Source organism: Emticicia sp. CRIBPO, from assembly GCF_009905725.1.
Lineage (GTDB): Bacteria > Bacteroidota > Bacteroidia > Cytophagales > Spirosomataceae > Leadbetterella.
On record NZ_JAAAKV010000002.1, the window covers coordinates 230685 to 346027 of the forward strand.

The 115343-nt window shown below is 42.9% G+C and carries 104 protein-coding genes and 1 tRNA gene (2 of these 105 cut by a window edge); 62 read left to right on the top strand and 43 right to left on the bottom strand.

The window, feature by feature from the left end; translation table 11 throughout:
* Window positions 1-20: the beginning of an iron-sulfur cluster assembly accessory protein gene (locus tag GVN16_RS04910; protein WP_166562733.1), read on the bottom strand. 307 nt of this gene lie to the left of the window's left edge; 20 of the gene's 327 nt are visible here — the first part of the coding sequence; its start codon is at window positions 18-20; the stop codon falls past the left edge of the window.
* An 84-nt stretch (window positions 21-104) separates the two neighbouring features.
* On the opposite strand from GVN16_RS04910, the gene GVN16_RS04915 reads away from it, so the two are divergent.
* From GVN16_RS04915 to GVN16_RS04930, 4 genes are all read left to right on the top strand, one after another.
* Entirely contained in the window at window positions 105-728 is a 624-nt protein-coding gene (locus GVN16_RS04915) for a YiiX/YebB-like N1pC/P60 family cysteine hydrolase (protein ID WP_166562734.1), read from the top strand.
* 1 nt (window position 729) lies between these two features.
* Window positions 730-972: a VF530 family DNA-binding protein gene (locus GVN16_RS04920; RefSeq protein ID WP_166562735.1), complete on the top strand. Its 243-nt coding sequence runs from the start codon at window positions 730-732 to the stop codon at window positions 970-972.
* Window positions 973-1152: 180 nt separating this feature from the next.
* A complete protein-coding gene (locus tag GVN16_RS04925) occupies window positions 1153-1878 on the top strand; it encodes a hypothetical protein (RefSeq protein WP_166562736.1) in 726 nt (241 codons plus the stop codon).
* A complete protein-coding gene (locus tag GVN16_RS04930) occupies window positions 1875-3464 on the top strand; it encodes a hypothetical protein (RefSeq protein ID WP_166562737.1) in 1590 nt (529 codons plus the stop codon). The genes GVN16_RS04925 and GVN16_RS04930 overlap by 4 nt, the downstream gene beginning before the upstream one ends.
* 33 nt (window positions 3465-3497) lie before the next feature.
* On the opposite strand, the gene GVN16_RS04935 is transcribed toward GVN16_RS04930, so the two are convergent.
* On the bottom strand, window positions 3498-5249 hold the full coding sequence (locus GVN16_RS04935; RefSeq protein WP_166562738.1) for a M14 family metallopeptidase: 1752 nt from the start codon (window positions 5247-5249) through the stop codon (window positions 3498-3500).
* Window positions 5250-5255: 6 nt separating this feature from the next.
* The gene (locus tag GVN16_RS04940; RefSeq protein WP_166562739.1) at window positions 5256-6911 is read right to left on the bottom strand and encodes a M14 family metallopeptidase; all 1656 of its coding nucleotides are present in this window, start codon (window positions 6909-6911) and stop codon (window positions 5256-5258) included.
* Between the two features lie 205 nt (window positions 6912-7116).
* On the opposite strand from GVN16_RS04940, the gene GVN16_RS04945 reads away from it, so the two are divergent.
* From GVN16_RS04945 to GVN16_RS04965, 5 genes are all read left to right on the top strand, one after another.
* Window positions 7117-7533, top strand: coding sequence for a hypothetical protein (locus GVN16_RS04945; RefSeq protein ID WP_166562740.1), 417 nt, complete (start codon window positions 7117-7119; stop codon window positions 7531-7533).
* 326 nt (window positions 7534-7859) lie between these two features.
* The gene (locus GVN16_RS04950; protein WP_166562741.1) at window positions 7860-8933 is read left to right on the top strand and encodes a T9SS type A sorting domain-containing protein; all 1074 of its coding nucleotides are present in this window, start codon (window positions 7860-7862) and stop codon (window positions 8931-8933) included.
* A gap of 120 nt (window positions 8934-9053) precedes the next feature.
* Window positions 9054-9506, top strand: coding sequence for an SRPBCC domain-containing protein (locus GVN16_RS04955; protein WP_166562742.1), 453 nt, complete (start codon window positions 9054-9056; stop codon window positions 9504-9506).
* On the top strand, window positions 9487-9810 hold the full coding sequence (locus GVN16_RS04960; protein WP_166562743.1) for a helix-turn-helix transcriptional regulator: 324 nt from the start codon (window positions 9487-9489) through the stop codon (window positions 9808-9810). Before GVN16_RS04955 ends, GVN16_RS04960 begins: the two co-directional genes overlap by 20 nt.
* A gap of 255 nt (window positions 9811-10065) precedes the next feature.
* Window positions 10066-10491 (top strand): hypothetical protein, encoded by a 426-nt coding sequence (locus GVN16_RS04965; protein WP_166562744.1) that lies wholly within the window; start codon window positions 10066-10068, stop codon window positions 10489-10491.
* 3 nt (window positions 10492-10494) lie between these two features.
* Here the strand turns inward: GVN16_RS04965 and GVN16_RS04970 are convergent, their stop codons facing one another.
* From GVN16_RS04970 to GVN16_RS05010, 9 genes are all read right to left on the bottom strand, one after another.
* Window positions 10495-12888 (bottom strand): DUF5686 family protein, encoded by a 2394-nt coding sequence (locus tag GVN16_RS04970; protein WP_166562745.1) that lies wholly within the window; start codon window positions 12886-12888, stop codon window positions 10495-10497.
* Between the two features lie 108 nt (window positions 12889-12996).
* Window positions 12997-14019, bottom strand: coding sequence for a glycosyltransferase (locus tag GVN16_RS04975; RefSeq protein WP_166562746.1), 1023 nt, complete (start codon window positions 14017-14019; stop codon window positions 12997-12999).
* A gap of 96 nt (window positions 14020-14115) precedes the next feature.
* Complete coding sequence (locus tag GVN16_RS04980) at window positions 14116-15003, bottom strand: glycosyltransferase (RefSeq protein ID WP_166562747.1); 888 nt, start codon at window positions 15001-15003, stop codon at window positions 14116-14118.
* A complete protein-coding gene (locus tag GVN16_RS04985) occupies window positions 15003-16076 on the bottom strand; it encodes a glycoside hydrolase family 99-like domain-containing protein (protein WP_166562748.1) in 1074 nt (357 codons plus the stop codon). The genes GVN16_RS04980 and GVN16_RS04985 overlap by 1 nt, the downstream gene beginning before the upstream one ends.
* A gap of 44 nt (window positions 16077-16120) precedes the next feature.
* Complete coding sequence (locus tag GVN16_RS04990; RefSeq protein ID WP_166562749.1) at window positions 16121-17203, bottom strand: glycoside hydrolase family 99-like domain-containing protein; 1083 nt, start codon at window positions 17201-17203, stop codon at window positions 16121-16123.
* A 329-nt stretch (window positions 17204-17532) separates the two neighbouring features.
* Entirely contained in the window at window positions 17533-18777 is a 1245-nt protein-coding gene (locus GVN16_RS04995) for a glycosyltransferase (protein WP_166562750.1), read from the bottom strand.
* 18 nt (window positions 18778-18795) lie between these two features.
* Window positions 18796-19791 carry a glycosyl transferase gene (locus tag GVN16_RS05000; protein ID WP_166562751.1) on the bottom strand — a complete coding sequence of 332 codons (996 nt, stop codon included), beginning with the start codon at window positions 19789-19791 and terminating at the stop codon, window positions 18796-18798.
* 93 nt (window positions 19792-19884) lie between these two features.
* Window positions 19885-21228, bottom strand: a complete 1344-nt coding sequence (locus tag GVN16_RS05005; RefSeq protein WP_166562752.1) for a methyltransferase RsmF C-terminal domain-like protein — start codon at window positions 21226-21228, stop codon at window positions 19885-19887.
* Entirely contained in the window at window positions 21215-21724 is a 510-nt protein-coding gene (locus GVN16_RS05010) for a mechanosensitive ion channel domain-containing protein (protein ID WP_166562753.1), read from the bottom strand. The genes GVN16_RS05005 and GVN16_RS05010 overlap by 14 nt, the downstream gene beginning before the upstream one ends.
* 149 nt (window positions 21725-21873) lie before the next feature.
* Between GVN16_RS05010 and GVN16_RS05015 the strand changes: the two genes are divergently transcribed.
* Both GVN16_RS05015 and GVN16_RS05020 read left to right on the top strand, forming a co-directional pair.
* Entirely contained in the window at window positions 21874-22434 is a 561-nt protein-coding gene (locus GVN16_RS05015; protein WP_166562754.1) for a thioredoxin family protein, read from the top strand.
* Between the two features lie 34 nt (window positions 22435-22468).
* Entirely contained in the window at window positions 22469-22960 is a 492-nt protein-coding gene (locus GVN16_RS05020; protein WP_166562755.1) for a DUF4494 domain-containing protein, read from the top strand.
* Window positions 22961-22994: 34 nt separating this feature from the next.
* Here GVN16_RS05020 and GVN16_RS05025 read toward each other — a convergent pair whose 3' ends face one another.
* Window positions 22995-24062, bottom strand: coding sequence for a dipeptidase (locus GVN16_RS05025; RefSeq protein WP_166562756.1), 1068 nt, complete (start codon window positions 24060-24062; stop codon window positions 22995-22997).
* 13 nt (window positions 24063-24075) lie between these two features.
* The gene (gene mtgA / locus GVN16_RS05030; protein ID WP_166562757.1) at window positions 24076-24834 is read right to left on the bottom strand and encodes a monofunctional biosynthetic peptidoglycan transglycosylase; all 759 of its coding nucleotides are present in this window, start codon (window positions 24832-24834) and stop codon (window positions 24076-24078) included.
* A gap of 31 nt (window positions 24835-24865) precedes the next feature.
* Here mtgA and GVN16_RS05035 point away from each other — a divergent pair, with 31 nt between their 5' ends.
* Window positions 24866-25627 carry an SDR family NAD(P)-dependent oxidoreductase gene (locus GVN16_RS05035; RefSeq protein WP_166562758.1) on the top strand — a complete coding sequence of 254 codons (762 nt, stop codon included), beginning with the start codon at window positions 24866-24868 and terminating at the stop codon, window positions 25625-25627.
* A 3-nt stretch (window positions 25628-25630) separates the two neighbouring features.
* Here GVN16_RS05035 and GVN16_RS05040 read toward each other — a convergent pair whose 3' ends face one another.
* Window positions 25631-26845, bottom strand: coding sequence for a bifunctional 3,4-dihydroxy-2-butanone-4-phosphate synthase/GTP cyclohydrolase II (locus GVN16_RS05040; protein WP_166562759.1), 1215 nt, complete (start codon window positions 26843-26845; stop codon window positions 25631-25633).
* Between the two features lie 461 nt (window positions 26846-27306).
* Here GVN16_RS05040 and GVN16_RS05045 point away from each other — a divergent pair, with 461 nt between their 5' ends.
* Window positions 27307-29271, top strand: a complete 1965-nt coding sequence (locus GVN16_RS05045) for a gliding motility-associated C-terminal domain-containing protein (protein WP_166562760.1) — start codon at window positions 27307-27309, stop codon at window positions 29269-29271.
* On the opposite strand, the gene GVN16_RS05050 is transcribed toward GVN16_RS05045, so the two are convergent.
* Window positions 29272-30126, bottom strand: a complete 855-nt coding sequence (locus GVN16_RS05050) for an AraC family transcriptional regulator (RefSeq protein WP_166562761.1) — start codon at window positions 30124-30126, stop codon at window positions 29272-29274.
* 91 nt (window positions 30127-30217) lie between these two features.
* Window positions 30218-31732 (bottom strand): sigma 54-interacting transcriptional regulator, encoded by a 1515-nt coding sequence (locus GVN16_RS05055; RefSeq protein ID WP_166562762.1) that lies wholly within the window; start codon window positions 31730-31732, stop codon window positions 30218-30220.
* A gap of 117 nt (window positions 31733-31849) precedes the next feature.
* Here GVN16_RS05055 and GVN16_RS05060 point away from each other — a divergent pair, with 117 nt between their 5' ends.
* The 8 genes from GVN16_RS05060 (at window position 31850) to gldN (ending at window position 40182) form a co-directional block, all read left to right on the top strand.
* Entirely contained in the window at window positions 31850-32299 is a 450-nt protein-coding gene (locus GVN16_RS05060; RefSeq protein WP_166562763.1) for a methylglyoxal synthase, read from the top strand.
* A 52-nt stretch (window positions 32300-32351) separates the two neighbouring features.
* A complete protein-coding gene (locus GVN16_RS05065; RefSeq protein ID WP_166562764.1) occupies window positions 32352-33509 on the top strand; it encodes a DUF4271 domain-containing protein in 1158 nt (385 codons plus the stop codon).
* Window positions 33510-33550: 41 nt separating this feature from the next.
* On the top strand, window positions 33551-34336 hold the full coding sequence (locus tag GVN16_RS05070; protein ID WP_205748786.1) for a uroporphyrinogen-III synthase: 786 nt from the start codon (window positions 33551-33553) through the stop codon (window positions 34334-34336).
* 96 nt (window positions 34337-34432) lie between these two features.
* Window positions 34433-35386, top strand: a complete 954-nt coding sequence (locus GVN16_RS05075) for a PorP/SprF family type IX secretion system membrane protein (RefSeq protein WP_255490232.1) — start codon at window positions 34433-34435, stop codon at window positions 35384-35386.
* 208 nt (window positions 35387-35594) lie between these two features.
* Complete coding sequence (locus GVN16_RS05080; protein ID WP_166562766.1) at window positions 35595-36704, top strand: SUMF1/EgtB/PvdO family nonheme iron enzyme; 1110 nt, start codon at window positions 35595-35597, stop codon at window positions 36702-36704.
* A gap of 67 nt (window positions 36705-36771) precedes the next feature.
* Complete coding sequence (gldL, locus tag GVN16_RS05085; protein WP_166562767.1) at window positions 36772-37584, top strand: gliding motility protein GldL; 813 nt, start codon at window positions 36772-36774, stop codon at window positions 37582-37584.
* A gap of 57 nt (window positions 37585-37641) precedes the next feature.
* Window positions 37642-39252, top strand: a complete 1611-nt coding sequence (gene gldM / locus GVN16_RS05090) for a gliding motility protein GldM (protein WP_166562768.1) — start codon at window positions 37642-37644, stop codon at window positions 39250-39252.
* A 21-nt stretch (window positions 39253-39273) separates the two neighbouring features.
* Window positions 39274-40182: a gliding motility protein GldN gene (gldN, locus tag GVN16_RS05095; RefSeq protein ID WP_166562769.1), complete on the top strand. Its 909-nt coding sequence runs from the start codon at window positions 39274-39276 to the stop codon at window positions 40180-40182.
* Between the two features lie 64 nt (window positions 40183-40246).
* Here the strand turns inward: gldN and GVN16_RS05100 are convergent, their stop codons facing one another.
* From GVN16_RS05100 to GVN16_RS05125, 6 genes are all read right to left on the bottom strand, one after another.
* Window positions 40247-40789: a YceI family protein gene (locus GVN16_RS05100; RefSeq protein WP_166562770.1), complete on the bottom strand. Its 543-nt coding sequence runs from the start codon at window positions 40787-40789 to the stop codon at window positions 40247-40249.
* An 18-nt stretch (window positions 40790-40807) separates the two neighbouring features.
* Entirely contained in the window at window positions 40808-41458 is a 651-nt protein-coding gene (locus GVN16_RS05105) for a hypothetical protein (RefSeq protein WP_166562771.1), read from the bottom strand.
* Between the two features lie 82 nt (window positions 41459-41540).
* Window positions 41541-42035, bottom strand: a complete 495-nt coding sequence (locus GVN16_RS05110; protein ID WP_166562772.1) for a ubiquinol-cytochrome c reductase iron-sulfur subunit — start codon at window positions 42033-42035, stop codon at window positions 41541-41543.
* An 80-nt stretch (window positions 42036-42115) separates the two neighbouring features.
* The gene (locus GVN16_RS26280; protein WP_166562773.1) at window positions 42116-43648 is read right to left on the bottom strand and encodes an outer membrane beta-barrel protein; all 1533 of its coding nucleotides are present in this window, start codon (window positions 43646-43648) and stop codon (window positions 42116-42118) included.
* Window positions 43648-44214, bottom strand: a complete 567-nt coding sequence (locus tag GVN16_RS05120) for an RNA polymerase sigma factor (protein ID WP_166562774.1) — start codon at window positions 44212-44214, stop codon at window positions 43648-43650. Before GVN16_RS05120 ends, GVN16_RS26280 begins: the two co-directional genes overlap by 1 nt.
* Before the next feature lie 238 nt (window positions 44215-44452).
* Window positions 44453-44623, bottom strand: coding sequence for a hypothetical protein (locus GVN16_RS05125; protein ID WP_166562775.1), 171 nt, complete (start codon window positions 44621-44623; stop codon window positions 44453-44455).
* A gap of 181 nt (window positions 44624-44804) precedes the next feature.
* Here GVN16_RS05125 and GVN16_RS05130 point away from each other — a divergent pair, with 181 nt between their 5' ends.
* The 3 genes from GVN16_RS05130 to serA all read left to right on the top strand — a co-directional run bounded on the left by GVN16_RS05130 (window position 44805) and on the right by serA (window position 48284).
* Window positions 44805-45647, top strand: coding sequence for a hypothetical protein (locus tag GVN16_RS05130; RefSeq protein WP_166562776.1), 843 nt, complete (start codon window positions 44805-44807; stop codon window positions 45645-45647).
* 126 nt (window positions 45648-45773) lie between these two features.
* Window positions 45774-46112: a DUF2853 family protein gene (locus GVN16_RS05135; RefSeq protein ID WP_166562777.1), complete on the top strand. Its 339-nt coding sequence runs from the start codon at window positions 45774-45776 to the stop codon at window positions 46110-46112.
* Between the two features lie 270 nt (window positions 46113-46382).
* A complete protein-coding gene (serA, locus tag GVN16_RS05140) occupies window positions 46383-48284 on the top strand; it encodes a phosphoglycerate dehydrogenase (protein ID WP_166562778.1) in 1902 nt (633 codons plus the stop codon).
* Between the two features lie 70 nt (window positions 48285-48354).
* On the opposite strand, the gene GVN16_RS05145 is transcribed toward serA, so the two are convergent.
* Window positions 48355-48723 (bottom strand): DMT family protein, encoded by a 369-nt coding sequence (locus GVN16_RS05145; protein WP_166562779.1) that lies wholly within the window; start codon window positions 48721-48723, stop codon window positions 48355-48357.
* Between the two features lies 1 nt (window position 48724).
* Window positions 48725-49246, bottom strand: a complete 522-nt coding sequence (locus tag GVN16_RS05150; protein ID WP_166562780.1) for a DinB family protein — start codon at window positions 49244-49246, stop codon at window positions 48725-48727.
* A 165-nt stretch (window positions 49247-49411) separates the two neighbouring features.
* On the opposite strand from GVN16_RS05150, the gene GVN16_RS05155 reads away from it, so the two are divergent.
* The 4 genes from GVN16_RS05155 to nadD all read left to right on the top strand — a co-directional run bounded on the left by GVN16_RS05155 (window position 49412) and on the right by nadD (window position 51763).
* The gene (locus tag GVN16_RS05155; RefSeq protein WP_166562781.1) at window positions 49412-50017 is read left to right on the top strand and encodes a sigma-70 family RNA polymerase sigma factor; all 606 of its coding nucleotides are present in this window, start codon (window positions 49412-49414) and stop codon (window positions 50015-50017) included.
* 49 nt (window positions 50018-50066) lie between these two features.
* Complete coding sequence (locus GVN16_RS05160; protein WP_166562782.1) at window positions 50067-50393, top strand: zf-HC2 domain-containing protein; 327 nt, start codon at window positions 50067-50069, stop codon at window positions 50391-50393.
* A 72-nt stretch (window positions 50394-50465) separates the two neighbouring features.
* Window positions 50466-51071, top strand: a complete 606-nt coding sequence (gene gmk, locus GVN16_RS05165; protein WP_166562783.1) for a guanylate kinase — start codon at window positions 50466-50468, stop codon at window positions 51069-51071.
* 119 nt (window positions 51072-51190) lie between these two features.
* Window positions 51191-51763, top strand: coding sequence for a nicotinate (nicotinamide) nucleotide adenylyltransferase (nadD, locus tag GVN16_RS05170; protein ID WP_166562784.1), 573 nt, complete (start codon window positions 51191-51193; stop codon window positions 51761-51763).
* Here the strand turns inward: nadD and GVN16_RS05175 are convergent.
* Complete coding sequence (locus GVN16_RS05175; RefSeq protein WP_166562785.1) at window positions 51757-52515, bottom strand: type III pantothenate kinase; 759 nt, start codon at window positions 52513-52515, stop codon at window positions 51757-51759. The two genes, nadD and GVN16_RS05175, sit on opposite strands and share 7 nt — an antisense overlap.
* 145 nt (window positions 52516-52660) lie before the next feature.
* Between GVN16_RS05175 and GVN16_RS05180 the strand changes: the two genes are divergently transcribed.
* The 8 genes from GVN16_RS05180 to accC all read left to right on the top strand — a co-directional run bounded on the left by GVN16_RS05180 (window position 52661) and on the right by accC (window position 58679).
* Window positions 52661-53209 carry a DUF177 domain-containing protein gene (locus tag GVN16_RS05180; RefSeq protein ID WP_166562786.1) on the top strand — a complete coding sequence of 183 codons (549 nt, stop codon included), beginning with the start codon at window positions 52661-52663 and terminating at the stop codon, window positions 53207-53209.
* A gap of 35 nt (window positions 53210-53244) precedes the next feature.
* Window positions 53245-53436 carry a 50S ribosomal protein L32 gene (gene rpmF / locus GVN16_RS05185; RefSeq protein ID WP_166562787.1) on the top strand — a complete coding sequence of 64 codons (192 nt, stop codon included), beginning with the start codon at window positions 53245-53247 and terminating at the stop codon, window positions 53434-53436.
* A 42-nt stretch (window positions 53437-53478) separates the two neighbouring features.
* Window positions 53479-54420, top strand: a complete 942-nt coding sequence (plsX, locus tag GVN16_RS05190) for a phosphate acyltransferase PlsX (RefSeq protein ID WP_166563119.1) — start codon at window positions 53479-53481, stop codon at window positions 54418-54420.
* Window positions 54421-54453: 33 nt separating this feature from the next.
* Window positions 54454-55440, top strand: coding sequence for a beta-ketoacyl-ACP synthase III (locus tag GVN16_RS05195; protein WP_166562788.1), 987 nt, complete (start codon window positions 54454-54456; stop codon window positions 55438-55440).
* Between the two features lie 20 nt (window positions 55441-55460).
* On the top strand, window positions 55461-56135 hold the full coding sequence (locus GVN16_RS05200; RefSeq protein ID WP_166562789.1) for a hypothetical protein: 675 nt from the start codon (window positions 55461-55463) through the stop codon (window positions 56133-56135).
* 9 nt (window positions 56136-56144) lie between these two features.
* Complete coding sequence (gene efp, locus GVN16_RS05205; RefSeq protein ID WP_166562790.1) at window positions 56145-56714, top strand: elongation factor P; 570 nt, start codon at window positions 56145-56147, stop codon at window positions 56712-56714.
* Window positions 56715-56804: 90 nt separating this feature from the next.
* A complete protein-coding gene (accB, locus tag GVN16_RS05210; protein ID WP_166562791.1) occupies window positions 56805-57287 on the top strand; it encodes an acetyl-CoA carboxylase biotin carboxyl carrier protein in 483 nt (160 codons plus the stop codon).
* A 48-nt stretch (window positions 57288-57335) separates the two neighbouring features.
* Window positions 57336-58679, top strand: coding sequence for an acetyl-CoA carboxylase biotin carboxylase subunit (accC, locus tag GVN16_RS05215; protein WP_166562792.1), 1344 nt, complete (start codon window positions 57336-57338; stop codon window positions 58677-58679).
* 30 nt (window positions 58680-58709) lie between these two features.
* Here accC and GVN16_RS05220 read toward each other — a convergent pair whose 3' ends face one another.
* Window positions 58710-59222, bottom strand: a complete 513-nt coding sequence (locus tag GVN16_RS05220) for a GtrA family protein (RefSeq protein ID WP_166562793.1) — start codon at window positions 59220-59222, stop codon at window positions 58710-58712.
* A 238-nt stretch (window positions 59223-59460) separates the two neighbouring features.
* Here GVN16_RS05220 and GVN16_RS05225 point away from each other — a divergent pair, with 238 nt between their 5' ends.
* Complete coding sequence (locus GVN16_RS05225; protein ID WP_166562794.1) at window positions 59461-61743, top strand: UvrD-helicase domain-containing protein; 2283 nt, start codon at window positions 59461-59463, stop codon at window positions 61741-61743.
* A gap of 3 nt (window positions 61744-61746) precedes the next feature.
* On the opposite strand, the gene GVN16_RS05230 is transcribed toward GVN16_RS05225, so the two are convergent.
* Entirely contained in the window at window positions 61747-62466 is a 720-nt protein-coding gene (locus tag GVN16_RS05230) for a pyridoxine 5'-phosphate synthase (RefSeq protein WP_166562795.1), read from the bottom strand.
* A 99-nt stretch (window positions 62467-62565) separates the two neighbouring features.
* Between GVN16_RS05230 and GVN16_RS05235 the strand changes: the two genes are divergently transcribed.
* The 5 genes from GVN16_RS05235 to GVN16_RS05255 all read left to right on the top strand — a co-directional run bounded on the left by GVN16_RS05235 (window position 62566) and on the right by GVN16_RS05255 (window position 66798).
* A complete protein-coding gene (locus GVN16_RS05235; protein WP_166562796.1) occupies window positions 62566-63015 on the top strand; it encodes a GatB/YqeY domain-containing protein in 450 nt (149 codons plus the stop codon).
* A 4-nt stretch (window positions 63016-63019) separates the two neighbouring features.
* Window positions 63020-63559 (top strand): CvpA family protein, encoded by a 540-nt coding sequence (locus GVN16_RS05240; protein WP_166562797.1) that lies wholly within the window; start codon window positions 63020-63022, stop codon window positions 63557-63559.
* A 36-nt stretch (window positions 63560-63595) separates the two neighbouring features.
* Window positions 63596-65890 (top strand): family 20 glycosylhydrolase, encoded by a 2295-nt coding sequence (locus GVN16_RS05245; RefSeq protein WP_166562798.1) that lies wholly within the window; start codon window positions 63596-63598, stop codon window positions 65888-65890.
* Window positions 65891-65894: 4 nt separating this feature from the next.
* Complete coding sequence (locus tag GVN16_RS05250) at window positions 65895-66497, top strand: trimeric intracellular cation channel family protein (protein WP_205748787.1); 603 nt, start codon at window positions 65895-65897, stop codon at window positions 66495-66497.
* A gap of 91 nt (window positions 66498-66588) precedes the next feature.
* Entirely contained in the window at window positions 66589-66798 is a 210-nt protein-coding gene (locus GVN16_RS05255; RefSeq protein WP_166562799.1) for a hypothetical protein, read from the top strand.
* A gap of 31 nt (window positions 66799-66829) precedes the next feature.
* On the opposite strand, the gene pbpC is transcribed toward GVN16_RS05255, so the two are convergent.
* Together pbpC and GVN16_RS05265 are read right to left on the bottom strand one after the other, a co-directional pair.
* Window positions 66830-69154: a penicillin-binding protein 1C gene (pbpC, locus tag GVN16_RS05260; protein WP_166562800.1), complete on the bottom strand. Its 2325-nt coding sequence runs from the start codon at window positions 69152-69154 to the stop codon at window positions 66830-66832.
* A 2-nt stretch (window positions 69155-69156) separates the two neighbouring features.
* Window positions 69157-74520 carry an alpha-2-macroglobulin gene (locus GVN16_RS05265; RefSeq protein ID WP_166562801.1) on the bottom strand — a complete coding sequence of 1788 codons (5364 nt, stop codon included), beginning with the start codon at window positions 74518-74520 and terminating at the stop codon, window positions 69157-69159.
* A 265-nt stretch (window positions 74521-74785) separates the two neighbouring features.
* Here GVN16_RS05265 and GVN16_RS05270 point away from each other — a divergent pair, with 265 nt between their 5' ends.
* Window positions 74786-75319, top strand: coding sequence for a TlpA disulfide reductase family protein (locus tag GVN16_RS05270; RefSeq protein WP_166562802.1), 534 nt, complete (start codon window positions 74786-74788; stop codon window positions 75317-75319).
* A 70-nt stretch (window positions 75320-75389) separates the two neighbouring features.
* Here the strand turns inward: GVN16_RS05270 and GVN16_RS05275 are convergent, their stop codons facing one another.
* Both GVN16_RS05275 and GVN16_RS05280 read right to left on the bottom strand, forming a co-directional pair.
* Window positions 75390-75938 (bottom strand): ferritin, encoded by a 549-nt coding sequence (locus GVN16_RS05275; protein WP_166562803.1) that lies wholly within the window; start codon window positions 75936-75938, stop codon window positions 75390-75392.
* A 113-nt stretch (window positions 75939-76051) separates the two neighbouring features.
* The gene (locus tag GVN16_RS05280; protein WP_166562804.1) at window positions 76052-76405 is read right to left on the bottom strand and encodes a hypothetical protein; all 354 of its coding nucleotides are present in this window, start codon (window positions 76403-76405) and stop codon (window positions 76052-76054) included.
* 144 nt (window positions 76406-76549) lie between these two features.
* Between GVN16_RS05280 and GVN16_RS05285 the strand changes: the two genes are divergently transcribed.
* A complete protein-coding gene (locus GVN16_RS05285) occupies window positions 76550-77239 on the top strand; it encodes a hemerythrin (RefSeq protein ID WP_166562805.1) in 690 nt (229 codons plus the stop codon).
* 5 nt (window positions 77240-77244) lie between these two features.
* On the opposite strand, the gene GVN16_RS05290 is transcribed toward GVN16_RS05285, so the two are convergent.
* On the bottom strand, window positions 77245-78603 hold the full coding sequence (locus GVN16_RS05290) for a phosphoesterase (RefSeq protein ID WP_166562806.1): 1359 nt from the start codon (window positions 78601-78603) through the stop codon (window positions 77245-77247).
* A 290-nt stretch (window positions 78604-78893) separates the two neighbouring features.
* Here GVN16_RS05290 and GVN16_RS05295 point away from each other — a divergent pair, with 290 nt between their 5' ends.
* The 3 genes from GVN16_RS05295 (at window position 78894) to GVN16_RS05305 (ending at window position 80195) form a co-directional block, all read left to right on the top strand.
* Window positions 78894-79328, top strand: a complete 435-nt coding sequence (locus tag GVN16_RS05295; protein ID WP_205748788.1) for a CBS domain-containing protein — start codon at window positions 78894-78896, stop codon at window positions 79326-79328.
* A 211-nt stretch (window positions 79329-79539) separates the two neighbouring features.
* Window positions 79540-80046 (top strand): phosphohistidine phosphatase SixA, encoded by a 507-nt coding sequence (sixA, locus tag GVN16_RS05300; protein ID WP_166562807.1) that lies wholly within the window; start codon window positions 79540-79542, stop codon window positions 80044-80046.
* 2 nt (window positions 80047-80048) lie between these two features.
* Window positions 80049-80195 carry a hypothetical protein gene (locus GVN16_RS05305; protein ID WP_166562808.1) on the top strand — a complete coding sequence of 49 codons (147 nt, stop codon included), beginning with the start codon at window positions 80049-80051 and terminating at the stop codon, window positions 80193-80195.
* A 134-nt stretch (window positions 80196-80329) separates the two neighbouring features.
* Here GVN16_RS05305 and GVN16_RS05310 read toward each other — a convergent pair whose 3' ends face one another.
* Window positions 80330-80836: a GbsR/MarR family transcriptional regulator gene (locus GVN16_RS05310; protein ID WP_166562809.1), complete on the bottom strand. Its 507-nt coding sequence runs from the start codon at window positions 80834-80836 to the stop codon at window positions 80330-80332.
* Between the two features lie 225 nt (window positions 80837-81061).
* On the opposite strand from GVN16_RS05310, the gene GVN16_RS05315 reads away from it, so the two are divergent.
* Window positions 81062-81484 (top strand): hypothetical protein, encoded by a 423-nt coding sequence (locus GVN16_RS05315; protein WP_166562810.1) that lies wholly within the window; start codon window positions 81062-81064, stop codon window positions 81482-81484.
* Between the two features lie 43 nt (window positions 81485-81527).
* Here the strand turns inward: GVN16_RS05315 and GVN16_RS05320 are convergent, their stop codons facing one another.
* Together GVN16_RS05320 and tsaD are read right to left on the bottom strand one after the other, a co-directional pair.
* Window positions 81528-83744, bottom strand: a complete 2217-nt coding sequence (locus GVN16_RS05320) for a transglycosylase domain-containing protein (RefSeq protein ID WP_310587415.1) — start codon at window positions 83742-83744, stop codon at window positions 81528-81530.
* Window positions 83745-83983: 239 nt separating this feature from the next.
* A complete protein-coding gene (tsaD, locus tag GVN16_RS05325) occupies window positions 83984-84997 on the bottom strand; it encodes a tRNA (adenosine(37)-N6)-threonylcarbamoyltransferase complex transferase subunit TsaD (protein WP_205748789.1) in 1014 nt (337 codons plus the stop codon).
* Between the two features lie 189 nt (window positions 84998-85186).
* Between tsaD and GVN16_RS05330 the strand changes: the two genes are divergently transcribed.
* Window positions 85187-89830 (top strand): translocation/assembly module TamB domain-containing protein, encoded by a 4644-nt coding sequence (locus GVN16_RS05330; RefSeq protein WP_166562812.1) that lies wholly within the window; start codon window positions 85187-85189, stop codon window positions 89828-89830.
* On the opposite strand, the gene GVN16_RS05335 is transcribed toward GVN16_RS05330, so the two are convergent.
* Window positions 89808-92003 carry a DUF5916 domain-containing protein gene (locus GVN16_RS05335; RefSeq protein WP_166562813.1) on the bottom strand — a complete coding sequence of 732 codons (2196 nt, stop codon included), beginning with the start codon at window positions 92001-92003 and terminating at the stop codon, window positions 89808-89810. The two genes, GVN16_RS05330 and GVN16_RS05335, sit on opposite strands and share 23 nt — an antisense overlap.
* 126 nt (window positions 92004-92129) lie before the next feature.
* On the opposite strand from GVN16_RS05335, the gene GVN16_RS05340 reads away from it, so the two are divergent.
* From GVN16_RS05340 to GVN16_RS05360, 5 genes are all read left to right on the top strand, one after another.
* A complete protein-coding gene (locus tag GVN16_RS05340) occupies window positions 92130-92645 on the top strand; it encodes a peptidylprolyl isomerase (RefSeq protein ID WP_166562814.1) in 516 nt (171 codons plus the stop codon).
* Between the two features lie 225 nt (window positions 92646-92870).
* Window positions 92871-93491 carry a 16S rRNA (guanine(527)-N(7))-methyltransferase RsmG gene (gene rsmG / locus GVN16_RS05345; protein ID WP_166563123.1) on the top strand — a complete coding sequence of 207 codons (621 nt, stop codon included), beginning with the start codon at window positions 92871-92873 and terminating at the stop codon, window positions 93489-93491.
* Window positions 93492-93504: 13 nt separating this feature from the next.
* A complete protein-coding gene (locus GVN16_RS05350; protein WP_166562815.1) occupies window positions 93505-93789 on the top strand; it encodes a PH domain-containing protein in 285 nt (94 codons plus the stop codon).
* Between the two features lie 3 nt (window positions 93790-93792).
* Window positions 93793-94461, top strand: coding sequence for a peptidase M10 (locus GVN16_RS05355; protein ID WP_166562816.1), 669 nt, complete (start codon window positions 93793-93795; stop codon window positions 94459-94461).
* A gap of 138 nt (window positions 94462-94599) precedes the next feature.
* Window positions 94600-94673, top strand: a tRNA-Asn gene (locus tag GVN16_RS05360).
* Between the two features lie 186 nt (window positions 94674-94859).
* On the opposite strand, the gene GVN16_RS05365 is transcribed toward GVN16_RS05360, so the two are convergent.
* The 5 genes from GVN16_RS05365 to GVN16_RS05385 all read right to left on the bottom strand — a co-directional run bounded on the left by GVN16_RS05365 (window position 94860) and on the right by GVN16_RS05385 (window position 100485).
* Window positions 94860-96152 carry an esterase-like activity of phytase family protein gene (locus GVN16_RS05365; protein ID WP_166562817.1) on the bottom strand — a complete coding sequence of 431 codons (1293 nt, stop codon included), beginning with the start codon at window positions 96150-96152 and terminating at the stop codon, window positions 94860-94862.
* Between the two features lie 367 nt (window positions 96153-96519).
* On the bottom strand, window positions 96520-98103 hold the full coding sequence (locus GVN16_RS05370) for a Na+/H+ antiporter (RefSeq protein WP_166562818.1): 1584 nt from the start codon (window positions 98101-98103) through the stop codon (window positions 96520-96522).
* A 138-nt stretch (window positions 98104-98241) separates the two neighbouring features.
* Complete coding sequence (locus GVN16_RS05375) at window positions 98242-98955, bottom strand: hypothetical protein (RefSeq protein ID WP_166562819.1); 714 nt, start codon at window positions 98953-98955, stop codon at window positions 98242-98244.
* Between the two features lie 156 nt (window positions 98956-99111).
* A complete protein-coding gene (locus tag GVN16_RS05380) occupies window positions 99112-99954 on the bottom strand; it encodes a helix-turn-helix domain-containing protein (protein WP_166562820.1) in 843 nt (280 codons plus the stop codon).
* Window positions 99955-100038: 84 nt separating this feature from the next.
* On the bottom strand, window positions 100039-100485 hold the full coding sequence (locus tag GVN16_RS05385) for a hypothetical protein (RefSeq protein ID WP_166562821.1): 447 nt from the start codon (window positions 100483-100485) through the stop codon (window positions 100039-100041).
* 277 nt (window positions 100486-100762) lie between these two features.
* Here GVN16_RS05385 and GVN16_RS05390 point away from each other — a divergent pair, with 277 nt between their 5' ends.
* On the top strand, window positions 100763-102988 hold the full coding sequence (locus tag GVN16_RS05390; RefSeq protein ID WP_166562822.1) for a beta-N-acetylhexosaminidase: 2226 nt from the start codon (window positions 100763-100765) through the stop codon (window positions 102986-102988).
* Window positions 102989-103048: 60 nt separating this feature from the next.
* On the opposite strand, the gene GVN16_RS05395 is transcribed toward GVN16_RS05390, so the two are convergent.
* Window positions 103049-103909 (bottom strand): AraC family transcriptional regulator, encoded by an 861-nt coding sequence (locus GVN16_RS05395; RefSeq protein WP_166562823.1) that lies wholly within the window; start codon window positions 103907-103909, stop codon window positions 103049-103051.
* A gap of 152 nt (window positions 103910-104061) precedes the next feature.
* Here GVN16_RS05395 and GVN16_RS05400 point away from each other — a divergent pair, with 152 nt between their 5' ends.
* The 7 genes from GVN16_RS05400 to GVN16_RS05430 form a co-directional block, all read left to right on the top strand.
* Window positions 104062-105660, top strand: a complete 1599-nt coding sequence (locus tag GVN16_RS05400) for a fucose isomerase (protein WP_166562824.1) — start codon at window positions 104062-104064, stop codon at window positions 105658-105660.
* Window positions 105661-105664: 4 nt separating this feature from the next.
* Window positions 105665-107287 (top strand): ribulokinase, encoded by a 1623-nt coding sequence (locus tag GVN16_RS05405; protein WP_166562825.1) that lies wholly within the window; start codon window positions 105665-105667, stop codon window positions 107285-107287.
* On the top strand, window positions 107280-108830 hold the full coding sequence (locus GVN16_RS05410; protein ID WP_166562826.1) for a sodium:solute symporter: 1551 nt from the start codon (window positions 107280-107282) through the stop codon (window positions 108828-108830). Before GVN16_RS05405 ends, GVN16_RS05410 begins: the two co-directional genes overlap by 8 nt.
* A gap of 6 nt (window positions 108831-108836) precedes the next feature.
* Window positions 108837-109763: a dihydrodipicolinate synthase family protein gene (locus GVN16_RS05415; protein ID WP_166562827.1), complete on the top strand. Its 927-nt coding sequence runs from the start codon at window positions 108837-108839 to the stop codon at window positions 109761-109763.
* Between the two features lie 74 nt (window positions 109764-109837).
* Window positions 109838-112888: a TonB-dependent receptor gene (locus GVN16_RS05420; protein ID WP_166562828.1), complete on the top strand. Its 3051-nt coding sequence runs from the start codon at window positions 109838-109840 to the stop codon at window positions 112886-112888.
* Window positions 112889-112892: 4 nt separating this feature from the next.
* Entirely contained in the window at window positions 112893-114368 is a 1476-nt protein-coding gene (locus GVN16_RS05425) for a RagB/SusD family nutrient uptake outer membrane protein (RefSeq protein ID WP_166562829.1), read from the top strand.
* A 3-nt stretch (window positions 114369-114371) separates the two neighbouring features.
* Window positions 114372-115343, top strand: the 5' portion of a protein-coding gene (locus GVN16_RS05430; RefSeq protein ID WP_166562830.1) for a sialidase family protein. It continues 213 nt past the right edge of the window; only the first 972 of its 1185 coding nucleotides appear in the window; the start codon lies at window positions 114372-114374; its stop codon lies beyond the right edge, outside the window.

Consider the following 115343-nt stretch of genomic DNA (forward strand, 5'->3'; position numbering starts at 1 on the left):
TGTTCTGTTACCGTTACCATAATTGATGTTAATGCTGTTTGTTAATTTATATAGCTTTAATAAATTTACATCTTAATAAACGACCATTCCTGTCCAAAAGTTTCATGGCAGAAGCATTAAAGACAAAACGAACGCTGGACTTACAATATCCCAGAAATCCGAAGGGCAATAATCTGCGTTTTTATGAAGCCATGAGGGAGCAGTTTAAAACCGGAGACCTGTTATTTTTTTCAGGAGAACACTGGCTGTCACGCCTGATCAGGTGGAGATCGAAGTCTGCCTGGAGTCACGTGGGGCTGGTCATCAGGATTGAAGAAATCGACAGGGTCTTTTTACTTGAAAGTATCCTTGAAACGGGAGTAAGAATGGTACCCCTTTCGTTTGTAATGAAAAACTATGGCGGCGATTATGAACCTTATAAAGGCCGCGTAGCCTGGGCAAGGCATTTTATCATGGCCAATGACCTGGTCAGACAAAAAGGAATCAAGGAGTTCTGCCTGGATAACCTTACCAAACAATATGACCGAGACGAGTATTTCAGAATCCTGTGGCGATCCCTTACCGGAAGAAAAAAACTATTTGAAGATGATAAATTCACTTGTGCCGAGTATATTTATGAAGCTTATAAATATGCCGGCTTAAAACTCCCCAGAGAGAAAGGTGTATTTATCAGCCCCGGAGCCTTCTGGAGGCAGGATGGAGTAGAATTAAAAGCCATATTGATTTAAAATGACCGATAAAGAACCGAATAAAACCCAACCCAATAATCCGCTTCACGGAGTGCGGCTCGATACTATTTTAGAAGAACTTGTGGCCGAGTTCGGCTGGGATGAAATGGGTTACCAGGTGAATCTTAATTGCTTTAAAAATAATCCGACCATAAAATCCAGCCTGAATTTTCTCCGCAAGACGCCATGGGCCAGAAAAAAAGTGGAAGACTACTACATCTGGATGATAGAACGGAAGAAGTAATCGTTACCAGCCGCCTGAAAGATTAGACTATTTTTATGATATTTTGGCTTTTTAGCTGAATTCCTAAAGCCGGATAAATTTAACTTTCAAATCTCTTCATAAATCCCTAGCTTCGGATTACTAAATGCTTATGGATTAATTCATTATGCATAGTCCATTCATGATATAACCAGAAAAGCCATGGTGAAAAACTTAATAACGCAGATCACAATTCTGCTGCTTTTGTCTTGTCCGGTTTTCGGAACAGTCAAAGACAGTACCATGCTGAAGCTGTATAACAGATCATCAGCCGGTATCCGGTTCTCGACATTTGGCTACGGGATAAACCTGCATTCTTCTCTTTCTCAAAAATCTAAATTTGCTTTTGGCCTTGACTATACCTTTCTAAGGGTTGACAAAAACAGGACACTTAATTTCAGCGAAAAATCGAGTATCGATATTTTACCTGATGTAAAGCACAGCATGGTTTCAGCTTATGCAAGTTATTACCCATGGAAAAAATCAAGGTTTGGAGGGAAAGCCGGAATCGGCTATAATTTCGGGCAAAAATATGAGGCCGTCATTACCTCCACCACAGGCGTTGAACTTGGGGGTGTCGAAATTTCCGGAGAAGATTTTGGAGTGGTTGATGTAGGCATTAAATGGAACAAACTTATGCCTTATCTCGGTATCACTTACCTGAAACCTATGAGAAAAAGCCGGTTCCTGTTCGGATTTGATGTAGGTTGCCTATACATGGGAAGCCCGGTTTTAAGATCTGAATATGAAGGATTCCTTGAATCCACGACTCTTGATACTGATATAAAAAAAATCCAGCACAATATGAAAAACTACAGTTTCTATCCTTACCTGTCTTTTCACTTCAATTATTCTATTTTTAAAGATACAAGGCCAAAGAAACCATGAAAAATCTTATTAAAATATCTGTTCTGATCAGCCTTTCAATACTCCTTTTTTCAGGCTGTAAAAATCCCATGGAAGATTTTACGCTGGGGTTTAAAGATCCGATTCAAAAGTCAAGACTCGAAATAAGGGCCTACAGTCCTTCCGGAGCATTGCCTGAACTTGTGGAAATATTTTTTGCCGGACCTGGTGCCGGTAAAATTGTGACAGTGTTAAACACAAAAAAATTCAAGCTTAATAAAGAAGGAAACCTTTTTGTAGCTGTTGACACCACTGTCAAACCATCCGTTGCAGAGCCTGTTGAATTCACTCTTGCAACTCAACCCACGGGTTTTACAAAAGCCATCAGATCCTTTAAGTTTACAAACAGCAATAGCCAATACTATAGTCTCAGCTTATTCAATCAGTCCGCTCCTCCTGCCGGGGTTTCAGCTTCACAATTCGAGACCAGTTCCGGTGGCAACTCCTACCAGTTTAAGACCTCCGGGCCAAAGAAACAGGAAGAAGTAACTATTGATATTCCTGCTAATCTTCAATATCTCGATAATAAAAATAATGTAATAAGCGGCAAAATGGACCTGGTAGTTCATCATTTTGACAACCGACAGGCGAGAGTTTTTTTGCCAACGGGAGGGGTAGCAAGTAATGCCATTGACCAAAACGACAAACCCTTACCTGACCCGTTCGACTTACCACAGTTTGCCGGGTTTGCAAACATCCAGGCAAGTTCCGATAAGCATGAGCTTGCCATGACATTTTCCAGTCCCATTACACTAACTTTTGAGCTCAATACAGAAACCATCAATTATCAGACTAAAGCAAAGATCAAAGAAGGCGACGTTATTCCGCTGATGAGTTTTGATGATTACAAAAATCAATGGAAAATTGAGGGTACTGTAAAAGTCGAAAAAAGTGGTAATACATTAATAGCAAAAGCATCTGCCGGCAAAGCGGGTTACTGGATCATCGGCTGGCCGAGATCACTTTGCAGGCAAGGTCCGAAATTTACCTTAAAAAGTAATTTTACGGACGTTGACCTAAGCTATTTTTGCCAGATCATCGGCGTAACCTCAGGGAATGTCCTCAGAACGACTTATATCAGCTTTAATAACCAAAGCAGTTTCAGTATCAACAATTTTCCGAAGGATACAGAAAAGATCAAAATCAAGGTATTCAATTTCAACAACATTTACGGAGGTGATCAGAAAACTGCCGTTTATGAATCTCCACCTATGGATGTGTGTGAAAACAAAAACAGCGAGGTCAATGTATCCTCTCTTCCCGTGCCTCCTTTTGTGACGGTTACTTACAAAGTGGTTTGTGAGCAAGGCAAAATATTGGATGAATCCACCCTGCCGGCTGAAACCAGGACCCAGTTTTCAGAATCAGGTAAAAATCAATGGCGGGACCTGGTGATTGTCACCCGGAAACAAAGAAGTGCAAAGTCTTATAAGCTTCAGGTTGGAAAAACCTACGATTTGAAAGCGAGCATTGATGGCGGAGCCTCCTGGCCTTACAAGCAAAACAACTTCCTGGTTAATAAAAAGACCTGGTTTTTCGAATTCAGTGATCTGAACAATTGCAAATAATAAGAAAAGGGTCCCGGCGGGACCCTTTTCTTATTAAATCGTTTTAGATACTACGCCGCCTTTCATACTGTCGACTTCTATCGCAGCCTTGTCAGATTTGCCTTTAATGACCCACCTTACTTTTACTGCCCCCATACCCGGGATATTCCTGATCTCGAGTTTCTCAGGCCTGTTTTTCTGTTCTTTAGTCAGGTTGAAATCTTCATTTTCCACAATCATGCCGGCAATCACCTCCGCATTTTTAATCGTAATGTAATCAGGTCTTTCGATTTTGTACTTCACATCATGCGAAGAATGGGTGGGCATGATCCTCCGGTTGATAACTGTGGCCGTCACTTCCGTTAAACCGCCGCCAAGGTCCTTATTATTTACCTCTATCACCTCAAGCTTAGGCATTTGCTGGGCATGAAGAATCGTAAAGGCCATATTCCTGTGAGCATCTTCCATCAGCAAAAAACCCGGGTGGTTACGAAGATAGTTTTTCTTAGGCCCTCCGATTTCAATGTCTCCGTATTGCGGGTGCTTGAAAGGTTTCCACTGAACGTAACCATCTCCGAACAGCAGGTATTTATCAAATTCCTCAAATTCCTGGTTAGAACCTCTCTCTGCCGCAGCTTTGTCATTAAACAACTTATAGGAAGTCATCAGCTCATTACTGAAGGTAAACACGCCCCTGTTCAGGGCCAGCCAGTCAATTTCCCCTCCATAGACGGTATAAAGGTCTTTGTGAATGACAAAGTATTTATATCCGGGCACCATGCGTTCGCCGAGTTTACCAATGAAATTATAAACGTCAACATCGGCCCTGTCATAAAACGGGTCATCTTCAGCAGCCCCGGGACCTCTCAAGAACATCCCCCCGTTGTTGTGATAACTTTGTGCCCCGGCAATGTTCGGATGTTTTTTGATAAATGCTTTAATGGCCTGGGTCTCAGGAAGTGTGCCAGGATAAAACAAGGCTCCCCTCTGCACATAATCAGGCTGCCAGTTCCAGGCCCAGTCACGGTTAGGGTCATAAGTTCCTGTTGCGTCTTCATTAACCAGCCCATCGCCATCATTATCAATTCCTTCATAACCCAGCATTTCGTATTCTCCCGGCTCGTCCTGTTTTGCCGGAATCATTCTCTGCGGATTGTCACAGTCTATTTTCCAACGCCCTGTGGCAGACTTCCTACGCATCATCACGATGTTGCCGTCGCCGTCAAGGTCATCCAGTTTATCTTCGTCTGTCAAACCGTCTCCATCCTCATCAAAAGCCCTTCTGCCTGTTCTTGAAGAATGTGGATTATTGGCACTTTTAATGAAATACTCCCTCGAATCTGGGTTAATGGTAGGAATAACATAGAAAACTTTATCCTTCAATAATTGTTTGATAAAATCAACCGTCTGAAAACTCTCAGCCAGGTACCATGCTGTATACAGAGCTACTTCGGTTCCCTGAAGTTCATTGGCATGGATGTTTCCATCAATATAAAAGCCGGGTTTCCTGTCAGCATTACCAGACTTGAAATCAGAAATACTCATTACCCAAAGGTCGCGGCCCTCAACAGACTTTCCGATAGATTCCAGTTTAACCAGCTCAGGGTAAGCCTTGGCCAGGTCCTGGCAAATTCTTGTGATCTCAGCCTGATCGCTGTATTTATTCCAGTAAACCTTTACCTTAGGATTAGCCGGTGATCCGATTGCCCTGATACCGTTCAGGTCTTCAGGAGAAATAACCGGGTCTTTCTGGGCAATGGCCGTTAAACTCACCAGCCCCATCAATAGTAAAATATATTTTTTCATGTGATATTACTTTATATTCAGTTCAATAGTTTGTATTCCGGCAGTCGGGCAACCGGCTTCAACAGTCAGTTTACCTTTTCCATTGACCAGCCAGCTGTATTCAATGACCTCACCCGCGTCAAGTGCCCCTCTGTAATTGGTTTTTTTACCGGAAATCAATGATTGCCCGTTCGCCAGTTTCACTTCGGTTTTTACTTTATAGACAAATCTCACCCTGTCGCCCATCTCAGCATAGGTAGGCAAAAGTCCGCGGTTAAGCACCTGCACCGTTACACGGCTTACACCATTCTGTAAACTCTCAACTTTAGGATTAACAATCTGAACTTCAGGCATGGCTTTTAACAGTTCTGCCAGGAATCGCTGATGTTTTACAGCTGCTGAGTCAAGGTATTTTACCGGGGGATTCTGCATCAGGTAAGGAGCAATGCCTCCTACCTCAGCTTTTTTACCTTCAAAACCCGGGTGTTTTATGCTTGTCCAGTTAACAAAAGCGTCAATCTTCTCTTTGTCGGCCCATTTCAGGAAATCAGCCTCGGGACTTGAGTCTTCTTTTTTAGCCACCACCGGCTTGGGAGCTTCTTTTTTTGTTGAATCTTTAACTTCCTCTACTTTCGGCACCCACCAGCCCGGTGTCGTAAAACTGAACCTTCCGGCATGATAATAGGCAGTCTGGGTTAAATTTCCTTTGGTTTGCGGCATCGCCGGAGCATCCTTAAGCCCTGTTTTTGAATTGTACATTTTTGAGACAAAATCCCCGATCAAGGCATCTTTTTCCAATATTCCGGTAACGATCCTCTTATTGGTCTTCATCCTGTCAAATTTTGGAGCTTCAGATAAATTGTTTGAAAGTCCGAAAGTTAAAACAGTATGGATGTTTATGCTTTTATAGAGAAAATCAAGGATTGCTCTGGTTTCAGGTTCTGAAGCCTGGTACTCTCCTGCCCCCTTTTCGAAAATGGGATAATCAAAAGTAAAGTTCTGATCAATGTTCACACCACCTTCTCCATCTTCGTTAAACTCTCCGTCGTTGTCATTGTCCACACCCTCTGAAATCAAAAGGTATTTACCTTTCTCTCCTTTTGAAGGATCTGCTTTTACCAACAAACGAGACTCTTTTTTATTCAGGATGTAATTACCGGTCGGGTCTTCAATCCTCACCTGCGTGATCAGGCCGTCGCCGTTTAAATCCTCAAAAGGGTCCTCATTTAATTGTCCGTCCCTATCGTCATCCGTCGAAGTGGCGTTTCCACTTCTGGCATATTTGATCTTGTTCACCACCTGTTCCAGGGCATCAGGGTTTAAAGCAGGCACAAAATAAAGGGTCTTTGAACTCAGTACAGAAGAAAGTGAATCAGCCGGAAGACTGAGAAGCTTTTCCAGCAGGAGCAGATTAATCTCCGTACCGGCAGGATGTTTTCCGTCGGCTCCGGCTACCACCAACACTCCGGGTTTCTTTGCAGCCTCCCCTTTAGAAAGGGTAAACAGCCAGATGTCTTTGCCTCCGCTGCTTTTACCGATGGATTGTACGGAACCCGAAGCATTGTTTTTAGTGGCCAGATTTTTTAGCCGTGAAGTGATCGCAGCATGGGAATTGTAGGTATTCTGGGCGTAAAGGCATGAAAAAAACATAGAAAAGCCCAAAATCAGTAGTTTTGTTCGCATATAAATCAAGGGTTTGTTGAAGAATAGATGATTCGCTGCAAAAATCGCAATTAAGTATAGAAAAACAAATCTATTTTATTTACATTTGCAACAATGATGCATTTAAGTCGCTACTTGAATGACCAAACAGATTAATTTCGAATACTAAAAGTAGAATATTATAGATCAATCCTTATTTTGCCGATAGCCTTAACCTTTTGTTTCTATGAAAAAGTCAATCTTCATTTGCATACTTATTACCGGACTCTCTGCCTGTCAGAATAATCAGAAAGAACAGTTGCTTAAAGAAGCTTTCGGTTATTATTCAGAAAGCGACAGGATTCATGTCGCAGTGGAAACGAAACTTGATTCTCTGGACCAGGTCATCATTGCCCGGAAAGTACCATCCACAGACTCTCTCCACCTGAAAGTAGCTGCTTTAAAATCCGAATTCAGGACCTGGCAGGAGACCTTTTTTGAGGTTCCGGGGTATGAACACCAACACACTGCCGGAGAACATGAACACCACCATCATGAACACAAAACGGCTCCCGATCTTACCCCGGAGCAAATGGTCTCTGTACAAAAAGAAATTCTCGACCATATTCAAAAGATAAGTATAAAGATTTCCGGTCTTAACTGATTTCTTCTTTTAAGAGACTCAACAAAGTCCTGTTTTCTTCGGCTACTGTTCAAAATATGTGACTTTCTGCGTTTTGCACGTCTAAATGATAGTGCAACATACTTGACATATACTTAAAATTATCATTATCAAATAGTTACACTCCTATTTGTCTTACCTGTGTTTATCCGTAGGTAAACAAACCAGCATTTCTATTCACACTTGTAAAAAAGACGGGCTGCCTTGTTAAAGTACCTTTAATGTCATTAAAAAGAAGAGGGTATCGAGCAGTGTAAGTCCTGAGCATTTAATCCGGAAAATTAAAAAAAACTCAAAAAGTAAAAAAGATGAAACTACTAGCAAAAACCCTTGCTCTGCAATTGGTATTACCTATTGCTTTTGCACAAACGCCCTCTTTCTGCCTTATCGATGAGACAAGCCCTTTTGGAGTCTCTGTCAATGTAAGCAGCACCGGTACTCATTCGCCCAACTGGTCAAATGAATCAAAAGCCATTGATAACAATTCCTCAACGCCTGCAGTGGCCTCTTTCTCCAATCCCAATTCAGGTTTAAGAACGGCCACGATAACCTTTAGCTTTAGCAGCCCCATTCCTGCGGGTTGTAATATCCGGTTTAAGATGGCGAGTACATTAAACGACCCCTCCGGGCTTACGCTCAACATCAACACCAGCTCAGGTCAGAACTTTAGTATTTCAGGCTCCCAGATTTCCGGTTCTCCCGGTGATTTTGTCGGGGACACGGGCCCTTCTGACCCGAACGGCTTTGTCCTTTCAGCTTCTGCCAGCTCCATTACACTTACTTTCTCAGCAGTATCAGGTGCAGGGGCCATCCATGTGAATGATATAGAAAAAAGCTGTGAATGTACGATCCTGCCCGTTTCGCTGGTATCATTTACAGCTGTTAAGAATAATCATGTCAACCAGCTGAAATGGTCAACCGCCTCTGAAACCAACAACAAAGGATTCGAAATACAGAGAAGCTCAGATGCAGCCAACTGGGATATTATAGGATTCACAGCCAGTGAAACAACGAACAGCACAAACCTGATTACTTATCATTACACAGACGAGGCTCCATTAGCCGGAATCAATTATTACAGGTTAAAACAACTGGATATTGACGGTGGATTTAGTTTCAGCCCGAAAAGAGCAGTCAAAACAGATGAACAAAATACCCCTGTTACTTACGGAGCCAATCCTGCCTCAGATATGTTGAACTTAGGTGGCGATCTCAGTAAAATCCGGATGATCAGGATTATCGATAACTTCGGTCGCGTGATCGATGGAAATGTACCTGTCAAGAGCAATATTGACCTCCGCGACCTCCAAAAGGGAGTTTACATACTGCAGATAGAAATGCTGAACGGCAAAAGAGTCAGCAAAAGATTTGTGAAAGAATAAATGGCAGGAACAACAAAAGAGATAAAGCAACGGCTTTTAGTTATTTCAAAAAAATAAAAACAAAATCATGTAACTCTAAAGTTACTTATTATATTTGCGTAACTCAAAAGTTACGCAAATATGAAACGAGATATCCAACTTAAGTGGTTTTATGCCTATGCCCCCGAGATAATCTGGGAGTGTCTTACCAATCCTGAAATACTGAAGCAATGGAACCTGAGTTCCGGAGACTTCAAGGCAGAAGTGGGTTTTAAATGGATGGAAATACAAAAACCCAGGCCTAAAATGGATTGGGACGGGAAAATTTATTTTGAAATCCTGGAAGTTATCCCTTTGAAAAAGCTGGCTTACTCTTTTAAAGGAGGAAAGTCAGCCACAGAAATAAACCTCGACACTGTGGTTACCTGGACCCTGATTCCTAAAGATGGCGGCACTGAACTTCATTTAAGCCAGACCGGGTTTAATGGACCGAAAAACTATATTTCAAGTTTTATCATGGAGCTGGGCTGGAGAAATAATGTCACCAAACGGTTCAAAAAAGCCTTATCTGCCCATGTCAGCATTAATAAATAACATTGACGCCTTCTATGCCTTGTCAGATCCAAGCAGAAGGGAAATACTCAGGCTGCTTTCTGAAGATAAGAAGTCGATCAATTCCATCGCAAAAAACTTTGACATCAGCCGGCCGGCTGTTTCTAAACATATCAAAGTATTGACCCAGACCGGCTTTATTACCATAGAAGAATTGGGCAGAGAGCGTTATTGTATCCTTAACCAGCAGGGATTTTATGAATTGGAACAGTGGCTGGGGTATTTTGAAAACTGCTGGACCAAAAGATTAAAAAATCTGGAGACTTTCCTGGCAAAAAACAAATAAAACCTGCTTAAAGGACTCTGCCTTAACCTTAATCCCCGGAGCGGAGTCCTTTATTTTCTTTCTTCCCCTCTTTAAAACGCTTGCCGTAAAACTGTTCCGGCATATTTAAAACTGCCATTTGCTGCTGAAAAAAAAAAATATTTAGTTATCAGTGACTTATGAACCTTTTGTACGTCTTAAATAACAAAACGTTTTATAAACTTTATCAGCAACACATGATTTATGGAAAGGAGATTATTTAAAAATGCTTTAGCCATGTTAGCCATCTTCCTCGTTCTGAAAGGATTGAGCGGGTTCGAATCTCATTTCAAAGCCAGGAAAGAATTCATCGCCTCTTCTGCCGGTCGGTTTTACCCGGTCTTTTCGGATGCAGACCAAAAGCATGTTCAATTTCTGATTCCTGAGAACGGTTCACCAAAAATCATTTCAGCCGACCTTCAGCAGGAAATCATAACACTGTCACTGAGAAAAGGCTGGAAAATCGACAACAACAAGGTGGTCATTGCGGAGTATCAGGAAAACTGGAAAGCTTTCTTTTCCTTCCTGGTTTTGTGCAGCGGGGTATTACTCGGGGGAATGTTATTGATCAGCCTCATAAAAACGCCACGTTATTCAGGAATAGCTGTTTATAACCACCTTAAAACCATCCGTTTAAATAAAAAATTATTACATCCGGCGTGAAGCTTATAAGATAGCAGGAGAAATAACAGGGGCAAACCTGAATTGTGAGGATTCTATTTTGCCTCTGCTGTAACTGTAAATGGCTGTGCCTCCTATACCAATGTAGGTACCCAGTAATTTTATCCTGAAAAGGTTTTTGACCGTAAGATTGGCCTCGTAGAATCCATCTCCGAAATCACTTACGATTTCGTGGTTGATGACATATGGTTTTTGAGTCAGGCGGCTCCAGGCCACCTTGTTGCCGATGGAGAATTCGGGCTGAAACCATTTTTTATTGGACCTCAAAAGTGTCTTTCCAAAATTATGATTAAGGGCTACTGAAACATAATGATTGTAGGCATAAGAAGTGAGGTCCATGGATTGAAAATCTCCAATGGTATTTTTCCCGAAAATCCTTGAGGGAACAGAGAGGTTATTAAATAGGTAGGAGAACGGAATGTTGCCGTCAGCCATCCCTCCGGATAGCACAAGGTAAGTACTCCCTATCTTTTTTGTCCTGATTTGCTGGATGACGTCTACACTGCTCTTCCAGAAGTTGTTTGTTTCAAAGGATCCCTTTACCGGCAAACCCTTGACGATCTGAAATCGAAGAATAGGATAAAACCTGTTCTGAACATTCTCCATGAGTTCATACCTTGTCATCGTTTCTTTCCTGGCATACCTGAAGTTGATACCTATCTGATTGCTGTTCACCTGGTAGTCGGGCAGGTCGTTTAACTGGTACTGAACCGGGGAGCGGTATTCCTTTTGGGCAAAAACCTGAACCTGCGACCAGCTGAAAGGTCTGAAATAAACTGAAACACCCATTTTTTTGTAGTGATCCAGCAGATACTCTTCTTTCCCGATAAGGAGCGGGTTTTCTCCCGGAATCATAAAGTTAGGCTTTAAGAAGGTTGTTTTGCCGGGTCGTTCAATATCGTCTTTATAAAATACTTCAAACCTGTTAAGCCTGTCTTTGGTAATGTGGTAAGCTATACTTCCTGCATACTTAAAGGTCTTGTCTTTAACACCATATCCCACGTTACCATACCATCTCCAGCGGGGATTTTTACTCAGATTATTCTGCACGCCGACGGCCAGCCTGAGCCATTCGTGATAGTTAAAAGTATTTTCCTTAAAAAGCCATTGAAAATTATCTGTTTCATAAGCTCCCGACATAAAAATCTTGACAGGCACCACCAGGGCGTCAAAGACCTTTTTGAGTTTGGGCTTACTCTTCATTTCTGCATTATTATAAATGTTCAGATACTTTTCACTGATGTCAACCGGTCTGAATTTTTGAAAAGCCAGGTAACTTATCGTATCTGATTTGGGCAAAATCACCCGGGTGGCCCCATCAAAAATCACTGAAGGATTTACATAATCAGGCTGAATATCAGAAAGTACGTTCTCTAAAATATAGTTGACATTCCCGTCGTATCTCTTATTGGTGAGGCGGTATGACAGGTGGCTTTTCCGCTCGACAGGAAACCACCTGTGGTTTACTTTCTCATATCTCTGGTATATCTTAAAATCAAAAACCTGGAAAGAATCGACATTGGCAGCTTCCAGTTCCTGTATGGCGAAACCATCAGAATTAATTTTCATATAGCCTTTCAAGCCATCAAAAGTCTTGGGAATATAGGGCTTAAAGCTGATCCTGAAAGTGGTATCCGTTTTACTTCTGACCGTCTCCTCCAGAGAAAAATCATATTGCCTGAAGGTATCGGGGTTTATAGGATTGAGATAAAACCTTTCATTTTTCAGCTGATTTGGATTGATGCCCTGCGATTCACCAAAAACCCTGAGCTGAAAAAAGGGAGCATAAAAGCCAAAAGGGTTTATGCCTTGCGTAACCAGGAGATTGGCCGGATAAAACCTGGGGAAATTGGAGACTGTATGTTTGACGACTTCCTTCTGATTGGGATATTTCTGATACAAATCCCCGGCGTTTTCCATGATAAACAAGGTACGGTCTCGCAGATGCCGTGATGAGTCTTTCAGTAATTTATAATTAAGCCCTTCATAATCTATAGTCACTTTGGAATAACTTGAACTCTGAAATTTGCTGTATTTCTGCGGGTCATTTTTTGACCTGTTGGCCAGCACTTTGCGGATAATATCCCAGGCCGGATTCTCGGCAGGTTTGACAATGATTTCGGTCAGGCTATTCTCCAGGGGGGCCAACCTGACTACTGCAAAGCCCCCGGCTTCGACAATCAATACCGCAGATTCATAACCGACGCATGTGACCATGATACTCTCCCACTCCTGGTCAGGCTTGAGCGTAAACCTGCCCAGTGAATCACTGAAAGTACCTTTAAGCGAATTTTTAACAAAAATAGTAGCAGAAGGCACCGGCTGGGCGTCTTTTTGGGAAATGACAATTCCTTCAATGGCTTTTAGTTGTGCTGTCACATCAAAGCAGAGAATTACCAAAAAGAAAAATGTATAAATGTACCTTGTCACATTGATGGTTTATCAAAAACAGGGGTATGGTTTAAAACATGGCTATAGGGTAAACTACTAAAGGTTCTGATTATTATGCCGCACCTGCATTAATTTATCAGCGATTTTAAAGCATTCCCTGAACAATTTCCTGTCTCTGCTTATCGCCTCACAGAAAGAGCTTATACGTGCCCTGATGACTATTTTCTGAGAATATGGCCGGTTTTCAGAAAACGGATCCCTGACAAACATCATGATTTTTTTACCGAGATAGTTAAACCACCAGTGTTTCCTGAGGAAAAAACTGAGGCTTTTACCTTTATAGTATTTGTCGTAAGTGATAGAAAACGGGAGGATGAGAGCATCTGCAGACCCAAACCCGTGGGTCATTTTTACAAGCCTGTCCCAGGTGAGCCTTTCGTTCATGATGTAATGCCCCAGGCTGATGAGGTTGGTATAGAAAATCTTATACCCCATAAGTCTTGCTGCCTGGCAGAGTTCAGAATCTTCACCCCCGGCTTGTTTATTGCCGATTCTGCCGCTCAACGCAGGTTGCCAGCCCGATGAAAACAAATCCTGAAAAATCGACTTCCGGAGTGTCATTCCGGCACCAAAAACGGCACCATCGTGGGTGATGTCCAGAAAATCTTCTTCATAAAGCTTCCCGGTAGCAAAAGCATATTTATTACTCTCATACCACTCCGGCGGCGGGCTGTCAAACACCCCGACAGAATTACAACCTAAAATGCCAATTTCCTTGTTATCGAAAATACCGGCCTGAAAACTGATCCAGTTATCAGGTACCAGGTTGTCGTCATCTATAAAAGAAATCACATCATATGCAGTGGTTTCGACGCCTTTTATCCTGGCATTGGCCAAACCGGGCTTCGGCTCCCTGACGACCCTGAGGGGTATGCTAATGGCTTCACGATTCCAGCAGGCCGCAGCGATGGAAGCTGTTTCATCATCAGAATTATTATCTACGAGGACTATCTCCCATTCTATTCCTTCAAATCGCTGTTTTTTAAGATGTTCCAGCGTATTCTCAATAACCCTGGAACTGTTATAACAACAAATGATAACTGAAATATTCGATGGCATCTAAAACAAGAATTAATGATTTATTCTTCCCAAAAGTAAGTTTTTTTGTTCAGATTAGTGTGTGTAAACCAAACAAAAGCAGGTACACGGACCCAGCTATTTAAAATACAATTTTAACAAAGGTGTAAAAAGAGACCAGAAGCGGCCTTCTCCCGGAAGGTACTTATAGAAGTTGTTTTTATCCGGCAAATCACTTTGAGAAATTTTCAGGGCCCAGTAAAGAATGATTTTCTGACGGGCAAAGAACCCCGGAGGATAATGCTCCAATATATAGTTCACCACCTTCAGTCCTTCAGCAAACTGAAGACCTTCCCGCTCCGATTTAAACGAGACATTATTGTTATGTCTTCTGTAATAGTTCAGCCTTTGATCAAGACGGGTAAGACTGGTCTGTTCCAAAAGCTTAGTCCAGAAAAACCAGTCTCCGGTGTACCTGAACTTTGTCAGTTCTTTAAAACTTACACTTAAGGTCAGTGCTTTCTTAAATACGACTGTGCTTGCATTATAAATCAGACATCCTCTCGTAAACTCCGACTTAATGACTTCTATACCGGGTTGCGTGAATCCTTCAGCCTCGTGGTCGGGTCTGTGAATTTCTTTCCCGTCCTCGTCAATCCATATCGAAGGGGTGTAAACAACGCCTACCTCAGGGTGCTGATCAAAAGCATCCATAAAACACCGGAGAAAATCCGGATCAGACAGATCGTCACTTTCTGCAAACCAGATGTATTCACCTTTCGCCAGCTTCAGTCCTTTTTCCCATTGAATGAACGTAGAACCGCTGTTTTCTTTATTGATAACGATGTGCGAAACCTTTGGATGGCCTTGATAAGAACGGATTATGTCCGCACTGTGATCAACAGAGGCGTCATCCAGCATAATCAGTTCAAAATCCTGAAAAGTCTGGTTAAGCACACTTTCGATCCTGTCTCTGAGAAACCGGCTGTGATTAAAATTAGGTAATATGACGGATATTTTCGGCACTATTGCTGATCTACTATTTTTTGTGTGGTTTCAAGATAAGCCCTCCCCCATTTTTTATCGGGTTCAAGGTGGTTGCCCTCGGCCCACTCATTCCAGGCATTGATAAAAATAAAGTTTTCCTCTTTGGAAAACGGCTTGAACCTGCTGAGTATTGATTTCAGCCACCGGCCATAAAGCTCAGGGGTTGACCCTTTCAGAATCACCGCATTTTTTTTTCTCCTGGCAGAGTTATCCCAGGAGGGCGTTACGCCTGGGAACTGCTTGTAAGAAGGTAAAGGGCGGCTGGTTTCGGTGTTTACCAGTTCCTCATAATCACGGATATTGTCGTGAGAAACTTCAATTCCGATTTTGTTAAGCAGTCTTTTCCAGAAAGGTGGCGGTGCGTTCACGGCATTCCAGTTGGGTTGAAATTCAATAGCCGCATCGAAACCCAACTCTTCAGGATTCAGGTAGTTATCACCGATCGCCTGGATTCCACATAAATACAGGCCCTTGAAACCTGCTTTAACGGCCTCCGCTCTCCAGATCTGAAGTGTTTTTTGAATATTGGGGATCAAATGGTGCTTATATACTACAAAAACCGGGTTATCCTCTATCCTGATGTATCTCGGGTCAGAAAAAACGGTTTTACACAACCACTGCATGTGTTCAAGATCATCCTTTTCGGAATAATCCTGCCTGATCAGCACCTGTTGTTCTTCTCCGTCCCATCTTCTGCTCCAGTTTTCGTTGGCCCAGCAAAACATAAACGGGAAATCCGGTTTTTTATCATTCAAAATGGCGTCTAGCGGTTCATGCATCAGGCGTTTGCCGTTAAACCAGTAATGATAGTAACAGAATCCGTAAATGCCGTAGGCTTTGGCCAATTCAGCCTGCTCCAGCCTGGTCTTTTCCAGCCGGAGATCATAAAATCCAAGATCTGAAGGAATATGAGGTTGATAATGCCCTGTAAACCGGGGTTGAGCCTGGCTGACATTCGTCCATTCTGTGAACCCTTTCCCCCACCATTCGTCGTTTTCGGCGAAAGGATGAAACTGGGGAAGATGTATAGCAATGGGCCGGACTTTGGTCATAAAACCGTTTTAAATAATTGAAATAAAACAAAACTAAGTGAAATTCAGGATTTCCTGTCAAAAACTTCTTTCACAGCTTCCAGGTAAGAAAGCCCGTCACGCTTGCACGGCTCAAGGTGATTGCCCTCGGCCCATTCGTTCCAGGCATTGATAAAGATGATTTTCTCTTCATCCGGAAAATCCTTCACTTCTTCTTTGGCTTCAACCAGGGATTGTTTAAAATCACCCACGTTCTGATTGGTGATGACAATGGCCTGATCGCCCCTTCTGGCGGTGTTATCGAATCCGACCATCACGCAAGGGAAACCCTTATAGGAGAATTTCAGCCTCCGGATCCTGTCTTTGTATTCTTTATAATCGTAAATTTTCAGGCTTGGACTGACGATACCCTGAAGCAGATTCCTGATAAATTTCTTGACTGTCGGGCCGTCTTTCAAAAACTCAGACAACAAATGATGCCGGGTTTGAAAATGGACAGCGTGATCAAACCCTAATTCGTAGGGATTACTGTCCATGTTATGCGAATTCGATGCTACGAAAAACGGTCTTTCAATTCCGTGTTCTTTACAAACCTCCCCGAAAATCTCGATGGTTCTTTTGGGATCAGGCAGGTCAAAAGGCTTATAGATAATGAATAACGGCCTGTTATTCACTTTGATATAACGTTCATCTTTGAAGGCAGTAACCAGCCATTCCGCATGCTTTCTGTCATCTTCAAAGCTATATTCCTGTTTGATCAGCACTTCTTTCTCTTCCCCGACCCATCTTCTTGACCACGATTCGTTGGCCCAGAAAAAGCAGAAAGGAAAATCAGGCTTTTTAGATTCGAGAATGGCATCTATAGGCTCTTTCATTAGACGGGTTCCTGAAAACCAGTAGTGATAGTAACAAAAACCGTCAATGTTGTAATCCTGAGCCAATTGAGCCTGTTGTTCCCTGGTCTGAGGAAGTCTCAGGTCATAGAATCCGAGGTCTGCCGGAATATGAGGCTGATAATGTCCTTTAAATAACCTCTTTGCGGCTACGACATTCGTCCATTCCGTAAATCCTTTCCCCCACCATTCATCATTTTGCTCGAAAGGGTGGAATTGTGGAAGGTGGATAGCTAAAACTTTAGGCTGACTCATCAAACTCTGTGAATAATTATAAATTAAAGATTATATAGGGGTAATACATGGCATTTTACCGTCAACAAGGTGCTCAGGCGAGTACCGCTTTTTTCAGACACCGGAACATCATTCCCGGCACGATCCAAAAGCCCGTGATTCATTAATTTATCAAAATACAGAGCAGTAAAATGATGGGCAGTATTGAAATTTTTAAAATATCCGTCTGCTTTTCGTATGACTTGTTTTATATCAAAATATCGTTTCACGTATTTTTCTTTTTGGATTCTGAGTTGTAAAGATAATGAATTTATGATTATCGGATAATTTCTGCCTGATTTTTAACCTTTTCAGCACTTCTGCAAAATGTCCAGATAGAGTTCTTCACGGATTTGCCCGCAATATTCTTTTGAGAACTTTTCAGAAATCAGTTCTTCCGAGTTTTTAATGAGTTTTTGCTGAAGGTCCGGCTCAGAAATGATCCTTTCCACTTCCTTCATAAACTGTTCGGCAGAGTCGCCTATGAGGCAATTCTCTTTATGTACCATCGGCAACCCTTCCGCTCCTAAAGTGGTGGTTACTACGGGTACGTTCCATGAAGCTGCCTCAAGAATTTTCATCCGCATACCACTCACAATCCTGAGTGGAACAATCATCACAGCCCCCTCCATTACCTCCTCAAGGTGCTGAACAAAACCTTTGAAAATGACATTTTTCTGATGGCTATGCCTTGCTTTGAATGCTTCAGACCACTTTCCGACCACCCAAAACTCAATTTTGGGGTTTCTCCTGCTGATCTCATCCCAGCAATATTGCAGAAACCAGTCAACGGCGTCGAGATTAGGGTAATGCTGCTCAGGTCCCAAGTAAATGATCCTGTTCCTGAAAACAAAGGGCTGATTAATGAGCGATTTTTTGAATTCTACCGGCAGAGGAGAAACACTTATTTTAGACTCCTCAACTCCGTCTTCAACCAGGTATTCCTTGTCCTGATCAGACAGGGTGAGCACACTGTCATAGGCATTCAGAATACTTATTTCCAGCTTCTTGGTAGACTCGAGCCTCCACCGCAATATGTCGGTTTTATCAGCAAGCGTATCAAATTCGTGCTTCATCCTCCGGTGTCTGATTTCATGATGCACAAATACTTTCGGGATATTTTCGGGCAGGAAATAGACTATGGGAGCAAATTCGATAAACTCGACCTGGATAAGATCAAATTTCTGTGATGATGTCAGCTTTTTAACCGAACTGATCAAACCGGGAAAATGACAATTGACAAGATCAGTGTTAAAAAGAACCATGTTCTTCCTGCTTGTTTCTTCAAACGCCGGCTCTCCGTTGTTTTTTATAAAATTATATACCTTCCTTAATAAGGTCGGTCTCGAATCGTCAAAATTGGTTTCAAAAGTAGCCAGCTTCACCTCCGGCCAGAGAGCTTTCAGTTCACTGTAGTATTCTTCCCTGGAAGGATGCGGGCAAACCAGGGTTATATCATTAAACTTTCTTGAATAATCAATCAATTTAAAGGTACCTGCACTACCTCCGGCATCAATCGGATAGGGAAAAACTACAGATACTAATAAAATCTTCATGGCTTCAACGATAATGGATTAAATAGGCAGTGTATCAAAAAAATGGTAAATCCTGAACGACACCGAAGTCAGCACCTTTTTAACAAAGCTCTTCTTAGGGGGTTGAGGTGTTTCTTTTTGATAGTAGCATTTAATCGATTTGAAATAACTGTTTTCAAAGGTTTTCAGCGTAGCACGGTAATTATCAAAGATAGAAACCAGGTCTTTGCGGTTCGTGAGATCAAATCTGTCCTGCCACCTGGATATGTTCAAAGGATCTCCGATGTTAATGCCACTATAATGATAAAAAATCAGGGGTTGTCCGTTTGAAAAATACTTACCGTCTTTATAAGTCAGCTGTCGTTCATGGAGGTTCCAGTACGAAATATTGTAACCAGGATTTTTATCAATTTTCACGCCTTCAAAATAAAGCGGAACCATGTTACACCACAACTGATCCACAAACATCCCTCTCTGAATATCCATGTAGCACTCTGTCCTGAGCTTGGTTTTCCACCAGAACAGGAAGTCTTCTACCGGCTTTGATCTTTTAACCGCCAAAAAACCAAGGTTATAAATTCCGTTGACAAACATTTCCTGCTCTCTCCTGGTGTGATTATCAAATATCGGAGTATAAAAATGAGGCGTCAGTACTATATTGTTTTCACTGAGACTGTCTTCCAGGCTGGTCAGTTTATCAAAAATTTCAATATCCGGATCCAGGTAAATCACCGTCTCTCTTTCCGGATCGCTTTTGAAGAAGTAATCAAAATAGAACGGTTTCACGGCCGTATTCAGCTCCGTGATATCATAACGGTCACACATGTCGCCGAAGCCGTCAATCCCGATTTTATCAACCTCAACAATTTGAAAATCAGGCAGTTTTGTAACATCTACGTTACTCTTCTCTAATTTGTCACATAAGCCAATGACAAAATCGTAATCTGGATTGTGTTTCTTTAATGATTCTCCCAATACCCTTGCCTGAGCAAGATAATTTATTGAACAGATTGTAAATGCAAACTTTCTGGGCATAAGTTAATGTCAAATGTGTTAATATCTGGCTGGCAAAGGTAAGATGTTTTTTATTACTTTAAAACCAGATCCTATTTAACGGTCATGGCGAGGTCACTCAATTTCCATTCTTATCCGCCATTCTTTAGGGAGATAATTGTTAATCCTGTCTCCGAAAACCTTGATCCATCCCAGGTTCAGCCCCTGGTATCTTACCAGCGTCCAACCCTGAAGTTCCGTCTGAATATCAAAATTCTCTTTCTTCAGAAACCTCAAAGCCTGCTCTTTATCCGTGTCAACAGCCTGTATCCCATCCGAAACAATATTACTTAAAGCCAGACCATGCAAAGGGATGAAATCATCTCCCTTGAACATTCCGATCTCAAGACCGGATGAGCGTTTGTCCAGAGCCCGCAAAACACTCCCGTAGGTATCCAGAAGATCCTGGTGAATGGCCACTACAATACCGTCATTTTTGGCAAAAAACTCATAAGATTCAAAAAGGTCCGGTTTGATCCACGACCTGATCTTTTCTCTCTGCCACCTGGTGACCCTGTTGAGTTTTATTTTGGCTTTGGTATAATTCTGATCGAAGCTCTGCTGCTTAAAAACTGAAATGAAAAACCCTTCTCCTCTCACTTTATGAGGAAAAAACTGGTATCCCAATCCTTTTTCCACTATACCCCATTCGGCCGGAAGTGTAAATTTTAGCGGCGTAAAATCAAATGTCTGGCTCAGCCATGCAGCATTTTCATCGTTTTCTTCATTATTATAGGTACAGGTAGAATATACCAGCACACCCCGCGGGGCCACAAGCATCGAAGCGGCTCTAAGTATCCTTTTCTGACGGGCTGAACACATATGGACGCTGTCTTCAGACCACTCATTCATCGCTCCCGGATCTTTCCTGAACAGCCCTTCGCCCGAACAAGGGGCGTCAACAAGCACTATATCAAAGAAGCCTTCCAGATCAGCGAATGTTTCAGCGTCCTGATTACTGACTATATAAGATGGGAAGCCCCATTTTTGTAAATTTTCTTTTAAAACCCCTATCCGGCTTTTGATGACTTCGTTGGCCACCAGGAGATCGGTTTCCTTCAGAAGAGAGGCCAGTAAAGTAGTTTTCCCTCCCGGAGCTGCACATAAATCCAGCACCCTCAGCGGACGTGACAGGTCGATACTCTGCTTCAAAGCTTCCTCAATAAACATCGAAGACGCTTCCTGGACATAGTAGGCCCCGGCATGAAAAAGCGGATCAAGGGTAAAAACAGGCCGTTCTTTAAGATACCTGCCTGATGCATTCCAGGCTACCTGGTCTTCAGAAAGGCTTTCACTTTTTTTCCTAGGGTTCAGCCGGATGCTTACCGGGGCATCGGTGGAAAGGGCATTCTTAAAAGACTCAAATTCTTCCCCGAGAATTCCGGTCAACTGCGTTTCGAAAGCTTCAGGTAATTTCATTTGATTCATTGATTTGTTTTATGGCTTTCTGTATAGCCATATTATTGGGATAAGAGACCAGATGCCCTTCTGCTGTTAATACCTGTATTGAGAAAAAAGTAATGTCCTGCACCGTTCCTGTAACAGAATCATCCTTGTCCATGATCGTAATTTTTGAACCGATTTTGAACGGGAAATTAAAAAACAATATCACTGAGGCGGTGATATTACTGAGCATAGACCAGGTGGCAAAAAGAGCCACGCCCGCCACGGTAAAGAAAGAAGCAAAATAAATGGACAAGCCTCTGACAGACACATCCCAGATGATGCCGAGCACCACCAAAAAAAGGAGTGACCAGACAAAATTGAAAAATTTATTGGCGTATTTTTTCCTGCTGAGATCCAGATCAAATTTTTTGGTATGCAAGGCAATTATTTTCCTGACTATCGCTCTGACGGTCAGAAAGAAAATCAAAAAAAACAGGGTCAGCCCCAATTCAAAAAATCTATGTTCCAATATTGCCATCTTAAAATCCGAAAACATATTCATCCGATTACCTTTACTCCTCTTAAAAAAACTGCACTTAAATTACTTTGTAAGGGTACAAATTTACCACAATAACCGCTGTAAACTGCTATATTTGCAAAGAAATTAAACAATCCCCCATGGCACTCACTGAATCTGCAATGCTTCCGTTAGGGACTAAAGCTCCTGATTTCTTATTAAAAGATACTGTTTCAGATCAGTTTCGCAGTCTCAAAGACCTCGCATCTGATACAGCAACAGTGGTTATGTTTATCTGTAACCATTGCCCTTACGTCATTCACGTTAATCCCGAGTTGGTCAGGATGGCTCATGAATACCAGTCAAAAGGAGTGGGTTTTATTGCCATCAGTTCAAACGATGTGGCCAGGTATCCGCAGGACGGCCCCGACAAAATGAAGGAGTTTGCCATCAGCAATGGTTATACATTTCCTTATTTATATGACGAGACCCAGGAAGTAGCCAGGGCTTATGATGCGGTCTGTACGCCGGACTTTTATGTTTTTGACGGAGAACTGAAGCTGGTTTACAGAGGGCGGCTTGACGAATCCAGACCCAGGGAAGAAAATCCGAAACCGCTGACCGGCAGCGACCTCAGGGGTGCCCTGAATGCTGTGCTTGCCGGACAGTTTGTATCCGAAATTCAATTCCCGAGCATGGGATGCGGCATCAAATGGAAATAATCTTATTATCAAATCAAACATATAATCAAACAAAATGACGACCTGGTATCAAGCAAAAATCAGATTTCAACGTGAGGATGAAAAAGGAAACAATAAAACCATTAACCAGGCTTTCCTTTTCGATGCGGTTTCATATACTGATGCTGAGTCGCGTGTTTATAACTATTTCGCACAGGAAATTCCGGATTTCCAGTTGGTAGGTCTTAACAAAATGCGTTTGACCGAAGTATTTTTTATTGAAAGCAATGCAGAGCTTCTTTGGTTCAAGTGCAGGGTCCAGTACATCGTTTTTGATGAAAAATCACAGCAGGAGAAAAAAGTACCTTACAACATGCTGATCAGTGCCACTACTGTAAAAGAAGCTTACGATTTACTGGCTGACAAGCTGGGAACTGTTCAGGATTACATCATTTCGGATATCAATGTAACCAAAATCCTGGATGTTATTCCTTACGAAGAACCTGTCATTGAAGACAAGCTGAGCCACGGCAATTTCAAGCCTATGAGCGAAGTTCAGATGAATTAAATACAGAAAAAGGGAGACGAAAATCTCCCTTTTTTTAACTCCAGGCCCTTTCCAGGAAACTGATCCAGTTCTGGTGCATAATACCCTCTATATCTTTGGCAGAGTAACCTCTTTTCTGCAGAATATCCGTTACTTTTTGTAAATCCGCTATGGTCTCAAGATCATATGGAGACTGCTCCCTGCCAAATCCGCCATCAAGGTCAGAGCCGATACCTACATGGTTCGCATTCCCTGCTATCTGGCAGATATGGTCCAGGTGGTCAATAATTTTTTCCATGTTAGCCCCGGCTGTTACAGGCTCTGTTTTACCCCTGACCCACGCCGGCACAATCATCCAGGCGTCAAAAGCCATCCCTATAACCGCCCCTCTTTCAATCAAAGCCTTGATCATGTCGTCACTCAATTGCCTGTTATGAGGTGTCAGTGCCCTTGTCAGGTGATGACTCGCCCAGACCGGCCCTGAATAGTTTTCAAGTGCGGTCCAGAAACAGATATCTGAAAGATGGGTGGCATCAAGGATGATGTTCAGCTCTTCCAGTTTCTTTAATAACTCAATACCTTTTTTAGGCAAAGGACCTTCTGAATCTGTACCGAATGCGTAAGAACCAGGCCCGTAATGTGCAGGCCCCAGAGCTCTTAACCCATAAGCATGGGCTATTTCAAGATGTGATAAGTCAACGATAGAATCGGCTCCCTCGAGACTGAGTATGTAACCGATCGGGTGTTTATCTTCCAGGCCATTGTGCCATGATTTCAGATGAGTATGCAGAGAATCCAGATCGGTGATCTGAGTCATCTCTCCTCTTTTTTCCATCATCTTATACCATGCCAGCTGACCCTGGGTCTGAGCCCAGGCTTGTTCCGGCGAATGCCAGCCCGGCAGCTCACTTCCTTTCTTTACATACCTGGCAATCTGTGTAGCCACACACAACCCGATGTTACCTTTCCGCATTTCGTCAAAAGAGATAACTCCTAATCCGCGATCGGGCTTATCAGTAAGGTGAGCCTCCCTGGCCCTGATTTCTTCAATGGGTTGTGTGTAGTCTCTGTTCCATTCCAGAGCATTCATCGATAAATCGAGGTGAGCGTCAACGATAAGCATGGTTTTGTTTTATTTAGAATGATCTTAGGTTTTTGATATAAGACGTCCCTCCCAAAGCCCTCATCTGCCGGGCAATCTGGCTGGTTCTTCTGTTGACATATGGTCCGGGTCTTGATGCCGACCATTTTCTCGGACTGGGCAGCACGGCCGCGAGCCTGGCCGCTTCGTTTCTGGTCAGACTGGCGGCAGATTTCCTGAAGTACTTTTGTGCCGCAGCTTCTGCTCCGAAAGTCATCGGACCCATCTCTGCTACATTGATATACACTTCCAGAATGCGTTTTTTACCCCAGATGACCTCAATCAGGAAAGTGAAATATACTTCAAAGGCTTTTCTGACATAGCTTCTCTCCTGCCACAGGAATACGTTTTTGGCCACCTGCTGTGAAATGGTACTTGCTCCCCTCACTTTTTTTCCTTTTGAGTTATTCTTAAAGGCATTCCTCATCGATTTGAAATCGAAGCCGAGGTGCTCGGGAAACAACTGATCTTCCGCTGCCACGGCCGCAAGGGGCACTTCTTTTGAAATATCACTGTAAGATTCCCAGTCATAGTAAATCTCAGAACTTTTTCCATCTATCAAAGCCCCGATTTTCTGATCTATCATCGTAATGGTAATGGGTATCGGTACAAACTTGAATAATACCACCGACCCTACTGAAAGTATGACAAAATAAAGGATCACTTTTTTCAGGAACCCGATTATCCCGGAAAATCCCGACTGTTTCTTTTTATTTTTTGGCTTTGGTTTTCGTACTGTATTTAATTTTGCCATTATTGTAATTCAAATAGATTATTACAAAAGTATGGAAATTGATTTATCCGGTAAAAAAATAATTGTGACGGGAGCCGCCGAGGGTATCGGAAAAACATTCACTGAGTATCTGATCAACTCAAAAGCAACAGTTGCCATACATTACAATACCAATAAAGAATCTGCAGAGCTACTTGAAAAACTACGTCCTGAATTCAATTCCAGGGCTTTTCAGGCTGATTTATCGTTAAAAGAAGAAGTGGAAAGACTCTTTAATGAAGTCACAGAACATTTTGGAACGGTTAACATCATTATCCATAATGCCGGTGTATTTCTTTCTCATGCCATAGATCAGGACATTGAAAACTGGTACAAGACCTGGAAAAAAACCATGGATATTAACCTGAATGCGGTAGGTCTGCTGACCAAACTGGGTATTAATCACTTTCAGCAGAATGGTGGCGGCAGTTTTATTTTTATTGCTTCAAGGGCTGTTTTCAGAGGAGAAACAGAAGAATACCTGGCTTATGCCGCCTCAAAGGGAGGGATGGTTTCTCTGGCCAGATCGGTAGCCAGGTCTTTCGGCAAACAAAACATCAAATCATTCACCATTGCTCCCGGATTTACCAGGACGAGAATGGCTGAAGACTTTATTAAGACGTACGGTGAAGAAAAAATACTGAATGAATTGTCGCTCAATACCCTCACAGAACCGAAAGACATCGCTCCGCTGGTAGTCATGTTGTGTTCCGGCCTGATGGATCATGCAACCGGCACGACGATTGACATCAATGCCGGTAGCCACATCCGCTGATATTTATCCTTTCAGAATGGAATGACCCATTTTGTCCCTTTTGGTGATCAGATAGTTTTCATTATGAGGGTTGGGCACTATTTCGATCGGAACGGTATCAACGATCTCAAGTCCGTATCCCATTAAACCGGCCCTTTTCTTAGGATTGTTGGAAATGAGTCTGATTTTCGACACGCCAAGGTTCCTCAGAATCTGAGCTCCTACTCCGTAATCCCTGTCGTCGGCTCCGAAACCAAGTTCGAGATTAGCTTCTACCGTATCTTTCCCCTGTTCCTGAAGTTTATAGGCTCTTAGTTTATTGAGCAAACCAATCCCCCGGCCTTCCTGATTCATGTACACAACCACTCCTTTTCCTTCTTTCTCCACCATTTCCATGGATGCATGAAGCTGTGGTCCGCAATCACAACGGCATGAACCGAAAATATCTCCGGTTACACATGAAGAATGTACCCTTACCATCACTTCCTCGTCTTTTTCCCAGGTTCCTTTGATAAGTGCCAGGTGAAGTTGCTGATTGTTCAGTTGTCTGAAAGCAATCATTTCAAAGTCCCCCCACGCTGTCGGCATATTCACACCGATCTCACGTTTGATCAGGCTCTCTTTTTCAAGTCTGTATTCAATGAGGTCTTTGATGGATACCAGTTTCAGATCAAACTTATCGGCAATTTTTCTCAATTCCGGAAGACGGGCCATACTGCCGTCTTCATTCAGAATTTCGATCAGTACGCCGGCTGGTTGTAAACCCGCCAGTCTGGCCAGGTCAATAGCAGCTTCTGTATGTCCGGTTCTTCTTAAAACACCACCATCCGCAGCTCTCAGCGGGAAAATATGTCCGGGGCGGCCTAATTCTTCCGGCTTAATATTTTTATTGACCAGGGCCTGAATTGTTTTGGCTCTGTCTGAAGCCGAGATACCCGTGGTGCAACCGTAACCCAAAAGGTCGACCGAAACTGTAAAAGCAGTCTGATGCTCGGCTGTATTGTTGCCTACCATCATATGAAGATCAAGCTCTTCACACCTTTCTCCTGTAAGCGGTGCACACATCAATCCCCTACCCTCTTTGACCATGAAATTGACCATTTCAGGAGTGGTCATTTCCGCCGCACAGATAAAATCACCTTCATTTTCACGGTCCTCGTCATCTACTACGATGATAATTTTACCATTTTTTATTTCCTCTATGGCTGACTCTATGGTATCTAATTTAATTGCTTGCATATTTTCAAAATCTGATTAAAGTCGCAAAGATAAGGGAATTTATATTGACATAAACTTAAACCTTTGCTGACAGGTATTTACACAACACAAACTTTGCGAATAATGATCCATAAGAATTAAATTCTCTTCCTCTCCTGCAGGATACCAAAAACGAACTTATCTATACATCAACAAATCTCAGTGAAGCAGTTTTTTGGGCATGATTTTTGGATTATTCCCGGCATACATAAGTGCTATTGTTTGAATAAGGATTGAATATGTCACATTTTTCCATAAATAAATCGGTTTGGTTGGGGGTCATTCTCTTTTTAACCTCGTGGAGTTTATTTGCCCAAAAGATAAATCCCAAACCTATACCGAAAATTTGTGATAACACTACACCTCCCCCTGCAGGTTATACACTAAGTGGTGATTTTTTTCATGCTCCATCTAATAAATGTATTCCTGCATCCGCAACCTCAATGAATGTTTATTTACAGGGGAAACCGGATGCGTCTACAAGTGCCTATCTGACTTCCACTAAATTTTATTTCGGTGCTGACGAAGATTTTAATTTTATAACACCAAACACACCTGCAGTTCCAGCTACCCTTACTGCAGGAATACCTGGCCTCAATAAAACATTAACTGCGGGTTGGTATTGGGTAGTGATGGAAGGAGTTGATTTAAACAGCAAAAAAAAATATACCTGCCAGGCATTTGAAGTTCTCCCAACCACTACTCCTGCGGTGAGTTTAACTTCATGCGGCACAAACTCAGTGACGCTGACGATCCCGACTGATGCTGTAAACAAATATGATAAATATACTGTAGACTGGGGTAATTCATTTATTCAGCAAATAGACCCTGCTACTCAGCCATTACCGGTGACGATTAATCAAACCTATACCGGGACAATCCCCACCATCACCATTAAAGCCAACTACATCCGGGGAACTGACCCCAATGTTTGTCCTACCCAAACCACCAATTTACCCCCCCCAACTAGTACCAAACCTATCCTCATCGAATTAAACGGAGAAAAACAGGGAACTGAAGCTACCATAAAATTTGACAATTATGAAGTAGGTAAAAATTATGACATCTGGGGCTCAGTAGATAATGGTACTGGACCAGGAACATTTATCAAACAGGCGGTAGGGCAAAACGGCAATGCTACCGTCACGGGATTGAGTGCAGCAAACAGATATTGTTTCAAAGCTTCCTATACCGATGGCTGCGGAAATTTGGTGGATTCCGATAACATTCTTTGTTCCATCAGACTTACCCCTAACCTCGTGTCGTCTACGGAAGTCAATCTGGCCTGGAATTTACCTTCTGTTCCTTCCGGCATTCCCGCTCCGAATAACCTGGCATTATTCAGGGATGTGGTCGGTTGTGCCAACTGTCAAACCAAACCTGTTTTAACCAATCTTACTTCTTACAACGATAAAACACTCATTTGTAGTCAGAAATATCTGTACCAGGTAGAAACCAAATATCCGGTTGTTTTTAATACTGTTACCAAAAATATCATCATCAGATCAGCTCAAATGACGGTAGATCCGCAAAGTCTGCCCGCTCCCCCAGTACCTAAAGAACTCATGAGGGTAAGCTACGACCCTAATAATGAAGACATTATTCAACTAAGTATAAATACAACCAACCCGGCATCAAAATACCAGTTTTTACGGGCAGAGGGCAATTCTGCCAACTTCATTCCTGTGGGCTCCAGTGTCAACACCAATTTTGATGATGTGAGCATCATTAATAAAGACGTCCAATATTGCTATAAATACCAGTTGGAAGACGCTTGTGGAAACCCAAGTGCACCCTCTCCCTCGTTTTGCACCGTTCTTCTGAAGTCTAACCAGCCCGGAACACTCAATTGGACAGCTTTCACATTACCGCCCTCGGCTTATAATGTACTGCATAATACCACCTACACCGTCGAGTATTTTGATCCAACGTTTGGTACCGGAGGTGGATTTATTCCTATAGCTCCAACAGATAAACTTATACAATCTGTCCAGGCGGAATTGAATAACTCTACGCAGATTGACGTAAAATTCAGAATTTCATCGATTCAGGTCATAGATATAGATGGCACATCCAACTTCCCCGTAACTTCCTATTCCAACGTTTTTACGTTTATCATTCCACCGAGAATATACGCCCCTACAGCCTTTACGCCGGACGGAGCCGGACCCTCTTCTTCGGAAAAATTCAAGGTTTTCACTAAGTTTGTCACCAGCGGCAAAATCACCATTTATGACAACTGGGGTTCGGCCATCTTCAGTTCCGACAACCTCGGTGATGAATGGAACGGAACGCTCTCCGACGGCAATACGCCTGCTCCTATTGGAACTTATGCATATAAAATAGTAGGAATTAGTGACGCCGGAAAAGATTTCACTTTTAAAGGAAGCATACTTCTGCTCCGGTAACTAGCGGCTGATGTAACCCTGGTATTTCTTTGGGGTCATGTTCATCCTTTTCTGAAATTGCCGGTTAAAATTGGAAAGGTTGTTAAATCCCGACTCATAAGCAATTTCTGAAATGCTCAGATGGTCGGTTTGCAACAATTTACAGGCATTTCCGATCCTGACTTCATTCAAGAACTCAAAGAAAGTTTTGCGTGTCCTGACCTTAAAAAACTTACAAAAAGCATTCGGGGTCAGGTTAGCCACTTCAGCTATGACTTTTAAGGTAATATCTTCTTTATAGTTATTGATCACAAAGTCAAAAACTGAGTTGATCCTCTCGTTTTCTATGTCTCTCTGTGGTGACGTAAAAGCCATCGAAGAAATCACTTTACGTTCTCCGTGCATCAGTATTTGCTGCAGGATCTGAAAGAACAATACGAATTTCTCAAACCCCTCAACCTTGGCGATTCTTTCAAAATAATCATAAAAAGCCTTTCCTTCCAGCACAAGCCCTTTGCCGGAATCAGCAAAAACGTCTTCCAGCTGATGGGTCTCTTCAAATTCCCAGAAATCCTTTCCAAAAATATCAGACATAAAAAATAAGGATATTGCTTCCACAGACAAATCCTCATCTTCAAAATATTCCCTGTCACTTTTGAATACATGCGGCAGGTTACCGCCTAAAACAAAGAGCTGACCCTCTTCAAAACGCTCAATTTTATCCCCAATAAAATAAGTCCCTTTGCCTTTCAGCACCAAAGTAATCTGTATTTCAGGATGGAAATGAAGTTTATCGTAAAAATAAGGCAGAGCATCCACCTGAACCCTCAGGGGCGTATTTTCGGTTTTCGGAAGTTTAAAAAAAAGAGGTTTCATCAGAACAACTACAAAAAAATTATCCACAATTAAGACTTGAAGTCAAAATTATGGATAATAATCAGTTAAAACCTTTATTCAGACAGATAAATCAAAACTTATCATAATCATCTTCGTCGTCAAAATTCATTTTACCCGTATCAAACATACTGTCAAGCAGGTCTTTGAAATATAAACCCTTATCCAATGCCTGTTTCGAGATCATTGAATATTCAGCCAGTCCGTGCAAGGCAAATTCCATCAGGAAGAACTTCAGATTTCCTTCCACACCTTTCTGATATTCTTCTACCAGCTCCTGCAGGCCGTCAATGGTTTTCAGTCTTGAGAGATATTCTTTCTGGGTAATGTTGTTGAGCAAATCCAGTTCATTTCCGGCCGCAAACCAGGCAGTAATCTGGGTAAAAGGATTTTTGCCGTCCTTTTTCTTTTTGGCTTTTTCCGGATCGGGGAAATAATTCAGAAACTCAGCCCTGATCGCTTTTCCGATAAGGTTCTGAGCTACATAAACCGGCCCTTCCACTTCACCTTCATACACCAGTTCTATTTTACCGTTAATAGCCGGAATGGCTCCGTAAATATCAGAAATCCTGGCCGTTACTTCTTCTTCGCCGTTAAGCAGGGCACGTCTCTCCGCAGAACTGAGCAGATTTTCATAAGCAGAAATAGTCATCCTTGCAGAAACACCCGATTTTGCATCCACAAATTCACTCTGGCGTGCTTCTATCGCTATTTGTTCGATCAGGTCTTTTAAGATATCGTTGACTTCTATTTTTTGCTGCTGCGGTTTCACCACGGCTTCCTGCTGGGTAATACGCTTCCCGGTTTCAAGTGTCTTGGGATAGTGGGTCACTATCTGAGAATCTATCCTGTCTTTCAAAGGCGTCACGATACTTCCTCTGTTGGTATAATCTTCCGGATTGGCGGTAAAAACAAACTGGATATCAAGAGGTAAACGCAATTTAAAGCCTCTGATCTGGATATCTCCTTCCTGCAAAATATTGAACAACGAAACCTGTATCCTGGCCTGAAGATCAGGTAGCTCATTGATAACAAATATACCACGGTGTGATCTTGGAATCAATCCGAAGTGAATTACCCTTTCGTCTGAATACGGCAACTTCATCGTTGCGGCTTTGATCGGATCCACATCACCGATCAGGTCGGCTACTGAAACATCCGGGGTTGCCAGTTTTTCATTATACCGCTCAGCCCTCGGGAGCCATTCCACCGGCGTTTCGTCCTTTAATTCAGCAATCAGGTCTTTGGAATATCTCGAAAGCGGATTCATCGGGTCGTCATTCAATTCACTTCCCTTAACCACCGGAATATATTCGTCGAGCAAATTCACCATCAGCCTCGCAATCCTTGTCTTGGCCTGCCCTCTCAGCCCCAGGAGGTTGATGTGGTGCATAGATAAAATAGCTTTTTCAACATCCGGAATAACGGTATCTTCATATCCCCATATTCCTTCAAATACATTTTGTCCGGCCTTAAGTTTTTCTATCAGATTATCTCTGAGCTCTTGTTTGATGGATTTAGACTGGTAGCCCTGTGCGATTAATTGACCTAAAGTGTTTATTTTCAGAAGATTTGTATCAAATGACATAGATGTTATTTTATTGTTTTAAAATGGCCGGTATGAAAAATTTACGCCTGTCAAATCAAAACGATTTTCCTTATCAAATGGTTTAAAAAACCTATCTTTGATCAAAAACCTTAAACGATGGCTGTAAAAATACTTGAAAACAGGAAACGGATAGCCCTGGTGGCTCACGACAACAAGAAAACAGAGCTTATTGAATGGGCAAAATACAACCGCGTAACCCTTTCAAAACATGAACTTTATGCCACCGGCACCACCGGTACATTACTTGAAGATGCCCTGGATGTCTCCGTCAGAAAACTGCTCAGCGGGCCGCTCGGAGGTGATCAGCAGATCGGAGCCCTCATCGCTGAAGGAAAAATCGACGTACTGATTTTCTTCTGGGATCCCATGTCTGCCCAACCCCATGACCCGGATATCAAAGCTTTGCTGAGGCTTGGTGTGGTTTGGAATATTCCAATAGCCTGCGACCGCTCCACGGCTGACTTTATCCTTACTTCACCCCTGATGCACCAGGAATATGAGGTGATTTTACCCGATTATAACACTTATCTCAAAAGAAAACTCTGAGTCAAATGATATTATAAAATTGATTATTTAATTTTGCAAAAAAAACACCGAATTGACTTTTATCAGGTTCATCATTTTATTTTTCATACCAGCTTTAGGCTTCGGGTCGGTCACAGGTCCCGGAGGACAATATAACCTAGTCCATGATTTTAAGGACGAATGGCAGATTTATGACGCCGGAGAAAAGTTGTACCTGCCTTTTGTTAAGGAACAGAATTTTGATTTTACAGCTCATACGGCTATTCTTAATACCGAGGATTATCCTTATTCCACGTTGCTTGTTAAATCTGATAATCCCGCAGATTTCCTGTTTATCAATGGCTCTCTGATCCAGAAACTGGTGCCCGGAAAATGGGTTACTATCCAGGTTAACGATCTTAAATCCAAATATAAGGTACGGGACATTTACCTCACTGTTTACGGTGATGTGAATGCGGACCATAAATTTATACAGGTCGGCTATCCGTCCAGAAAAAACCAGTTGAGCGAAAAAGGCTCTGTAAATCAGCCGTTTAATATCAAACCCAGGGCTAATGTGCCATATAGAAGTACTTTTGTTGTGGTGTTTATTGTTACACTTGTATTAGCCAGTTTTCTTTCCAATTCTTACCCGAGAGCATTCCAGAGATACTATAACCTTAAGGACCTGATGTCCTTCCTGGTCAGGGAACAGTCCTTCTTAATCAATAAGCCTCTCAACCGGACGAACATGTTGTTTGTCATTTTGCTGAGTCTGATTTCAGGTTTTCTGTATATTATCATTCAAAGCAAGGGCATTAACCTGATCGACAGCCGTTTCTTTTTCCAGGACGCACAAACTTTCGGGCTTCTTTTATCCAATTTCCTTAAGCTGTGCGTTTTCTTTTTTGTGATGTTCGTCTTTAAATTCTTTTTGATCAATACCATAGGAAGATTATTCAATCTCGATAAAGTTGTGGAAATTCATTTTTTCAAACTGATCCAGTCCACCCTTTATTTCTTTACTTTGATGCTCATCATTCTTTTGGTTTTGTTCAATACTTATTTATTTTCAGAGACATTCCTTGAAAAATATTTTTTACTTGTTTTGTCTGTTTTTTACACTTTTCGGACAATAATCATCTATTTTACTATAAATAGAACCATAAATGTGCAAAGTCTCTACTTAATTTCTTATCTTTGCATCGTCGAAATCCTGCCAATTATAATTGGGCTCAGGTTCGCAAACTAAATTATTTTGAATTCAGCTTTTTTAAAAATATTGATTTCTGTATGAGTGAGATGACAGACAAAGTTATTCAAGATCGACTAAAGAAAGTAGAAAGTGTATTGGTCACTTTGGATGATCCGGGAGAAAAATCGTCACCCTATTCTGAATTAGTTGAAAAGTACAATGTCCGGGTAGATTTCAGGAATTTTATTGATGTAAAAAAGCTTGATCACCGGGAGTTCCGGAAACAAAAAATTGACATTTTAGCACACACAGCCATTATCTTCACCAGCCGTAACGCGGTTGATCATTTTTTCAAAATGTGTGAGGAGCTGAGGGTCGAAATCCCTATTGAAATGAAATATTTTTGTATTTCAGAACAAACAGCCAACTACCTTCAGAAGTACATTACCATCAGGAAGAGAAAAATTTTCTCTGGTCACAGAACCGCAGCCGATCTTGAGCCGTACATCCTGAAACACAAAGGCGAAAAATTCCTTTTCCCATGTTCAAACATCAGAAATGATGCAATTCCCGGGATTATGAACAAACACGGTCTCAAATTCACGGAAGCCGTTATCTATGAAACTGTCCCGGCCGACCTTTCGGACCTGACAGAAGTTTTCTATGATATCATCTGTTTCTTCAGCCCTTCAGGAGTGCATTCACTGATGCATAACTTCCCGGACTGGAAGCAAAACAATACAAGACTGGCGGCATTTGGCCCTACAACATCCAAAGCCATTACCGAACTGGATCTGATCCTGGACATTCAGGCACCCCTACCTAATGCCCCGTCGATGACCGGAGCTCTTGAATTGTACATTAAAAAAGCCAATCATTTGTAAACTTTTTCGCTTTTCAATAATATTTTTGTCGCTATTGTGTTATATTGAGTAATTATAATGTAGGTTTGAGAATTAAATTTGTTGCAGATAGTATTGATGGCCAAAAAGTGCATTTACATATTGATATCAACCTTTATCACACTAAAGGTTGTAGGGCAGCAAGACCCCCAGTTTACTCAATATGTCTTTAATCAGTTTTACCTGAATCCGGGTGCTGCCGGGATAGAGAATAAAACGAGGATTCAAACCATTTTCAGATCTCAATATACCGGATACACCGCTACGGCTGATCCGGGAGGATCGATACTGAATCAAGTTTTCTCAGCCAATATGCCCTTAGGAATACTCAAGGGTGGTGCAGGTATCTATTATGCCAACAACAAAGTTTCGAAAGTACTGACCAACCAGGAAATCCAGCTGTCTTATGCCTATCATTATAAACTGGGAGGAAGTATCCTGGGAGTAGGCGTTTCAGGGGGAATCCACTCCAAAACCCTCAATGGTGACGCGTATATTCCGAGAGATCCGGATGATCCTTTTATTCCTTCAGACAAAATCAGACAATCAGCATTAGACATCAGTACAGGCGTATATTTATTTAACCCGGGCTTTCAGCTTGGGTTGTCGCTTAAACATATCAATCAGCCCAAATTCGGATTTAGCAATACCGGAGAGGGCGATTATGCGTTAAACAGGAGTCTTTATTTGACCGGAAGCACACTCATCGGGGTAACTTATACCCTGGATGTGAGTCCCATGTTTGTCTTAAAAAGTGACCTGAAAACAATTTCACCTGAATTGGGTGTTTTGACCACTTACGATTCGAAATACTGGGCAGGTGTCAATTACAGATGGGAGGATGCGGCTTCTTTTATCATAGGAGGTAATTTTCTTAATAATTCTTTACGTGCAGGATATGCGATAGACCTGGTTGTTTTTGGAACAAGTGCAAAAGCACCGATGTCACACGAAATTTTACTGACTTATACTTTGGCTCCCCCGAGATCGGGCAAGAAGTCAATTATAAGGACACCAAGATACAGATTCTGATTAAACGGTAGCATTTTTAAGATCCTAAGGGTACCTTGGCATGATTTGTGTAAAATATCAGGTTAATCATTTTGATCTGAAAGCGTGGAGAATCCGTATTTTTTTGAAAGCCAGGGACCAAAAGTACTCATACAATAATTTAATATGAGTTGACGTTTTGAGTCTGTCATTATAAATTTTATTACGTTTTTAAACATCTTGTTTTGCTATGAGCAAGCGAATTACAAAATTATTATTCAAATCTCTGGTCATTATTGCACCTATGGTGTTTATGCAGAGTTGCAGCTTCTTCAATAAAACCATGGAAAAAGTCGGCCTTGGTGGCAAAGGAGGCGGAGGAGGAAAGGGCGGAGCAGCAGGATCTGCCGATCCGCTTGATGGCATCAGGAATGGTGAACTTGTAGCAACAGCTCGTAAAGGATACAAACAAACCGCTCCGACCGGTATGGTTCTCGTTCCTTCGGGTTCATTTACTATGGGTCAGGCTGATGAAGATATCATGTCTGCAAGAGTAACGATGAACAAAAGAATTACGATCTCTCCTTTCTATATGGATGATACCGAGATCACCAATCATGAATACAGGATGTTTGTCAATTCAATGCTTGCAGATTCAGTTTCTGTATTGGGAGAAGAATTTATCATGACCAAATTATATCCTGACACTACCGTATGGAAAAAAGACTTTACCTATCATAACGGTGACCAGCTGACCGAAAACTATTATGGTAACCCTGCTTTTGACATGTACCCTGTGGTAGGTGTTTCATGGGATGCAGCTCAGTATTTCAGCAAATGGAGATCAGGTCTTTACAATAATTTCAAAGCAGAGAACAACCAGTACAAGTCACCAAGATTCCGTCTGCCTTCTGAAGCAGAATGGGAATGGGCTGCCAGAGGCGGAAAAGAAGGGGCTAAATATCCTTGGGGTAACCCTTACGTAGCCAACGGAAAAGGTTGCTACCTGGCAAACTTCAAACCTTTCAGAGGATCTTATCAGAAAGACGGATACCAGTACACCGCTCCTGCCAATGCATTCAACCCTAATGATTTCGGTCTTTATAATATGGCCGGTAACGTTTCTGAATGGACTCAGGATGCCTACTCTGAATCTTACATGCCGGTTACATGGGATTTGAACCCCGTCTATAACGACGACAACGAAGATCGCAAAGTGATCAAAGGCGGTTCATGGAAAGACGTAGCATATTTCCTTGAAACAGGTACATCAACATTTGAATATCGCAATGCCACCCGTTCTTACATCGGTTTCAGATGTGTCATGGACAGGCTGGGAAGCGTTCCGGGAAGAGAATAATATTGACAATTCATATCATATTTTTTTAACTAATAAAAACCTATAAACAAGTAAAAATTTATTTCTCATGGCAGCAAATAACGGTCCGAGTTTTTTTTGGGATAAATTCATTCCTTTCTTTTATGGCTTAGGTGCGTCAGTAGTTATCCTGGGTGCAATGGGTAAAATCATGCACTACGATTGGGCTAGTACATTACTTCCGATCGGACTTGGTACCGAGGCCCTTATATTCTTAATCTATGCATTTCAATCATTCCTGAGACCGGGTGTTGAGTACCAATGGGAAAGGGTTTATCCTGAACTGGCTGAAGATTTTAAAGGTGAACTACCAACCCGCAGCTCAGCAGCTCCGCAGGGATTGGGTCTTACCTCTAAAATGGATGATATGCTGGCCAATGCTAAAATCTCTCCGGATATTTTTGACGGTCTTAAAACCAGTTTCCAGAGTCTGACCAAAACGGTTTCGAGCCTTGGAGAAATCTCTAATGCCACTGTAGCCACTAACGAATATTCTAAAAGTGTCAAAGAAGCTTCTGTAAAAGTAGCTGAAATGAACAGTTCTTATGGTGTAGCTATCAATGCGATGAGCAGCATGGCCGATGCCACCAAAGACTCTCAGGAATACCGTAACCAATTCCAGAAAATAACCCAGAACATGGGTGCTTTAAACGCAGTTTATGAATTGGAACTTCAAGATACCAACAAGCATCTGAAAGCCATGAACGCTTTCTACAGCAACCTTTCTTCTGCAATGCAGGATATGGCCGATGCTTCAAAAGATACCCAGCAGTTCAAATCGGAATTAGGCAAATTAACCAGTAACCTGTCGTCTCTTAACAATGTTTATGGTAGTATGCTTTCTGCAATGAAAGGCAATTAATAAACAAGCAAGAGAAAGTTTACCTAAAATTATCAATTAAACTCAAAAAAAAGCAATATGGCTGCTGGTAAAGAAAGTCCTCGTCAGAAGATGATCAACATGATGTATCTTGTTCTGACGGCGATGCTGGCTCTTCAAGTCAGTAATGCGATTCTTCAGAAATTTGTATTATTAAACAATAGTTTGGAACAGGCTAATAAAGCTGCTGACGATTCTAACAACAGGACGTTGGCTTCGATGAAAGATGCAGTTGAAAAAGCAGGTAATAAGCCTGAATATGTTCAGTTATACAATAAAGCAGGAGATGTCCGCAAAAGAACTTCAGAATTGGTAAGTTACCTCGAAAGTCTGAAAGGCGTTGTAATTAATGAAGCTGGTGGCGGGATTGATCCTGAAACCCAGCAGATAAAAAATATTTCAGAAGAAGAAAAAGTGGCGAATATTTTTGTAGGCCCTGCCAAAAGAGGCAAGGGTTATGAACTGAAAGCCAAACTGGATGAATATGTAAAAGAATTACAAAAATATGCTCCTTCTACTCTGAAACTTCCGTCACTTGCTCTGGATGCTAAAGAAGATCCGGCGATGAATAACACGGATGCTATCACCAAAAGTAAAGATTTTGCTGAATTAATGTTTGCCCAGACACCGGTTCCGGCTGCTTTGGCTTCTTTAAGTCAGAAACAATCAGAAATCAGAAGACTTGAAAGCGAGATCCTTGAGTACCTTGCCCAACAGGTAGGTGCCAAAGAAATCAAATTCGATAAAATATTCGCTGTCGTTATTCCTGATGCGAGAACTGTGGTAGCCGGTCAGACTTACAAAGCTGATATCGCTATCGGAGCTTATTCAAGTGCCATCACGCCATCTATAAGCATCAATGGTTCTGCCCTCGCTGTGAAAGACGGAAAGGGATCTTATGAAGTAAGAACCCAGGGTGGTGAGTATGACAAAAACGGTCAGTTGAAAAGATCTTATACCGCAACTGTTTCATATCCGAAACCTGATGGTACCAGAGAAACAGTAACACAGGAAGAAACTTATACCGTTCTTAAGCCTTCTGTTCAGCTGGCCTCTTCTTCACTTCCTGCTTTGTATTTCAGATGTGCCAACAGGCTGCAGACTACTTCTCCGGGATTGGGAAGCTTATTTAATCCTAGTTATTCCGGATCGGGAGCTGATTTTATCCCTGGTGCAGGTGGTAAAGTAACTGTCGTGCCAAATGCCAGCAAAGTATCACTGGAAGTAAGAAACGAAGGTATTCTTCTTGAGTCGTTCCCTTTCAATGTAAGAAGGGTTCCGAAACCAAACATTGTTGCTTCGGTTAACAACGCTAGAGTTGATGAAAATGTTAAGAAAAGAGGCCTTGCAGCTTCTTCCGTGAGAGTAATCAATGTTTCGGCTATAGCTGATGAAGATTTCAAAAATAACAATCCGGAAGATGCCATTTTCAGGGTTTCCAGTTTTGACATTTTCCTTGCCAGTGGTATCAGGCCAAAAGGAAGTATGAAAGGTGTAAGCGGTTCGGTAAATGTTGGTCAGCTTGCACAACAAGCAGAGGCTGGTGATCGTTATCTGATCGTTGTCAACAAAGTTGAACGCAAAAACTTTAAGGGGGAAATCGAAGAAGTGAATATCGGAGAATTTACTGTTGAAATTCCACTTAGGTAAAAAATATTAAATTTTTAGTCGATGAAAAAAATCAAAACTTTAGCCATTGTGACTGCCTTGCTGGCAGGACAGTCGGCATTCGCTCAGGAAAAGTCAGATAAGGGTCTGAATCCTCTTTCGCTTCGTCCGATACATGAGTCAAATGTCATGTTTAAGACCACGCTTTGGCGTAGAGTGGATTTGAATGAGAAAATTAATCAACCGCTTTTTGCCAAAGGTGCTGAAATCACTAAACATCTTATTGATGGCGTGAAAGCCGGGGTTTTGGAAGCTTTTGATAATGACTCTCTGGCTAAAAAACTCACCCTGGAAGAATTTAATCAGCGTCTTTATAAGAAATTCGCTGGTGGCGGACTTTCAAAAGAAGAGATTGAAGCCGGTTTTGGTGCTGAATCAGAAGATGACGGATGGGGAGGCGAAGCCGCTAAAACTCCGGCCGCTGGAACTACTGCAGGCACAGAAAGCGATTCTCAGACCAGCGGTACTCCTAAAACTACAGCTGCTTCAGAAGGTGGTTACGAAATGTTTCCAAGCGAATTGTACATTCTTGAGATCAAGGAAGACTGGATTTTTGATAAACAAAGGTCAAGACAATACGCAGATATTCAGTCTATCACCATCATGATCCCTGCTGAAGCCTCTGCTGAAGGCCTTGAAAAGCCCCTTGCTTCTTTCAAATACAAAGAGCTTGAGACTTATTTCAGAGGAAATCCGAACTGTATATGGTACAATGCAGCCAATGTGGCTCAGCATAAAAACCTCGCAGATGCTTTCGAGCTGCGTCTTTTCCATGGTAAAATCGTAAGAAAAGCCAACCCTGGCAACAAATACCTGGATCAGATTTACAAATCACCTAAAGAAGGGATGTTGAAATCTCAGCAACTGGAATATGAGTTGATGGAATTCGAAAACAACCTTTGGGAATATTGATTCATAAAGACATAAAAAAGCCGGTCCTGAAAATTCAGGACCGGCTTTTTCTTTTCAGTATTTATCAGATCTTAAAACTCATCACAAAATCCAGTTTGATTTCCTCTTTGGTATTTAAACCCATTAAGCCCGGTGGGTCAATGTTATAATCTTTCATATTGATGACAAATCCACCGGAGACAACAACAGCATCCTTATCTGTTTTCCGTACGGCATTAATCACGACAGGGCGGCTTGTCCCGTGAAAGTTCAGATTCCCTTTAATACTCAGCTTACCTGACTCTTCAGTAATGCCGGTGGAGCTGAAAGTAATATTAGGATATTTCAAAGCCTCCAGCACTTCAATAGCGTGCGAGTCCCTGTTGGCATTGCCGCTGTCAAAACTCTTTACCGGAACGACCACTGCCACTGCTTCAATTTTTGAGGACTCATCATCAAAGACAATAATGCACCTAGAAGAAGGCGACTTAGCATCCCAGTCATGCAAAGGGTGCTGCATACTGTATTTGATATATGAATTAGCGGGATCGGCTGTAATCTTTCTTTTGGCAGGCTTAAAAGCGGTAAAAAAAGAACATGCTATCAGAACACTTAGAATAATTTTCATCGCAATAAAATTTATGGATCAGAACTCAAATTTAATGGTGGCAATGGCCAGTGCATAAGCCCCGAAGGTGGTCAGAGCTACATTACGGTGAAGTTTCTTGTTGACCTGGAAATTATTATCAATCCTGTGAGCCAGAACATTCGTCGTAATCATCCCGGAAAGATGCACATAAGACAATATCCGGTGAAGCTTGATATTATCGAACTTCTTTCTGTATACTGCTTTGGGAGGAGCTGTAAACGACATCAGGGCGGTAGTGGCATATCCGATATTAATCCCTGTAGCCATGCCTTCATGCCAGCTTTTCAGCTTCGTTGTGTACGTTTCAGGGTTGTAAATTCTACTCCCCAGGTAGCCCTGTGCTATCATTCCTGCAGCAGTGGCCAAACCTATCGCCTGATGAATTCTGAACATGGTTCTCCTGATCTTGAGCTCTTTCTGGCGTGTTTCCGGCGTAAGTACCTTTGGGGCGATCCCCACTTTCCTGTAAAGACCATGCTCTCCCCAGAGCATTCGCTGAGTAAGAAGCATTTTCTCCGGAAGAAGGCTTTCAGGCTCTTCAGGAGTTGTTTTGTCCAGTTCAAGCAACAAACTGTCTGCCGGTACATCCTGACAGAAACTGGTATGGCTGAATGCCATCATCAATAAAACACAAAATAGATACCTCATGTATGGGTCTGGTAAAATGGATAATGTGTAAAACTACAATAAAAAACAGCCGGGGCTGTTTTTTATTGCTTGCTGATTGCGATCAGGCAGTTACTTTAAGTGAATTACCGCTGTTGGTCAGTTCGGTTTTAAACGCCTTTAATGCCGAAGGGGCCGGAGATTTTTCGACAGACCCGTCCAATGCAAATTCCGACAAATGGTTGGGACACAGAAAATCATTCTCCGCTGACCTGTACTGGACAGTCGAACCTTCATGCGTACACACTTTTGATAAGGCTACCATTGTGCCTTTAGCATTGGCAATAATAATGTTGGCAACATAAAGAAACTCACCCTGGGTTTTTAATTTAGCATAATTCGCATGGGTAAGGTCCACTGTAAAATCGATAGAAGTGCCGGAAGTAGTGCCAGTTAAACCAGCGGTACCGGTACCCGGGTTGTTGGTGCCCGGATCAGGGTTTACAGGATCCGGGTCATCTTCTGAGCCCCCGCAGGCGGTCACCGCTCCTAAACAATACACAGCCATCAGGGCTTTGCTGCTCAATCCTAAGTTTTTCAAAAATTCGCCTCTGTTCATCTTTGATTTAAGTTTAAATGGGTATTTCTTTTAAACTCAGATACGGGCGATAAATGTTATTGGTTGCTTTCCTAAACAGTTTAAATTTCAATTTTACCGGAAATGAAGACTCCGATGGTAATTAACTTCACCTTACCATAGCCTACCTCCCCCAAAGGAATTTTAAAGAAAGGCTCTCCCTGAATGGAAAGTTTACGGGTAATCCGTCTCTCATAGCCCCCGGACAAATTCAATACTCCGAAAGGATAAAACCCGGTTTTACCTTCCCATGCCCTTGATTTGATGGCCGGATCATCGTCATTCTCATAAGTATATTTATACTTCTCTTTCAACATGAGATAGTTCGTAAAGCCTGCCGAAGCAAACCACTTCTGCTGCGGACGGCTGAAAAAGTCATACCTGACATTTACAGGGATATCAAGCATGTTACAGGTCGCAGATATAACTTTCAGAGGATTCCCTGGCTTAACAAGGAAATAAGGCCATTTATACTGATCAGGAGTAGCTTCATAATATTTGAGTGACTTGATGGCACCAGCCTGGACGCTCCAACGGCTGTTGAAACGGTATTCACCCACCAAGCCGATATTATTGCCGATTTTAAATATCTTATTACTGCCTATGGTAGAAAAATCCGGAGAATAAATAACCCTGAAACCAAATCCCCGTTCATTCCTGACGATATTTACTGGGTCAACAACTCTCATATTGTTGCTTTGATCCCTGATCTCAGGCAATACAGAAGCAACAGCACTATGCTTAAACCGCAAGGTTTTTAAAGGAGCAACACTCCCCCATTTCTTCGTCAGCTGTTCAGTTTTTTCTAATACTGCTTCGACTTTTTCTGAGGACGGGGCCGCAGTAGCATTTGACATAGTCACGGATTCAGAAACAACTGCCTGACTTTTACCGGATTTAACAGTACCTGCCCCCTTCTGAATACTTCTATCCCCGATGTTATCAGAACTACCGCTCAAAAAACCTGTTTTCTTGTTTCCGGATACCTGTTCTCTTCCGGATTTACTTTGCCCGGACAACAAAACAGTTTTGTCACTTTTACGCTCCTTTCCGGTTTCTTTCACCTTCGTTTTGATTACCGGACTATTTTCAGCAGTCTGACCACCCCTGGTACTTCTTTCTGACACAGATTTAATTTCAGATGTGTTTATTTTATTTCTGATCTGTTCTGAAACATCAGATTTATCTCCGGCAGCTACATTTTCAGGCCCGTTTATTTTCTCAGCTCCGGTTTTTACTTCCGTTTTTATTTTAACTTCTGATTCATTGTTGGTTGCTGATGGCAAATCACTGTTCCTTTCCGGTGTAATTTCCTCGTTCTTAAGTTTTGTACTTTCGGTTGACTGAGCCGGAGTACTGCCCTTTCTGCCAACCCAGTAGATCCCGGACACAAATAATAAAGCCACCAGACCCATGAGCGTCCATTTCACCCACTTAGCGTACGGTTTCCCCGGATTTGCCGGTTCAACTCCACGATCAAGTTTTTCCGACATATCCTTCCAGGCAGATTCATCGAATCCCGGCGTGAAGTTCTCTGCCGATTTCTTTAAAATCGCATCGAGCTCATCATCCGATATGTTGTTCCATTCATTCACTATTTCTCAAAATAAATCTGGTTTGTTGTACTTAATATCTTCCTCATAAATTCTCTGGCTCTGGTTACATTGGATTTAGACGTACCTATCGAGATTCCCAGCTGTTTGGAAATCTGCTCATGGGTAAATCCATCAATCACATAGAGGTTAAAAGCCATTTTGTAGGCAGGGGGTAGTAATTGAATCTTCTTAAAAAGTTCCTCATAACTGATTTTGTCCAGCGGAGTCTCCTCCTCTTTGTAGGCACCAATGGCAGTGTCCAGATCGTAATGATTATAATGCTTGCTCTGGGCTCTGTAATGGTCAATGGAAGTGTTTATCAGAATGCGTTTAAACCAGGCTTTGAAGGAAAGGGAAGAGTCAAAACTTTCTATTTTATTAAATACTTTCAAAAAACCATCATTCAACACTTCCTTTGCCTCATCGTTGGTTTTGCAATACCGCATACATATGGCCATGGCAAAGCCAAAGAACTCCCTGTAGAGCAATTCCTGGCTTCTTCTGTCTCTTGCCTGACATCCCCTCAATATATCCGGAGATATATCAGAAATATGACCATCTTTCATTTCTACTGCTGGATACGGAAAATAAATGTTTTTGGTTGCGTTGGCAGATACGGCTATATAAAGTAATATAAATACAAGAGCAAAAACAATTCCGGAATTGAATTACAAAAATACAAAATACTCAGAATAAAGGTTTTTTCTGAGCAGGCTGATCAAAAACATAAAAGAAGCAGCTATAACGAAAAGAGTTGAAACAAAAAAAACGGCGGATGCCGTTTCTTTCACAATGCTGGTCAGATTAATGATCTCCCAAATGCTCAGAATCATATCCATTGGCAAAAATCAATGTGATAATCAATGAGCCCACAATAAAGGTAAATAAATCACCAAAAATACCTAAAGCGGCGATGATGATGAAATATATAACAATCAATAAACCGGTTGATACTTCTCCAAATGCTTTAGCCATTTTCTTTGTCTTTAAAATTATTTGCAATAATACGAAGAAATTCAAAAAAGGAGAAAACTTTTCTCAACATAATGCCCTCACTTAACGTATTTAATAAAAGACAGGGGTCTGAAACAAGGATAATTTAGTAATTTAGCCCCTCCAAATCTAAAAGAATCAACCGTTAAAATTAAGCATGTAAATGAGAGCAATTTTTACTTTACTGTTTATGCTTCTTTTTCTCCCATTCTGTTCTTTCGGACAAGAAGATCCTTATTACGAACTTCCGAAAAACAGAAACAAGCGGATTGATGCAATGGCCATGCCCAATCTTGATGCAAAAGTAATCAAATGGTATATTTCTGCCTCCGGGGGCTTAAAACCCAACGATTCCTATCTCGAAAACGACCTTGAGCAATTGCTTGAAAAAAGAAAACTCATTAATACCTTCTGGGATATTAATTTCGGCCAGAACCGAAACTACGATTTATATTTTGAAACCGGCGTTATGCAAAATCCGGTGTTTACTTCAGTGCTTTTCGGTCAGCGTCTGTCCAGAAGCGGCCCTATAGGCCTTAAAAACGGGAAGAATTATCTATCCATCCCCCTCAGGGTCAAAAAAAGAGTAATGGTACTGGATAAAATCACAAAAATGGCTTTCTGGAATGTAGGGGCCGCGGTGGTTATTTCCCCGGGCATGACCGGAAAAACCCTCCGTTCGAGCTCGACCAACTTACTCAGAATCAGCAACGGTGTGGTGGTTGACACCGTGGTTTTTAATTATAACAGCCAGCAGATGAATGTTCCGGTCAACTTTGAAGTGATGACAGAAATCAGCGGCAAAATTGTAGAGAAAGTAGAAATAAGCCTTTTTGTCAAGGCCATGATTTACCCGAAATCTGTGTTACGATCTGATTTTGAACTCGTTTACGACCCTTCAACCAAAATGTCAGCAATACAAAAAACCAATAATGTCATGCTGCAATTCGGCCTCAATCTCAAATTAAACTATCCGGCGGTCATCAGGTACGAAAGCAGGCTCTGAGACCTATCTGGTTTACTTTTTTACACTTCACCCATCATTTAATTCAATATTTTGTTGTTTTTATTCATCTTAAATTCTTATAATTGTAAGAAAATAAATTACAAAACCCTTTAATTTAGTTTGACTATGAGCAAGTTTGCAGAATGCATTGAAACTTACAAAAAACAAAATGACGAATTAGGACTTGGCTTGAGCGAGACCTTATTAACAGGTGTTGCCAAAGGTCTTGGCCCATCAATTTATAATGCAGACTCTTCTAAAGTTTCGGGTACTGATCCTGAAGAATTAGCCCGTGTTAAAAACAATTTCCTGATCAAAAAACTAGGTTTGTCTGATGGTCCCCAACTAGATTCAGCTATTGATGAAGTCATAGAAAAGCTGGGAAGCAGCAACAGGAACAAATACCGTGCAGTAGTTTACGCTTTACTTGCCAAGAAGTTCGGCAAAGAGAGCTTATTCTCTTAAAACATTCAACGAAAACATTTTACGACCGGGCAGGATTGATCTCCTGCCCGGTTTTGTTTTTCTGCTCAGATTAAAATTCTGCATTTCCTCTTCTATTCAAAATTTTCTTTTTTGAAATATCTTCTCCCCAGCACCATTTTTGTACTATTCAAATATTATCAGTTACTTTACTTAGAAAAGAATATAAAATTAGTAGGCTTTGCAAATTAGCTTTCTGATAAGTACTTAACTTTGTTTTTTTAACGAAAACTTAAAATCACCTTTACTCCAGTGATACAGACCGCAGAGAAGAAAATTTTTATCATCGATTTTGACAGTACAATTACGAAAGTGGAAGGCTTGGACGAACTGGCAGTGATCTCTCTGGCCAGCAATCCCCAGCGTGAAAAAATCGTTTCCCAGATACGTCATCTGACTGACATGGGCATGAACGGAGAAATCTCTTTTTCGGAGGCTTTAAGCCAAAGATTATCACTGTTAGAAGCTAACAGAGAGCACTTAAAGGCCCTGGTTTCTTTTCTTGAAACTAAAATTTCCGATTCTTTTTCAAGCAATAAGAGCTTTCTGAAAGAATATGCAAGTCAGATCATCGTGGTTTCAAGTGGTTTCAAAGAATTCATTATCCCCATCATAGAAAGCCTCGGACTTGATCCTGAAAATGTGTATGCCAATACTTTCGTCTTTGACGAAAGCGGTAAGATCACCGGCGTGGACGAAACCAACGTACTGGCCCAGGATGGTGGCAAGGTAAAATTGCTTCAGTCTCTCAACCTTGACGGCCATATTTCTGTCATCGGAGACGGATATACTGATTATGAATTACGTAAAGTAGGTATAGCAGACAGATTCTATGCCTTCACTGAAAATATAGAAAGAAAAAAGGTCACTGAGAATGCAGATTTTGTCATCAAATCGCTGGATGAGTTTCTGTTTTATAACCAGTTGCCAAGAGGCCAGTCTTACCCGAAAAGCCTGATCAAAGTACTCCTTCTTGAAAACGTCCATCCGGTGGCTATCGAATCATTCAGAAGCCAGGGTTTTGACGTGGAGACTTACAAAGGTGCCATGGATGAAGACGAACTGGTTGAAAAAATAAAGGATGTCTCTATCATCGGTATCAGGTCTAAAACCAACCTGACCAAAAAAGTACTTCAGAATGCAGACAAACTGCTGGCCATCGGTGCTTTTTGTATCGGTACCAACCAGATTGATCTTAAAACGGCTGCTGAAAGAGGGATCGCTGTTTTCAACGCCCCTTACAGTAATACCAGGTCGGTAGTTGAGCTGGCCATCGGTGAAATGATCATGCTGATCAGGAAGATCTTCCCGAAAAGCAACAACATGCATCAATCTGTGTGGGATAAATCAGCCAACAACAGCTTCGAAGTAAGAGGTAAAAAACTGGGTATGATTGGTTATGGCCATATCGGCACCCAGCTTTCTGTTATCGGGGAAGCTTTAGGGATGGAAATCTATTTTTATGATATTGTAGATAAAATGCCCATCGGCAATGCGAAAAAGTGCAAGTCGATGGAAGAAGTGTTACAAACCTGCGACGTCATCTCGATGCACATTGACGGCAGAAAATCCAACACCAACCTGATCGGTGAAAAGGAATTTGCCCTGATGAAAGATGGTGTTATTTTCATGAACCTGGCCAGAGGCAGCGTGGTCGACATTCCGGCCCTGGTGAATGCTATAAAATCAGGAAAAGTAGCCGGTGCAGGCGTGGATGTGTTTCCTGAAGAGCCTAAAACGAACAATGACCCTTTTGTTTCAGAATTAATCGGACTGGATAACGTGATCCTTTCTCCGCATATCGGCGGAAGCACTGAAGAAGCCCAGGAAGGTATTGGTAACTATGTGCCTGAAAGACTGCTGGAATACATCAACAACGGCAGTACCACAGGCAGTGTCAATTTCCCTGAACTTCAGCTGCCATTGCTCCAGGATTCCCACAGATTATTGCATATTCACAAAAACGTACCGGGTATTCTGGCCAAACTGAACAATATCTTCGCCAAACATAACATCAACATCACAGGTCAGTACCTGAAAACCAATGAAACATTGGGTTATGTTATTGTTGACATCGAAAAATCTTATTCAAGAGAGTTTGTTCAGGAAATCAAAGCGATTGACGAGACGATTAAATTCAGAATGTTATTCTGATATTATCATATACAATAAGTAAAGCCCTGTAAATCAACATTTACAGGGCTTTTTTTTATCACATCCGATCTTACTTTTTAAAGATAAAATAAACTGCCAGAACCAGGAAAACAAAAGCCAGCACGTGATTCCACTTAAAGGTTTCGTTCTTAAAAAATATCAGGGAAAAGAGGGTAAAAATAAGCAGGGTAATGACCTCCTGGATCACTTTAAGCTGAATCAGGCTGAAAGGACCGCCGTTCTCCTTATAACCCAGCCTGTTGGCCGGAACCTGCAAAATATACTCAAATAATGCAATGCCCCAGCTGATCATGATGATTCCGACCAGTCCCAGTTTATTAAACCACTTCCATTCCGCGAACTTCAGGTGTCCATACCAGGCCAGGGTCATGAAAGCATTGGAAGCAATCAATAAGATAATAGAAAACAAACCTCTCATATTAATCCAGTAAACTGTAATATCTGTCTATAATAATTTTATTGTGATGGATGGCATGCCCGATGATTACGAAACCCAGGGAAAGCACATCGATCTCGCTCACATAAGTAGCCCCTCTACGCTGCAGCATTTCATCTGTAAAGCTGGTAAACAGATCAATGGTACTTTGCCTCAGGCGGGTATACTCAGCAAGCAGGTCATCAAAAGTACGGTCTGCCGCCTCTGCATTGGCGGCAAACAATTCCTCATCAAAGCCGGGAAGCTGTGTTTTATCGTTCCGTGCAAACCTCAATGCCCTGTAACCCATAATCCTTTCGGTGTCGATACAGTGCTGAAGAATTTCTGTTATCGTCCATTTTCCCGGGGCATAAACTTTATCTCCCAAGGCTTTTAAAACCAGCTGGTCACTAAATATGACTTCCGGTGAAAACTTTTTTAACCCCTCCACCACATCAATGTCTTCGACAAGATTGATGTACCGGTCAAAAAAATCTGGCAAGATTCTGATTTCTGATTTTAACATAACAGCAATGATTTGATCACAAAAATATTATTTATTATTGTCAATTTTCCACTTGATCGTTGAATATTTCCACTCATAAAAATTTATATAAAAATAAACATATCCGTGCCTTACTTGTTATAAATTCAAATTTTTACGATATTTTTGCAGAAAAGGAAGGATAGTATGGAAGAAGACGAAGAAGTATTGGACATACAACCACGGTATTCTAAAGAAGAACAGTACCGTATTTTTGACAAGGAATTTATGCCCCACATAGACTCCATGTATAACTTTGCCTTCCGTTTAACCAACGACGAAGACGACTCAAACGACTTACTACAAGACACTTACCTAAAAGCTTTCAGGTTTATAAATTCTTTTCAGGAAGGTACAAACGCTAAAGCCTGGCTCTTCAGAATTCTTAAAAATAGTTTCATTAATGACTATCGCAAGAAAAGCAAAGAGCCATCCAAAGTAGATTATCAGGAAGTAGAAACCGTATATAACTCTTCAGAAGATGCAGAGTACGAAAGTACTGTAGACTTACGCACCGAGAGTGTGCAGGACATGATCGGGGATGAAGTAGCAATGGCTCTTAACGGATTGCCGGTTGACTTCAGGACTGTCATCATATTATGTGACATCGAAGGCTTCACTTATGAAGAAATGGCTAAGATATTAGACATCCCGATCGGAACTGTAAGATCAAGATTACACCGTGCAAGGAACTTATTAAAAGACAAATTACGTTCTTATGCAAAAACCATGGGTTATAAGGAACTAAGATAACCTGTAAAACGTAATTTTTATTTAATTTCAAGATAAAACGATACCCAAGATGTCTAACCCTCAGAAAGTTGAAGTGAAAAAGCAGCATTGCGAGAATCATCAAAAATGTATGGAAATGATTCAGGCTGTTTTAGACGGATCCGCTTCACCTGACGAAATTGAACACTTCAAGTCTCACATCGATGAATGCCTTCCGTGTATTGAAGGTTATGAACTTGAGAAAAGCATCAAAGAAGGACTGAAGAATAAAATCGAAAGAAAGTGTTGCCCGCAAAAAACTGTTGATCTTTTGAAAGTGAAAATTGGTGTTTCCTTATTTATTCTGGGCTTTGTGGTCGTTGAAATAAAGATTATCCAGCTGATATTCCAATCGTAAGCAATAAAGAAATATGTATTAACCACTGAGCATGAAAAACTCAGTGGTTTTTTTTTAATCGTCAATAATCAAATGGAGCAAGGTAAAGCTATCATATTTTGTGCCCCTTCCGGATCCGGAAAAACAACCCTCGTAAAGCATCTTTTAGAGGTAAACAATAACCTTGGCTTCTCTATTTCTGCCTGTACAAGAGACAAAAGAGGAAGAAACGAAGTACATGGAAAAGATTACTACTTTCTGAGTATAGAAGAATTCAATAAAAAAATTGATGAAAATGCCTTTGTGGAATGGGAAGAAGTGTATCCCGGAGGTTACTACGGCACCTTGAAAACAGAGATCGAAAGACTATGGTCACAAGGCAAAAACGTCATTTTTGATGTGGATGTCAAAGGCGGACTGAGACTCAAAGAATATTTCGGAGATCAGGCCCTGGCAATCTTCGTCAAGGTGCCGTCAATGGAAGAACTGGAAAAACGCCTGATCAACAGAGGTACGGAAACAGAAGAAAGCCTTTCTAAAAGACTGTATAAAGTAAAATTTGAAATGGCTTTTCAAAACAGATTTGACGTGGTTTTACTCAATGATGACCTTGAGAGTTCTTTCAAGAAAACAGAAGATGTCTACCAGTCATTTTGTGAGGGCACACTTCAGATTGACAAAAAGCCTTTGAATCTTTAAGAAAGGGAGAACGGAAGAAGGAGGAAGGAAAACGGGAAATGCAGGCGGTTGTGCCTTCCTCATATTTCCCGTCAGTGAACATTCTATCACTCAATCATTCTATATTCAATCATTAATAAATGAAGATCGGATTATTTTTTGGTTCATTTAACCCTATTCATATCGGGCACCTGATTATAGCCAATACCATGGCCTGTAATTCAGACCTTGACCAGGTTTGGTTTATCGTTTCGCCGCAGAACCCTTTCAAGAAAAACAAGAGCCTTTTACATGAATTTGACAGGTACACCTTGGTTGAAAAAGCCATTGCTGACAACTTTAAGCTTAAAGTGAATGACGTAGAATTCCATTTGCCCAAGCCATCTTATACCATAGACACGCTGGCCGTTATCTCTGAGAAAAACCCCGGACATGAATTTATCCTGATCATGGGGGAAGACAACCTGGTGCAGTTTGAAAACTGGAAAAACTATGAGAAGATTCTGGAGTATTATCAATTATATGTCTATCCAAGGCCCGAAACCGCTGAACACAACTTCAAAAACCACCCGAAAGTAAAATTCATTGATGCTCCTTTGCTGGACATTTCGGCGACCTTTATCCGCAACAGTCTGAAAGAAGGCAAAAGCATCAAGTACATGGTCACTGAAGAAGTCGAAGAATATATCCGCTGGAAAAAGCTTTATCAGTAATGATTCCCGTAAATGTACAGTCCGTCGAGGGTGAGGTTCTTGTCAACCTCATCGAACTCGTCATGAAGCGTGCTGATGACCGCAGAAAGACCTCCTGTGGCGACAACTACCGCCTCCCCTCCCATCTCCGCCTTAATCCTTTTCAGCAGGCCCCTGACCAGCCCGTCGTATCCGAATAAAATACCGGACCTGATAGAATGAAGTGAATTCCGTCCGATAACAGTCTCCGGCATTTCCAGTTTTACATCGGGAAGCAAAGAAGTATTTGAAAACAAAGACTTTACGGCAGTTCTCAGTCCCGGTGCTATGCAAACTCCCAGAATCTCAGAGTCTTTACTGACCATCGTAAAAGTGAGGGCCGTTCCGAAGTCCACAATAATGCAGTTATCTTTAAACCTGGTATAGGCCGAAAGGGCGTTGGCAAATAGATCTGCCCCCAGTTCATCTCCGTTTTCTATACTTATTTTCATCAAGCCGGATTTGACAGGAGACACAATAACAGGGGACACTCCCAAAAACCTATCACAGAAGCCGGTAAAGACTGGAGTCAGCGTTGGCACCACACTGCTGATCACGGCCTTGGAAAAACCACTTGCATCAAGATTATTCTCAAGAAAGAAATTCAGAAGCCTGTATTCGAAATAGACTGCATTTTCATTGGTCAGTGACCTGATCCTCAATGTTTTGGTCAGCTGACCTTCTCTGTAAATTCCGACAACAGTGTCCGTATTGCCAATGTCAAATACAATCATGGTTTATTCATAAAACACGAAAATATAAATAAAAAGGGAAAAAGGCTTTATTTTTGCTCCAGAGATGTCAAGTAAATTAATTATTGACTCAAAACTTTTAGTTCTCGAAAAAAGGCTGTAAATTTGCAGCCTTTCTGTAAAAAGAATGGGGAAGATTTTAACTAAATATGACATCAATATTCACGGGCTTGAAGAGAAAGTCCATGAGTTTGAATTTGAAGGATCCAAAGATTTCTTTGGTGCTTTTGAACAGGATATTATTGAGTCCGGTCAGTTCAGTGCAAAAGTCACTTTAGATAAATCTACCACGATGATGAGGCTGGTTTTTGATATCAAGGGTATTTTGAACCTGGTTTGTGATCGTAGCCTGGAAGATTTTGAAGAACCTTTTTCGATTTCGGAAAAGTATATTTACAAATATGGAGACCGCAATGAGGTTATTTCCGATGAAATTGAAATAATTCCTTTCGGAACACCCAAAATTAACGTTTCACAACATATATTTGATTTTATAAGCCTTTCTGTTCCGATGAAAAAACTTCATCCGAGGTTCAGAAGTGAAGATGAGGATCCGGATGCTGAACTTTTGATTTACAGCGACGAAGCATCTGAGAAGGCAAAAGAAAAAGAAAGTGATGCTGAGGCGTCAGATCCAAGATGGGCGGCTTTACTGAAGCTCAAGAACAAAGAATAATTTAAGTATATAAATAGAGTAAATTTTTTTCAGATATGGCACATCCTAAACGGAAAATATCAAAGACCAGGAGAGATAAACGCAGAACGCATGATGCTTTGACCACAAAACATCTGTCGGTAGATGCTACTACAGGTGAAGTTCACTTGCGTCACCATGCTCACGTTCACGAGGGTAACCTTTTTTATAAAGGTAAACTGGTAGTTGAAAATTACCAAAAAGCGTAATTTTACAAGAAATAAACCTCATATAATCAAACAGAACCTATGTTGAAGATTGCTGTTGATGCAATGGGGGGAGACTTTGCTCCCAAAGCTGTTATTGAAGGTGCTATTATGGCGGCTAAATTGCTGCCAAAAGAGTACAAAATTGTATTAATAGGGAGACAAGATGCTATGCTTGATGTCCTGCATAACCTTGATTATCCTGCGGGATTAATCGAAATGGTTTATGCTCCGGACGTTATTGAAATGCACGAGCATCCTACAAGAGCTTTTTCTCAAAAACCCAATTCCAGTATCGGAGTTGGGTTTAAACTTTTAAAGGAAAATCAGGTTCAGGCTTTCTGCAGTGCCGGTAATACCGGGGCTATGATGGTGGGTTCGCTGTTTACTTTAAGAACTTTTGGTAACATCCAGAGGCCCCCAATCGCAGGCTATTTTCCTTTGAAAAACGGAAAATACAGCCTTATGCTTGATATTGGTGCCAATGCCGACTGTAAGCCTGAAGTGTTGATGCAATTTGCTGAGTTAGGATCCCTTTATGCAAAATTCGCTTTCGGAATAGATAAACCGAAAGTCGGACTGTTGAATATCGGTGAAGAAGAACAGAAAGGTTCTTCTGTGGCTCAGGCAACCCATCAGCTACTTAAAACCAACAAAAAAATTAACTTCGTCGGTAATATTGAAGGACGGGATATGTTTGACGGCAAAGCGGATGTCATGGTGACTGACGGCTTTACAGGCAATATCATCTTCAAAATGGGAGAATCTCTCTATGATTATGCCGCCACCCAGGACATTAAAGACCCTCTGATAGACAGGATGAACTATGAGGTAACCGGAGGAAGCCCCATTATTGGCGTGAAAGGCAATGTGATTGTAGCCCACGGGATTTCTTCTCCGCTGGCTATCCAGAACATGATCCTTTTAGCCAAAAAACAGATCGAGTCAGAAGTAACCCAAAAAATATCCGAAGCTTTCGAGGATTGAAAATCACGCTGAAATCAGCGACAACAAAACGATATGAGATTAAGAGCAGCTATAACAGGAGTTCACGGCTATGTTCCGGAGGATGTCCTTACCAATGCAGATTTAGAAAAAATTGTTGATACCAATGATGAATGGATTACCAGTCGAACCGGAATTAAACAAAGACATATTTTAAAAGGCGAAGGTTTAGGAACTTCATTTATGGCTGCTGAAGCTGTAAGAGGCTTGTTAAAGAAGACATCCATTGATCCTAAGGAGGTTGATCTGGTGATCTGTGCAACTGTTACTCCTGATTATCTTTTCCCTTCGACGGCCAACCTGGTTTGCACACAGGTAGGTATTCCAAGTGTTGGTAGTTTTGATATCCTGGCAGCTTGTTCAGGATTTATTTATGCCCTTTCTGTTGGTGCTCAGTTCATTGAGGCCGGCACATACAAAAAAGTAATTGTAATTGGTGGAGACAAAATGTCGTCCATTATAGATTATACAGACAGAACCACCTGTGTTCTTTTCGGTGACGGTGCCGGTGCGGTAATGCTCGAACCGACTACTGAAGAAAACGGGCTGATGGACTTCCTTCTTCATTCTGACGGAACTGGCGAAAACCATCTGATCATGAAAGGCGGCGGAAGTAAAAACCCGGCCAGCCATCAGACCATCGACAATCGCTGGCATTACATCAGCCAGGAAGGTCCGCAGGTATTCAAATTTGCAGTGACCAAAATGGCAGACGCCGCTGCAGAGATCATGAACCGTAACCACCTGACAGGCGACGACGTCACCTGGCTGGTTCCTCATCAGGCCAATAAGCGTATCATCGACGCAACGGCCAACCGCATGGAAATCGGACCTGAGAAAGTAATGATGAACATTCAGAATTACGGAAATACCACTGCCGGAACCATCCCATTGTGTTTATTCGATTATGAATCGCAGCTGAAAAAAGGAGATAATCTTATATTAGCGGCTTTCGGAGGTGGATTTACATGGGGTTCAGCATTCCTGAAGTGGGCATACTAAAAATAAAATTCATGGGTAATATGAAAAAAATTATTCTGGTTAGTTTGCTGATCGCTTTTGGAATTTCAGCTTCAGCTCAAAAATTCAGGGTGTTTAACCAATTATCGCTTGATTACACTTTCTCTCAGAAACACCTTTCTCCGGATGTACAGATCGGACAGGCTCTCCAAATCGGCAACCGGTTTCCGGTAAGGTTTTCAACAGCCATCAAATTCACCGGTGATATCGTTAAAAAAGGGAACATTCCTAATATAGATTCAAAGAAGGACAGTTATATCATGCTGACAAAAGCCAATTTCAGCCCTTCTTTAAGCATCCCGATCGGGGTGGAATACGGGTATCGTAAACTATCTTTAGGGGTGTCTGTTGATATTATCGGTATTAACTTCGGCAAAGGTCTGGACTCTTTAAATTATACGATAGAAGAAGCCGGCTCAGCAGACCTCAAGGGACTGGAGACCTCTCCCAACAGGTTTAACTTTATTTTCTCCAAATCCTCCAATAAGGCTCTTGACGCTACTATTTACCTGGCCTATACCTACAACGACTCTTTCACATTCAGATTTGGTATTTGCAAACAGGATGTCCTGTACCAATCCTTTACTACGGTTAAAAGCCAAAGTAAGAAGTTTGAAAAATTTGGTTTTGATGAAATAAAACCATTTATCGGATTAAGATTTAATATTGAAAAATAACATATTTTTATGGCAACAACAGCAGATTTCAGAAATGGCCTGGCTTTAGAGTGGAACAATGATTTGTATATCATCGTTGAATTCCAGCACGTAAAACCTGGTAAAGGCGGGGCATTTGTAAGAACGAAACTGAAAAACATCAAAACCGGCAGAGTTTTAGACAATACTTTCACCGCCGGTGAAAAAGTAACTACAGCCAGAATTGAGAAAAGACCGTTCCAGTATCTATATAGCGACGATATGGGATACAATTTCATGAACAATGAGACTTTTGAACAGATCAGTCTTCCGGAATCTATGGTTCCTCAGTACGACCTGATGAAAGAAGGATCAACGATAGACATCCTGGTTCACTCCGAGACAGAAACGCCACTTTCAGTTGAAATGCCGGCTTACGTTGATCTGAGAATCAGCTACACAGAGCCAGGTATTAAAGGTGACTCTGCCAACAACTCGATGAAAGCAGCAAAAGTAGAAACCGGAGCGAACATCAAGGTGCCTTTGTTTATCGAAAACGATGAGCTGATCAGGGTGAATACTACAACTTATGAATATGATTCGCGGGTAAAAGAGAAATAATCATACCCCGAAGCAAAAAAATAAATAATTGGTTGCATGAATGTAAATATATACATTTGTGATGCCTTTAAACCTAAAGTACTTAAGCAAATGGATACTAGAGAAATTCAGAAATTAATCGATTTTATCTCCAAATCAGACCTTAACGAGGTTAATATTGAAACTGCGGAGTTAAAACTTCAGATCAAAAGAAATCACACGGCTTCAGTTCAGTACACCAGTATTCCTCTTGAAGCTCCGGTATATCATCAAAGACCTGCTGAAGCTCCTGCTGCTTCATCTGCTCCGGCTGAAGCTCCTGCCCAGCCTGTTCAAAAAGAAACGGCTTCAAACCTTATCGAAATCAAATCTCCGATGATCGGTACATTCTACAGATCTGCCGGACCGGGTAAGCCGAATTTCACTGAAGTAGGTGATGAGGTGAAATCAGGTAAGGTCATCTGTATCATTGAAGCTATGAAGCTGTTCAATGAGATCGAATCTGAAATTTCAGGTAAAATTGTTAAAATATTAGTTGAAGATGCCACTCCGGTTGAATTCGACCAACCATTATTCCTTGTAGATCCTTCTTGATAAAGCAGGATTTTTATTCTTATAATAAACACATAAAGGAAGAATGTTATGTTTAAAAAAATACTAATTGCAAACCGTGGTGAGATTGCCCTGAGAATCATCAGGACCTGCAGAGAAATGGGCATTAAAACTGTGGCCGTTTATTCTACAGCTGATAAAGAAAGTTTGCACGTCCGTTTTGCAGATGAAGCCGTTTGTATCGGTCCTCCCTCAAGCAAACAATCTTATCTGAATATTCCAAGCATTATTTCGGCAGCCGAAATCACGAATGCTGATGCGATACACCCTGGCTATGGTTTTTTATCTGAAAATGCCGAGTTTTCGAGAATCTGTGAAGATTACGGTATCAAATTCATCGGGGCTTCTGCCGAGCAGATCAACCAGATGGGCGATAAAGCCACTGCCAAAGCTACAATGATCAAAGCCGGTGTGCCTGTTATTCCAGGTTCCAAAGGCCTTTTATCTTCTGTGGAAGAAGGTATCAAAATAGCCAATCAGATAGGTTACCCTGTCATCATCAAAGCAACCGCCGGTGGTGGTGGCAGAGGGATGAGGATCATCAGGGAAGATGCTGAGTTTCAGAAAATGTGGGACGATGCCAAAATGGAATCAGGTGCTGCCTTCGGAAACGATGGCCTTTACCTCGAAAAATTTGTAGAAGAACCACGTCACATCGAAATTCAGATCGTAGGTGATCAGTTCGGTAAGGTATGTCACCTCTCTGAGAGAGACTGCTCTATCCAGAGACGTCACCAGAAGCTGGTGGAAGAAACGCCTTCACCGGTAGTGAGCCCTGAATTGAGAGAAAGAATGGGGCAGGCGGCTATTGCCGGTGCTGCAGCCATTAAATACGAAGGAGCCGGAACCGTCGAGTTCCTGGTAGATAAAAACGGGGATTTTTATTTCATGGAAATGAATACCCGTATCCAGGTAGAGCACCCGATTACTGAAGAAGTAACCGACTTTGACCTGATCAAAGAACAAATCAAAGTAGCTGCCGGTATTCCGATTTCCGGTCAGAACTATACTCCGAAAATGTTCTCCATGGAATGTCGTATTAATGCAGAAGATCCTAAAAACGGTTTCAGACCATCACCGGGAACCATCACCCAGATGCACCTTCCGGGTGGACACGGTGTTCGTGTGGATAGCCATGTTTATGCAGGATATACCATTCCTCCTAATTATGATTCAATGATTGCCAAACTGATCGTTACGGCAAGAAGCAGAGAGGAAGTCATCGTCAGGATGAAAAGAGCCCTGCAGGAGTTTTTCATCCAGGGAGTTAAAACCACGATTCCATTCCACCTTAAACTGATGGAGGATGAGCAATTCAGATCCGGCAAGTTTACTACTGCGTTTCTCGATACTTTTGATTTCAGTGATCTATAAAAAAAACCGGAGCGTTAAGCTCCGGTTTTTTTATGCCTCTTTATCCTGATCTGCCCTGCTGAAAAATCTCGTTAAAAACCTGTTAAATAAATCCGTCTTCTTAAACGTGAAGGTTTTGTGTGAAACGTAATTAAACACAAAACTGGCCCCCATCCCGAAAAAGTGGGAAAAAAGCTTAAAAGTATCTATCTCTTTATCGGAAACATAAAAAGGAATGGTGTCCATTCCGGTAATCTTCTGTAAACTAAGCAGGCAAATCCCTGATCCATAAACAGTTATAAGGCCTGAAAACAGGGAAACAATAATGTATTTTAAAATCCTGTTCCTGATTTTCCCGTTATTATCAGACGTAAAAGAATATCTGTTAATCAGGAAGAAAGTAGTGAGGAACGCAATGAAATAACCCAGTCCGATAGAACTTATATATGTCAGGTTAAACATTTTCTGTGAAGCAGAACTCACAACAAGCTGTGTACCAACCCCTATCAGAGCAACAAAAAAATAAGATATCAGACTCTTATCTACCTTAAAATTAATCTTCATACAAATAAAAACGGCCTTTCTGACAATAGGTTGATAGTGCAGACAAGAAAGAACACTTTATGGTTAAATAATAAAAGACACAAATCTAAAAAATAAATAAAGCATATCCTATCCAAGTATCTGTCTCTCAGATATTTTTTTATTTTGCGGAGCTCTCCTGTCTATAGTAATACTCAATTTGCCACGGTACTTTAGGGAAGGTTTTTTATCTTTGTATAAATTTTAAAACAGTTTTCGTGTGAATCAATACTTATCAGAACTTAACCCACCACAATTAGAAGCAGTCACTCATAAAGAGGGTCCTTTGATGATCATCGCAGGTGCCGGTTCGGGGAAAACCCGTGTACTAACCTACAGAATAGCCTGGCTGATCAGCCAGGGTGTTGATCCGTTTAATATTCTTTCCCTGACTTTTACCAATAAGGCAGCAGAAGAAATGAGACACCGTATCGAAAAAGTAATCGGTAGCGAAGCCCGCAATCTGTGGATGGGGACTTTTCACTCGGTATTTGCCAAAATACTGAGGATTGAAGGCACCAGGTTGGGATACAGTGCCAATTTCTCGATTTACGACACCGACGACAGCAAGTCCCTGCTGAAATCCATCATCAAGGAATTCGCTCTCGACGATAAAACATACCGCCCGAACTACGTCCTTAACCGTATTTCGAGTGCCAAAAACGCCCTGATTTCGCATCAGGCTTATGCAGAAAATGACATTTTCCTGGAAGAAGACAGAGCGGCACAAATGCCCGAAATCTCCAGGATATACCGTACCTATGCCATGCGTTGCTTTCAGGCCAATGCCATGGATTTTGATGATTTGCTGTTCAATACCAACGTGTTGTTCCGTGATCACCTGGACGTACTGAACAAATACCAGCACAAATTCAAACACGTGATGGTGGATGAGTTCCAGGATACCAACCTTTCACAGTACCTGATCACCCGCAAGCTGTCTGCTGTAAGCCAGAACATCTGTGTCGTAGGTGACGATGCCCAGAGTATTTATGCTTTCCGCGGAGCCAACATCCAGAACATCCTTAATTTCAGAAAAGATTATCCCGATCTGAAAGTTGTTAAACTGGAGCAGAATTACCGGTCGACCCAGAATATCGTGAATGCGGCCAACTCGCTGATCCAGAAAAACAAAAATCAACTCGAAAAAAATGTATTTTCAGAAAATGAAGAAGGTGATAAAATTGAAGTCATCAGGGCTATTTCTGATAATGAAGAAGGCAGAATCATTGCCAATAATATATTTGAAGGCAAAATAAGAGATGGGTTCAACAACTCCGATTATGCCATTCTGTACAGGACCAACGCTCAATCCAGGGCGTTTGAAGAAGCCCTGAGAAAGCTCAATATCAAATACCGTATCATCGGCGGCTTGTCTTTCTATCAGAGAAAAGAAATCAAAGACCTCCTCGCCTACTTACGTTTTACAGTGAACCAGCAGGACGAAGAAGCGTTCAAACGCATCATCAACCTGCCTAAAAGAGGCATCGGTGACCAGACAGTAGCGAAAATCATTGTGACGGCCTCAGAGCAAAACACCAGCATCTGGGATATTGTCAGTAATATCAAGTTCTATTTTGACGGGCGGGCTTCTACTGCGATAGAAACCTTTGCGATCATGATCAAAAGCTATGGTATCTTACTGGACGAAGGGAAAGATGCCTATGAAGCCGCCATGCACATCGCCAAAACTTCAGGGATACTTCACGAACTTTATATCGATAAAACGATCGAGGGTATGGCCCGTCACGAAAACGTGCAGGAACTACTCAACTCTATCAAGCAGTTTGTTGATAACGATGAAAATGAAGATAAAACCCTCTCCTCTTTTCTGCAGACAGTTTCGCTGCTGACCAACGCTGACCAGGATGAAGACGGTGACCCTGAAAAAGTTACGATGATGACCATTCACGGAGCTAAAGGACTGGAATTCAAGCATGTATATGTAGTAGGTATGGAAGAAAACCTGTTCCCATCGCAGATGATGCTTAAAAACAGGGCTGACCTGGAAGAAGAACGCAGGCTTTTTTATGTGGCCATCACCAGAGCAGAGAAAAAACTATCACTGAGCTATGCCGAGTCACGATACAATTGGGGAAAACTCAGCTATTGTGAACCGAGCCGTTTCCTGGAAGAAATTGAAGCAAAATATCTTTCTGTTTCATCACCAAAGGTAAGGCCAACAGCAGAAAGGGCAGAACCTTCATTTACCGAGAGAAAGCCACCTGTGGGTATTCCGACATCCAAAAGCCAGGTACTTTCCAACCTCAAACCGGTAAGTGCAGCCAAACCAGTACAGGCCCATGTGCCAAGTGATGACTTCAAACCGAGCGACACGGCAAACCTGGCGGAAGGAAATAAAGTAGAACATCCTAAGTTCGGTTTCGGGACGGTCACCAAAATTGACCCGAACGGAAACACTACCAAAGCAACGATTATCTTTGATAACGAAGGTGAAAAGACATTGCTTCTGAGTTTTGCCAAGCTAAGAATCCTGGAGTAAAGCTTAGTCTTCCAGTTGTCTGAGATACATCTGGATGGTATTTTCCAGGCCAAAGTAAAGGGCGTCAGAAATCAGGGCATGGCCGATGGATACTTCCAGCAGTCCCGGAATATTCTTTTTGAAGTATTTCAGGTTTTCAAGACTGAGATCATGTCCGGCGTTGATTCCCAGGCCAACTTTATTGGCCATCTCAGCAGCTTTAATAAAGTTTTCAATAGCCGCTTCAGGATTTTCCGGGTAATCTTTGGCATAGGCTTCTGTGTACAATTCTATGCGATCAGTACCGGTTTCAGCCGCCGCTTCTACCATTTCTTCGACAGGATCTACAAAAATGGAAACCCTGATCCCTTCTTTTTTAAACACCGAAACGAGTTCCTGAAGCTGGGTTTTATTGCGGATGGTATCCCATCCGGCGTTGGAAGTGATGGCCCCTAAAGCATCCGGAACGAGTGTTACCTGCTCAGGCCTGGTAGCCAAAACCACCTCGATAAACCTGCCTTCTGTAGGATTTCCTTCTATATTAAATTCTGTAGTTACTATTTTCTTCAGGTCGAAAACGTCCTGGTATCTGATGTGCCTCTCGTCGGGTCTCGGGTGAATAGTAATGCCCTGTGCTCCGAAACGTTCGCAATCTATGGCGGTTTTAACCAAATCCGGCATATTGCCTCCACGTGAATTACGTAAAGTCGCAATTTTATTGATATTGACCGATAATTTTGTCATTTTTGCATTTTGATTTAGATCCAAAAATACAAAGCAAACCCCATTGTTTGCTTGCTTTTCAGGAGCTAATTTTTCCATCTTTAACAAATCACAATCATCATGTCGTTAAAAACACAAATAGATGCAGACATCAAGGCTGCTATGCTGGCAAAAGATTCAGTCAGATTACTGGCTCTGAGAGATATTAAAAAAGGTATATTACTGGAAGAAACAAAAAGCGGAGGGACAGGTGAACTGACAGAAGCGGATGAAATGAAAATCCTTCAAAAAGCGGTAAAACAGCGTAAAGATTCTGCTGAAATTTATAAAACCCAAAACCGTGAAGATCTCCTGGTAAAGGAAGAAGCCGAAATCGCCGTTATTGAAGCTTATCTGCCAAAGGCCATGTCTGAATACGAACTGAAGGCCGCTTTACAGGAAATCATTGCCAAAGTTGGTGCCAGTGCCCCTTCTGATATGGGTAAGGTGATGGGCGTAGCTACCAAAGAACTCGCCGGAAAAACAGACGGAAAAGCGATCTCGGCCATGGTGAAACAACTGCTGGCCTGAAACTATGGCCACCATTGATATTTTGCTGCTATTGCCGATCGTTTTCGGGGCTTTTAAAGGCTATCAGAAAGGACTTCTGATAGAGATCATCGGTATTCTGGCTTTTATCATTGCTATAGTGCTCGGCTTCAAATTTCTTGGATTCGGAATAGATGTACTGGAAAAATTATTGGGAACAGAGCTGACAGGAAGCTTATCGCCTTACCTTAGTTTTATCCTGATATTTTTTCCTACCATATTCCTGATCAATAAAATGGGCTGGATGATGCGTAAATCGTTGAAGTACACGCTTTTCGGAACTCTGGACGGATTTCTCGGGGCCATCCTCGGAAGCCTCATGTGGCTTTTCGGGGTAAGTCTCCTGCTTTGGATCATCTCCAAAACCGGCATTCCCCTACCCGAAAAATGGTTTACTGATGCAGACTTCTACCCTTTTATTAAAGATTTCGCTCCGAACATCATTTCCAAAGTTTCAGACATGATCCCTGTGGGAGGCAACCTCGTGGAGCAACTCAAAGAAATAAAGAATAGTCTTGAAAATTAACCGGACCTGACATTGAAAACAACAAAATTTCTGATAATGAAAAAACTCATTCTTGCCTTTTTTCTTCTCTCCTTTTACGCCAACGCACAGAATACCTATCCGGTCATTCCTAAGCCAAACAGCCTGGTAGAAGGAAAAGGAAAATTCAGCATAACGCCTAAAACAAAGATTGTGGTCAGTACCAATGCTCCTGAAACCATGAAAGTGGCTGAGCAACTGGCCCAGAGGATCCAGATCGTGACCGGAAATTTACCGGAAATCACTTCACAGAAAACGCCGAACAGCATTAGTTTTGAAGACGCCCCGGCACTTGGTCCGGAAGCTTATGAATTCGTGGCCTCTCCTGCTTCAGTAATTATCAAAGCCTCCACGGCTAAAGGCCATTTTTACGGATTCCAGACTTTGCTTCAGTTGCTGCCACCTTCTGTTTACAGCTCAAGCCTGCAGCCGGCGGTTAAACTGGCGGTGCCTGAATGTGTTATCAAAGACGAGCCGAGATTCGGCTACAGAGGCATGATGCTGGATCTGGGAAGACATTATTTCCCGGTGAGCTTTATCAAAAAATATATCGATCTGATTGCGATGCATAAACTGAATACCTTTCATATGCACCTTACGGACGACCAGGGTTGGAGAATTGAGATCAAAAAATACCCGAAGCTGACTGAAATAGGTTCAAAAAGAAAAGAATCTATGGCCGGGCACTACCGTGACCAGAAATGGGACGGTATTCCTCATGAGGGGTTTTATACCCAGGACGAAATCAGGGACATTGTTAAATATGCCGAATCTAAATTTGTTACGGCTATTCCCGAAATAGAACTTCCGGGACATGCCCAGGCGGCCCTGGCAGCCTATCCTGAATTAGGATGCGAAAACAAAAAATACGAAGTGAGCACCCTCTGGGGGGTAAGCGACCAGGTTTTCTGTCCGAATGAACAGACTTTTGAATTCCTTCAGAACGTATTGACGGAGGTTATGGAATTGTTCCCTTCCAAATACATCCATATCGGTGGTGATGAATGTCCGAAAACCGCCTGGAAAAACTCTGAATTTTGTCAGCAGCTTATGAAAAAAGAAGGTTTGAAAGACGAGCATGAACTGCAAAGTTATTTCATCAGGAGAATCGACAAATTTGTCACTTCAAAAGGACGCAAGATCATAGGCTGGGACGAAATCCTGGAAGGAGGAATTTCTCCCAATGCCACCATCATGTCATGGAGAGGTATTGAAGGTGGAATCGATGCGGCTAAGCAAGGCCACGATGCCATCATGACCCCTACCAGCAATCTTTACCTGGATTACTACCAGTCCAACCCATTGACAGAACCGATAGCAATCGGGGGATATCTGACTATCGAAAAAGTGTACGGCTACGAGCCGGTTCCGGCTGCCCTTACCAAAGAGCAGGCAAAACACATCCTGGGTACTCAGGCCAATCTCTGGACGGAATACATTGCTACTCCCGAGCACGCTGAGTACATGGCCTTCCCAAGGGCCTCCGCATTGGCTGAAGTAGCCTGGACCAAAGCAGAACTTAAGGATTATAAAAACTTTGCTTTGCGTCTTAAAACCCATTTTGAGAGGTTAAAGCACCTGGGGGTTAATTATGCCAGAAGTTATTATGACATCACAGCATCTACCTTGAAAGATGCCAAAGGATTTCCGGTCGTCAAACTGGAAAACATTGACAAAGATGTCATCATCAGGTACACACTGGACGGTACAGAACCTAATGCACAATCACTGGCTTTTGACCCGGCAAAAAACATCCCGATCAATGCAGACATGCTGATCAGTTCGGCAGCGTTTTCCAAAACCGGAGATCAGCTGGGCAAAGTTCTGACGAAACAGTTTGTGGTATCGCTTTCTACCGGCAAAACCTACACCCTTGCCAGTGAACCACAAGGTTACACCGGAGGTGAAAAATATGCCCTTACAAATGCCATTGTCGGAGATCTGAGCAACTCTTCTTCATGGGTTGGTTTTAACGGAAAAGACCTGGATGCAGTGATCGATCTCGGACAAAGAACACTGATCAACAGAATCGGTGTAGCTTTCCAGAGAGCCAGTGCTTCGTGGATCATGCTGCCAAGATATGTGGAGATATTTGTTTCTGATGATGGCAAGACTTTCAAAAGTGTCAAGAGAATCGAAATGGATACATCTGATAAGCCGGAGTACATTGTACAGCAACTGAACATTGCACTTGGCACTCAGAACGCCAGGTATATCAAGGTTTTTGCAAAAAATTATGGTAAACTGGCCGACAGTCACCCGGGACACGGTAATCCTGCCTGGCTTTTTGTGGATGAAATCTCAGTAAAATAAAATTATGGAACTGATCTATTGGATGGACATTCTGGGCGTTCTGGTCTTTGCGATCAGCGGAACAATGATTGGTATCGAGCGTCAGCTGGACATTTTCGGTGCCTCTGTCATTGCTTTTGCCACCGCAGTGGGAGGTGGAACCCTCAGGGATGTACTGATAGGCAGCACACCTGTAGGCTGGATGAAAGATCCGGCCTACATTTATGTGATTATCCTGGGCATTTTCCTGGCTTTATTGTTCAAGAGAGAGTTCTCTATGCTCTCCAAAACCATCTTTCTGTTTGATACCATCGGACTGGGGCTTTACAGCATCATCGGGCTTAAAAAAGCCCTTCTGTTCGGCATGTCGCCCATGGTAGCAGTTATTATGGGGACAGTCTCGGCCGTTTTCGGCGGCGTACTCAGAGATATTCTCACTAACCGTGTACCGCTCATCTTCCGTAAAGAGATATACGCCATCCTCTGCATCATCGGCGGCATCGTTTTCCTGATCCTGAACAAGTTTTTTGACCACGACATCATCAACACCTACCTCACCATGGGCCTCGTCATTTTTATGCGGATACTGGTGGTGGTAAAGAAATGGTCTTTGCCGAAGATTTCGTGAGATCAGATACCTTTGAAAACTAAATAATTCCTTTGCTATCCAATAAAATTTCATGGTTATACGTTCTGAATAAAATCAAAATATAACCCATATGAAATACTTATTTCTCACAGCACTTACATTTTTCCTGTTTTCCTGCGGCCATTCAGGCACATTCCTTTCTCCCAAAACCGAAGACCCGCAGAAACAACAAACCTCGGTAATCACGAATATTAATGGCACCCCGATATCCCCAGACTGGAAAGCGGATTTTTCTTTTGAGACGGATAGGAAGGGTGAGATTGTTTTGTTGTATAAATAAGAAAAATTTATCAGGTCCGGGATATAAATTATCAAAACGTCTTCACCTCAAAACTCACCGACACGCTCTTTCCACGCTTATCGGTGCAGGTTACGGTGTTTTTGCCGATGTCAGGTTTAATGAACAGACTTTGGGACATTGTACGTTTTCCAAGATATCGGTTATTGTGATACCAGATAATTTCTTCGTCTGTATTACCTGCAGCTGCCTTCAATTCCAGTTCTTCATTACCTTGAACAAAATAACTCCCGCCATTTCTGGGTGAGGTAATCGCCAGTTCACCCGACCGACTCATCAGCTGACAGGCCGGATTGTGAGGCGGTATGCGTACATAAGGCAGGCCGTTATTCTGCAGAAACTCCAGGTATTTCGGAGGATAATATGGATACTTTTCAAGAATCGCTGCTGAACGGTCAAGACAGGCATTGCAATACGAGAATGTACCTGCAGGATTCACCCATACGGATTGCAGATGGTTGCATTTCTTTTTGTAATGTACTTTGTCTATGAATTCATCATACTGGATGGTTTCACAAAAACTGTTTCGGGGCAGACCCGTCAGTGAACATACTTCTTTGATCATCAGGCTTCTGGGCATCTTATACCATGCGGCAGGCTTCTGATCAATCTGGTTAAACAAAGAGAATAATAAAGGTGTGGCCACCTCCGCCCCGCTCAGTTGCGGCACTCCGGTGCCCTTGAAATTACCCAGCCATACCCCAACCGTATAATTCGGATTATAGCCGATTGCCCACGCATCCCTTTTGCCGAATGAGGTTCCGGTCTTCCAGGCTATTTTCGGAAGTTTATAAGTAAATTCAAAGTTATTCGGGAAGTCAGGTCGTTGAATACCACTTAATATGTTCGAAATAATGTAAGCCGCTGAAGAGTCCATCAAAGCCTGGGACTTTTTTGAAGATTGATTACGGTAAAAAACCGGCTCACGAAGATTTCCATAATTGGCTAACGCAGCATACAACTTCACCAGTTCCTCCATCTTCACCCCGCATCCGCCCAGTATCATCGAAAGTCCGAGCTTGTCTTCATTAGCTTTTACACTGGAAAACCCTGCTCTTTTCAAATCATCAATGTATTTTTTCACGCCATATTCCTGCAGAAGACTGACTGCAGGGATATTAAGAGACAACTGCAGGGCATCTCTCATACTTATTTGTCCCTGGTAAGTGTCCGTGAAATTTTTAGGGGTGTAGCCGTCAAAGTCAGACGGAACATCATATAAAATGGTTTTAGAACTCAGCAGCCCTTTCTGGACCGCAAGGCCATAAAGAAAAGGCTTAAGTGTACTTCCGGGTGAGCGAACCGCCTGAATCCCGTCCACCTGCCCGCCGTCAGGATTGTCAGCATATCCGGCTGAGCCGCAATAAGCCACTACTTCCATCGTCCGGTTATCTACCACCATTGCCATGGCATTCTGAAGCCCCAGGGACTTCAGTTTATTTAAGTAGGAAGTAACAGACTCCTGAACAAACTGCTGCAGCCCAAGGTTAATGGGAGTTTGGATATACGGCGATGCATCGTCTGACTTCAGACGGTTACAAAAATGGGGAGCAAGCCTCGGAAGGGCTGTCCTTTTTATGATGACCTGCTCACTCCTGGCAATTTTCGTTTCCTTTTCCGTGAAAATGCCTTTCCTTGCGTAAAAATTCAACCATCGCAGGTTATATTTTGCCAGTTCGGGTGTATTCCTGGCAGATTTTAAAAGCTGAGGGTGGTTAGGAACAACACTCAGCAAAGTGGCTTCCGCCGGTGATAGCCTCGAGGGGTGTTTCTGAAGATACAACAAAGAAGCCGTCTTGATCCCTTCAATGTTTGATCCGTAAGGAATCAGGTTCAGATACATCTCTAAAATCTCCCGCTTCGAGAAATGCAGTTCCAGTTGTATTGCCCTGAGTACTTCGGCCGCTTTTGCCGCATAAGTCCTTTTCTTAGGCTGAAGCATCCTTACCACCTGCATCGTAATGGTAGAAGCTCCGACAGGCTTTTTTTCAGATATTACATTGTTAAAAACGGCCTTGACGACTGATACCAGGTTTACACCGGGATGATAATAAAAATATTTATCTTCCTTATTGACAATGGCCTTCAGAAAATAGGGAGAAACCTCATCCCGTGTGGTTTTGATACGCCATATATCATCCTTATTAAGATACGCCGATAAAATCTGTCCGTCTTTGTCAAGCACAACGGTTGAATAAGAGGCCGGAGTTAACGGCGGAAAAGCAAGGTCTGCGATAATCAAAAACAGCAAAAAAACCGAAAATGCATAAACATACTTCTTCTTCACACGGTGTTTCCACAGCGTTTTCAACTTATTAATCACTGTATTAAGTCCCATTCTCAGTTTACTGTAATTCGCCCGCCTCCCCAATAACTTCTCAGATACGGATTATACATGGCGTCTGCCGACACAGGCCCCTGGATGAAACTTCCCTGGGTTATTGCCCTTACCAGGTAATAATAATACTGTGGTTTTGAGGTGACATTGACAAAGAAATGGATGCGGTCGTCCCTGATATCAAAATATTGCGGTTCGGCAGCATTCTTGATCCAGTCCATATCCCTGCCACCGGTGAGACGCGGGTTTTCTATTTCAAGCCCTGCAGGAATGATATCGGTCAGCACCACATTCTCTAAAGCATACGGAATATCCGGGGTACTGTTTAAAGTAAGCCTTACCACTACCAGCTGGTTTTGCTTGATGGCTGAAGTAGTGATCTGTTTTCCATCGCGGGTAAAATAAGCCCTCCTGGCCATCAGTCCCTTGTCTTCAATTTTGGTACTCCTGACTGCAGGAATACCCTCGTTTACCTGGTAGTAATACATTTTATCACCGGATGCCTTTATTTTTATTCCCTTAGGATAATTCACCAGGTCAATCCAGACCCCTTTCTTACTTATGGTTTGCTGTACTTTTCCGTCAACAATGACCTCCGCTTTCGAGTTGCTTTTTTTACTGTTAAGCAGCTTACCAAATGCGTTCAGCGAAAAAGCCAGTTCCTGGGTGTTGAGATAAACATTCTTATTCATCAGGGTAGTGTTCAGCGACTGGGTCAGCGGAACAATCTGGGCGTTTTTCGGATCCGACTCCACCAAAGTATTCAGGACCAAAGCCATATTCCGTAACGGAGATGAAAAGCTTCCGCTCAGCATCGGGCTATAGGATTCCCGGGTATAGGTTTTAGGCAACAGGGCCGCGTAACTTCTCGAATCACCAATCTGCATATAAGCACAGGCCAGGAGAAACTTCTGATCCTGCGAAAGCTTATCATACTTTGTTTTTAATTCGTTCATCCCGGCCAGGTAGGGCTCGTCGGTAAGAGACAATACATAGAGGGAATAAGCGAGTTCTGTCGGAATGCGTTCTTTTTTTACCAATACCTTGTTTTCCACAGTATAGTAAATTTCTTTGATCTGTTCTTCCCTGTTCACCATGTTGTTCAGATAGTCCATGAGCTTCCATGTAAAGTCTTTAGAGACATCATATCCCGCCTTCTGGGCCTCCACCACAAAATGCAAAGCATAGGCTGTTACCCACCACTGCCCGGTTTCATTCCCCGGCCAGTAAGGCAACGAACCATCATATATCTGCATTTCCTGGATCTTCTCCAGGGCCGACTGCACATTATAGCGGGGGTTTCTTTCCGATTTTCCGCTCTCTGTCACAGAGGAATCTGCAAATACCTCTCCTGCAATATCTTCAAAGTACAACTGAGCAAAAGCTTTCGATATGGTTTGCTCAGTGCAACCGTAAGGGTAACTGAGAAGGTTTTCAAGACGGTGACCAAACTGAAGAATGGGTGTCGGGCTGATGTAGACCCTGGAAGTCAGGGTGCCTTTCATGTATTCCTCCGGTTTAGCAAAAGTCAGTTCTTTGTTTATATCGATCATTCCGGCGGTTCCCGACTTTTGTAAAGAAGCAGCAGGCCTTACACTGATCTCTGTTGATTTACTGAAAAGTTCTTTCCCGTTACGGGCCATAACCTTTAACTTTCCTAACCCTATGCCTTCCGCACTGCTGATGTCGAGTTCAACAAATCCTTCCTTTCCGGGACCTACGGTGAGGTCAGAAACCGATAGTTTTCCGGCACTGATCTTTCCCTCCGTAGAAGCCGAAATTTTAAGGGTCTGAACTTCAGATGTGGTATTGAAAAATGTCACGGGTACTTTCACCTTATCTTCGGGACTTAAAAAGAGAGGTAAACCCACGCTGATGCTGACCGGATCTGAAACCACGGTCTGAAACTGGGCCGAACCGAATTTTTTATCATCATATGCCACAGCCATAACTCTCAGACTGCCCAAAAATTCAGGCACATCATATTCGAATTTCGCCTTACCAGAGGCATCCGTTTTGAGAATCCCACTCCATTTGGCCACCAGCTCTGCCCTGCCGTTGGCCAGCGGATTCACCCTTTTGCTCATTCCGCCGTCCCCTCCGGTTTTTGAAGCATTGTTTAACTGTATTTCAGGAAGCAATAAAGGATACAGATCAAAGCTGCGGGTTTCCAGGGCCCTTTTCTGATAAAAATGTTTGTATATGTCAGGCGTCTCCGTGTTTTTTAACTGAAGAATGCCCTCATCAACCACCGCTACGGTAAGCTCGGTATTTGGTGTGGACAGGATTTCCACTACCTGGTGTGTTTTTGAACGTATTTTAGCCTGGGCCCTGATCTCAATCTTCAGCTTCCTGTTTTCATCATCCACTTTTACGCTTTTCAGACCGTGGGCCGACATCAGCGGCAATTCCGGCTGATTCATCGGCCGGATCAAGGTTGCAGATACATACACATTGGGCAAATGACCTTCTTTTAACTTAAATTTAAGGGAAGCGGACTTCTGTTCGGTCTGAATATACTGGTGTTCCAGTAAGCCTTCATTTTCAACCGTTATAAGCAATTTTCCATCGAAAGGTGTCTTGAAAATAGCGTTCACCTCTTCTCCAACGGCGTAGGACTCCTTATCTGTGGTGATCTGGACTTCTCCGTCTGTGTCCACTTCAAATGAAGATCGGTTGCCATAGCCATAAGCATAAAAAGTAGACGCCACATAAGACGGGGCATCCGGCAGTTTAAGCCGCACTTCGTATTCTCCGGAAATCTTGGGCATAAAATCAGTTACCCTGGTTCTGCCTTTGATGGTCAGGTCTACAGACTTCATCAGTTTTTCCTTTTTCTTTGAAACATACCTCAGGCCATTTTCCGTCTTTTCCATGACGGTCTGGTAATCCAGCAAATAAACTTCCATCATGGCTGCTATGGTAACCGGCTTTCCGCCTGCATCCAAAGCCGCCACCTCCATAGGATACGGAACATTGGTTGAAGTAAAATATGAGGGAATATGTATGCCCAGGAATTCCTGCTGCGTGTAAATGTTAAATGTCTTCATCCGGTGCACGGGTCTGTTGCTTTCGTCAAAAACCGACACCAAAACCTTTCCTTCCAGCATTCCCCGGCCAGACAACTCTTTTGGTATTTCAAATACTTCCGAAGCCATGCCTTTGGCATCAGTCGTTCCGTTACGGAGTTCTTTTTCGAACTTGGTCTGGTCAACAATCCCAAAATGAAAATCTTCATAACCTTTCGACGTGAACGCCTTGTTGGACACAGCATATTCCATTTCATAGGTCTTGTTGCTGGCTGGTGGTCCGAAAAGATTGGTGGCCGTAATTTTTATATTGGCCTTCTGCCCAACAGAAACCGACTCCGGGCCGTCCACCTGGACTTTAATCCTGTCGGGCATAAAATCTTCCACGGATATTCTCTTGCTGCCAATCAGCACATCGTTGCCTGTAAGTATTTCTATGGTATAAAACCCGGTTAACGCCGCCCTGTCCAACTTAACAGAATGCTCCACTGCCCCTGCCGCATTGGTCTGGGTCATTACCGAACTGATTTCTTTGCCGCGGGGTTGCCTCACCTTTATTTTTATTGGAATATCTTTCCTGGCTTCCCAGAAACGGTTTCTGATCACCGTATTGAAATAGACAGTCTCACCAGGACGGTAAATTTCCCTGTCTCCGTAAATAAAGGCTTCATAGCCGGACTCTGAGGGCAGGCGTCCACCCACATCAAATTTGGATGTTTCTATTTCAGTATCCTCAAAAAGAATATAATTGAAGTCATCATTAGTGCTGGCAGTGATCATGGCCACAGTAAATCCGGGGTGTTCTTTTTTCAGGTTTTTAAACACCAGCATCCCGGTTTTATCGGTCACCCCTTTGGTTATTTCCTGGTTATTGGTGCTGACCAGCTTTATTTCTATTCCCTGCAGAGACTCCGTTGTGAGTATGGAATTGGCAAAAACAGTCAGGGTTTCCTGGTCTCTGGATAATTTTGAAATCAGGCCGATATCCGAAACGGACACCAGTTTCTGTATCGAGTGATAATATTCGTCTTCTGAGCCCACAGAAATAAAATATACTCCTCTCCTGTCTCTTTGCTCAGGTAAAGGAAGATTCAACAGGGCGACTCCCTGCTTGGAGGGCAGGTCGGTGCTTTCAATTTTCTTATCTGATAATTCATCAGAATACAAACCCACGTCTCTGAAATACCTGTACCCTTCGCCCTCTTCGTCATAATTCTGGTAAGACGACCTGATAAACGGAAGCAGGTTATTTTCATATACTTTAGATATTTTTATGCGTACTTTAGGGATATTGACAATATTGACCCCAATGTTTTTATACCCTTTTGAAGAGATGTACTGAGCTCTTCTGTTGGTAAACTCCAGATAAGGATCGATCTTACCGAAGTACGCATCTCCTACAAATTCACTGTCCATTTTACCGCCTAATATCCCGCTCATCAGGGGGCTTATCCTGATTTTATAGATATCATCCTGGTTAAAATCACCTTTGATCAGGAACCCGTTTTCAGCCTGCTCAACCTCGAATTTAACTGCCGGGGTGATTTCGATGTACTTCTCGATACCGTACGCATCTACCGTCTGTGAGGTTTTCACCAGGATATAACCTTTCAGTTTCTTAAAGGAAGTCTGAAATTTCAGGATCTCCAGCTTTTCGGCTTCCGGCACGGGAATTTCCAGGGTTTCTTTTTCCTGGAATTTCGCAGGGTTACCCTTCTTCCCGGCGATTTCCACCCTTACATGATCTGTTTCCGACAGGTTATCCGTGATATTCAGCACCAGGTCATTGAGATTGCCGGTGGAGACTACTTCATAGTCAACCAATTTATTGTCAGCAAAAACCACTACTTCGTCCTTGATCGTATGTGTATCGTAACGGGAGTTGAGATCCAGCATTACTCTTGTGCTCTTTTTGTGATTTTTATCAACAGTAGCATAAGCCTGCTGGTCTGTTACCTTCAGGCTGGGGGTTCTGAATTCAATAAGTTCTTCTTTATCAACGACCAGCGAGCCTTTTTTCCTTTTCAGCAACTGTCCGGAAAGACTTGCCTTATACGAGGTCGCAAATTGCAGAGGACTGGTGGGCGAAAAAATGAGTTCATTTTTCCCGATCCATTTAAATTTCCCCTGGATTTTAGGTTCAAAATCTATGTAAGGAACACTCTCCCATTCATTAAGGTCCCCTTCCGAAACCAGGTCTTCATCAAACTCAAAAAGAAGGTTCTGAAGGAGGTCTACCTCATCGCCGAAGCCGAGGCGTTTTATACCTACTTCAGGAAGGGTGTTACAACTTGGTATCAGGCAAACAAAAAAAAGAAAAGTAAGAATGTGTTTCATTGGGTTTCAGATATTATGCTCCAAATTAACGAAGATATCTGAGAAAAGTAATGATCAGGAAGAACATAATTTATGACCGAACGCTTTCATTTTTAAAGGCTTACCACAACTCTGCTTGCCATCGTTTTTCAAACTGACAACTGAACTTCAAAATCACTCAGGATGAACAAATTATCAGCTCAAAACAGGAAAAGAATCAAAACAAACTAAAAGATTAGTTAATTAAAAATACTTTTATATATTTACATATGTTAAAACCTTAAAAATGAAAATAAGTCTGATATTCTTCTGCTTCCTCTTATCAGGTAACCCCTTCAAAAAGCAACCCGACAGCTATTTTAATTTCAACAAAGAAACTCCCGATAACAGCTCAATGGTGTTACTGGATAAACAACAAAATAAAATTACCCTGGAAGACCTCCTGAAAAAGCACAAAGGGAAAGTCATTTACATAGACTTCTGGGCCAGCTGGTGCAAACCATGCCGGCTTGCACTTCCTCATTCGAAACAACTCAAAGAAACGCTGAAAGACATCCCTGTTGTATTTGTGTATCTGTCGATTGATGAAATGACCAATCCCTGGAAACAGGCAAGTATAAAAGATGGGCTTGATGGCTATTCTGAAAACTACCTTGTATATAATCCGCTGGAATCTGAGTTTATAAAAAAACACAGAATAAGCTCTATCCCCCGGTATATGATCTATGATCAGAATGGCACACTGGTCGACGCCATGGCACCCGGGCCTGTAAATGAAGATGCTGAAAGTGTTTTGAAGAAGCTGGCCGGAGTAAAATAATATGAATACCCCCTGTTAAAACAAAAGAGGCTGCCCGAAGACAGCCTCTTTTCAATTAAATACTTCTATCTTATTCAGCAGTACCATTAGTCATTGACTGAGCGGCAGATTCTCTGATACTGCCCAGTTCCTGGTCAATAGCAAACAGAGACTCGCCTTCCATCAGATCAATGATCTCAAGGGCCCTGCGGGCGTTATATTCTTCTTCGATCTGCTCGTTGATAAACCACAAAGCCAGCTGCTCTGTAGCGTAATCATTGACCTGGCGTGCAGCAGCTACAATTTTGCTGATGGCCGTAGTCACTTTGATCTCACTCTCCAGTGCCGTTTCAAAACATTCACGGATAGAAGAGTATTCCTGCTTTTGTTTTTCCACATCCGGAGTTACCGAAGTTCCTCCGAGATTCAGGATAAACCTGAATATCTTCATCATGTGCGTATGTTCTTCAGTCGCCTGAGTAAAGAAATAATGGGCACTGTTTTTATATCCGTTGCGATCACACCATGAAGCGATAGCCAGGTACTTGTTCGAGGCTTCGAACTCCATTTTGATTTGATCGTTTAATATCGCTTCTACTTCTTCTTTAAGAGAAGTTCTCATTCTTACCAGATTTTTCATGTTATCCAAAATTTTTGATTTGTGTCTTGTTTGCAATATAAAAGTAACGTATTCTTTACTCTTATTGTTCTTCCGCACAGTATATTCGGATATATTTAGAGTTAATCTAAATCTTAAACCAATTCCTCAAAAATCTCAGATATCGTTTGTTCAACATATAAAGCAAACCTCGCTCCTTCTAGCAGTTCGCGGAGATGAAGAATTTCGCAGAGTGTTAACCGGTAGCGGGTATCTGCGTTAGGAGCGTCAATCAGACCGTAATCAAAGTCGTCAGACAAGTTGAAGATCATAGAATGGATATCCACCGAATCAACCATCTTCTTAAAGTTCAGAAAATTCTGAATCCTGAAACTGGTACTAATTCCTCCAAAATTTACGATGATTTTGTGAGTGCGGTCGCATTGAAATACGGTCCCGTGGGCACTGCTGTATAATTCTATCAGTTGACTGTCAGTTGCTTTGTTCATCTTTTTGATAAATTCCACACAAATATAAACAGTTATTTAGAATAAATACAAATAAAAAGGTATGATCTTTATCATTTTTTTAGTAACTTCGAAATAAGACTTTTGTGAAGCTTGACTGAAAACAATAAACACCGGCACTCAAAAATGAACACAAAAACCTACAATGACCTGATTACCAGTAGTAAAATGTACCAGCTGGTTACTGAGAGACTGGATCTGAAAAGTACCAACAATTCAGACAATTTTGAGAAGTTTGAGATGGACGCCGAACTCATGGAGCTTATTCTGGATCTTTACAGCAGTGACGATGAATTTCCGTACCAGAACATGAGGAAGTTTTCGATTGAACAGGTTTTAAACTACCTGCAGGCCAGCCACCGGCTTTATCTGACCAAGAAACTTCCTGAAATTGAGCAATCTATGCTCCATATTTTCAGTAAATACGGTCAGTCGCATCAGCTTCTTGCCAGTCTTGCCGTTTTCTTTAATGACTACAAAAACAAATTGGTGGCCCACATCAAAATGGAAGAAAAGGAATTCTTCCCTTATGTCAAAAAAGTCATTTCCGCTTCCAAGGGAGAACTAAATAAAGAAGATGTTTTAACTGGTTCGCCTATTGAGGACTTTGACGATCATCATGGTCCTATAGAAGATGATCTGAAAGAAGTTTATCATATCATCAGCCAGTTTTCAGACGATAAAACGACACCTCTTCCCTACCGGGTGTTTTTAAACCAGGTGGAATTGTTTGAACTGGAACTCAGAAAACATGCGATTATTGAAGATCATGTGCTGGTACCGATGCTGAAGGAACTTGAAGCTTCCCTGGCTTAAACGTCTTACTTCTTAAACTTAAGCTTTAATACATTTGCGGCTATCTTATAACCGTTTTCACGGCCTTTCTGACCGGAGAAGTAATATTGGGTACCTGAATAAAATCCTGCCAGTGAGGCCTCCCTTGCCAGCTGGGCAAAATTGGCAAAGTTTCTTTTTGGCTGTAATCCTTTGTGAGAATCATCTTCGAAGGCATAGGTTTCTCCAAAAACCGAATCCAGGATGCCTGCTGAAGCCCCCGCTGCCGTGGCATTAATCGAAGCATACTCAGGATACGGAGGACTGGCCATGTAAGGCGTCCATGAGGGGTTCAGCGTTTGTTTTATATAAGTGCTCGGCCTCATCAGGTAATAAGTATATTTCGCCTTCCAGGCCGATATGTGGGCATCGTTAAGGGCAAGGCCCAGCTTTACATAGACTTCAGCCGCTTTATCCAGTTTTACCTTTTCTTTTTTCAGGATCTGGGAAGCGATATTAAACAGGTGTCCGGCGGTAGCGATTGTGCCCTGGCCGTCTCTCCAGAAATCGACAAATTCCTTCTGACCCGAAGTCAGTATTTTGGCGGAATCCTGCACGTATTTCGCCTCTTTAAAAAAGTCGGAGTTTTTATCAAATGAAAAAGTAACAGGTTTTTCGGCATTAGTAGTTTTATTGGAAGTCACAAAAGGCCTGTTTTTTCCCCAGTAGGGTAGTAACGGCGTCACCTGTCCGCCTGTGGGTTTCCAATATCCGATTCCTGTGGGTATCGAATAGTTGGCCGGGTAATTTTCAAGACTTCCTGACTGCCCCCCATCAGTTTTTGAATAATTCCAGATGGCTGTGGCGATCTCGGCACCAAAGCGGATGGATCGGTCTACGACAGGATCGGAAATCCCTTTTTTTAATTCCGTTTCAAAATGACTTCTGACAGAATCTATGGCTTTTTTATTGACGTCACTGGTAGTGCTGTACATGTCTCTGATCAGGGTGTACTGAGCGGTGCTGGCCACCAATCCCCAATGGTAACTATCGGTAGTATCAGGCTGAGGCATATTACCCAGGCCGTTGAGCTGATTTTCGAGGCTTTTGAAGCCCGGCATTCCAAAATGTATACTTTCATACAAAGCCAGCGTAGAATAGGCCAATGAGCGTGCCGCAACCGGAGATTCAAACCCGGGCGTACTGCTGATCAGGTGCATTTGCAGGTCAATCCAGGCCGTAGCCACCACAGCATCATAATCTGATGCAGGTGCAGAGGCCGACTGTCCGGGTTCAGGGTCCACATCACCGATATTTTTCTTGCAGGACAAAATGCATAATCCCAGCAGGAAAACGGCCAGCGAGTGGTAAAAAACCTTTCTAAATGGAGGAAAACAATTTTTCATTGAGCACATAGGTATGTATACCATTTAAAATTCTTCAAAAACCCTGCCAAATGAGTGACCGGAGAAAGGAAAAGGGAAAACGGATCAGCGGATATCTTTTATTACCATGCGAAATACCGTATTAAAACACCCTGAGAAATCGCCGGGACAGACATTAAAGAACAATAGAATAATTTCAAAAAATTGTTTCACTTTATTTATATTTTATTTATCTTGCTTAGGATAACCTCAAAATTCATTTGTCTTGACTCACGAGACAAAATCATTATGAACATATAATTTTAACAGCAATGGCGACTTCAGTTAAAACACTTTTGGCTAACAAAAAAATTAAGAGCCTCCTTTCGGTGACGCCCTCTACCACGGTTTATGACGCACTGATTATCATGTCTGAAAATAATATCGGAGCCTTGCTGGTCATGGAAGACCAAAAGCTGGTGGGTATTTTTTCAGAAAGGGATTATGCCAGAAAAGGGATCATCAAAGGTCGTAAAGCCAATACCACCTCCATCTCTGAAGTCATGACCCCCAATGTTTACACCGTTAACCCGGGCATGAACATTGTTGAATGTATGGAAATCATGAGCTCACGCAAATTCAGACACTTACCGGTTGTCGACCATGACACGGTCATCGGAATTCTGAGCGTGGGTGATATCGTAACGGCTCTTATCATCGAACAGAAAACGCATATCAATTTTCTGGAAAGTTATATTTCCGGTTGATTTAAAATCATTTTTTATTCTGAATTCCCTATTTAAACACACATTTCCACTGTGTGTTTATTTTTATGCCCCGGCTATCCGGATCACTGAATGAATAGCTTTATTTGAAATTTTCACTTGCAGTAAAAGAAGTTTTTAAGCATTTTTTTATTATTTGCATATATATTTTAGAATTTCAACGTAATTTCGGGCTCCCTATTGAATACTCATTATGACCAAAGAAATATTTTTAATCAGACACGCCTCTGCCGAAGAACCAGGAAATTCATCCATGCTCAGAGATTTTGACAGAGACCTTACCTCCCGCGGCATCATGGAATCGGCGAGGATGGGCAACTTTCTTCACAGCAAGAATTTCAAGTTTGACGCATTCCTCTCAAGTCCGGCCGTAAGGGCCAAAGAAACGGCCAAGATCATTTCTGAACAGCTTAAAATGGACAGTGAGGCTGTCCGGATAGAAGAAACACTTTATGGTGGAGGAGCAGGTGCTTATCTGACCCTGATCAACGCCCTGACAGAAGATCTTTCGACCGTGGCTATTTTAGGTCATAACCCTGATATCTCATTTTTTGCCGACTACCTGAGCAGCACGGATTGTGGCGGTGAAATGGAAAAAGCTACGGTGATCGTACTTAAATTTGAGGATCTGAAATGGGAGGAAATCTCGGGAAAATCCGGACATTTTAAGGAGAGATTTACCCTGGAAAGCATAAAATAATCATGAAAAACAAAAACAGACTTGTGTTCAAAATCATCTTTGTGCTATTTCTGGCCCTGGTTTTGTTTTTCCTTTATGACATGTCACGCCAGACCACCGCTCCGTGGAATAAGAAAAAACAGCTGGAAAGAGCTCTGCCGAAGGATTGATATTCAGCTTTGAATGATAGCGATGATGTAATTTTGAATGACGGCGTGATACAATAGTCCGACGTCGATTCAGAATTAAAAAAAACTGTATCCTGCCAAAGGAAAGATACAGTGTTACTATAAAACCCCAAAATTTATCTACTAAAAAGCTTTAAAAAGTTGGTTATCAACCAACTCTCCTCCGATTTAAGAACGGATTCAATCGTATTATCTGCAAAGCCTGCCACTACCCCGATATCACCTACAATCTTAAGAAACTCTGTTTTTTCAACCGTATCCGGAACAACGCTCTTTTTGATGTCTTCAATGGTTTCAATGATAGGCTCAATTTCTCTTCTTCTTCTTTCTTTGGCAATCTGACGGGCTACTTTCCAGATGTCTTTTTCTGCCATGAAATATTCTTTCCGCTCACCAGGCAGCAGCTGTTTATAGATCAGGCCCCAACTCATCAGGTCTCTCAGGTTCATGTTCACATTGCCTCTCGAAATCCTGAGATCTTCCATGATTTCATCAGCATTGAGCGACTTGGGAGAGAGTAAAAGCAGGGCGTGGATCTGGGACATGGTCCGGTTGATTCCCCATTGGGTAGCCAATGTCCCCCAAGTGTGAATAAACTTGTCCTTTGCGACTTGTAATTCCATAAATTATAAGAAAGTATATTATAATGCACGTAAGAATATTCTTCAAATTAAAATAGTCTTTTTGAATTTTCAAAATATTCTGAAAGTTTTTTCGAAAAAAAATGACTTTTCACGATAAACGGTATGTTTTTTGCCCGTAATGATGAGAAAGTCACAAATGTCATTGCCAAAATAGTGCCAGAATGACTGACCATATTTAAAAAAACCATTCAGATATCCCAGAAAATGAAGAACTTAGTTGTACTCCTGATGTTGATCGGCCTGATCACTGCCTGTTCAAAAAACGAACCCGAATTGTCACTAGCCGACCAGGCTGCCGGAAATTATGAGGCCAATGCCATGGTTGTTTCAGGCACTCCGCTCTCCCTGCCTTTTCAAAGCGGGAACTCGAAAATTGAAGTGAAGCTGGTGATCGCAAAAGTAACCGAGAAGACTGTCGATATGACCATTCTGCTCTATGAAACCGCTAACGGTAAGACTACGGAAGACAAAGAAGTGGTGAGTAACATTACCCTGGCCAAAAATGCCGACGGCTCCATCCAGATGTATGAAGGGACAACCAAGATCGGGAACATTATTGGAAAGTCATTGAGCTATGAAACGGTGGTAGAAGGGATTGAGGCTACCCTGAAAGCTGAAAAGAAGTAAAAAGTATTCAGGGCAGGAACAAACTCCTGCCCTGAGTATAAAATTACAGTAATTCGTCGTCGTCAGCCGGTTTAAGAGCCGGTTGTGTATATTGTTTCAACGAATCCACAGAGAAGCCTTCATTGGGGCTCAGGATACAATCACCCATGATTCTGACGCCCTGAGGGACCACAAACCTTCCTTTCTTGAATTCCAGTTCGCTGTCGGCATACACTTTTTTCATGAACAGACCCCAGGCGGGCATCGCCACCCTGGCACCCTGTCCCATGGCAATACTTTCAAAGTGAATGGCTCTGTCGTCACCGCCTACCCATATACCGGCTATCAGGTCCTGGGTCATACCCATAAACCATCCATCGGAATAGTTGGAGGTGGTACCGGTTTTGGCAGCTACTTCGTTGCCGTCAAGCACACCGTATCTTCCCAGCCCCACTGAGGTACCTCCGCCCATCGTAGCCCCTTTCATCAGGTGAATCATCTTATAGGCCGTTTCCTTGCTCAGTACTTCCTTCTGGTCAGGCAGGTATTCTTTGAGTACTTCTCCGTTTTTATCTTCAATACGGGTAACAAACATGGGCTCTGTGTACTTGCCTCCGTTGGCAAAAACAGCATATCCTGACAGCATTTCATACAAGCTTACATCACTCACCCCCAGACACAATGAAGGGCTGTCGTCCAGCTTGCTCTTGATACCCAGAAGATGGGCATATTCTATCACTTTTGAAGGCTTAAATTCCTTGATCAGTCTTGCACTGACCGTATTGATCGATTGCCCCAGAGCCTGCCTCAGGGTAAGGGAAGCATAAGAATACTTTCCGTCCGAGTTTTTCGGGGTATAGATTTTACCATAAACACCATCTTCGGGCCCGAAAGAGATCGGCTCGTCCACCACCCTTTCACAGGTAGAGAAGCCGTTGTCTATCGCAGTGACATAAACAAATGGCTTGAAGGTAGAACCCGGTTGCCTTTTACTCTGGGCCACGTGGTCATATTTGAAATATTTGAAGTTAATACCTCCCACCCATGCCTTGATATTGCCGTTACGGGGATCCATGGCCATCATACCGATATTCAGGAATCGTTTATAATGACGGATCGAGTCCATATGAGACATCAGGGTGTCTCTTTCTCCTGACCAGGTAAAGACCCTCATCGGCATCTTCCTGTTCATTTCAATCCCTATTTTCCTGGTGTCATCACCGTATTCTCTTTTTAAAACCTGGTAGTAACCGGTTCTTTTGGCAGCATTTTCAATAAAATTAGGAATCTCCACATAGCGATTCGACTCTTCGCTGCGTCGCTGCACCCACGGGTTTCTGCCTCTCCAGTTCTGATTAAATTTTGTCTGCTGGTCACGCATGTGTTCGTCTACCGCCTGCTCGGCATAAGCCTGCATCCTGGAGTCGATGGTAGTGTGTATTTTAAATCCTTTGGTATACAGATCCGCCTCGTCAAAGCCCAGTTTCACAATCTCAGCCTTGGCCCAGTCTTTCAGAAATGCCCTGAAATAAGGAGCCATACCGCTGTTATGACTTTCCGGAGAATAGTTTAACACAATCGGTTTGCTTTTCAAAACCTCGCCCTCTTCCGAAGTGATCTTGTTGTATTTCACCATTTGAGATATTACAACGTTCCTTCTTTTCAGGGAATTCTCAGGAAAAAACTTAGGGTTAAATCTTGAGGGATTCTGGATCATTCCGACCAGGGTAGCCGCTTCCTGGGTATTCAGGTTCTGGGGAGATTTTTTGAAATATGTTTTGGCGGCCGACTTCAAACCATAGGCACCACTGCTGAACTCGATCGTGTCCAGGTACATTTTCATGATTTCCTGTTTGGTATAACGGCGTTCCAGCTTAATGGCTACAATCCATTCTTTTGACTTGATAATCAGGGTTTTTACACCCGGAATATGATACAGCAGGCCTTCATACCCTTCATCCTCCCTCATCTTGAAAAGGTTTTTGGCCAATTGCTGTGAAATGGTACTACCACCTCCTTTAGGGTCGAAGGTCAGTAAACCACCGATGGCTCTCAGTAAACTACGGGCATCCACCCCGCCGTGCTTGGTATATCTTACGTCTTCTGTCGCAATCAGGGCATCAATCAAAGAGCTTGGAATCTCGCTGAAGGCCACCGGGCTCCTGTTTCCTCTTTCATAAAAAAACTTACCTATCACTTTACCGTCCGAAGAAATAATCTCCGAGGCGATCTCGCTCTTGGGATTATCAAGATCGTCGATCCCGGGCATTTTACCAAACAACCAGAAAATGTTGAAATAAAGTCCGATTATATAAACAACAAAGAGGACCAAGCCGTAAAAGAATGTCTTATAAAAGAAACTAATCAAACTTCGATATTTCCCGGGTGCAAGATTTTCGATAAAAGGTAAGTTCATTTTCAAAATTTATGGAGAGGTATTTAATTTTCAAAAATAATTCATTTTAGAGTATCCAACGAATCTATAGCTTCAAAATTTGAAATTATTTATTTTAAGAAAATTTAATTCATTTCAAATCTCGGCAACGGGCTGACTTTCTGGTCAGTAAACTCCTGATTCTGAAACTTGAAGTGAGCTGCCATGGCAATCATGGCTGCGTTGTCTGTGCAGTATTCAAACTTTGGAATATAGACTTCCCAACGCTCTTTTTCCCCCATTTCATGGAGGGCCTTTCTGAGTCCGGAATTGGCAGAAACCCCACCGGCTATCGCTATCTGCTTAATTTTCAACTCTTTTGAAGCCCTTCTGAGTTTTTGCAGAAGCATCTTGATCAGGGTGTGCTGATAACTCGCACAGATATCGGCCAGGTTTTCCTGTACAAACTCAGCTCCTTTCTGCTGGATGAAATATAATAACGATGTTTTTATGCCACTGAATGAAAAGCTAAGTCCCTGCATATCAGATACCGGAAACTCGAAAGCTTCGGGATTCCCCTGTGCAGCCAGTTTATCAATCATCGGACCGCCGGGGTAACCCAATCCCAGCATTTTGGCGGCCTTGTCAAAAGCCTCTCCTACTGCATCATCACGGGTTTCGCCGATCACTTCCATTTCGAGAGGGGCATTTACCCTGACAATCTGGGTGTGCCCCCCGCTGACGGTAAGGCACAAAAAAGGAAATTCCGGAGCCGGTTCTTCAATAAAATGAGCCAGCACATGGGCCTGCATGTGATTGACCTCAACCAGCGGAATATCCAGGGCCAGGGCTGTAGATTTCGCAAATGATGTACCGACCAATAAGGCCCCGAGCAGGCCGGGTCCACGGGTAAATCCGATACCGGAAAGGTCACTTTTCTGAATTCCGGCTTCTTCCATGGCTTTGGATACGACCGGAACGATCAGTTGCTGGTGAGCCCTGGAAGCCAATTCAGGCACAACGCCCCCGAATTGTTCATGAATCACCTGCGAAGCCACAATGTTTGATTTGATTTTACCGTTTAAAATTACCGATGCCGAGGTCTCGTCACAGGATGATTCTATAGCCAGTAAAACGATATCTTTGCTATTTGTGGGCATTATTTTAGCTTTTTTAGTTATTTATTGAGATTTTTGCCTTTTATTAATATACCAAAAAGTTAAAAGACGTTTTTGATCCGGGGAACAAAATTAGTCAATTGATTCTTAATATTTAAGTTGATCCGCTTTCTAAAAATATTGTTGAGAGCCGCCAGGTTCCTGGTTGTTACCGTCATATGTCTGGTAATAATGATTTACTATGGACTGCAACTACCTGATATTCAAACCTCTCTGACCACTTCAGCCACAGAATGGCTTTCGAAAAAACTGGGGGGATCAGTGAACATCAGCAGTGTCAAAATATCATGGCTGGACGAAGTTACCTTTGAAGATGTGAGCATCAAGGACCTCAAAGGAAGGGATATGATCTTCGTCAGGGAGATTTATGTCAACTGCAAAACCAACTTCGTGTTCAACATGGCTGAGCTTGTGGATGTGGACTTTAAACTCAGCCCGTTTCATTTCGATGTCAGGTTTAATCCACGGAAAATCATCATTTTTGATGATAACCTGGACTATGTGATGCTTAAAAACCCGGAAGTGAAACTCGTCAAAGAGAAATCAGGCCAGCTGAATTTTGACGACTGGATCAACAGCATCAACCACCTGATCCAACCCGACCCTTCGAAAAGCAAACCAAATCATAACAAGCCTTTTACCATAGACGATGCGTATGTACAGGATGGCTTTGTCAGTCTGACCGACCCGAGAAAAGCCCGCTTACCTGAAAATCAGTTTGATTATTTCAACTTCAGAATTGACGGCATTAATGCAAGCCTTGAAAATTTCCTCGTGCTGGGCGACACCATTACTTTCAATGCAAAGTCACTGAAGGGCGTCGAAAGACGGAGTGACCTGGTCATCAAGGATATCAAAACGGATTTCTTCTATTGCCGGTCTGCCATGAAACTGAAAAACCTGGAGGCCCGCATCAACAACTCCTACATCGGGGACGGCATCAATTTTTATTATGACCGCCCGTCTGCTTTCAATGACTTCAACGCAAAAGTGAAAATGCAGGCCAACCTTAAAGACTGTTCACTGGATGCCCAGGATTTAGGCCGTTTCTCCTCCACTTTGTACGCCTACCAGGAAAAGTACCTGCTCAACGGCAAAGTAACGGGTACCGTGCACGACCTGACCGTCAATGACCTGGACCTGAAGTTCGGCAAAGACAGTTACCTGGCTGGTTATGTCAACTTCAAAGGATTGCCTGATCTGAGGAAAACGAAGCTCGATGTCAACCTGAAACCTTCCGTGTTTAATGCTCCTGACATCAAACAATACACGAGTCAGAAAAATTACGATAACTATGTAGTCAAGTTTGAAAAGACCACTTTTTCAGGCATTTTCAAAGGTTTTTATAACGATTTTACTTCAGATGCCCTGGTTGAATCCACGGGATTAGGCAAGGCTAAGGGAGTAATTTCTATGAAAATTGACGAGCAGTCCGCCAAATCCACCTATTTCGGAGACGTGGTCACGACAGGACTTGAGATAGGCAAGCTGACCAATATCCCGGATGTTTTACAAAAGATATCCTTCGCCGGCAAAATTGAGGGCCGGGGCCTGAAGATTTCGGATGCTACCCTGGGCCTGAAAGGAAAAGTAGAGCAAATCTGGTTTAACGGCTATGATTATAAAAATATTATTGTGGATGGCGAGCTCGGACAATCCATTTTCAATGGCTCTATCAAAGTAGTCGATCCCAATTTACTGGCCGATGTAGAAGGAAAAGTGGATTTCAACGAAGCCCTGAACAGTTTCAAAATCAAAGGAAATCTTGAAAAAGTCAATCTCGGAAAACTGGGCTTTACCGAAACAGATTATCAGCTTCACACTGAACTGGACCTTGATTTTGAAGGCAATGAACTGGACAACTGGATCGGCCGCGGGCAATTCCTGAATACGTATCTGACCGAAAAGAAAAACAACCTGGTGATTGATTCCCTTTTTCTGACCTCTGTGATTAGCGGGGACTCCAGGAAAATATCTGTCATTTCGGAATTCCTTAATGGCAGCATCACCGGGTCTTATGTTCCCAGCCAGCTGATCCGTGACCTGAGTCAGATGGTGAAAGAATACAGGCTCTATTTTTCCGGGAATGAAGCAGACCGGAAGACTTACTATGAGAACAAAAAAGCCAAAACCGTACTTAAGCCGTATGACGCGGGTTACCAGATCCGGTTTAAGGACTCCGAACCGCTTTTTGCTTTCTTTAATCCTGAAGTTTATATCTCAAACGGATCCTACCTGACGGGGAAAGTCTCTATCAGGTCAACTTCAGAATTTTCCATGGGCGGGGTGCTTGATACCCTCAAATACGGCAATAACTCTTTTTACGCCAACACCATAGATTTCAATTCGTCCAAAACCTCGTTTTCGCCCGAGGTGCTGACTTCGCTGGTGATTGATTCAAAAGAACAACTCCTGGCCAACGAACTGAACACCAAAGACCTGGCTATCAGCGGGTCATGGGGAAAGACCAACCAGATCAGTTTTGACGGCTCCATAGAACAGAAAGATACGCCGAACAAGGCCAAAATCTTCGGAACAGTAGATTTCTTGCCAGACAGTTATGACATCCGGTTCAATGCCAAAAACAGTGTTTTGAGCATCCTGAATAACAAATGGGTGCTCTCACCCAATAACCTCATCAACATCAAAGGAGATGATATCTTCTTTAAAAATATCGGGCTGTCCAATCAAAACCAGAGCATTACACTTTACGGTAATATTTCGAGAGACTCCACATTGCAGGCTATTTTGCGGGTGAGGGACTTTGACCTGAACACCATCAAACCGTTTACCAATGTAGATCTCAAAGGCGTTGCCAATGGCGAGGTCAATCTGAGTAATTATTACAAAAACCCCATCATCACCAGCGATCTGCACATCGATGAGCTGATCTACAGGAAAAGCCTGATCGGGACCATCGCTGCAGAAGCGGTCTGGGATAACATCAACAACAAGCTGAATATCAATGGCAATATTTACCGGATCAACAGTGAGATCTTCCGGCTTTCGGGTACTTATGACCCGAGAAGTGCCGAAAACTCCCTGAACCTGAATGCCAACATCAGGAATGCCAACCTGGAAATATCACAGGCCTTTGTAGACGGACTTTTCTCTAACATCGGTGGTTTTGCGAATGGTAACCTGACCGTCAAAGGAACGCCGCTCAACCCGATCATCAGGGGAAGCGTGGCCCTGGACAGAGGTTCATTAAGGATCAATGCGATCAACTCCTACCTGTATTTTGACGACACCATTCTCTTCAACGAAGAAGGTTTCGTAGCCCCTCCGGGTGGAATCACCGTCAGGGATGCTCCTCAAAACGGCAATACGGCTACCATCGAAGGCGGGATTTTCAATGGCGGAAACCGGAATTTCATGCTGGGCCTTCATGCCTACCTCAAAGGCCGCGACGGGTTCAGAATCATGAACACTAAGAGTTCAGACAATGAGAGTTTTTATGGAACAGCTTTAGCCACCGGAGAACTGCACATGACCGGAGATTTCAACAATGTGGTGATTTCTTCCAATCTGACCAGTAAAAGAGGCACCAAAATAACCATACCACTGGATGGTGAAACCACCATCAACACCAACGTGGAGGCTATTCCGTTTATCCGGAAAAACCCGGTGCTGGCCAAAGCCGATTCGGCCGTCAACCTCAAAAAGAATCCGAAGAAAGTCGTTAAAAACAGTGGTCTGAAAATGGCCTTTAACCTGACCCTGACGCCGGATGCCGAATGTGAGATTATTTTTGACAGGAATAACAATGACAAACTGACGGCCTTTGGAAACGGCCGCATATCCATAGAGTATGATACAAGGGGCGGATTCTCCATCAACGGCCCCTACATCGTCAAAAGCGGGAAATATGACTTCAGTTTTCAGAACCTGGCCTCGCTCCGGAAGTTTGAGATCGTGGACGGAAGCCGCATTACCTGGTCCGGTGACCCGCTGGAGGCCATGCTCGACATGAAAGCTTCTTATACAGCCAATGTTACCCTTACCGATATTCCGGGCATACAGGCAGCCACGAATAACCAGAGTGACCTGTCAACCCGCTACCCTGTCAATGTCATGGTAAACCTGACAGACCGCCTGCTGATTCCTAAAATCACCTACAGTCTTTCTTTCGATACCCGGCAGATTCCGCTGAGTTACCAGACCTATTTACTGGCCTTCGAACAGAAACTGAAAGACGACGAACAGTTACTGAGCCGTAACGTGTCCAGTATCCTGGCATTTAACCAGATATTCCCGGAAAACAACATCCTGGAATCACTCAGGCAGCAGTTTTTTATTGACAACCTGAACAATATCCTATCCAACCAGATCGGAAACCTGGCCAATAAACTGGACCCGAACCTTGAGCTCGGCGTACAATTCGGGGACTTCAGAGAAAACCTCCTGAAAAATATGCAGCTTAACTTCTCGTATAAATTCCTGAATAACCGCTTTAAATTCAGCGGTAAAAGTACATTCATGAGTCCGCTTGAGAGCGGCATCAGCACCACGACCAACCAACAGCAACTCTCTGTGGGCGGGGAGCTGGAATATCTGCTCTCAGAAGACGGAACATTCAGATTAAGAGGTTATTCGCGAAGCGTACCCAACTCCAATTACTTCCTGTTCAACTCGACAAGCGGTAATGTGGTAGTATCTGGGGTGAGTCTGATTTTCTCAAGAAACTTCAATTCGATATTATCTTCTCCAAAACCCAAGACATTCCCGCTGGGTGTCGGAACCCAGAAACCATTGCCAAAGGAAGTTTCTTTTAATAATTCCAGGGCAGATTCTATACGTTCCACCAATAAGTAAACTTCAACACCAAAGCACGGTTTCTGACCTTGAAGGTATCTGAATAATAATTGTCGGTATAAACCAGGAACAGATCTGAAGCCGGACTGTATCTCCACTGAAAACGCGTGTTGATATTGACGTTATTTGTCTGGTTATTGAATTGTATAAAATTCGTAAAGAAGATCTTGTTTGATAAAGTAACGTCAATCCTCGGCCCAACCAGCCACAAAGCATGCCCGGTGTTCACGAGTGATTTCGGCAGCAACTCACTTTCATAGAATTTAAGATAGTTGTAATTAGCTCTCATGGCGATGGCCACAAAAGGCTGGAAACGATAGCCCAGCTCCCCTTCAAGCCTTAGACGCTTTCCGTCTGCATAATATCCGCCATAACGGGTGGCAAATGAATAGGTCAGCAAAGCCTGGGGTTTGGAAACATAGGAAGTTCCCCATGATCTCCAATCGTGTTTACTGCCTGTGGCCAGGGTGTCTCCCACAAAGTTGGTCGGGTCAAAAGCACTGTTGAGTTTCACAAAATCAGTGGCTGCCCAGATCGTAAACACACTCTGGGTCCTGAAATTGACCTTATAACTCAGCACATTCGTACTTTCTATGTATTCTTTTTTAGATTTTGAAAAGACGTAATTGAGCCCCAGCACAGGACCATGAGAAAGCACTTTGCTGCCTTTCGGGAAAAACAGGTAAGAAACCTCAGGATTCAGATAGATATAATTCCTGCGTCTGACATAACCCACTTCGTTGCCCTGCACTTCGCCGTCTACATTCTCAACCAGGAACCTGTAGTTCACCTTTTTGGTCAGACGGTTCAATTCTCCGGCCCACACAAAATTGTTCTGGTTACTCAGTGGTGAAAACGTTTTCAGTAAAAATGCTTTTCCTACCCAGGCATTGTCAGCTGAAGCCAGGTTATACTCCAGTCCTACCGTCCGGTTGTATCCCGGAATCGGGTTCAGGTCTTTGTCATTTTTAGATTTTACCGTTTCCCTGTTCACCACCATCGCCGAAATAAAAGAGCGTTTGAATACCTGACGCTGAACTGTCAGTACAGAGTAATTCGAGCCCGGATCATTGGTCGCACTTTTACCGGTTTGCATGTTCATCGCTCCCAGCCTCCATTTCTGGTTCAGCTTACCACTGACCCTCGCCCCAAACTGGATCGGGGCATTTAACCCTATCCTGCGGGAGAAAAAAGGACGGATGTTGGCGAATCCAAAATTATTGAACATATCACCGTTTTCAAGGAAAAACTGGCGACGTTCAGGATAAAACAATTCAAACCTGTCAAGGTTGGTCTGCTGCACATCCACCTCCACCTGTGAAAAATCCGGGTTAACGGTAAGGTCAAGGTTCATGGCAGAACTCAGGGCTATTTTAGCGTCAAAACCCACCCCTTTATCATACTGGATTTTGCCGTTGCCGGCATAATTTTTAGTCACACCCCCATACACAAAAGGAATAACCGAAATGTTGGCTCCGGGTGAGGGTGGCGGCGTATCCCACACCAGGTTACCGGTAAAGGCCAGCGATGCCGTTGGGAATTGCCTCGGGATGGGTGTCCAGGAAGATTTTTCTGTGGTTTTAAGGTCCAGGCGGCTGAAATTAAGCCCCCAAACCTTGGTATTGCTTCTGTATCTGAGGGTTTTGAAAGGAATAGCAGCTTCCCACACCCACTTGTCGTCGTCAAAACTCACTTCGGAAGACCACTTATTATCCCAGCTCAGGTTGATGCTGGAGCCTGCATACATAAGGCCGTCCCACTGCCCGCCGCGGGCGTTCGATCCGAATGAAAACCCCGTGGTGAGGTCATTGAATGTATCTATAAACAAAAGGTCGTTGTCATTCTTTCCGAAACTGAAATCCCTTCTCATAGACTCAACCATGTTGGCACCTTTTATCTTGTTATAGTTGATAAACAGCACATAAAGGTTTTTGTCATCATAAGTGAATTTCACATCTGTTTTCACAAATGCCCGGCTGGTATCCATCGGTAACACCTGGAAAAAATCGGTAGCGACCTGGATATTCTCCCAGGCTTTCTCATCTGCCTTGCCATCTATTTTCAGAGAAGATTCTGCCCTCCGGATGTAATAATTATACTGGTCATTCTTTTTTTGGGCAATAGCCGTGGTGAAACTTAGCAGCAAAACAAAAAAATAGATAGGACTTTTCATTAATAGGGTTGAAAAATGGCGTAATTTTGTACCGTTAAACTACCGCAAAGGTAGATTTTATTTCATATATTTAACAGATATAATCCTATAAATACCTGGGACAACTGTTAAAAAATTCATCCTATTATGCAAATTTCAGAAAACAAGGTAGTAAAATTAACTTACGAGCTTTATATCCACGAGGAATCAGATGATTTCGAAATCGTTGAAGTAGCCGGTGAAGATGATCCGCTGGTATTCTTATATGGCAACAGCGGTTTACCGCAGGATTTTGAAACCCAGCTGAACGGACTGAAAGCGGATGACACTTTCAATTTCGTGCTGGAGCCTCAGGAAGGTTTCGGTGATTTCTCTGAAGAAGATATCGCTGAATTCCCGATCTCTATGTTCCAGATCGAAGACGGGCAGATTCCGGAAGGCCTGCTTGAACCGGGCAGTTTCGTGCCTTTCACCAATGAAGACGGCAGCCAGTTGATGGGCAGGATTCACGCGGTTGAAGGCGAAGTGGTGCTTGTTGATTTCAATCACCCTCTGGCAGGCAAAACCCTTAAGTTCGAAGGAAAGATCATTTCGGTAAGGGAAGCAACCGCTGACGAAATCTCTCATGGCCATGTGCATGGCGATGGCGGGGTACATCATTGATCGAAATAAGGAGAAAGGAAAAGGGAGAAAGTACTTTTCAAGCTGTTAGCTTTTAACCTTTGCTTTTCCGCGGCTTGTAACATTTGGTTATGTTGATTTTCCGGATCGCAGGGAGCAACGACTAACTGAATTTTAACAACAAAGCAGAATGCAGCTAAAAGCCAACAGCTAATCGCTGACAGCTCTGATTCACTCATTCAAAAATCACCATTAATAGTGTCCGACATTTCTGTTATATTAAAATATTTCCCTGACCTGAGTGCGAAACAGCAGGATCAGTTCGGGCGGTTGCAGGACTTATACGAGCTCTGGAACAACCAGATCAATGTAATATCCCGTAAAGACCTTGAAAATCTTTATGAAAAGCATGTTTTGCATTCCCTGGGCATTGCCAGGGTATGTTCTTTTGTAGATGACAGCGACATACTGGATGTGGGTACCGGCGGAGGCTTTCCGGGCATTCCCCTGGCCATTTTGTTTCCGGAAGTCAAATTCCACCTGGTCGATTCGATCGGTAAGAAAATCAAGGTGGTGTCCGAAGTAGCAGCTGCACTGGGCCTTACCAATGTGAAGGCTGAACACCAGAGGGCTGAGAAAATAGAAGGCAAATATGACTTTGTGATCAGCCGGGCGGTGACCAGGATGGCCCCATTTATCGGATGGATTGAGCATAAATTCAATAAAAACCATTTTAATCCGCTGGATAATGGTATCTTATACCTGAAAGGCGGCGATTTGTCAGAAGAGCTGGGTGAGGTTAAAAGAAAATATAAGATTTACGACCTGAGCGACGTTTTTGAGGAAGAATTTTTCGAAACCAAAAAAGTAGTGTACGTACCATTTTAAACCATTGATTCTTATGAATGAGAAATTTTCTGCCAGCAGCATGGCCAATCCTTTATTTCCCGACACGGTGACTTTCTCCGAAAAAGGCGTTTCTTTTAAAATCAGAAAGGCTATTTCTTCGACTGAGAATTTTGTTTTTTACAATGACATCGCCGGTGTTGAAATCGCCAACGGCTTGATTTTCTCGACGATAAGTATCAAAGCCAGGGCCCGTGATGAAGAAATCGTCATCCGGAATTTCCTGAAAAGCGATGCCCGAAGAATCAAAGAACTTATTTTAGAGCGTTCCTATTCATAAATTATGTCGGCAGTCATCAGTGTAAATTCAGACAATATAGAGATCTCGGCAAGGCTGTTTTTTTACGGAGCACAGGCCAACCCGGATCTGGGGCAAAAAATCGTAGATGAAATCATGGTCATGTGGAATGCCCCGCAAGCCACTTATGAAGTAAAAGGCAAAACTTTGCCCGTTGTATTTGATGTGAGGTTTGTGGTGGTTGAAGATAACCACATCGTACAGCTGTGTATCAACAACCGGGACTACCGCAACAATTTCGTCAGGATTGGTGAGAAAAATACTTCCGAAAGGTCTATGATGGGATTCGGACTGGGCCACAATGTTGGCCACTGGCTATCTACAGACAACCTGGGTGAGTCTACTACGGCTGCCCATGAGTTCGGACACGCCCTGGGCCTTCCCCATCCTGAGAACCTCGACTACAGGGGCACGGGACACCCGCCGCTGATGGCCCCGAGAGGCACGCTGGTGGATCCGGAGTTCCAGTGGGATGCTGCGGCTGTTCCGGGTGAGTTCGGCGGAACGATGAAGCCGATCTACCGTAAAGTCAGAAAAGAGGAAGTGGAAGCCATTCTGCAGCCGTTTGACCTGAACAAAAACAGGCGTGTGAATGTAGGCAAAATCCCCAATCTTTTATTTGACGAAATAGGCAATCCGGTACAGCTGATTTAAAAACCTGTTTATCAAGACATTACTTTAATATTAAAAAAAAGTGTAATATTTTTTCGGTTTTTCATTGACTTATTAGAAAAAAGAGCCTAGTTTTGCACCACGATTTCAGAAAAACGTTTCTGAAAGGAGGCGAAAGAATCCCGAATAGCTCAGTCGGTTAGAGCATCTGACTGTTAATCAGAGGGTCGCTGGTTCGAGCCCAGCTTCGGGAGCACAAAGAAAAGCAGTTACGACGATAAGTTGTAACTGCTTTTTATTTGCACAGGATTTGCACAAGAAATTCTGAATCTTTAAAAAGGGATCAACCCGGACAAAGTGGTTTAACAATGTGTCAAAATCAGATGTCACGTCCTAAAAAACAGATACAGTTTTTTAGGACGTGACAATTTAAATAATTTTTAAAATAAAGGAGTGGTAAGTTTTATAAAATAAATACCGTTTCTGTCCACCTGGCCATTGCCTGCAAGTGTTTTTTTCTGGTATACTTTATTGGCTCCCGTAATACCAAAATCATCATCGTTTGACACCGCAATTGTGGTTGGATTAATAATAACCATGCCTTCTGCTTTGTCGTGCGGGTATAACGTTGGTATGTCTTTCATAAGGTCGGCTATCAATGTTTTAGTAACCGGTACAATACCGTTGGTTGTAAGGGTAGCAGCGTCTTTCAATTCTTCCACTGTTTTTCCGCCAAATAACTTTCCATTTACACCGTTTGCAGCATCTGAAATATCTGTTGCACCTGTCAGGCTGATTTTAAATATTTTTTTGAAAACTGTGGCCTTATTGGCTTCAGTTGCAAATAACCCATCTCTTTCCAGTACAAGAAAATTGTTTTTGTCAATCGCTGTTATTTCACTTACTGCTTGTAAAGTTGTGTTGTCCATCATGTATACAAATTGCTTTGTTTCACCCGATGTAATGTCAAAAGTAACAATACGTATCACTAATGAATTGGCAACAGCCGCAGAAGAAGGGTTGTAAAGAGGAAATTGCATAATACCTACAAGCGTTTTTCCATCAGGTGTAATGGTAAGCCCTTCCATACCTCTGTTAGGACGACGTTTTGCCAATACCAAAGGCAACTTTCTCCCAGATGAAAATGGATTTATTTTCTCTATTGTTTTTCCTGTTTTATCAAAATGTATCAGATGTGGGCCGTATTCATCACTAATCCAGAAACTACCATCTGCGGCCATGGCCATTCCTTCTGAGTCCAAGCCATCAACACTTGGAGAAAGCGGGTTATTATTTATATCGAAAGGGCTTTCGCCAGTAGATCCGGCACCTACCGGATTTGGAAGACCATTAAGATTTTGACCACTACTATTTTTTAAAAGTATAACTGACTCCAATGTAAGAGAATCTCCTTTTAAACGAAATTTCCCAATTTGCGGAACAAAACCTGGGGTTGCAATCATAATACTGTTGGTTGCTGCCTCTGCTACATTCGGGCCCCTATCAGTAAGCAGGTAAAACACAGCCTTATCAGTAGGGTCCTGCACCATCGATGATCCATAACCTCCATTATTTAGTGTGATGCCATTGGGTGTTGTCGTAAGTACTTTAGGGTGCTTATCCGCTGCTATGGCCGGGTAAACAACCGTCTCCGATATCGCAACTTTCTCCTTATTGCAACTATACATTACTGAAATTCCGGCGAAAATTGCAATCATTAATTTTACTTTCATCTTTCTGTTTTTTTCACAAAATTACGTTGCCGAATGTCTTATACCCATTAGTACTTAAAGATTTAATGCTTTGATAATATGACTTTAAAGTATCGTTTTTAAATAAAGAATCTTTGTAAATTTTATAAATCAGGGAACTCAACATTGACTCTCTGATTTTTATTTAGTTAGGAAACATGAATACTACCAGTTCTGCAAAATTATATCGTCACTCAGATATAATAACTACGATTGTTAATCAAAGGGTCGCTGGTTCGAGCCCGGCTTCAGGAGCACTAAAAAAAACTCACTTCTTTTCGAAGTGAGTTTTTTTGTTTATAGTCAATTCAAACCAGCACAAACCCTACAGCCTATCCCTTACACCCCATCACAACAACCTCACCCGCTCTTCCTCCAGGTCAATCTGGTAAACCTGCCAGCGGATGTATTCTTCAGGCAATCCGGGGTCTTTGTTGAGTTCGGATAAAAACTGACGCTGTTTTTCCAGCAAGTCGAGATAGTTTTGTTTTGAGTTTTCTGTCATTCTCATTTTCTCCGGATGTCTTATTTTATCTTCCCACTGGTGTATCATCTTTTGCCAGTGCGGGTCTTTGTCCAGTTCCTTTTCATCTTTCTCTTTTAAGATGCGTATCGTTTCTGTCACCAGGTGTTTTTTTACTTTCTGTCTTGCTTCCTCCTCAGGTATTTCTCCCGAAAAATCAAAAAGATTTGACCGCTTAATGATAAACGGAAGCGTAAGCCCCTGGATTAAAAGCGTAAGCAGGATTACCATGAAAGTAATAAACAAAATGAGGTTCCGGTGCGGAAAAGGCTCTCCGCCCGGCAAGGTAAGTGGAATAGACAAAGCCGCCGCCAGTGAAACGACGCCCCTCATCCCTGTCCAGCCCAGTAACATCGGCATGCCCCACCTTCTTCTCCTGCTCTGGCCTCTGCCAGGTGCAACGCTAGGCCTGAATATCAACGTGGCTATCAGGGCTGCATAGGAAGAGATCATCCTCGTGGCAATCAGAATAAGTGTAACCAGACCTCCATAGAAAATGGCCCTGCCCAAAGGTATGCCGTCAGCCTGCAATCCGTTTACAATTCCGGGAAGTGCCAGACCGATGATCATAAAGACGATGCCGTTCAGAATAAAAATCAATGCTTCCCAGAAACTGAAGCCCATGATCCTGCTGGCACTGGTTAAAAAAGACAGCCTGTTGGTAGATAAAAACAAGCCCCCGGTTACTACGGCCAGTACACCTGAGCTGTGCACCTGTTCAGCTACCCAATAAAGGATATATGGTTCAACCAGTGTAAACACAATATCGGAAGGGGCGTCTGTAGGTAATTTTTTGTGGGCATACATAAATAACCACCCACCCAAAAGACCGATGCCAATACCCCCAACCAGCATCCATGAAAAATCAAGGATGGCTGTCTGAAAAATAAACTGACCCGTGCCCACAGCTGCCAGGGCAAATCTGAAGATAATGAGGGACGATGCATCATTCAGCAGACTTTCACCCTCCAGTATGGCCGATATTGATTTGGGGATCTTCACAAACTTCATGATGGCTCCTGTACTCACAGCATCCGGTGGTGATACAATGCCACCCAATAAAAACCCGATGGCAAGCGTAATGCCCGGAATTAGATAATTGGTGAACAGGGCAACCGCCAAAGCTGAAAAAAACACCACCAGGAAGGCAAAACTGCTGATGATCCGCCACCATTTCTTCATTTCCTTAAAAGAGATACTCCAGGAAGCCTCAAACAGAAGAGGCGGTAAAAAAATAAAGAAGATCATATCGGGATCTATCTGCAGGGGAGGCAAACCCGGAACAAAACTGATCAGCAAACCCGCCACCACCAGCAATACAGGATAGGCGATCCGTAATTTATCGGCCAGCATTTCTATCAATACGATCAACACTACAAGTGCCAGCATAAAAGGCAATAACTCATGCATAGTTTCAGGGAGAATGTTTTTTTCAGTGCAGACAAATATAGTGATTGGAAATAGCAAAAAAAATACGCCTGTCACCACCCTTTGAAGCACTTTAAAAAATTCCTGCTGAAATGAGCAGAAGAATTTGTGGCTAATTACTCAGGTATGAAAAATAATCTTTGCAATTCTCTGCCACAGAAAGCCCTCCGCAGCAAAGTAATAAAGGAAAGGTGTGGCTAAGAATGCCCCTGAAGCAATCAGATACACCCGGTTCATCTTTTTTTGTACCACCCATTCATACATAAAAATCAGTATCAGCAGGAAAGCGGATGGCAAATAGGAAACTGCAATACTCTGCTCAAAAGTCTGAACCCCCAGCCAATGATAATCCAGTCGGCCGAAAGCTGCCCAAAGCAAACCAAGGGCATGAACTATCATGTAACTTTTGTGGACATCCCGCCGCGAACGGATGACAATGGCCAAGACATACGACAAAATAAAGCACAAAAATGCACTGACCGGGACGAACTGAAAAGCCAGAAGATCAGCCTGGGACATTCTGCCCACTCCTTTCAGATATCCCTGACGGATGGTTAAAATCATAATTAACGAAATGACAGCCACATAAGCATATGAGTACCGGCCGATCAGCCGGTGTAAGCTGTGTTTCCCGAACCGGATTAACAATGGCTGAATGATGAGTATAAGCATCCAGAAGGTAATCGAAATCCCATGAATGTGGGTAAGTAGGGTAATACGCTCGCTAAAAGCAGGAAACAAACTAAAATAGCTCCTGAAAAAACCATAAACGGCCAAGCCGAAAAAGAGTACAAACAATAAACTGATATTGCGGTTTTTGTAGAATAATTTCATGATTATGAGTTTTAAAACAAATCCCTGTGAGGAGTTGTCTATAGTGAAAAAGCCCCAGGCTCTCTTCCAACGGAAGCAAAACCTTTCTGCTGCAATTAAAAAAATAGCAATTACGATAGCAGAACCGAGAGCCACCTACTTAATTAAAAGTACAGATTACAACCCCACAAATCCGGCATTAAGCTTCAACTGCCGTTCAGGATTCAGGTTGCTTTCGTGAATTAACATGTTGGGAGTTACGCCTGCAAAACGCTTGAAGTCTTTAACCATATGCTGATAATCAATGTAGCCGGCATTAACCGCTATAGTCAGCCAGTCTGATTCCTGGTTGGCATCTTTCATTGAATAGGCCTGATAAAACCGGCATATGCGGGCAAAATACTTGGGCGTTACTCCTATCTGCCGTTCAAAACGTTTTTCAAACTGACGGAAACTCAAACAGGCATCACTAGCTGTTCGTGAAAGATTGAAGCCCTGGGGATTGCCTAAAATGATACTTCCGATTTTATCGACAGGTTCAAATCTGAATTTGGTCCCGTTTACCTTCCTGATAAAATAACGATCAAGAATATAAGGCAGCTGATCATACGACGTGGCATGAGCCAGTTGATCTTCCACGTCATCTATTTCTCTCCCCAGGATCAATTGTGCTTCTATGTACTGATGTAAGAGTTCATACATCGGTATCCTAAGTAACTTGTGAATCGCACCCGGCTGAAACCTGACATGCACCATCATGTATTCAGAGGGAAGGTGCAGATTTTGCCGGGTGTCAGGTAAACCGAAAAGATATGTTTTGGGACGCACTTCAAACAGTCCTGTCTCAACCGTTTCTGCTGTTTTGGTACCCCTGATAACAAAGGTCATTCCCTCTTCAGGATTAACGGGATACGCCTTTACGGGAGGAGGTGCGTTCTTTTCAAATCTCATGTGCAGCACCAGATATTCCTTGATAAACGGGCTGAGCATCGGGGTGGGTAGACAACGTTGGCAAATCATAGCTGCTATTTTCAGAATAACTGTTAAATGAACTGCACCACTTATAACATTTGTCGAAATATAGTTAAAATTTTGATTTTCAACCTATTTTGGCAAATAGTAATGTTCAGAAATACCGGTTATCTTCCAGTCTTTTCCGACTTTCTGCAGCAGTACCACGCGATGGGCTTTAACTGTTTTACCGTCGGGGGCTGTGTAAGTGGTCTGGTAATCAGCACTTGCGAAGTTTCCTGCTGAAGCTATCCGGAAATCGGAATTGCTGACGCTCAGCGGCATGGCAGGAGGAAAAGTGCTGTCGTTCGTAAAATCAGCACCCACCCTGGAGGTATAAGTGCCATCAGGCAGATTCACACTCACGATGGTATGCTTTGCATCTCTGGGGTCAAACGACCAGTGTTTTCGAACTTCGTCCAGATGATGGGCTTTAAGGGCCTTAGCTTCTGCAAGAACCACAGCTTTAATGGATTCATCTGTGGTTTGGGCATACAAGCCTGAGGAGGCGAAGAAGAGTACTGCAAGTAATTTTTTCATTTTTTTCGAATTTTTGGTTAAAATTGATACTACAAAAATGAGAGGTAAAAGATGCATTCTAGTGGTAAAAAATCGTTGAATTTTGACAAAAACATCGCATCGGTTTTTTAGTCTATTTGCTCTTTGTCTATTACGACCAGCCCGCTGACCTGCATACTATCTTTTGCACACTGTGCATCTTTTCCTTATTTTTGCCTGTCCCTGCTGACAGAAGGCAAAACATGACCGACAATGAGCCCTGAAGTAAGCAGAGCATATTTATTCAACCTATTAATTCATGAAAAACACAAAATACCTCATGCAGTATTTTAAGACACTCCTCACCGTCTCTTTTTTACTCAGCATACAAGTCATACGGGCACAGGTTACGATCGTTCCTCTGCCGAAATCTGTCAAAACAACAACAGAAAGTTTCAAACTAAAGCCGGATACTAAAATCTATTATCAGAGCGGCTTACATCAGGAGGCAGAATTGCTGGCAGCGGCTTTATCTCCTGCCACAGGTTATGATTTCACTATAAAAGAAGCAAGTGCTGCACCTTCCGGCATTTTTTTACAGAAAGCCAGGCTCGGTGAACAAAACAGGGAAGCCTACGAACTGGAGGTAAACAAATCGCTGGTCTCTATAAAAGGTAACACAGGTTCAGGCTTATTTTACGGAATACAAAGCCTGTTACAGTTACTCCCTCCCGCTGTTTACTCCCGCGAAAGGCAAAAAAATGTAGCCTGGCAGATACCCGGAGTGAAAATTTCGGATAGTCCGGAATACCCCTGGAGGGGCATGATGCTGGACGTAGGCCGTTATTTTTTCTCTACAGAATATGTAAAGAGGTTCATCGACATGATGGCCATGTATAAAATGAATACCCTGCATTTCCACCTCACGGATGACAACGGCTGGCGTATTGAGATAAAAAAATATCCGAAACTCACCGAAGTAGGTGCCTGGCGTGGAAAAAATGAGAAACGAAACGGCGGCTACTATACCCAGGATGACATCAGGGACATTGTGGCTTATGCAGCTGCCCGTAATGTGGAAGTTATTCCGGAAATCGAAATGCCCGCCCACGCGATGGCTGCCATTGCCGCCTATCCTCACCTGGGATGTACGGGACAACAGTTTGAAGTACCGGATAATCAATACATCAGCAAGGAAATCTTTTGTGCCGGTAAACACTCTACTTTTGACTTTCTACAAGACGTACTCACGGAAGTTTTCGGGCTTTTCCCTTCGCATTACATACACATAGGTGGTGATGAGGCCAATTACGAACGATGGAAATCCTGTCCGGACTGTCAGAATTTAAAGAAAGAGCTGAACCTGAAAAACGAATCGGAATTGCAGGTGTACATGAATCGCAGGATTCAGGCTTTTACAAAAAAATACAACCGGACGATTGTAGGATGGGATGAAATCATTGAAGACGGGCTGAAAGAAAAGGCTGTCGGCATGGTCTGGCATAATCCTGATAAAGCATTAAAAGCCGTAGAGATGGGTCATGATGTGGTGTTCTCTCTCACGAAGTTTTTATATTTTGATATGGCTGAGAATGCCATACCCGGTGAGGTCCAGATGGCCAACTGGGTGGGTCTTGTTCCGATGGAAAAAACATACCAACTCAATCTGATGCCTGCGGGAATTGAGGCAAAGCATAAAAACCAGGTGTTGGGAGCATCAGCCACCATCTGGTCGGATCAGTTTAACCACGGAACCCTGCTCAGGGAGTTTGTCCCGCTGAACGAGAACCGCTCTGAAAAATATTCTGATTACATGACGCTGCCCAGGCTTTCGGCACTGGCAGAGGTGGTTTGGACCGCAAAGAGTAAACAGGACTGGGCTGACTTTCAGAAAAGGATGTCGGGGCATTACGCCAGGTACCAGCATGCAGGTTATGGCTTCAGGCTGCCACAGCCGGTATTAGCCAATTCCGTAAAGACAAATGACGGCTATCAGGTCACTTTAAAGAATGTAGTTGATAATGCCGAAATCCGCTATACCGTTGACGGCACATATCCGAATCCCTATTCACAGATCTATACCGGCCCTTTCAGTGTCAAAAGCTTGAATGATTTTAAGGCGATTATCGTCTTAAACAGAAGCCAGTATTCTTTGCCGCTGTTTGTCCCTGACGAAAATGAGAAATTTAAAAAATATGGTACTCTGGCTGGGAAATGGACGCCTGAAACGGTCACCGGTAAAAACTTTAACCCGCTGACCCTTGACCTTACCGGAAAAATAGATGCCTCAGGCAGCTACAAGATCACCTTCTTATACACCACCGGCGGCACAAAACTGGAAATCAAATCAGTTGAGCTTTACAAAAACGGCCAGAAAGTAGCAGAAGACGTTCACGACGGAGCAGCGGGCGGTGAACACACCGGCAATGTGTACCAGTTCAAGGTTCCTCAGTTTGAGACCGGTGCCAAATATGAAATAAAAGCAATGGTAAGAGGAGACATTGACAATAACAGCTCGGGAGCGGTGATGATCAAGAAGGACTAGGCCATTCCAAACCTGGTGAAGACTCAATCAGTAATGATGCATAGTCCGGCTGACTGTGCATCATTCTGAAAAAAACCGGGCTTTGTATTCTTTGGGTGTGATTCCTTTGACGTTCTTAAAATGCCTGTAAAAATTAGAGGTATTTTCAAAACCACTCTCCAGGGCAATGTGCTGAATCGTAAAGTCTGTCTTGAGGATCAATCTGCAGGCATGGCTGAGCCTGACTTCTGTAAGGAAATCAAAGTAGGATTTATTGGAAGTCATTTTAAAGTAACGGCAAAAAGAGGTTACACTCAGGTTGGTAAGCTTTGCCACATCTTCAATGAGGATTTTATCCCTGAAATTCTGCAGGGTAAATGAAAGCACTTTTTCCATCCTGTTTCCGTCCAGCTGACTGAACTTTGCGTATTCAACACTGGTAGATAAAGCCTCGTACTCCCTGCTTTCGAGTAGAATAGCGTAAATTCTGAGCAGATAAACAACTTTATTCAGGCCTGTCTCCCGGTTCATTCTCCACATGAGCCGCTTGATTTTCTCTTTTGAATTCCCTTTGATGACCAACCCGGTTTTGGCTTGTTCAAAGAGTTTCGTGATTCCCTGGGTTTCATACACATTAAGAAATTCCTTTCCCAGGCATTCCGGATGAAAGTGAAGCACCAGGGCTTCCACATGATTATCCGATGAGTTTGAGCTGTTGCCTTTCCAGGTATGAGGAAGATTTGAGCCCATAAGGATCATGTCATCCTGTTGAAAATTGCCGATGCTGTCGCCCACAAACCGGATCCCCTCTCCTTTTATAAGATAGTGAAGCTCTATTTCGGGATGATAATGCCAGATGGTTCCAAACTGCGGAACTACATCATGACGAATGCTGAAAGCATTGTCCAGGGCCCTGGGAACAATATGAAATTTAGGTATCATTTTAATTTAAGGTTACGGTTGTGTACGAAATTAAAGAAATCCTGTCACATTTTTATTAAATATGATAATATATTGGATAAATTGGAAAATTTAAGGAATTTATTCCAACTAAAAGCACTCCATCTTTGTAATACAAAAGTAAAGAAGGAAAAATGGAAGATAATTATGCGTTACTGGTCTGCAGCGGCGACCTCAGACCGTCGGCCAATCTTAAGTGTTGGCCCATGCAGCAAAAAATGGAAGAAAGCCTGGCAGAAGCCCTGCTTAAACACTCATGGGAAATCAAAAGAGCACATACTTACAACGAGGAAAAAGGTCATGGTTTTATAGATTATCAACATGTAGGCGTCAAGATTTTCAGGGAGATCGATAAAACAAAGCCTTTAATTGTAGCGGAAAGCGTATGGCAATACAGTCATCATGTTCTGGCAGGACTTATTTCGCACCAGGCACCGATTCTGGTGGTGGCCAACTGGGACGGTACCTATCCCGGCCTGGTAGGGGCTCTTAACCTTACGGGCTCATTAACCAAAGCAGGGGTGCAGTACAGCTTCCTGTGGAGCAAAGATTTTAACGACAATTTCTTTAACGCTGGGCTAAAGGAATGGCTGGAGACCGGCAAGGTCACACATGATTATTCTCATGTAAATCGCTTTGATATCAGTAAAGTGCAGGGGAACGGCCTGGAAGTGGCTGAAAAATTAGCTACGCGAATTAAAGAGGATAAAGTAATTATGGGTGTGTTTGATGAGGGTTGTATGGGCATGTTCAATGCCATCGTACCTGATGACCTCATTCATGCCCTTGGTATTTATAAGGAGCGTTTAAGCCAGTCTACTTTATATGCAAAGATGCTCACTGTTTCGGACCAGGAAGCCAATGCGGTACTGGACTGGATGCTTCAGAAAGGGATGAGTTTTGCCTGGGGAACTGACCCGGTAAATGAACTGACTAAGGAACAGACGCTGGAACAGTGTAAAATGTATGTTGCGGCCGTCAGATTGGCTGACGAATTTGGCTGCGACACGATCGGGATCCAGTATCAGCAAGGTTTAAAGGAACTCACAGCTGCGAGTGACCTGGTAGAAGGGCTCCTGAACAATACCGACCGACCGCCGGTATTTGACACAAAAGGAAAAGAACTGTATCCGGAAGTGGCATTGCCCCATTTTAATGAAGTAGATGAATGTGCCGGCATAGACGGCTACGTAACTTATCATCTCTGGAGAGCCCTTGGACTCAACGGAGACAATACCCTGCATGACTTACGCTACGGAGAAACCTTTTCGATAGACGGGAAAGACGAGTTTGTATGGGTGTTTTTGATTTCGGGAGCAGCCCCTGCCTCGCATTTTAAAGGTGGGTATGCCGGGGCAGACAGCATGCGTCAGCCGCCTATGTTTTTCGGAAAAGGCGGAGGCACACTCCGGGGAGTAAGCAGGCCCGGAAAAATTGTGTGGAGCAGAGTTTACATTGAAAACAACGAGCTTTGGTGCGATATCGGCACAGGCAGGTGCGTGGAGTTACCAGATGCTGAAGTTGACCGCCTCTGGAAACTTACGGATCCTCAATGGCCTGTCATGCACGGCGTTCTGGACGGGGTAAGCCGCGACCAGATGATGGCCCAGCATAAGGCCAACCACATTCAGGTGGTCTATGTCGACGGAGACTTTGACGTCCGTGAAGCAGCAGAAATCAAGGCCGCAACTTTAGTGAACCTGGGAATTAAAGTAAACTTTTGTGGTATCTGAGCCGATGGAAAAAAAGTTAGTTATAGGAATGGACTTTGGTACCGATTCAGTCCGGGGATTGCTTTTGAACCCGGTAACGGGGGAAACAGTGGCTTCCGGAATCTCTTACTTTAAAAGATGGAAGGCCGGACTCTACTGCAATCCTGAAAAAGACCAGTACCGTCAGCATCCTCTGGATTACATGGAGTCCATTGAAGAGGTATTCACAAAACTCTTTGAAACAGAAAGTGCTGCCAATGTGCTGGCTATTGCTACCAATACCACAGGCTCCACACCTGTAGCGGTAGATGAGCGGTGCCAACCACTGGCCTTGTCAGAAGAGTTTGAAGAAAACCCCAATGCCATGTTTGTGCTATGGAAAGACCATACCGCCATTAAAGAGGCTGAGGAAATAAATACTCTTTCAAAAAAATGGGCTGTGGATTATACCCGGTACAGCGGGGGGATCTATTCATCCGAATGGTTCTGGTCAAAGATTCTGTACATCAACAGAACAGACGAAAACGTGTTCAGAAAAGCATACAGCTGGGTGGAACAATCAGATTGGATTCCGGCATACCTGTCCGGAACAGAGTCACCCGAAGCCATTAAAAGAAACCGCTGTGCTGCCGGGCATAAAGCCATGTGGAACCGGGAGTCAGGAGGTTTGCCGTCAGCAGAGTTTCTAAAGGCTTTGGATGGTTCGTTTGAAAAACTGAACGGCAGGTTTTATACCGACACTTATACATCCGACGAGGTTTTCGACACCATTTCTTCATATTTCGTCGATAAGTTCGGTTTTAATCCGGAAACAATCATTACTGTTGGGGCTATTGACGCCCACCATGGGGCAGTAGGGGCCGGAATTTCTCCCTATACCCTGGTAAAAGTAATTGGCACCTCCACCTGCGATATGCTGGTAGTGCCTGCATCAGACCACCCGCCATTGGTTGAAGGCATTTGCGGGCAGGTAGATGGATCGATTGATCCGGGGATGATTGGTTTTGAGGCCGGGCAGTCTGCTTTTGGGGATATTTATAACTGGTTCAGGAAAATGATGTTAAAACCTACGCAGGATATGATCGGCGATCAGCTGAGTGCCGAACTGAAGAATAAGCTTGACAATGATTTCTTTAACTACGTCACTGCTGAAGCCGCTCAAATAGAGCTTACGGAGTCGGACCTGGTATTTACCGATTATCATAACGGAAGAAGAACCCCGGATGCTGATTTCAGTCTTCAGGCATCGGCTTACGGTTTTGGCCTGGCTACACAGGCCGGACACATCTTCAAGGCCCTGGTCGAGGCAACGGCATTTGGTTCAAAAGCCATCATGGAGCGTTTCAGGACATTCAATATCCCGATAGAGCACGTGATTGCAACCGGAGGCATACCTAACAAATCGCCGTACGTAGTTCAGGTTCTGGCAGATGTTATGGGTGTTGAAATCCAGGTAACCGACAGCGACCAGACCTGTGCTCTGGGTTCTACTATTTTTGCGGCCACTGCCTGCGGTATTTACCCCGATGTTCAGAAAGCTAAAAAGGTCATAGCGGCCAAGACCGTAAAAACCTATGTCCCCGATCCTGAAAAACAAAAAACGTATGAGATTTTATATAAACGATATAAACAATTAACCCATGACTAATCTACCCTTATTGGACATAGCCATTATTATTGTCTATCTGATAGCCATGGTATTAGTGGGTATCTACTTTTCCAGGAAAAATACATCGGCAGATCAGTTTACAACAGCAGCCGGCAAAATTCCCGGCTGGGCGATAGGAATATCCATTTATGCGACATTTCTGAGCTCAAATACTTTCCTGGGCGTGCCCGGTAAAGCCTTCGGGGGCAACTGGAATGCCTTTGCGTTCAGTCTTTCCATGCCTTTCGCGGCCTGGTTTGCCACTAAATACTTTGTGCCGTTTTACCGGAGCACCGGGGAAGTATCTGCCTATACCAATCTCGAAAAACGATTCGGGACCTGGGCCAGAACCTACGCTGTCATATGTTTCTTATTAACACAGCTGGCCCGGATCGGATCTATATTTTTCGGGATTTCACTGACCTTACAGGCCCTTACAGGCTACAACATGGTGACTATCATGGTCGTAGTAGGTATCTGCATCGTCATTTACACAGTAATGGGCGGCATTGAAGCCGTCATCTGGACAGAGGTAGTACAAGGTATTCTGAAGACCCTGGGGGCTGTAATTATTATCTACCTGGTAATCAAAGAAGTGCCGGGGGGATTCAGCGACATTCTCAAACTGGGATCGGAAGACCACAAGTTCAGTCTCGGGACCGTGGAATTTGATTTTGTAAGTTCCTCTTTCTGGGTTGTGCTCCTGTACGGCTTTTTTATCAACCTGAATAATTTCGGAATGGACCAGAACTACGTCCAGCGGTACCATACCGCCACCAGTCCCGGCGAAGCCAACAAGTCGGTATGGCTGTGTGTCTGGATTTACGTTCCGGTATCTCTGATGTTCTTTGTGATAGGAACGTGTTTATACACCTATTACATGCAAAACCCTGAGTTGCTGCAGACCATTAAACTCCAGGCGGCTTCCGAGCAACTCGGTCTGGCCCTGAACGATTCTGAAGTGATCCGGTTCGCAGCAGGCATGAAGCCATCAGATTATGCGGATAAAGTGATGCCGCACTTTATGGTGCACATGATTCCGACCGGCCTTTTGGGTTTGATTGTCTCTGCTATTCTGTCTGCGGCCATGAGTACGATAAGTTCAGGTATGAACGCTTCGGCCACCGTTTTTACGGAAGACATTTACAAGCGGTATTTTAATCCTGGGTCAACAGAAAAGAACAGCTTAAGAATTCTGTATATCGCAACGGTCATTGTCGGGTTGACCGGCATGCTTTGCGGAATAGCGATGATAGGCATCAAGAGTCTTCTGGATGTCTGGTGGACGCTCTCGGGAATATTTGCGGGAGGTATGTTAGGGCTATTTTTACTCGGTTTAATCAGTAAAAATGTTACTAATAAAGACGCTCTTACGGGTACTTTAACCGGGATACTGGTAATTCTGTGGATGACCTTCTCTTACCTCATACCCGATCAGTACAGTTACTTAAAAAATCCTTTACATGCCAATATGATTATTGTGGTAGGTACCTTATCGATTTTTCTGGCCGGTAACCTCTCACTAAAACTAAGAAAAAAATAAAAAAATATGATCGCGAAAAAATTTGTGCCTGTAATGCTCACCCCATTCCAGGAGGGGAATTCTATTGACTATAAAATCCTGGAAGACCTTATCGAGTTCTACCTTGAAGCAGGAGCCGGAGGCCTTTTTGCCAACTGCCTGTCAAGCGAAATGTATCAGCTCACCAAAGAAGAAATGCTGGCTTCGGTATCTTTTATAGTGGAAAAAGTTAACGGGCGGGTTCCGATAGTGGCAACAGGTACTTTTCCTGACAGCATCGAAAACCAGGCCGCATTTGTAAAAGAAATATATAGCACGGGAATCGACAGTGTGATTGTTATTACGAGTTTACTGGCCGGAGAAGAGGATTCTGAAGAAGTATTTGAAGCCAATGTGAAACAATTGCTTGCCTTAACGGGAGATGTTCCACTCGGTTTTTATGAATGTCCAGTGCCCTACAAACGGATTCTGAGTGCCGCTTTCCTGGGAGAACTGGTCGAAACGGGACGCATCAGATATCACAAAGACACTTGCCTGGATATTGACAGTGTGCGGGACAAGATCGAGGCGAGTAAAGACGCGGAAGATTTTGCCATATACGACGCGTATATGGTACACGCGGTAGATTCCCTGAAGGCAGGCTCAGCGGGCCTTTCCTGTATCCAGGGAAATTATTTCCCGGAATTAGTGGTCTGGTTATGCAACCATTACGACGAGGACTCGGAAGAAGTAGAAAAAGTCGGGCAGTTTTTTACTGAAAATATGAGTGTCATGCATGACACCTATCCCGCCAGTGCCAAGTACATTCTCGAAAAAAGAGGTTTAGGATTTACCCAGGTCTGCCGCAACGGAAGTAAACTTAAAAGCAAAGCAGATTACGACAATCTGGATGAGCTGCTAAGTAAATTCGAAGAGCTGGCAGAAGAGATCAACCTGAACCAGAACAGCCTGTGAACCAATACAATTTATTCCAGATAGTAAACAATAACCATTTTACAAAACAACCAAACCTTAAATAATTTAAAACAATGAATCGAAATCTAGTCAAATTCCGGCTGGCAGTACTTATGCTGTTGTTTTCGATAACAACGATGGCACAAGACGTAATTACCGGAAAGGTAATTGATGCCAAAACCAGGGAGGCCCTGCCCGGAGCCACAGTTAAGTTTGAAGGAACTACGTTTGCGACTATCACCAATCCTGAGGGTGAGTTTAGCCTTAATGTACCTAATCTGAACGGTAAAATTAATGTTAGTTTTGTGGGTTTTTTAACCAAAGTGACCGATATACTCAATCGAAAAAGAATAGAGATTGAGCTTGAATCAGAGGTATCGCTGCTGGACGATGTGGTAGTGATCGGATACGGAGCTGTCAAAAAGAGCGATATCACCGGATCGGTTTCGAGTATAACCGAAAAGGATTTTAACAAAGGAGTCAATGTCTCTGCCGAACAACTAATCGCGGGGAAGGTTTCCGGGGTCCAGATTGTGCAGAGCAGCGGTGAACCCGGCGGCGGTATTAACGTGAACATCAGGGGGATGGGATCTCTTAACGCCGGAAACTCCCCGCTTTACGTGGTAGACGGTTTCCCGATCGATAACTCTTCTGCTGTAAGTGGTACGGGTGCCAATTTTACAGGAATGCGTACAGCAAGAAACCCTTTAAACTCTATTAACCCCGGTGACATTGCTTCTATAGAGGTGCTGAAAGATGCCTCCGCAACAGCCATCTATGGTTCAAGAGGGGCTAATGGAGTAGTTCTGATCACTACAAAAAGCGGCAAAGAAGGCGGCTTAAAAGTAAATTATGATCAATATTACGGCGTGCAGAATGTTATGAATGACCTTGACCTTCTGAATGCGAACGACTACAAGACCGTCATGAACAGTCTGATTGACGCGGGAGCAGGAAACGCCGGTTTAAAGATCGGGGAATTTTCCGGAGGAACAAACTGGTTAAACCTGATGTATCAGAAAAATGCACCCATCAAAAATCACAATATTTCTTTTTCAGGCGGAAATCAGTCAACCAAATACCATACTTCTTTGAACTACTTCGATCAGGATGGTGTGTTGATCAACTCCAGTAACAAGAGATACAGTGCCAGGATCAATCTTGAACATACCAACAAAGATTTCAAGTTTGGCTCAAACATTACCTCTTCTTATGTTTCTGATGCTTATGTGGTCAACGGGATGGACCTCAACGAAAGAGCAGGTGTCATTTATGCTGCCGTAGCCTATGAACCCACCCTTTCGGTTTTTGATAAGGACAATAACTATGTTCTCTCAAAAAACATGAACATTGACAATCCCCTTGCTTTGGCCAACGGAAAAACTTCCGGCTCAGAGCTTTACCGGACCCTCGGGACCATTTACGGGGAATATAAATTTTTGAAGGATTTTACAGCCCGGTTAAACCTCGGTGCTGATTTAACCTCCCAACGCCGTGATACTTATGTGGACAGACAAACCATTGAAGGAAGAGCCAACGGAGGAATTGCCAGCATTTTGTCAGGAACAAACAACAGTTTCCTGTCGGAGTTTACGCTGAACTATAGGAAACAGTTTAACAACCAGGACCTGAATGTTCTTTTTGGTACCACGGCTCAACAGTTTAACTTTAATGACGAATCGTCGCAAGGCAGTGGTTTCCCATCAGATGCCACAAAATCAGACAACATGAGCCTGGGAGACCCTACGCGTTATATCGTAACCAGCGGAAGATCAAGAAACAGTCTGTTGTCTTACCTGGGAAGAGTAAACTACAACATCGCTGAGAAGTACCTGTTGACCGCTTCATTAAGAATTGACGGATCATCCCGTTTTGGTGAAAATAACAAGTATGGTGTATTCCCTTCATTCGCTTTTGCCTGGAGACTTGAAAATGAAGAGTTCATGAAAGATGTGGAGTACATTACTTCATTAAAGTTGAGATCAAGCTGGGGACAAACAGGAAACCAGGCGATCGGCAACTACCAGTCCATGACGACCTATACTGCCGGTCAGAAAGCCGTCATCGGTAATCAGCAGGTAAGTACCACCACGCCAAACAGGGTGCCGAATCCCAACCTGAAATGGGAAACTTCAGAACAGCTGAACTTCGGACTGGACTTTGGTTTAAAAGGTAACAGAATTACGGGTAGCTTAGACTGGTTTACAAAAACCACGAGAGACATGCTACTGAATTTGCCTATCCCCCGTACCACCGGGTTTACAACCATGATGACCAACATCGGGTCTGTCAGAAACGGAGGGTTTGAAGTATTGGTCAACAGTATCAACGTTACAGGGCCACTGAAATGGGAAACTACCCTTAACATGACCTGGCTTAACAACAAAGTGCTTAATCTGGGTGGGGTTGATAACATTTTTACCGGAAGTGCCGGTGGAACAGGGAACATCGCCATCATCAAGGAAGGTTTGCCTATGTACTCATTTTACGGATATGTAATAGACGGAGTATGGCAGGAGGGAGATGATTTCACCTCTACCAAAGACATCGTAAAACCGGGAGATTTCAAGTACAGGGATCTGAACGGAGACAAGATAGTCAATGCCGACGACCGTCAGGTAATCGGAAACCCATTTCCCAACTTTATGGCCTCATTAACTAATAATTTCACTTACAAGGGTTTTAATCTTAACATTTTCTTTGACGGCGTTTGGGGTTCCAAAATGCTGAACAACAACCTGGTAGACACTTATTTTCCTGCCAACCTGATGAGGAACCGCCTGGCTGAGCCCTTGCTGAACCGCTGGACTCCTTCCAACCCTTCAAATGTTTACCCGTCGTTTGTTAACCCTCTGGGACAAGGCAAGAAAGAGGTCAATACATACACTGTTGAAAATGCCAACTTCCTGAGACTGAATACGGTAAAATTAGGATATGATTTTACGATCAGAAACTCGGTGGTCAAAGGCCTGGGTGTTTTTGTGACAGGACAAAACTTAGCCATGTGGACCAAGTACAAAGGCTATGACCCTTCTATAAATCCTAACGGCGGCGGCGTCAGGATCGACTGGAATGCATTTCCAACGGCAAGAACTATAATGTTTGGCGTAAATTTAAATCTTTAAAATCATGGAAAAGAAGCTAAAATATATATTACTAGGGGTATTGACAGCAACTACAGTGTTTCTGACAGGTTGCAAGGACTTTTTAAAAGAGGAGGTATTTTCACAGCTGGCTCCTGAAAACTATCTGAAAACAAAGGAAGGACTGACTTCAGTGCTCTATGAGACCTATGCCAAGGCCGCAAACATGAACAGCAATAACTCTATTTATGTGCTGGGGCCTCAGGAGTTTATGACAGACATTTTGTATCAGAGCGGCGACAATGTGGAGGCTACCATCCGGAATTTCAGAGAGTATAACTGGGAACCCAACATGGACTTTCTTATCCAAAACTGGGACTCCTACTATCAATGTATCAGGGATGCCAATATCATCATTGAGAATATTCCCGCCTCCAACCTGTCTGCATCTGAGAAAACCTTGTATGAAGCAGAAGCCAGGTTTCTAAGAGCGGTGAGTTACTACAAACTGTATTTCTTTTTCGGGCCGGTCCCTTTAAGAAAAAGCACTACGCAGGAGTTAAGCCTGGCAAGGGCTTCTGACGATGAAATCAAGCAATTTATAGCTTCAGAGTTAAAATATGCTTTTGACAATCTGCCTAATCCGGGATCTGAAACCCAAAAGTACAGAGCTCACAAAGCAGCTGCTTCGGCGTACCTGGTAAAGTTTTATCTGAATACAAAGAACTGGACAGAAGCCGGCAATGCGTCGTCACAGTTTCTGAATTCCTTTAAAAATTACACCTTATTTGCGACCTACAAGGATATGTTTAAAGTTGAAAATGAAAACAACAGCGAATACATCTGGGTGAGACCTGCCATAGCATCCTCTGACCGTCTGACGGCCAATAGCTGGAGCAATGTCTCGTTTCCGGATAATTTCAAATCGGCACCTGAAGTGGGATTGGTTTTTAAATCTACCTGGCTCAACTGGCCGAATGAATTCAGGATTTATGACAAATTTTATAATACTTTTGATCCTGCAGACAAAAGAAAGGATTTGATGATTACTTATTTTATCAATAGCTCAGATCAGAGAGTTGAACTTCGCGGCTCCGACAATATCCGTTCATTCAAGTACTGGCCTGATCAGAACCACGTCGGGGCTGCTCATGGAAATGACATTCCCGAAATAAGACTCGCCGACATCCTGCTCTCACGTGCCGAGGCTCTTAACGAGCTTAACGGACCTAATGCCGAGGCCGTTCAACTGGTCAACCAGGTGAGGTCCAGAGCCGGAATTGGGGCTTTAAAACTGGAAAACATCACCAGCAAAGAGGCTTTCAGAGACCTGATACTTTTAGAAAGAGGTCACGAGTTTTTTAATGAAGGACACCGAAGGATGGATCTTATACGCACCGGCAAGTTCGTTTCAGATGCCCAGGCAAGAGGTAAAAATGCTCAGCCTTTTCATGTATTGTTTCCTATTCCGCAGGTGGTAATTGATTCCGATCCGGCCATTAAACAAAACCCAAATTATTAAGTTATGAAAAACGTAAGGATTAAAGTAACGCTCATATTATGTCTTTTAACCAGCTGGTCTGTCCTGCTGGCACAGAAAGTTCCCGGTGATATCGTTTGCTACGAACCAAGTTCATCCCAGCGATACATCGGTTCACCAAGTCTGGTAACACTGCCCAACGGCGACTATGTGGCTTCCCATGATTTTTTCGGACCTAAAAGCTCCGAATGGCAGCAAGCTACCACCCGCATTTATACCTCCAACAACAAAGGGGTGACATGGCGATATCTTGCCGAAATACACGGGGCGTTCTGGAGCTCATTGTTTGTCCACAGGGGAGATCTCTATCTTCTCGGGCCGGACAGGCATCACGGCACCGTGCTGATCAGAAAATCTGTTGACGGAGGAAAAACCTGGACAGAACCGACCAACAAAGAAAACGGGGTATTGCTTACCGGGGAATTTCACGGTGCCCCTATGCCGGTCATAGAATACAACGGCCGCCTTTGGAGACCTATGGAAACAGCTCATGGCCCCATACTACAATGGGGCAAACGCTACGGAGCCATGGTGATGTCAGCACCAACAGACTCAGATCTTATGAACTCCAAATCATGGCAGGCCAGTACTCCGATTTTATATGACAGCACGTTTAACAACGGTGATTTTGCCGGATGGCTGGAAGGTAACTTCGTCGTAGATAAAAACCAGAAAATGTGGAACATGCTCAGGGTGGCAAACAAAAAATCACCGGACGAGAAAGCAGCCATGGTATCTATAGCTCCTGATGGCAAAACACTCGAATTTGATCCGGCAACCGGGTTTATACCTTTCGATGGCGGCAGCAAGAAGTTTGTCATTAAATACGATACCCTGAGCAAAAAATACTGGACACTGGCCAATGTGATTCCTGAAAAGTACAGAAAACAGTTTCCTGAACGAAATACTTCCGGTTTCCGGAATGTGCTGATGCTGAGAAGCTCTGATGACCTGAAG

Excerpts from the sequence above, each read along its gene's own strand:
- GVN16_RS04915 (WP_166562734.1), top strand. The coding sequence starts at position 105 with ATGGCAGAAGCATTAAAGACAAAACGAACGCTGGACTTACAATATCCC.
- GVN16_RS04920 (WP_166562735.1), top strand. The coding sequence starts at position 730 with ATGACCGATAAAGAACCGAATAAAACCCAACCCAATAATCCGCTTCAC.
- GVN16_RS04925 (WP_166562736.1), top strand. The coding sequence starts at position 1,153 with ATGGTGAAAAACTTAATAACGCAGATCACAATTCTGCTGCTTTTGTCT.
- GVN16_RS04930 (WP_166562737.1), top strand. The coding sequence starts at position 1,875 with ATGAAAAATCTTATTAAAATATCTGTTCTGATCAGCCTTTCAATACTC.
- GVN16_RS04935 (WP_166562738.1), bottom strand. The coding sequence starts at position 5,249 with ATGAAAAAATATATTTTACTATTGATGGGGCTGGTGAGTTTAACGGCC.
- GVN16_RS04940 (WP_166562739.1), bottom strand. The coding sequence starts at position 6,911 with ATGCGAACAAAACTACTGATTTTGGGCTTTTCTATGTTTTTTTCATGC.
- GVN16_RS04945 (WP_166562740.1), top strand. The coding sequence starts at position 7,117 with ATGAAAAAGTCAATCTTCATTTGCATACTTATTACCGGACTCTCTGCC.
- GVN16_RS04950 (WP_166562741.1), top strand. The coding sequence starts at position 7,860 with ATGAAACTACTAGCAAAAACCCTTGCTCTGCAATTGGTATTACCTATT.
- GVN16_RS04955 (WP_166562742.1), top strand. The coding sequence starts at position 9,054 with ATGAAACGAGATATCCAACTTAAGTGGTTTTATGCCTATGCCCCCGAG.
- GVN16_RS04960 (WP_166562743.1), top strand. The coding sequence starts at position 9,487 with ATGTCAGCATTAATAAATAACATTGACGCCTTCTATGCCTTGTCAGAT.
- GVN16_RS04965 (WP_166562744.1), top strand. The coding sequence starts at position 10,066 with ATGTTAGCCATCTTCCTCGTTCTGAAAGGATTGAGCGGGTTCGAATCT.
- GVN16_RS04975 (WP_166562746.1), bottom strand. The coding sequence starts at position 14,019 with ATGCCATCGAATATTTCAGTTATCATTTGTTGTTATAACAGTTCCAGG.
- GVN16_RS04985 (WP_166562748.1), bottom strand. The coding sequence starts at position 16,076 with ATGACCAAAGTCCGGCCCATTGCTATACATCTTCCCCAGTTTCATCCT.
- GVN16_RS04990 (WP_166562749.1), bottom strand. The coding sequence starts at position 17,203 with ATGAGTCAGCCTAAAGTTTTAGCTATCCACCTTCCACAATTCCACCCT.
- GVN16_RS04995 (WP_166562750.1), bottom strand. The coding sequence starts at position 18,777 with ATGAAGATTTTATTAGTATCTGTAGTTTTTCCCTATCCGATTGATGCC.
- GVN16_RS05000 (WP_166562751.1), bottom strand. The coding sequence starts at position 19,791 with ATGCCCAGAAAGTTTGCATTTACAATCTGTTCAATAAATTATCTTGCT.
- GVN16_RS05005 (WP_166562752.1), bottom strand. The coding sequence starts at position 21,228 with ATGAAATTACCTGAAGCTTTCGAAACGCAGTTGACCGGAATTCTCGGG.
- GVN16_RS05015 (WP_166562754.1), top strand. The coding sequence starts at position 21,874 with ATGGCACTCACTGAATCTGCAATGCTTCCGTTAGGGACTAAAGCTCCT.
- GVN16_RS05020 (WP_166562755.1), top strand. The coding sequence starts at position 22,469 with ATGACGACCTGGTATCAAGCAAAAATCAGATTTCAACGTGAGGATGAA.
- GVN16_RS05025 (WP_166562756.1), bottom strand. The coding sequence starts at position 24,062 with ATGCTTATCGTTGACGCTCACCTCGATTTATCGATGAATGCTCTGGAA.
- mtgA (WP_166562757.1), bottom strand. The coding sequence starts at position 24,834 with ATGGCAAAATTAAATACAGTACGAAAACCAAAGCCAAAAAATAAAAAG.
- GVN16_RS05035 (WP_166562758.1), top strand. The coding sequence starts at position 24,866 with ATGGAAATTGATTTATCCGGTAAAAAAATAATTGTGACGGGAGCCGCC.
- GVN16_RS05040 (WP_166562759.1), bottom strand. The coding sequence starts at position 26,845 with ATGCAAGCAATTAAATTAGATACCATAGAGTCAGCCATAGAGGAAATA.
- GVN16_RS05045 (WP_166562760.1), top strand. The coding sequence starts at position 27,307 with ATGAATGTTTATTTACAGGGGAAACCGGATGCGTCTACAAGTGCCTAT.
- GVN16_RS05050 (WP_166562761.1), bottom strand. The coding sequence starts at position 30,126 with ATGAAACCTCTTTTTTTTAAACTTCCGAAAACCGAAAATACGCCCCTG.
- GVN16_RS05055 (WP_166562762.1), bottom strand. The coding sequence starts at position 31,732 with ATGTCATTTGATACAAATCTTCTGAAAATAAACACTTTAGGTCAATTA.
- GVN16_RS05060 (WP_166562763.1), top strand. The coding sequence starts at position 31,850 with ATGGCTGTAAAAATACTTGAAAACAGGAAACGGATAGCCCTGGTGGCT.
- GVN16_RS05070 (WP_205748786.1), top strand. The coding sequence starts at position 33,551 with ATGAGTGAGATGACAGACAAAGTTATTCAAGATCGACTAAAGAAAGTA.
- GVN16_RS05075 (WP_255490232.1), top strand. The coding sequence starts at position 34,433 with ATGGCCAAAAAGTGCATTTACATATTGATATCAACCTTTATCACACTA.
- GVN16_RS05080 (WP_166562766.1), top strand. The coding sequence starts at position 35,595 with ATGAGCAAGCGAATTACAAAATTATTATTCAAATCTCTGGTCATTATT.
- gldL (WP_166562767.1), top strand. The coding sequence starts at position 36,772 with ATGGCAGCAAATAACGGTCCGAGTTTTTTTTGGGATAAATTCATTCCT.
- gldM (WP_166562768.1), top strand. The coding sequence starts at position 37,642 with ATGGCTGCTGGTAAAGAAAGTCCTCGTCAGAAGATGATCAACATGATG.
- gldN (WP_166562769.1), top strand. The coding sequence starts at position 39,274 with ATGAAAAAAATCAAAACTTTAGCCATTGTGACTGCCTTGCTGGCAGGA.
- GVN16_RS05100 (WP_166562770.1), bottom strand. The coding sequence starts at position 40,789 with ATGAAAATTATTCTAAGTGTTCTGATAGCATGTTCTTTTTTTACCGCT.
- GVN16_RS05105 (WP_166562771.1), bottom strand. The coding sequence starts at position 41,458 with ATGAGGTATCTATTTTGTGTTTTATTGATGATGGCATTCAGCCATACC.
- GVN16_RS05110 (WP_166562772.1), bottom strand. The coding sequence starts at position 42,035 with ATGAACAGAGGCGAATTTTTGAAAAACTTAGGATTGAGCAGCAAAGCC.
- GVN16_RS05120 (WP_166562774.1), bottom strand. The coding sequence starts at position 44,214 with ATGAAAGATGGTCATATTTCTGATATATCTCCGGATATATTGAGGGGA.
- GVN16_RS05125 (WP_166562775.1), bottom strand. The coding sequence starts at position 44,623 with ATGGCTAAAGCATTTGGAGAAGTATCAACCGGTTTATTGATTGTTATA.
- GVN16_RS05130 (WP_166562776.1), top strand. The coding sequence starts at position 44,805 with ATGAGAGCAATTTTTACTTTACTGTTTATGCTTCTTTTTCTCCCATTC.
- GVN16_RS05135 (WP_166562777.1), top strand. The coding sequence starts at position 45,774 with ATGAGCAAGTTTGCAGAATGCATTGAAACTTACAAAAAACAAAATGAC.
- GVN16_RS05145 (WP_166562779.1), bottom strand. The coding sequence starts at position 48,723 with ATGAGAGGTTTGTTTTCTATTATCTTATTGATTGCTTCCAATGCTTTC.
- GVN16_RS05150 (WP_166562780.1), bottom strand. The coding sequence starts at position 49,246 with ATGTTAAAATCAGAAATCAGAATCTTGCCAGATTTTTTTGACCGGTAC.
- GVN16_RS05155 (WP_166562781.1), top strand. The coding sequence starts at position 49,412 with ATGGAAGAAGACGAAGAAGTATTGGACATACAACCACGGTATTCTAAA.
- GVN16_RS05160 (WP_166562782.1), top strand. The coding sequence starts at position 50,067 with ATGTCTAACCCTCAGAAAGTTGAAGTGAAAAAGCAGCATTGCGAGAAT.
- gmk (WP_166562783.1), top strand. The coding sequence starts at position 50,466 with ATGGAGCAAGGTAAAGCTATCATATTTTGTGCCCCTTCCGGATCCGGA.
- nadD (WP_166562784.1), top strand. The coding sequence starts at position 51,191 with ATGAAGATCGGATTATTTTTTGGTTCATTTAACCCTATTCATATCGGG.
- GVN16_RS05175 (WP_166562785.1), bottom strand. The coding sequence starts at position 52,515 with ATGATTGTATTTGACATTGGCAATACGGACACTGTTGTCGGAATTTAC.
- GVN16_RS05180 (WP_166562786.1), top strand. The coding sequence starts at position 52,661 with ATGGGGAAGATTTTAACTAAATATGACATCAATATTCACGGGCTTGAA.
- rpmF (WP_166562787.1), top strand. The coding sequence starts at position 53,245 with ATGGCACATCCTAAACGGAAAATATCAAAGACCAGGAGAGATAAACGC.
- GVN16_RS05195 (WP_166562788.1), top strand. The coding sequence starts at position 54,454 with ATGAGATTAAGAGCAGCTATAACAGGAGTTCACGGCTATGTTCCGGAG.
- GVN16_RS05200 (WP_166562789.1), top strand. The coding sequence starts at position 55,461 with ATGAAAAAAATTATTCTGGTTAGTTTGCTGATCGCTTTTGGAATTTCA.
- efp (WP_166562790.1), top strand. The coding sequence starts at position 56,145 with ATGGCAACAACAGCAGATTTCAGAAATGGCCTGGCTTTAGAGTGGAAC.
- accB (WP_166562791.1), top strand. The coding sequence starts at position 56,805 with ATGGATACTAGAGAAATTCAGAAATTAATCGATTTTATCTCCAAATCA.
- accC (WP_166562792.1), top strand. The coding sequence starts at position 57,336 with ATGTTTAAAAAAATACTAATTGCAAACCGTGGTGAGATTGCCCTGAGA.
- GVN16_RS05220 (WP_166562793.1), bottom strand. The coding sequence starts at position 59,222 with ATGAAGATTAATTTTAAGGTAGATAAGAGTCTGATATCTTATTTTTTT.
- GVN16_RS05230 (WP_166562795.1), bottom strand. The coding sequence starts at position 62,466 with ATGACAAAATTATCGGTCAATATCAATAAAATTGCGACTTTACGTAAT.
- GVN16_RS05235 (WP_166562796.1), top strand. The coding sequence starts at position 62,566 with ATGTCGTTAAAAACACAAATAGATGCAGACATCAAGGCTGCTATGCTG.
- GVN16_RS05240 (WP_166562797.1), top strand. The coding sequence starts at position 63,020 with ATGGCCACCATTGATATTTTGCTGCTATTGCCGATCGTTTTCGGGGCT.
- GVN16_RS05245 (WP_166562798.1), top strand. The coding sequence starts at position 63,596 with ATGAAAAAACTCATTCTTGCCTTTTTTCTTCTCTCCTTTTACGCCAAC.
- GVN16_RS05250 (WP_205748787.1), top strand. The coding sequence starts at position 65,895 with ATGGAACTGATCTATTGGATGGACATTCTGGGCGTTCTGGTCTTTGCG.
- GVN16_RS05255 (WP_166562799.1), top strand. The coding sequence starts at position 66,589 with ATGAAATACTTATTTCTCACAGCACTTACATTTTTCCTGTTTTCCTGC.
- pbpC (WP_166562800.1), bottom strand. The coding sequence starts at position 69,154 with ATGGGACTTAATACAGTGATTAATAAGTTGAAAACGCTGTGGAAACAC.
- GVN16_RS05265 (WP_166562801.1), bottom strand. The coding sequence starts at position 74,520 with ATGAAACACATTCTTACTTTTCTTTTTTTTGTTTGCCTGATACCAAGT.
- GVN16_RS05270 (WP_166562802.1), top strand. The coding sequence starts at position 74,786 with ATGAAAATAAGTCTGATATTCTTCTGCTTCCTCTTATCAGGTAACCCC.
- GVN16_RS05275 (WP_166562803.1), bottom strand. The coding sequence starts at position 75,938 with ATGAAAAATCTGGTAAGAATGAGAACTTCTCTTAAAGAAGAAGTAGAA.
- GVN16_RS05280 (WP_166562804.1), bottom strand. The coding sequence starts at position 76,405 with ATGAACAAAGCAACTGACAGTCAACTGATAGAATTATACAGCAGTGCC.
- GVN16_RS05285 (WP_166562805.1), top strand. The coding sequence starts at position 76,550 with ATGAACACAAAAACCTACAATGACCTGATTACCAGTAGTAAAATGTAC.
- GVN16_RS05290 (WP_166562806.1), bottom strand. The coding sequence starts at position 78,603 with ATGAAAAATTGTTTTCCTCCATTTAGAAAGGTTTTTTACCACTCGCTG.
- GVN16_RS05295 (WP_205748788.1), top strand. The coding sequence starts at position 78,894 with ATGGCGACTTCAGTTAAAACACTTTTGGCTAACAAAAAAATTAAGAGC.
- sixA (WP_166562807.1), top strand. The coding sequence starts at position 79,540 with ATGACCAAAGAAATATTTTTAATCAGACACGCCTCTGCCGAAGAACCA.
- GVN16_RS05305 (WP_166562808.1), top strand. The coding sequence starts at position 80,049 with ATGAAAAACAAAAACAGACTTGTGTTCAAAATCATCTTTGTGCTATTT.
- GVN16_RS05310 (WP_166562809.1), bottom strand. The coding sequence starts at position 80,836 with ATGGAATTACAAGTCGCAAAGGACAAGTTTATTCACACTTGGGGGACA.
- GVN16_RS05315 (WP_166562810.1), top strand. The coding sequence starts at position 81,062 with ATGAAGAACTTAGTTGTACTCCTGATGTTGATCGGCCTGATCACTGCC.
- tsaD (WP_205748789.1), bottom strand. The coding sequence starts at position 84,997 with ATGCCCACAAATAGCAAAGATATCGTTTTACTGGCTATAGAATCATCC.
- GVN16_RS05330 (WP_166562812.1), top strand. The coding sequence starts at position 85,187 with ATGATTTACTATGGACTGCAACTACCTGATATTCAAACCTCTCTGACC.
- GVN16_RS05335 (WP_166562813.1), bottom strand. The coding sequence starts at position 92,003 with ATGAAAAGTCCTATCTATTTTTTTGTTTTGCTGCTAAGTTTCACCACG.
- GVN16_RS05340 (WP_166562814.1), top strand. The coding sequence starts at position 92,130 with ATGCAAATTTCAGAAAACAAGGTAGTAAAATTAACTTACGAGCTTTAT.
- GVN16_RS05350 (WP_166562815.1), top strand. The coding sequence starts at position 93,505 with ATGAATGAGAAATTTTCTGCCAGCAGCATGGCCAATCCTTTATTTCCC.
- GVN16_RS05355 (WP_166562816.1), top strand. The coding sequence starts at position 93,793 with ATGTCGGCAGTCATCAGTGTAAATTCAGACAATATAGAGATCTCGGCA.
- GVN16_RS05365 (WP_166562817.1), bottom strand. The coding sequence starts at position 96,152 with ATGAAAGTAAAATTAATGATTGCAATTTTCGCCGGAATTTCAGTAATG.
- GVN16_RS05370 (WP_166562818.1), bottom strand. The coding sequence starts at position 98,103 with ATGCATGAGTTATTGCCTTTTATGCTGGCACTTGTAGTGTTGATCGTA.
- GVN16_RS05375 (WP_166562819.1), bottom strand. The coding sequence starts at position 98,955 with ATGAAATTATTCTACAAAAACCGCAATATCAGTTTATTGTTTGTACTC.
- GVN16_RS05380 (WP_166562820.1), bottom strand. The coding sequence starts at position 99,954 with ATGATTTGCCAACGTTGTCTACCCACCCCGATGCTCAGCCCGTTTATC.
- GVN16_RS05385 (WP_166562821.1), bottom strand. The coding sequence starts at position 100,485 with ATGAAAAAATTACTTGCAGTACTCTTCTTCGCCTCCTCAGGCTTGTAT.
- GVN16_RS05390 (WP_166562822.1), top strand. The coding sequence starts at position 100,763 with ATGAAAAACACAAAATACCTCATGCAGTATTTTAAGACACTCCTCACC.
- GVN16_RS05395 (WP_166562823.1), bottom strand. The coding sequence starts at position 103,909 with ATGATACCTAAATTTCATATTGTTCCCAGGGCCCTGGACAATGCTTTC.
- GVN16_RS05400 (WP_166562824.1), top strand. The coding sequence starts at position 104,062 with ATGGAAGATAATTATGCGTTACTGGTCTGCAGCGGCGACCTCAGACCG.
- GVN16_RS05405 (WP_166562825.1), top strand. The coding sequence starts at position 105,665 with ATGGAAAAAAAGTTAGTTATAGGAATGGACTTTGGTACCGATTCAGTC.
- GVN16_RS05410 (WP_166562826.1), top strand. The coding sequence starts at position 107,280 with ATGACTAATCTACCCTTATTGGACATAGCCATTATTATTGTCTATCTG.
- GVN16_RS05415 (WP_166562827.1), top strand. The coding sequence starts at position 108,837 with ATGATCGCGAAAAAATTTGTGCCTGTAATGCTCACCCCATTCCAGGAG.
- GVN16_RS05420 (WP_166562828.1), top strand. The coding sequence starts at position 109,838 with ATGAATCGAAATCTAGTCAAATTCCGGCTGGCAGTACTTATGCTGTTG.
- GVN16_RS05425 (WP_166562829.1), top strand. The coding sequence starts at position 112,893 with ATGGAAAAGAAGCTAAAATATATATTACTAGGGGTATTGACAGCAACT.